General features: G+C 63.6%; 108 protein-coding genes, 1 tRNA gene and 4 pseudogenes (2 of these 113 running past the window's edge). 48 read left to right on the top strand and 65 right to left on the bottom strand.

What is annotated here, in order from left to right:
• From GBJ34_RS10125 to GBJ34_RS10115, 3 genes are all read right to left on the bottom strand, one after another.
• On the bottom strand, positions 1-2404 hold the 5' portion of the coding sequence (locus GBJ34_RS10125) for a hybrid sensor histidine kinase/response regulator (RefSeq protein ID WP_151719138.1). It extends 170 nt beyond the left edge of the window; the window shows 2404 of its 2574 coding nt (coding positions 1-2404); its start codon is at positions 2402-2404; its stop codon lies off the left edge, out of view.
• Positions 2404-2877 carry an oxidoreductase gene (locus GBJ34_RS10120; protein WP_151719137.1) on the bottom strand — a complete coding sequence of 158 codons (474 nt, stop codon included), beginning with the start codon at positions 2875-2877 and terminating at the stop codon, positions 2404-2406. Before GBJ34_RS10120 ends, GBJ34_RS10125 begins: the two co-directional genes overlap by 1 nt.
• A gap of 519 nt (positions 2878-3396) precedes the next feature.
• Positions 3397-3822, bottom strand: a complete 426-nt coding sequence (locus tag GBJ34_RS10115) for a MarR family winged helix-turn-helix transcriptional regulator (protein ID WP_151719136.1) — start codon at positions 3820-3822, stop codon at positions 3397-3399.
• A gap of 181 nt (positions 3823-4003) precedes the next feature.
• Between GBJ34_RS10115 and GBJ34_RS10110 the strand changes: the two genes are divergently transcribed.
• Genes GBJ34_RS10110 through GBJ34_RS10090 form a run of 5 tightly spaced genes read left to right on the top strand, consistent with a single transcriptional unit; the run spans position 4004 to position 8538 of the window.
• On the top strand, positions 4004-5272 hold the full coding sequence (locus tag GBJ34_RS10110) for an ABC transporter substrate-binding protein (RefSeq protein WP_404811416.1): 1269 nt from the start codon (positions 4004-4006) through the stop codon (positions 5270-5272).
• Between the two features lie 60 nt (positions 5273-5332).
• Positions 5333-6208: a branched-chain amino acid ABC transporter permease gene (locus GBJ34_RS10105; RefSeq protein ID WP_151719134.1), complete on the top strand. Its 876-nt coding sequence runs from the start codon at positions 5333-5335 to the stop codon at positions 6206-6208.
• Positions 6205-7134, top strand: a complete 930-nt coding sequence (locus GBJ34_RS10100) for a branched-chain amino acid ABC transporter permease (RefSeq protein ID WP_151719133.1) — start codon at positions 6205-6207, stop codon at positions 7132-7134. The genes GBJ34_RS10105 and GBJ34_RS10100 overlap by 4 nt, the downstream gene beginning before the upstream one ends.
• The gene (locus tag GBJ34_RS10095; protein WP_151719132.1) at positions 7122-7841 is read left to right on the top strand and encodes an ABC transporter ATP-binding protein; all 720 of its coding nucleotides are present in this window, start codon (positions 7122-7124) and stop codon (positions 7839-7841) included. Before GBJ34_RS10100 ends, GBJ34_RS10095 begins: the two co-directional genes overlap by 13 nt.
• The gene (locus GBJ34_RS10090; protein ID WP_151719131.1) at positions 7828-8538 is read left to right on the top strand and encodes an ABC transporter ATP-binding protein; all 711 of its coding nucleotides are present in this window, start codon (positions 7828-7830) and stop codon (positions 8536-8538) included. Before GBJ34_RS10095 ends, GBJ34_RS10090 begins: the two co-directional genes overlap by 14 nt.
• Before the next feature lie 40 nt (positions 8539-8578).
• Here the strand turns inward: GBJ34_RS10090 and dapD are convergent, their stop codons facing one another.
• Positions 8579-9403, bottom strand: coding sequence for a 2,3,4,5-tetrahydropyridine-2,6-dicarboxylate N-succinyltransferase (gene dapD, locus GBJ34_RS10085; RefSeq protein ID WP_151719130.1), 825 nt, complete (start codon positions 9401-9403; stop codon positions 8579-8581).
• An 81-nt stretch (positions 9404-9484) separates the two neighbouring features.
• Between dapD and GBJ34_RS10080 the strand changes: the two genes are divergently transcribed.
• Positions 9485-10309, top strand: coding sequence for an LOG family protein (locus GBJ34_RS10080; RefSeq protein WP_151719129.1), 825 nt, complete (start codon positions 9485-9487; stop codon positions 10307-10309).
• Between the two features lie 51 nt (positions 10310-10360).
• Here GBJ34_RS10080 and GBJ34_RS10075 read toward each other — a convergent pair whose 3' ends face one another.
• The 5 genes from GBJ34_RS10075 to GBJ34_RS10055 form a co-directional block, all read right to left on the bottom strand.
• Positions 10361-11080, bottom strand: a complete 720-nt coding sequence (locus GBJ34_RS10075) for a sulfate/molybdate ABC transporter ATP-binding protein (protein WP_151719128.1) — start codon at positions 11078-11080, stop codon at positions 10361-10363.
• A gap of 90 nt (positions 11081-11170) precedes the next feature.
• Positions 11171-12034, bottom strand: a complete 864-nt coding sequence (gene cysW, locus GBJ34_RS10070) for a sulfate ABC transporter permease subunit CysW (protein ID WP_151719127.1) — start codon at positions 12032-12034, stop codon at positions 11171-11173.
• Entirely contained in the window at positions 12027-12863 is an 837-nt protein-coding gene (gene cysT / locus GBJ34_RS10065) for a sulfate ABC transporter permease subunit CysT (protein ID WP_151719126.1), read from the bottom strand. The genes cysW (GBJ34_RS10070) and cysT (GBJ34_RS10065) overlap by 8 nt, the downstream gene beginning before the upstream one ends.
• Before the next feature lie 11 nt (positions 12864-12874).
• The gene (locus GBJ34_RS10060) at positions 12875-13990 is read right to left on the bottom strand and encodes a sulfate ABC transporter substrate-binding protein (RefSeq protein WP_318843223.1); all 1116 of its coding nucleotides are present in this window, start codon (positions 13988-13990) and stop codon (positions 12875-12877) included.
• 98 nt (positions 13991-14088) lie between these two features.
• Entirely contained in the window at positions 14089-14355 is a 267-nt protein-coding gene (locus GBJ34_RS10055) for a hypothetical protein (RefSeq protein WP_151719125.1), read from the bottom strand.
• Positions 14356-14780: 425 nt separating this feature from the next.
• Here GBJ34_RS10055 and GBJ34_RS10050 point away from each other — a divergent pair, with 425 nt between their 5' ends.
• Positions 14781-15254: an Lrp/AsnC family transcriptional regulator gene (locus GBJ34_RS10050; RefSeq protein ID WP_151719124.1), complete on the top strand. Its 474-nt coding sequence runs from the start codon at positions 14781-14783 to the stop codon at positions 15252-15254.
• A 119-nt stretch (positions 15255-15373) separates the two neighbouring features.
• Positions 15374-15952 carry an RBBP9/YdeN family alpha/beta hydrolase gene (locus GBJ34_RS10045; RefSeq protein ID WP_151719123.1) on the top strand — a complete coding sequence of 193 codons (579 nt, stop codon included), beginning with the start codon at positions 15374-15376 and terminating at the stop codon, positions 15950-15952.
• A 34-nt stretch (positions 15953-15986) separates the two neighbouring features.
• Here the strand turns inward: GBJ34_RS10045 and gndA are convergent, their stop codons facing one another.
• The gene (gene gndA, locus GBJ34_RS10040) at positions 15987-17396 is read right to left on the bottom strand and encodes an NADP-dependent phosphogluconate dehydrogenase (protein WP_151719122.1); all 1410 of its coding nucleotides are present in this window, start codon (positions 17394-17396) and stop codon (positions 15987-15989) included.
• Between the two features lie 372 nt (positions 17397-17768).
• Positions 17769-18503, bottom strand: a complete 735-nt coding sequence (locus GBJ34_RS10035; protein WP_151719121.1) for a copper homeostasis protein CutC — start codon at positions 18501-18503, stop codon at positions 17769-17771.
• A 577-nt stretch (positions 18504-19080) separates the two neighbouring features.
• Between GBJ34_RS10035 and GBJ34_RS10030 the strand changes: the two genes are divergently transcribed.
• Entirely contained in the window at positions 19081-20739 is a 1659-nt protein-coding gene (locus tag GBJ34_RS10030; protein ID WP_226341114.1) for an MFS transporter, read from the top strand.
• Between the two features lie 161 nt (positions 20740-20900).
• Here GBJ34_RS10030 and GBJ34_RS10025 read toward each other — a convergent pair.
• The 6 genes and pseudogenes from GBJ34_RS10025 to GBJ34_RS10005 form a co-directional block, all read right to left on the bottom strand.
• Positions 20901-22384 (bottom strand): annotated as a pseudogene (locus GBJ34_RS10025) (tripartite tricarboxylate transporter permease).
• A gap of 98 nt (positions 22385-22482) precedes the next feature.
• Entirely contained in the window at positions 22483-22686 is a 204-nt protein-coding gene (locus tag GBJ34_RS10020; protein WP_192931175.1) for a tripartite tricarboxylate transporter TctB family protein, read from the bottom strand.
• The gene (locus GBJ34_RS10015; RefSeq protein ID WP_151719118.1) at positions 22647-23105 is read right to left on the bottom strand and encodes a hypothetical protein; all 459 of its coding nucleotides are present in this window, start codon (positions 23103-23105) and stop codon (positions 22647-22649) included. The genes GBJ34_RS10020 and GBJ34_RS10015 overlap by 40 nt, the downstream gene beginning before the upstream one ends.
• A 46-nt stretch (positions 23106-23151) precedes the next feature.
• Positions 23152-23696 (bottom strand): annotated as a pseudogene (locus GBJ34_RS10010) (RraA family protein).
• 5 nt (positions 23697-23701) lie between these two features.
• Complete coding sequence (locus tag GBJ34_RS21055) at positions 23702-23833, bottom strand: hypothetical protein (RefSeq protein ID WP_264177061.1); 132 nt, start codon at positions 23831-23833, stop codon at positions 23702-23704.
• 16 nt (positions 23834-23849) lie between these two features.
• Positions 23850-24566, bottom strand: coding sequence for an NAD(P)-dependent oxidoreductase (locus GBJ34_RS10005; protein ID WP_192931174.1), 717 nt, complete (start codon positions 24564-24566; stop codon positions 23850-23852).
• Between GBJ34_RS10005 and GBJ34_RS10000 the strand changes: the two genes are divergently transcribed.
• From GBJ34_RS10000 to radC, 4 genes are all read left to right on the top strand, one after another.
• On the top strand, positions 24544-24939 hold the full coding sequence (locus GBJ34_RS10000; protein WP_192931173.1) for a LysR substrate-binding domain-containing protein: 396 nt from the start codon (positions 24544-24546) through the stop codon (positions 24937-24939). The genes GBJ34_RS10005 and GBJ34_RS10000 overlap by 23 nt on opposite strands.
• Positions 24940-25043: 104 nt before the next feature.
• Entirely contained in the window at positions 25044-26432 is a 1389-nt protein-coding gene (locus tag GBJ34_RS09995) for an NAD(P)/FAD-dependent oxidoreductase (protein WP_151719115.1), read from the top strand.
• A gap of 110 nt (positions 26433-26542) precedes the next feature.
• Complete coding sequence (locus GBJ34_RS09990; protein WP_151719114.1) at positions 26543-27580, top strand: glycosyltransferase family 2 protein; 1038 nt, start codon at positions 26543-26545, stop codon at positions 27578-27580.
• Between the two features lie 63 nt (positions 27581-27643).
• A complete protein-coding gene (gene radC / locus GBJ34_RS09985; protein ID WP_151719113.1) occupies positions 27644-28417 on the top strand; it encodes a RadC family protein in 774 nt (257 codons plus the stop codon).
• On the opposite strand, the gene GBJ34_RS09980 is transcribed toward radC, so the two are convergent.
• Both GBJ34_RS09980 and GBJ34_RS09975 read right to left on the bottom strand, forming a co-directional pair.
• Complete coding sequence (locus tag GBJ34_RS09980; RefSeq protein ID WP_151719112.1) at positions 28401-29915, bottom strand: phosphate ABC transporter substrate-binding/OmpA family protein; 1515 nt, start codon at positions 29913-29915, stop codon at positions 28401-28403. The genes radC and GBJ34_RS09980 overlap by 17 nt on opposite strands.
• Positions 29916-29929: 14 nt before the next feature.
• Entirely contained in the window at positions 29930-30892 is a 963-nt protein-coding gene (locus GBJ34_RS09975) for a hypothetical protein (protein WP_151719111.1), read from the bottom strand.
• 287 nt (positions 30893-31179) lie between these two features.
• Between GBJ34_RS09975 and GBJ34_RS20535 the strand changes: the two genes are divergently transcribed.
• A complete protein-coding gene (locus GBJ34_RS20535; RefSeq protein ID WP_192931172.1) occupies positions 31180-31356 on the top strand; it encodes a hypothetical protein in 177 nt (58 codons plus the stop codon).
• Positions 31357-31422: 66 nt separating this feature from the next.
• Here GBJ34_RS20535 and secA read toward each other — a convergent pair whose 3' ends face one another.
• Complete coding sequence (gene secA, locus GBJ34_RS09970) at positions 31423-34134, bottom strand: preprotein translocase subunit SecA (RefSeq protein ID WP_151719110.1); 2712 nt, start codon at positions 34132-34134, stop codon at positions 31423-31425.
• A 200-nt stretch (positions 34135-34334) separates the two neighbouring features.
• On the opposite strand from secA, the gene GBJ34_RS09965 reads away from it, so the two are divergent.
• The 4 genes from GBJ34_RS09965 to GBJ34_RS20530 all read left to right on the top strand — a co-directional run bounded on the left by GBJ34_RS09965 (position 34335) and on the right by GBJ34_RS20530 (position 37318).
• The gene (locus tag GBJ34_RS09965) at positions 34335-35180 is read left to right on the top strand and encodes a peptidylprolyl isomerase (protein WP_151719109.1); all 846 of its coding nucleotides are present in this window, start codon (positions 34335-34337) and stop codon (positions 35178-35180) included.
• A 20-nt stretch (positions 35181-35200) separates the two neighbouring features.
• The gene (gene argJ / locus GBJ34_RS09960) at positions 35201-36595 is read left to right on the top strand and encodes a bifunctional glutamate N-acetyltransferase/amino-acid acetyltransferase ArgJ (protein ID WP_151719108.1); all 1395 of its coding nucleotides are present in this window, start codon (positions 35201-35203) and stop codon (positions 36593-36595) included.
• A 75-nt stretch (positions 36596-36670) separates the two neighbouring features.
• Positions 36671-37069, top strand: coding sequence for an 8-oxo-dGTP diphosphatase MutT (gene mutT / locus GBJ34_RS09955; RefSeq protein ID WP_151719107.1), 399 nt, complete (start codon positions 36671-36673; stop codon positions 37067-37069).
• A gap of 108 nt (positions 37070-37177) precedes the next feature.
• Positions 37178-37318 carry a hypothetical protein gene (locus GBJ34_RS20530; RefSeq protein ID WP_192931171.1) on the top strand — a complete coding sequence of 47 codons (141 nt, stop codon included), beginning with the start codon at positions 37178-37180 and terminating at the stop codon, positions 37316-37318.
• 283 nt (positions 37319-37601) lie between these two features.
• Here GBJ34_RS20530 and infB read toward each other — a convergent pair.
• From infB to pip, 8 genes and pseudogenes are all read right to left on the bottom strand, one after another.
• Positions 37602-39719 (bottom strand): annotated as a pseudogene (infB, locus tag GBJ34_RS09950) (translation initiation factor IF-2); the annotation flags it as partial.
• Positions 39720-39806: 87 nt separating this feature from the next.
• Positions 39807-40232: pseudogene (locus GBJ34_RS21200) on the bottom strand (translation initiation factor IF-2 associated domain-containing protein); the annotation flags it as partial.
• The gene (locus GBJ34_RS09945; RefSeq protein WP_151719105.1) at positions 40229-40873 is read right to left on the bottom strand and encodes an RNA-binding protein; all 645 of its coding nucleotides are present in this window, start codon (positions 40871-40873) and stop codon (positions 40229-40231) included. The gene GBJ34_RS09945 and the pseudogene GBJ34_RS21200, both read right to left, overlap by 4 nt.
• Before the next feature lie 14 nt (positions 40874-40887).
• Positions 40888-42504: a transcription termination factor NusA gene (nusA, locus tag GBJ34_RS09940; protein ID WP_151719104.1), complete on the bottom strand. Its 1617-nt coding sequence runs from the start codon at positions 42502-42504 to the stop codon at positions 40888-40890.
• A gap of 90 nt (positions 42505-42594) precedes the next feature.
• Positions 42595-43206: a ribosome maturation factor RimP gene (gene rimP, locus GBJ34_RS09935; RefSeq protein ID WP_151719103.1), complete on the bottom strand. Its 612-nt coding sequence runs from the start codon at positions 43204-43206 to the stop codon at positions 42595-42597.
• A 169-nt stretch (positions 43207-43375) separates the two neighbouring features.
• Entirely contained in the window at positions 43376-44365 is a 990-nt protein-coding gene (locus tag GBJ34_RS09930) for a TerC family protein (RefSeq protein ID WP_151719102.1), read from the bottom strand.
• 212 nt (positions 44366-44577) lie between these two features.
• Positions 44578-45066 (bottom strand): tryptophan-rich sensory protein TspO, encoded by a 489-nt coding sequence (tspO, locus tag GBJ34_RS09925; RefSeq protein WP_226341113.1) that lies wholly within the window; start codon positions 45064-45066, stop codon positions 44578-44580.
• A 1-nt stretch (position 45067) separates the two neighbouring features.
• Complete coding sequence (gene pip, locus GBJ34_RS09920; protein ID WP_151719101.1) at positions 45068-46051, bottom strand: prolyl aminopeptidase; 984 nt, start codon at positions 46049-46051, stop codon at positions 45068-45070.
• A gap of 48 nt (positions 46052-46099) precedes the next feature.
• Here pip and ubiG point away from each other — a divergent pair, with 48 nt between their 5' ends.
• Both ubiG and GBJ34_RS09910 read left to right on the top strand, forming a co-directional pair.
• Positions 46100-46837, top strand: a complete 738-nt coding sequence (gene ubiG, locus GBJ34_RS09915) for a bifunctional 2-polyprenyl-6-hydroxyphenol methylase/3-demethylubiquinol 3-O-methyltransferase UbiG (protein WP_151719100.1) — start codon at positions 46100-46102, stop codon at positions 46835-46837.
• Complete coding sequence (locus GBJ34_RS09910) at positions 46834-47763, top strand: Lnb N-terminal periplasmic domain-containing protein (protein ID WP_151719099.1); 930 nt, start codon at positions 46834-46836, stop codon at positions 47761-47763. The genes ubiG and GBJ34_RS09910 overlap by 4 nt, the downstream gene beginning before the upstream one ends.
• Positions 47764-47798: 35 nt before the next feature.
• Here the strand turns inward: GBJ34_RS09910 and mgrA are convergent, their stop codons facing one another.
• Positions 47799-48845 (bottom strand): L-glyceraldehyde 3-phosphate reductase, encoded by a 1047-nt coding sequence (mgrA, locus tag GBJ34_RS09905; protein ID WP_151719098.1) that lies wholly within the window; start codon positions 48843-48845, stop codon positions 47799-47801.
• 72 nt (positions 48846-48917) lie between these two features.
• Positions 48918-50018 carry a chorismate synthase gene (gene aroC, locus GBJ34_RS09900; protein ID WP_151719097.1) on the bottom strand — a complete coding sequence of 367 codons (1101 nt, stop codon included), beginning with the start codon at positions 50016-50018 and terminating at the stop codon, positions 48918-48920.
• 177 nt (positions 50019-50195) lie between these two features.
• On the opposite strand from aroC, the gene yidD reads away from it, so the two are divergent.
• Positions 50196-50447, top strand: coding sequence for a membrane protein insertion efficiency factor YidD (gene yidD / locus GBJ34_RS09895; protein WP_151719096.1), 252 nt, complete (start codon positions 50196-50198; stop codon positions 50445-50447).
• A 53-nt stretch (positions 50448-50500) separates the two neighbouring features.
• On the opposite strand, the gene GBJ34_RS09890 is transcribed toward yidD, so the two are convergent.
• A complete protein-coding gene (locus GBJ34_RS09890) occupies positions 50501-51451 on the bottom strand; it encodes an L-threonylcarbamoyladenylate synthase (protein WP_151719095.1) in 951 nt (316 codons plus the stop codon).
• A 113-nt stretch (positions 51452-51564) separates the two neighbouring features.
• Between GBJ34_RS09890 and GBJ34_RS09885 the strand changes: the two genes are divergently transcribed.
• Genes GBJ34_RS09885 through GBJ34_RS09875 form a run of 3 tightly spaced genes read left to right on the top strand, consistent with a single transcriptional unit; the run spans position 51565 to position 54790 of the window.
• Positions 51565-53265, top strand: a complete 1701-nt coding sequence (locus GBJ34_RS09885; protein ID WP_151719094.1) for an acyl-CoA dehydrogenase — start codon at positions 51565-51567, stop codon at positions 53263-53265.
• Positions 53262-54290, top strand: a complete 1029-nt coding sequence (locus tag GBJ34_RS09880; RefSeq protein WP_151719093.1) for an MBL fold metallo-hydrolase — start codon at positions 53262-53264, stop codon at positions 54288-54290. Before GBJ34_RS09885 ends, GBJ34_RS09880 begins: the two co-directional genes overlap by 4 nt.
• A complete protein-coding gene (locus GBJ34_RS09875; RefSeq protein WP_151719092.1) occupies positions 54287-54790 on the top strand; it encodes a DUF6173 family protein in 504 nt (167 codons plus the stop codon). Before GBJ34_RS09880 ends, GBJ34_RS09875 begins: the two co-directional genes overlap by 4 nt.
• 7 nt (positions 54791-54797) lie before the next feature.
• Here the strand turns inward: GBJ34_RS09875 and GBJ34_RS09870 are convergent, their stop codons facing one another.
• A complete protein-coding gene (locus GBJ34_RS09870) occupies positions 54798-55076 on the bottom strand; it encodes a DUF6525 family protein (RefSeq protein ID WP_151719091.1) in 279 nt (92 codons plus the stop codon).
• A gap of 4 nt (positions 55077-55080) precedes the next feature.
• The gene (locus tag GBJ34_RS09865; RefSeq protein ID WP_151719090.1) at positions 55081-56319 is read right to left on the bottom strand and encodes a GTP-binding protein; all 1239 of its coding nucleotides are present in this window, start codon (positions 56317-56319) and stop codon (positions 55081-55083) included.
• Between the two features lie 329 nt (positions 56320-56648).
• On the opposite strand from GBJ34_RS09865, the gene GBJ34_RS09860 reads away from it, so the two are divergent.
• Together GBJ34_RS09860 and GBJ34_RS09855 are read left to right on the top strand one after the other, a co-directional pair.
• Complete coding sequence (locus GBJ34_RS09860) at positions 56649-57755, top strand: efflux RND transporter periplasmic adaptor subunit (RefSeq protein ID WP_151719089.1); 1107 nt, start codon at positions 56649-56651, stop codon at positions 57753-57755.
• Positions 57756-57769: 14 nt separating this feature from the next.
• A complete protein-coding gene (locus GBJ34_RS09855) occupies positions 57770-60856 on the top strand; it encodes an efflux RND transporter permease subunit (RefSeq protein WP_151719088.1) in 3087 nt (1028 codons plus the stop codon).
• 72 nt (positions 60857-60928) lie between these two features.
• Here the strand turns inward: GBJ34_RS09855 and GBJ34_RS09850 are convergent, their stop codons facing one another.
• Positions 60929-61510 (bottom strand): LuxR C-terminal-related transcriptional regulator, encoded by a 582-nt coding sequence (locus GBJ34_RS09850; RefSeq protein WP_151719087.1) that lies wholly within the window; start codon positions 61508-61510, stop codon positions 60929-60931.
• Between the two features lie 156 nt (positions 61511-61666).
• On the opposite strand from GBJ34_RS09850, the gene GBJ34_RS09845 reads away from it, so the two are divergent.
• Together GBJ34_RS09845 and GBJ34_RS09840 are read left to right on the top strand one after the other, a co-directional pair.
• The gene (locus GBJ34_RS09845; protein WP_151719086.1) at positions 61667-62374 is read left to right on the top strand and encodes a CoA transferase subunit A; all 708 of its coding nucleotides are present in this window, start codon (positions 61667-61669) and stop codon (positions 62372-62374) included.
• A gap of 2 nt (positions 62375-62376) precedes the next feature.
• Positions 62377-63006, top strand: coding sequence for a CoA transferase subunit B (locus GBJ34_RS09840; RefSeq protein ID WP_151719085.1), 630 nt, complete (start codon positions 62377-62379; stop codon positions 63004-63006).
• Positions 63007-63067: 61 nt separating this feature from the next.
• Here the strand turns inward: GBJ34_RS09840 and GBJ34_RS09835 are convergent, their stop codons facing one another.
• On the bottom strand, positions 63068-63697 hold the full coding sequence (locus tag GBJ34_RS09835) for an SGNH/GDSL hydrolase family protein (protein WP_151719084.1): 630 nt from the start codon (positions 63695-63697) through the stop codon (positions 63068-63070).
• A 122-nt stretch (positions 63698-63819) separates the two neighbouring features.
• Here GBJ34_RS09835 and GBJ34_RS09830 point away from each other — a divergent pair, with 122 nt between their 5' ends.
• Genes GBJ34_RS09830 through GBJ34_RS09820 form a run of 3 tightly spaced genes read left to right on the top strand, consistent with a single transcriptional unit; the run spans position 63820 to position 65558 of the window.
• Positions 63820-64722 (top strand): thioredoxin family protein, encoded by a 903-nt coding sequence (locus GBJ34_RS09830; protein WP_151719083.1) that lies wholly within the window; start codon positions 63820-63822, stop codon positions 64720-64722.
• A gap of 18 nt (positions 64723-64740) precedes the next feature.
• Complete coding sequence (locus GBJ34_RS09825; protein ID WP_151719082.1) at positions 64741-65379, top strand: LON peptidase substrate-binding domain-containing protein; 639 nt, start codon at positions 64741-64743, stop codon at positions 65377-65379.
• The gene (locus GBJ34_RS09820) at positions 65376-65558 is read left to right on the top strand and encodes a Trm112 family protein (protein WP_151719081.1); all 183 of its coding nucleotides are present in this window, start codon (positions 65376-65378) and stop codon (positions 65556-65558) included. The genes GBJ34_RS09825 and GBJ34_RS09820 overlap by 4 nt, the downstream gene beginning before the upstream one ends.
• A gap of 280 nt (positions 65559-65838) precedes the next feature.
• On the opposite strand, the gene GBJ34_RS09815 is transcribed toward GBJ34_RS09820, so the two are convergent.
• The 6 genes from GBJ34_RS09815 to GBJ34_RS09790 all read right to left on the bottom strand — a co-directional run bounded on the left by GBJ34_RS09815 (position 65839) and on the right by GBJ34_RS09790 (position 70020).
• Positions 65839-66630 (bottom strand): cytochrome c1, encoded by a 792-nt coding sequence (locus GBJ34_RS09815; RefSeq protein ID WP_151719080.1) that lies wholly within the window; start codon positions 66628-66630, stop codon positions 65839-65841.
• Between the two features lie 17 nt (positions 66631-66647).
• The gene (gene petB, locus GBJ34_RS09810) at positions 66648-67958 is read right to left on the bottom strand and encodes a cytochrome b (RefSeq protein WP_151719079.1); all 1311 of its coding nucleotides are present in this window, start codon (positions 67956-67958) and stop codon (positions 66648-66650) included.
• Between the two features lie 12 nt (positions 67959-67970).
• Positions 67971-68531, bottom strand: coding sequence for a ubiquinol-cytochrome c reductase iron-sulfur subunit (petA, locus tag GBJ34_RS09805; RefSeq protein WP_151719078.1), 561 nt, complete (start codon positions 68529-68531; stop codon positions 67971-67973).
• A gap of 277 nt (positions 68532-68808) precedes the next feature.
• The gene (locus tag GBJ34_RS09800) at positions 68809-69420 is read right to left on the bottom strand and encodes a glutathione S-transferase (RefSeq protein ID WP_151719077.1); all 612 of its coding nucleotides are present in this window, start codon (positions 69418-69420) and stop codon (positions 68809-68811) included.
• A 331-nt stretch (positions 69421-69751) separates the two neighbouring features.
• A complete protein-coding gene (gene ykgO, locus GBJ34_RS09795) occupies positions 69752-69877 on the bottom strand; it encodes a type B 50S ribosomal protein L36 (RefSeq protein WP_054302743.1) in 126 nt (41 codons plus the stop codon).
• Between the two features lie 68 nt (positions 69878-69945).
• A tRNA-Val gene (locus GBJ34_RS09790) sits at positions 69946-70020 on the bottom strand.
• Positions 70021-70165: 145 nt separating this feature from the next.
• Here GBJ34_RS09790 and GBJ34_RS09785 point away from each other — a divergent pair.
• Positions 70166-71041 (top strand): N-formylglutamate amidohydrolase, encoded by an 876-nt coding sequence (locus GBJ34_RS09785; protein ID WP_151719076.1) that lies wholly within the window; start codon positions 70166-70168, stop codon positions 71039-71041.
• Between the two features lie 164 nt (positions 71042-71205).
• Positions 71206-75168, top strand: coding sequence for a non-ribosomal peptide synthetase (locus GBJ34_RS09780; protein ID WP_151719075.1), 3963 nt, complete (start codon positions 71206-71208; stop codon positions 75166-75168).
• A 66-nt stretch (positions 75169-75234) separates the two neighbouring features.
• Here the strand turns inward: GBJ34_RS09780 and gyrB are convergent, their stop codons facing one another.
• The 9 genes from gyrB to mutM form a co-directional block, all read right to left on the bottom strand.
• Positions 75235-77685: a DNA topoisomerase (ATP-hydrolyzing) subunit B gene (gyrB, locus tag GBJ34_RS09775; RefSeq protein ID WP_151719074.1), complete on the bottom strand. Its 2451-nt coding sequence runs from the start codon at positions 77683-77685 to the stop codon at positions 75235-75237.
• Positions 77686-77766: 81 nt separating this feature from the next.
• Complete coding sequence (locus GBJ34_RS09770; protein ID WP_151719073.1) at positions 77767-78387, bottom strand: LysE family translocator; 621 nt, start codon at positions 78385-78387, stop codon at positions 77767-77769.
• The gene (locus GBJ34_RS09765) at positions 78384-78827 is read right to left on the bottom strand and encodes a VOC family protein (protein WP_151719072.1); all 444 of its coding nucleotides are present in this window, start codon (positions 78825-78827) and stop codon (positions 78384-78386) included. Before GBJ34_RS09765 ends, GBJ34_RS09770 begins: the two co-directional genes overlap by 4 nt.
• Positions 78824-79921 (bottom strand): DNA replication/repair protein RecF, encoded by a 1098-nt coding sequence (recF, locus tag GBJ34_RS09760; RefSeq protein ID WP_151719071.1) that lies wholly within the window; start codon positions 79919-79921, stop codon positions 78824-78826. The genes GBJ34_RS09765 and recF overlap by 4 nt, the downstream gene beginning before the upstream one ends.
• Before the next feature lie 70 nt (positions 79922-79991).
• Positions 79992-81110, bottom strand: coding sequence for a DNA polymerase III subunit beta (gene dnaN, locus GBJ34_RS09755; protein ID WP_151719070.1), 1119 nt, complete (start codon positions 81108-81110; stop codon positions 79992-79994).
• A gap of 182 nt (positions 81111-81292) precedes the next feature.
• Positions 81293-82666 (bottom strand): chromosomal replication initiator protein DnaA, encoded by a 1374-nt coding sequence (dnaA, locus tag GBJ34_RS09750; protein WP_151719069.1) that lies wholly within the window; start codon positions 82664-82666, stop codon positions 81293-81295.
• A 529-nt stretch (positions 82667-83195) separates the two neighbouring features.
• Entirely contained in the window at positions 83196-83468 is a 273-nt protein-coding gene (gene rpsT / locus GBJ34_RS09745; protein ID WP_151719068.1) for a 30S ribosomal protein S20, read from the bottom strand.
• Positions 83469-83616: 148 nt separating this feature from the next.
• Positions 83617-84393: an enoyl-CoA hydratase gene (locus GBJ34_RS09740; RefSeq protein WP_151719067.1), complete on the bottom strand. Its 777-nt coding sequence runs from the start codon at positions 84391-84393 to the stop codon at positions 83617-83619.
• Between the two features lie 105 nt (positions 84394-84498).
• Positions 84499-85350: a bifunctional DNA-formamidopyrimidine glycosylase/DNA-(apurinic or apyrimidinic site) lyase gene (gene mutM / locus GBJ34_RS09735; protein ID WP_151719066.1), complete on the bottom strand. Its 852-nt coding sequence runs from the start codon at positions 85348-85350 to the stop codon at positions 84499-84501.
• A 95-nt stretch (positions 85351-85445) separates the two neighbouring features.
• Between mutM and ubiE the strand changes: the two genes are divergently transcribed.
• On the top strand, positions 85446-86195 hold the full coding sequence (ubiE, locus tag GBJ34_RS09730; protein WP_151719065.1) for a bifunctional demethylmenaquinone methyltransferase/2-methoxy-6-polyprenyl-1,4-benzoquinol methylase UbiE: 750 nt from the start codon (positions 85446-85448) through the stop codon (positions 86193-86195).
• Complete coding sequence (gene ubiB, locus GBJ34_RS09725) at positions 86195-87718, top strand: 2-polyprenylphenol 6-hydroxylase (protein WP_151719064.1); 1524 nt, start codon at positions 86195-86197, stop codon at positions 87716-87718. The genes ubiE and ubiB overlap by 1 nt, the downstream gene beginning before the upstream one ends.
• A gap of 311 nt (positions 87719-88029) precedes the next feature.
• Here the strand turns inward: ubiB and GBJ34_RS09720 are convergent, their stop codons facing one another.
• The 3 genes from GBJ34_RS09720 to GBJ34_RS09710 form a co-directional block, all read right to left on the bottom strand.
• The gene (locus GBJ34_RS09720; protein WP_151719063.1) at positions 88030-88839 is read right to left on the bottom strand and encodes a phosphotransferase family protein; all 810 of its coding nucleotides are present in this window, start codon (positions 88837-88839) and stop codon (positions 88030-88032) included.
• Between the two features lie 119 nt (positions 88840-88958).
• The gene (locus GBJ34_RS09715) at positions 88959-89291 is read right to left on the bottom strand and encodes a hypothetical protein (RefSeq protein ID WP_151719062.1); all 333 of its coding nucleotides are present in this window, start codon (positions 89289-89291) and stop codon (positions 88959-88961) included.
• Positions 89284-89574 carry a rod-binding protein gene (locus GBJ34_RS09710; RefSeq protein ID WP_151719061.1) on the bottom strand — a complete coding sequence of 97 codons (291 nt, stop codon included), beginning with the start codon at positions 89572-89574 and terminating at the stop codon, positions 89284-89286. The genes GBJ34_RS09715 and GBJ34_RS09710 overlap by 8 nt, the downstream gene beginning before the upstream one ends.
• Positions 89575-89763: 189 nt before the next feature.
• Between GBJ34_RS09710 and GBJ34_RS09705 the strand changes: the two genes are divergently transcribed.
• Both GBJ34_RS09705 and GBJ34_RS09700 read left to right on the top strand, forming a co-directional pair.
• A complete protein-coding gene (locus GBJ34_RS09705; protein ID WP_192931169.1) occupies positions 89764-90705 on the top strand; it encodes a flagellar hook-length control protein FliK in 942 nt (313 codons plus the stop codon).
• A gap of 10 nt (positions 90706-90715) precedes the next feature.
• Positions 90716-91375, top strand: coding sequence for a flagellar hook capping FlgD N-terminal domain-containing protein (locus GBJ34_RS09700; RefSeq protein ID WP_151719059.1), 660 nt, complete (start codon positions 90716-90718; stop codon positions 91373-91375).
• A gap of 11 nt (positions 91376-91386) precedes the next feature.
• On the opposite strand, the gene GBJ34_RS09695 is transcribed toward GBJ34_RS09700, so the two are convergent.
• The 7 genes from GBJ34_RS09695 to GBJ34_RS09665 all read right to left on the bottom strand — a co-directional run bounded on the left by GBJ34_RS09695 (position 91387) and on the right by GBJ34_RS09665 (position 98453).
• Entirely contained in the window at positions 91387-92739 is a 1353-nt protein-coding gene (locus GBJ34_RS09695) for an FGGY-family carbohydrate kinase (RefSeq protein ID WP_151719058.1), read from the bottom strand.
• Complete coding sequence (gene rhaM / locus GBJ34_RS09690; RefSeq protein ID WP_226341112.1) at positions 92736-93050, bottom strand: L-rhamnose mutarotase; 315 nt, start codon at positions 93048-93050, stop codon at positions 92736-92738. Before rhaM ends, GBJ34_RS09695 begins: the two co-directional genes overlap by 4 nt.
• Positions 93050-94036 carry an ABC transporter permease gene (locus GBJ34_RS09685; RefSeq protein WP_151719056.1) on the bottom strand — a complete coding sequence of 329 codons (987 nt, stop codon included), beginning with the start codon at positions 94034-94036 and terminating at the stop codon, positions 93050-93052. The genes rhaM and GBJ34_RS09685 overlap by 1 nt, the downstream gene beginning before the upstream one ends.
• On the bottom strand, positions 94033-94998 hold the full coding sequence (locus tag GBJ34_RS09680; RefSeq protein ID WP_151719055.1) for an ABC transporter permease: 966 nt from the start codon (positions 94996-94998) through the stop codon (positions 94033-94035). The genes GBJ34_RS09685 and GBJ34_RS09680 overlap by 4 nt, the downstream gene beginning before the upstream one ends.
• A gap of 1 nt (position 94999) precedes the next feature.
• Positions 95000-96520 carry a sugar ABC transporter ATP-binding protein gene (locus GBJ34_RS09675; RefSeq protein ID WP_151719054.1) on the bottom strand — a complete coding sequence of 507 codons (1521 nt, stop codon included), beginning with the start codon at positions 96518-96520 and terminating at the stop codon, positions 95000-95002.
• Between the two features lie 76 nt (positions 96521-96596).
• Positions 96597-97589 carry a rhamnose ABC transporter substrate-binding protein gene (gene rhaS / locus GBJ34_RS09670; protein ID WP_151719053.1) on the bottom strand — a complete coding sequence of 331 codons (993 nt, stop codon included), beginning with the start codon at positions 97587-97589 and terminating at the stop codon, positions 96597-96599.
• Positions 97590-97643: 54 nt separating this feature from the next.
• A complete protein-coding gene (locus GBJ34_RS09665; RefSeq protein ID WP_151719052.1) occupies positions 97644-98453 on the bottom strand; it encodes a DeoR/GlpR family DNA-binding transcription regulator in 810 nt (269 codons plus the stop codon).
• Between the two features lie 190 nt (positions 98454-98643).
• Between GBJ34_RS09665 and GBJ34_RS09660 the strand changes: the two genes are divergently transcribed.
• Together GBJ34_RS09660 and rhaI are read left to right on the top strand one after the other, a co-directional pair.
• Positions 98644-100746, top strand: a complete 2103-nt coding sequence (locus tag GBJ34_RS09660) for a bifunctional rhamnulose-1-phosphate aldolase/short-chain dehydrogenase (protein ID WP_151719051.1) — start codon at positions 98644-98646, stop codon at positions 100744-100746.
• A 7-nt stretch (positions 100747-100753) separates the two neighbouring features.
• Entirely contained in the window at positions 100754-102034 is a 1281-nt protein-coding gene (gene rhaI / locus GBJ34_RS09655) for an L-rhamnose catabolism isomerase (protein ID WP_151719050.1), read from the top strand.
• Between the two features lie 42 nt (positions 102035-102076).
• Here rhaI and cysW (GBJ34_RS09650) read toward each other — a convergent pair whose 3' ends face one another.
• From cysW (GBJ34_RS09650) to GBJ34_RS09635, 4 genes are read right to left on the bottom strand one after another with little or no spacing between them, the layout of a single operon-like run.
• The gene (gene cysW, locus GBJ34_RS09650) at positions 102077-102907 is read right to left on the bottom strand and encodes a sulfate ABC transporter permease subunit CysW (RefSeq protein ID WP_404811417.1); all 831 of its coding nucleotides are present in this window, start codon (positions 102905-102907) and stop codon (positions 102077-102079) included.
• On the bottom strand, positions 102907-103764 hold the full coding sequence (gene cysT / locus GBJ34_RS09645) for a sulfate ABC transporter permease subunit CysT (RefSeq protein ID WP_151719048.1): 858 nt from the start codon (positions 103762-103764) through the stop codon (positions 102907-102909). Before cysT (GBJ34_RS09645) ends, cysW (GBJ34_RS09650) begins: the two co-directional genes overlap by 1 nt.
• Positions 103761-104753 (bottom strand): sulfate ABC transporter substrate-binding protein, encoded by a 993-nt coding sequence (locus GBJ34_RS09640; protein WP_151719047.1) that lies wholly within the window; start codon positions 104751-104753, stop codon positions 103761-103763. Before GBJ34_RS09640 ends, cysT (GBJ34_RS09645) begins: the two co-directional genes overlap by 4 nt.
• A 28-nt stretch (positions 104754-104781) precedes the next feature.
• A complete protein-coding gene (locus GBJ34_RS09635; RefSeq protein WP_151719046.1) occupies positions 104782-105849 on the bottom strand; it encodes a sulfate/molybdate ABC transporter ATP-binding protein in 1068 nt (355 codons plus the stop codon).
• A gap of 330 nt (positions 105850-106179) precedes the next feature.
• Between GBJ34_RS09635 and GBJ34_RS20525 the strand changes: the two genes are divergently transcribed.
• The 6 genes from GBJ34_RS20525 (at position 106180) to GBJ34_RS09615 (ending at position 109588) form a co-directional block, all read left to right on the top strand.
• The gene (locus GBJ34_RS20525) at positions 106180-106353 is read left to right on the top strand and encodes a hypothetical protein (RefSeq protein WP_192931168.1); all 174 of its coding nucleotides are present in this window, start codon (positions 106180-106182) and stop codon (positions 106351-106353) included.
• Positions 106354-106368: 15 nt separating this feature from the next.
• Positions 106369-106527, top strand: coding sequence for a hypothetical protein (locus GBJ34_RS20520; RefSeq protein ID WP_192931167.1), 159 nt, complete (start codon positions 106369-106371; stop codon positions 106525-106527).
• Positions 106524-107864, top strand: a complete 1341-nt coding sequence (locus GBJ34_RS09630; RefSeq protein ID WP_151719045.1) for an FAD/NAD(P)-binding protein — start codon at positions 106524-106526, stop codon at positions 107862-107864. The genes GBJ34_RS20520 and GBJ34_RS09630 overlap by 4 nt, the downstream gene beginning before the upstream one ends.
• Before the next feature lie 113 nt (positions 107865-107977).
• A complete protein-coding gene (locus GBJ34_RS09625) occupies positions 107978-108346 on the top strand; it encodes a DUF2946 family protein (RefSeq protein ID WP_151719044.1) in 369 nt (122 codons plus the stop codon).
• Between the two features lie 108 nt (positions 108347-108454).
• Entirely contained in the window at positions 108455-108976 is a 522-nt protein-coding gene (locus GBJ34_RS09620) for a copper chaperone PCu(A)C (protein WP_226341111.1), read from the top strand.
• A 12-nt stretch (positions 108977-108988) separates the two neighbouring features.
• Positions 108989-109588 (top strand): SCO family protein, encoded by a 600-nt coding sequence (locus tag GBJ34_RS09615; RefSeq protein WP_151719042.1) that lies wholly within the window; start codon positions 108989-108991, stop codon positions 109586-109588.
• Positions 109589-109607: 19 nt separating this feature from the next.
• Here the strand turns inward: GBJ34_RS09615 and GBJ34_RS09610 are convergent, their stop codons facing one another.
• Positions 109608-110351: a GntR family transcriptional regulator gene (locus GBJ34_RS09610; RefSeq protein WP_226341110.1), complete on the bottom strand. Its 744-nt coding sequence runs from the start codon at positions 110349-110351 to the stop codon at positions 109608-109610.
• Between the two features lie 291 nt (positions 110352-110642).
• On the opposite strand from GBJ34_RS09610, the gene GBJ34_RS09605 reads away from it, so the two are divergent.
• The 3 genes in view from GBJ34_RS09605 to GBJ34_RS09595 are tightly spaced (each overlapping or abutting the next) and all read left to right on the top strand, a layout consistent with a single transcriptional unit that may run on beyond the window.
• The gene (locus tag GBJ34_RS09605; RefSeq protein ID WP_151719041.1) at positions 110643-111701 is read left to right on the top strand and encodes an ABC transporter ATP-binding protein; all 1059 of its coding nucleotides are present in this window, start codon (positions 110643-110645) and stop codon (positions 111699-111701) included.
• Complete coding sequence (locus GBJ34_RS09600; protein WP_151719040.1) at positions 111698-112579, top strand: ABC transporter permease; 882 nt, start codon at positions 111698-111700, stop codon at positions 112577-112579. The genes GBJ34_RS09605 and GBJ34_RS09600 overlap by 4 nt, the downstream gene beginning before the upstream one ends.
• Positions 112576-113194: the 5' portion of an ABC transporter permease gene (locus GBJ34_RS09595; protein WP_151719039.1), read on the top strand. Its footprint extends 155 nt past the window's final position; only the first 619 of its 774 coding nucleotides appear in the window; its start codon is at positions 112576-112578; its stop codon lies beyond the right edge, outside the window. Before GBJ34_RS09600 ends, GBJ34_RS09595 begins: the two co-directional genes overlap by 4 nt.

Here is a 113194-nt window from a genome sequence, read left to right as displayed (position 1 = left end):
CCAGAACCGAGGCCGCGCCTTGCAGGCGATGTGCCCGCCGCGCGACTTCATCGCTTGCAACGCCCCGGCCCAGCACGCTCAGAAAGGCTTGTGCCTCGTCATGCAGACCCTCCAGCAGCTTCAACCGCTTGTCCAGCGACAGAAGGGCGCAGAGATCGGAAATCACATCCGCATCGAGTGCAGCCCCGGAGGCCGCGACGCTGCCCGCAAGCAACGGACGCAAGGCGGCCAGCGTAACCGGCTTTTGCAGGATTTCGGTCAGGCCACCCGCACGAAATCGTGCCAATTCCTCGGGGAAGCCATGCGCGGTCAGCGCCACGATACGCGCGCCCTTGGAGGCCCCCGCCTCGCGGATGCGGCGCGTGGCGACCAGCCCGTCAACCAGCGGCATACTGACATCCATCAGGATCAGATCAAAGGCACGGGTCTGCGCCGCCGCCACGGCCTCGGCCCCGTCACGGGCCTCGGTCACGCGCTGACCCAGATGCAGCAGCATCTCCCCCAGAACCACCCGGTTCGTCGCGTTGTCTTCGGCGATCAGCACATCCAGGACCGGCAGATCGGCCTCGTTCCCGTCATCGCTCATGTGGCCGGGCGGGGGCGGGGCCGCCGTCAGCAAGGGCAGGCGGAACCAGAAGCGGCTGCCTTCGCCGGGGCGACTGTCGACGCCAAGTGTGCCACCGATCCGCTCCAGCGTGCGGCGCGCGATGCCAAGTCCAAGGCCCGTGCCCTCGGTCCGGCGGTCATAGCTGTCTTCCAGCGTCTCGAAGGGCTCAAAGATTGCGTCGATCCGCTCCGGTGCGATGCCGATGCCGGTATCGACCACCTCGACCAGTAGAGTCCTGCGCCTTGCGAGATCCTCCTGCGGCTCCATGTCCGGCAGAAAAGCGGCTCGTATGTCGATGCGCCCGTTCTGGGTGAACTTCGCTGCATTGCCCGCAAGATTGATCAACACCCGCAGCAACCGACGTCGTGGCCCGGTGACCCAGGCCGCAGCCTCGGGCGGGGCCTCGACGCTCAGTCTGTTGTCATTGCGCGCGGCCAGTGGCTGCATCTGATCGGCCAGATCGCGCAGCAATTCGGTGACATTGAAGACCGAGGGTGGCTCTTCGGCATTGCCGCCTTCAAGATGCGCCATCTCGAGAATGTCGTTGATCTGGTCCAGCGCCAACTGGGCGGATCGTTCGGCGATCTCGGTAAACCGCGCCTGTTTCCTGCTCAGCCGCGTGGTCCGCATCAAGATATCCAGCGCCGCGATCACCCCGTTCATTGGCGTGCGCATCTCGTGGCTCATCACCGCCAGAAACCGCGTCCGCGCCTCGGCAGCCTGAAGGGCGGCATCACGGGCCGCGCGCAACGACTGTTCATATTCATGGCGGCGCGAAATGTCGCGCAGGAACATGAACACCACCGCAACCCCATCGGCGTCTTCACCCCGCGTCATCACCAGTTCGATTGGCACCTCGGTGCCATCGGCCCGGCGCGCCGTCATTTCGATATGGCGGTCGGGCGCGTAACCCTGACGCGCCCGGCGCAACATCGTCGTAAGCCCGGTCTCCCCCAGCTGGGTCAGCAGGAACTCCTGCACACGCAAGCCGCGCATTTCTCCCAATGCGCGGCCAAGGATCGCCTCTGCCGCCCGGTTCGCATCCCGCACCCGCCCGTCCGAGGCCACAACCAGCACCCCATCCGGCGTGGCAGCCAGCGTGCGTTCCAGGTTTCCGCGCGCGCGCTCCACCTCTTTGTGGCGCGCCCTCAGGCTCAATGCCAGATAGGCCATGACCCAGACCGCACTGAACAGGAACAGGATCACCGCGAGGCCAAGCGCCGCCGCCCGCACCAGAAGCCAGGTAAGCGCCTCTCGGTTGAGCAGACCCGACGCGATCTGCAGTCCAAGCGCATCGACCGCGAATTGCCGCACTGGCTGGCGCAGCGCATCGGTATGTGCCTGCGCGGCAACAAGGTTCAGCCGCAAGGCATTGTCCGGCACATCAATCAGCACGCCAAGCTCAGACGTCAGGCGCTTCACCTCGGCCCAGTCAGGGCTGCCAGCCAGTGGCCGCAGCACCTTGGAGCTGGAAAAGTAGCTGTCGACGATATTGATCCGGCTGACATAGATGTCATAGGCGGTGCGCACCGCTTCCAGATCACCGCTGCGCAATGTCTCGCGCAGCGCCAGATCCAGCTTCAGCGTGTCCACCTCGGATTGCGCGATCAGCCAGGCAGTATTGTCCGATTGGGCGGCACGCGCATCATCAAGCCGCGAATTGACATTATAGCCGAAGACCAGAAGCCCTATGATGGCCAGCACGACCATGACCATGACCGGCCAAAGACGGCGGGCGAACCACAGAACAAGCCGCTCTGCCTGCCCCAGCCGATCCGCCGATCCTTTGGCTGGCATCAAGGCAGCTCCGTGATCTTGACCAATTGCCAGACGCTGGCGGCAAAGGTGCGCTCATCCGAAAGCTGCCCGCCCTCATCAAAAGGATAGATGACCCAAAGCGGTCCATTCTCGCGAATGCCAAAGGGTTCCCCCTCGCGGCGGGTGGCGATGATCGGCCAGTCCTTCGAGAAATCCGCGACCTCCATCTCCAGACGGTAGTCATTCAGCGCCAGAAATTCCACCCGCCCCGAATCGATCCCGGCCTGATGCAGCACGTCGATCAGCACGGGGCCGCTGAACTCGATCACACCATCGGTCCAGATCGTGGAGGTCTTCACGGTTTTCTGCGGCAGCGTCTCAAGCGTCAGCCGGTCGAGGGCAAGCGTCTGCCCCTCCTGGTTGCTGACATGCAGCAAGATCTCATTGGCATATGCTGGCGACGACATCAGATAGATCAGGCTCGCCGTCAGACACCCATTGATGAACTGCATCACATCTGACCCCAAAAAAATACCGGACCGAAGCCCTGCGGTAGCGTGTCGGCCCTTGTCCGTAAAGAAATCTTAAGGTCAGGTTCAAGCATTGGGCCAGACGCAGACCACATAAATTGCGCCGCAGTTATTGCACGATTCTGGCGGATCGCAACTCTGACAGGTCGCAAACAACTCTCGCGTCAAAGTTGCAGATCACCGGAAACCTGCCGCACGAAATGCCGCCCGCCATGTTTCAACCACCGAGCCTTTCGGCCAAAACTGACCGCGGCTGGCGACGTTATGCTGCGATAGCCCACACCTTGCCAAATCTGCAAGATTCCCTCGCCACGCATCCCAAACACGGGCACCGATCCCGCAGGCGTCATGGTCTGCCGGGCCCGCATCCAAGGCCCAAGACCTTCGCCGCGGCACGGCAATCGGGCGTCGTCACATGGGCCAGGCCCCCACCTTCGCCAGATTTTAGGATCGTCTCCAAACCCCGATGATCGCCCGCGCCGTCATTAGCCGGCGAAAACCCTATCCTGTCAGGCGCGACAGCAACGCCATAAGGGTGACCCGTTCGCTGGGCGATAGCGGTGCCAATGCCACCTCCATGGCCTGCACCGCAGGATCATACATGCGCCGCACCAGGGCGCGGCCCTCATCGGTGATCTCGACCGTCAGGCGGCGCTTGTCGGTCGGATCGGCCAGCCGCCGCACCAGACCAAGCGCCTGCAACCGCATCACCACACCTTTCACCGTCGCCGCATCCATCGACGCCACGCGCCCCAGCAGATTCTGGCTCATGGCGCCAGACTGATCCAGCCGCACCAACGAGGCGAATTGCATCGTTGTCAGGTCCGGGATCAGCCGGGCGAAAATGCCCTGATAGCGCTGCACCGCCCGGCGCAGCTGATAGCCATACTGATCTTCCAGCAGATATGAGGGCGAATCCTGATCCATATCTCCGGCGTAACCGGCAGGGCACGCGCAGGCAAGCGCTTTGCCCGATTGCAGCAATTCTTCCGGATTTCCCCTTGTCAATGCGTGGCATCGATGACACAAGCCATTGCAAACATTGATAAATTCATGTGCGCACCAACAATCTCCTCCTGCCTTGGCAGGATTGGCACAGGATACGCCGATGACCCATCTTCCCCGCCGCTCGGTTCTTGCTGGTCTCGCGGCCGGTTCCGCGCTTGCACTTTCGCCCATCCGTTTTGCCTCGGCCCAGACCTCAGCGCCGGTGAAACTCGGCTTCCAGCTGCATCGCACCGGCATCGGCGCAGGCTATGGCCGCTGGTATGAACGTGTGGCGCTTGGCGCACTGGCGCGGGTGAATGCCGAAGGCGGCATCAATGGCCGCCCGGTCGAGATCGTGTTCGAGGATGACGGCACCGATCCCAAGCGCGGTGCCGAAGTGGTGGAGAAACTGACCACCCGCCACGGCTGCGACATGATCTTCGGGCCGCTGTTCAGCCATGTCGTCATCGGCTCCGCCCCGCGCGCGGCAGAGCTGAAGGTGCCCTATCTGGTCTGCTCCGAAGGCTATCACGTCGCCGCAGGCATGACCAACCGCTGGACCCTGCAACCCGGCATCACCGACGTGCGGGCGCAGGTGTCGGCCATGGCCCCCTGGGTCACCCAGAACCTTGGAAAGAAGGTCACCATGGTCTTCCCGGACTATGCTTTTGGCCATGATCACCGTGACTTCTTCTCGGAGGCGGTCGCGGCCCAGGGCGGCGAGGTGATCGCCAAGATCGCGATCCCGCCGACCGAAACCTCGTTCACCCGCTATTTCCCGCAGATCCCGACGGATACGGATGTGCTCTATCACGTCATGGTCGGCCCTTCGGTCCTGACCTTCGTGAAGGAACTGGGCGAGTTTTACGGATCGGGCGCGCGGCCGCAGATCTTTGGCTTCATTGACAGTCTTGAAGGCGTCGATCTGGCCAGCCCCGGCCTCGATTTCCTGAATGGCAGCCATTTCTGGGAAGGCCAGTGCCGCAACAAGCAACCCGATGCCCCGGATTATGAGACCGCCTATCGCGCAGCGGTTGGTGTCGATGACAATGGCGCATCCCTCAGCGATGCGCGCGATGTCTCGACCTATTCCCACATGTTCTCGGTCTGGGAAACGCTGTCTGTCATCAAGAAGGGGATGGAGGCGTCGGGCTATCAATCCACCGCTGACCGGCAGAAATTCGTCGAAGCGGTGGAGGCGATGACCACCTTTGAGGCCGGCCTTGACCATGTGCAGGGCGCCAAGACCTTCAACGGCAAGACCCACCAGGCTTTCGGGCAGCAGTTCATCTCGCGCGTCGAGGGGGGCAAGCTGATCCGGGTGCATACCACCGAATTGGAAGACGGACTTTACCCCGACGAGGTGGATTATACCGCCCAAAGCTTCTAAGGCTTTTGCAAGATCCGCCGGGGGCACCCTGCCCCCGGTCCGCATATCCCGGAGGATGTGATGGGCACCGGCCCGCTTTTGCTGCTTGCCTCGCTGGAGGGGCTGGTGATGGCCGCCGTTCTGGCGCTGGCCGCCGTGGGTCTCAGCCTGACCTTCGGGGTCATGCGCGTGGTCAATGTGGCGCATGGCGAATTTTATATGCTGGGTGCCGTGCTGGCCTGGGCGGTGGCGCAATTCGTGCCCTCCGCCCCCATGGGCTTTGTCGCCGCACTAATTTTCGCGCCGCTGGCGGTCGGGGCCCTCGCATGGCTCACCGATACCGCGCTGCTGAAACGGCTGAATTACAACCCGGAATCGACCATCGTCGCCACCATCGGCCTGTCCTACCTGCTGCAACAGGGCGCGCTCAGCTTCTTTGGCCCCGATGCCCGCGCGGTGCAGGCCCCGTTCGAGCTGCGGCTGCAATTCCCGTGGTTCGGCTATTCCGGTTACAAGCTGTTCGTGATCGCTGCGGCCCTTGCTGTGCTGGCTGCCGTCTGGTGGATCCTCAGCCGCAGCCGCGCCGGTCTGGTGATGCGCGCGACACAGGTCGATCGCAACACCGCCCGCGCCTTCGGCATCAATGTCGATCGCGTCTATGCCGGAACCTTCGCGCTTGGCGCGGGCCTGGCCGCCCTCGCCGCCGTGCTGATCGTGCCGATCAGTCAGGCGCATTACCTGATGGGCCATGATCCATTGCTGCTGTCTTTCATCGTCGTCATCATCGGCGGTCTGGGCAGCCTGCGCGGCACACTGATTGCGGCACTGATCATCGGCCTGTCCGACGGGATCCTGTCCATGTTGTATCCGCCGACCCTTGCCAAGATCCTGGCGACCCTTGTCGTGGCGCTTGTGCTGGTCTTTCGCCCGCAGGGCCTGTTCGGGGCCAAGGCATGAGGCCCGCGCTGCTGCATATCGGCGTGCTTGCCGCCTTGGTCGCAGCGGGGTTCCTGCTGCCCGCCTATCAGCACGGGATGCTGGCGCGCATCCTTGTGATGGCCGTTTTCGCCATGGGGTATAATCTTGCCTTCGGCTATACCGGGCTTCTCAGCCTTGGCCATGCGCTGCATTTCTGCGCGGGCATGATGGCCACGGGCCTTGCCATGCGGCACGGGCTTGCCGCAGGCCCGGCGCTGATCCTTGGGCTTGCCGCAGGAACGGCAACGGCCATGCTGACCGGGTTGCTCGCGCTGCGCACCGCCGGGGTCAGCTTCATGATCGTGACACTGATGTTCGCGCAGGCCTTCCATCTGACCCTGCTTTACTATGGCGGCTTCACCGGCGGGGATGAGGGCTTTCCCCTGCCCTCCGCCGCGCGCCGCCTGTTCGGGCTGGATCTGACGCAGGCCGGGCCACGTTACGCAGTGGCGCTTGCGCTGTTTGCCGCGGGCCTGCTGGCGCAATGGGCGCTTGTCCGGTCGCGCTTTGGCCGCAGCATGATCGCGATGCGCGAGAATGAAGAACGCTCGCGGATGTTGGGCTACAACCCGTTCACCACCAAACTGGCGGCGCTTGCCCTTTCCGGCCTTTATTCCGGTGCGGCAGGGGCGGCTTACGGTCTGCTGTTCGGCTATGTCGGTGCCAGCTTCGGCACCTCGCAATATTCCATCCTGCCGCTGCTTTATGTGCTGCTCGGCGGCGCGGGCACCACGCTTGGGCCGCTGCTCGGTGCCGGGCTGATGGCCTGGCTGATCGATGCGGCCTCAAGCCTGACCGACAGCCCTCTGGCGGTGATCGGCATCACGCTGATCGTGCTGGTGCTGTTCGCGCCCAAGGGCATCTTGGGCACGCTGCGCGAAAAGGGGCTGAAATGGCTGCCGTGATCCTTGAGGCCAGGGGCCTAAGCCGCGCCTTTGGCGGCTTGCGCGCGGTGGATGGCGTTGACCTGACATTGACCGAGGGCGAGATTCACGCCCTGATCGGCCCGAATGGCGCGGGCAAGACCACGCTGGTCAGCCTGCTATCGGGCCGTCTTGCCCCCGATCAGGGCACGATCCGCTTTGCGGGCGAAGACATCACCCGCCTGCCCGCGCAAACACGCGTGTTACGCGGCATCGCCTATACATTCCAGATCACCTCGATCTATGCCGGGTTGACGGTCTTCGACAATCTGGCGCTGGCCCTGCAACGCCGCCACCGCCGTGATCTGGCGGATGCCGTGACACAGGCCGCGACCCGCATCGGCCTGGCCCCCTATCTGCAAACCGAGGCCGGGACCCTCAGCTACGGGCACCAGCGTTTGCTGGAGATCGGCATGGGTCTGGCGCTTTCCCCCCGTCTGCTGATCCTGGATGAGCCAACCCAGGGCCTGGCCAATGCCGAGATTGAAGATTTCCTGACCCTGATCCGCGGGCTGACCGGCACCACGATCCTGCTGATCGAGCATAATATGGAGGTGGTGATGGCGTTGGCGCAGCGGATCACCGTGCTGAACATGGGCCGCGTTCTGGCCAGTGGCACGCCCGATGCGATCCGTGCCGACCGCGCCGTGCAGGATGCCTATCTCGGGGGCGGCCATGCAGCGGATTGAAGGGCTACGGATCGAGGGGCTGACGGCAGGCTACGGCGCGACCACCATCCTGCGTGACGTGTCACTGATGGCTGAACCCGGCCGTGTCACCTGCGTGATGGGGCGCAACGGCGCGGGCAAGACCACCCTGTTGCGCAGCATCATGGGCCAGACCGCGCGCCGGACGGGCCGCATCCTGTTGGACGAGATCGCCTTGCAGGACCTGCCCGCGCATGAGGTGCCGCGCCACGGCATCGGCTATGTGCCGCAGGGGCGGCGGCTGTTCGGGCCGCTGAGCGTGGCCGAAAATCTGGAAATCGGGCTGATGACACGCGGCAAGGGTGCCTCCACGCGCGAGGCAGTGCTGGACCTGTTCCCGCGCCTGCGCGACCGGCTGACGCAGGCCGCAGGCACGCTTTCGGGCGGCGAACAGCAGATGCTGGCGCTTGCCCGCGCGCTGTGCCTGGAACCCTCGGTGCTGCTGCTGGACGAGCCGACCGAAGGATTGCAGCCCTCGATGATCCAGCTGATCCGCGACAGCATAACCCGGCTGAAGGCGCAGGGCGTGGCAATCATTCTTGTGGAACAAAGGGTTGAGGCGGTGTTGTCAATTGCCGACAGCGTGGCTTTCATGGCGCAGGGCCAAGTGGCCGAGGTCGTGCCCGCCATGGGCCTTACGCCCGGTGCAGAGCCTTTCCGCCGCTATATCGGCGTATAAGAACGGGCGTTCGCACTCAATACGAACGCCCGATCACAAATCAGTCGCGCAGCAGTTCATTGATCGAGGTTTTGGAACGCGTCTGCGCATCGACCTTTTTCACGATCACCGCGCAGTAAAGGTTCACACCGTTCTTCGACGGCATGGAACCCGCCACCACGACCGATCCTGCCGGAACCTCGCCATACATCACCTCGCCGGTGTCACGGTCGACAATCTTGGTCGACTTGCCGATGAACACACCCATGCCAAGGACCGAGCCCTCACGGACGATGCAGCCTTCGACCACTTCGGACCGCGCGCCGATAAAGCAATTGTCCTCGATGATGGTAGGGCCTGCCTGCATCGGCTCCAGCACGCCACCGATGCCGACACCACCGGACAGGTGCACGTTCTTGCCGATCTGCGCGCAGGATCCGACAGTCGCCCAGGTATCCACCATGGTGCCTTCATCGACATGGGCACCAAGGTTCACGAAAGATGGCATAAGCACCACGCCCTTTGCGATATAGGCCGACTTGCGCACGATGCAGTTCGGCACGGCGCGGAAGCCTGCCGCTTTGAACTCTGCCGCGCCCCAGCCTGCAAATTTACTGTCGACCTTGTCCCACCAGCTGCTGCCCTGCGGACCACCCGATTGCAGTTCCATATCCTGCAGGCGAAAGCCCAGCAGCACCGCCTTTTTGGCCCATTGGTTCACATGCCAGTCCGCACCACGCTTTTCGGCGACACGCAGAGTGCCTGCGCCCAAAGCCGCCAGCGTGGCCTCGATGGCATCGCGGGTCTCGCCCTTGGTGGCCGGGGTGATGGCATCGCGCGCATCCCATGCGGCTTCGATGGCGGTTTCCAAGGCGGCATTGGACATGGCATTCCCTTCCCTATGGCGATCAATCGGGCAAAGCTATAGACGTGGCGGCAGGCCCGCGCAACGCCGACAGGAGTAACGATGACCGACGACACCCGTAGCCACCCGTTCCGTGACAGCGTGCAGGATGTGGCCGCCGCCGACCGTATCCCCGACACGCCGCAGACCCGCGCCCCCGCCTATCGTCTGGCCTTTGCCGACAGCGATTTTCTGATGCGCGAGGAGTTGCGCCCGGTCCGCCTGCAGTTGGAACTGCTGAAACCCCAGATGATTCTGGATGAGCGCGGCATCCGCACCACCATCGTGCTGTTTGGCGGTGCCCGTATCCCACGCCCCGAAAATGCCGATACCGCCAAGACCCCGGTTCTGGCCGAGCTGTCGAAATATTACGACGAGGCAAGGCGCTTTGCCGCGCTGATGACCACGCGCAGCCTTGAAAGCTATGGCCGGGACGATGTGATCGTCACCGGCGGTGGCCCCGGCGTGATGGAGGCGGGCAATCGCGGCGCGCATGAGGCGGGCGGGCAATCCATCGGCCTGAACATCGTGCTGCCGCATGAACAGGCACCCAATGCCTATGTGACACCGGACCTGTCCTTCAACTTCCACTATTTCGCCATCCGCAAGATGCATTTCCTGATGCGGGCGAAGGCGATCTGCATCTTCCCCGGCGGCTTTGGCACGCTGGACGAGATGTTTGAAAGCCTGACCCTGATCCAGACCAAGCGGATGAAGCCCGTGCCCTTCCTGCTGTTCGGGCGCGCCTTCTGGGAAAATGTCATCAACTGGCAGGCCCTGGCCGATGCGGGCACCATCAGCCCCGAGGACCTGGCGCTGTTCCAATATGTCGAAACCGCCGAGGAGGCGATTGCCGCCATCGACGCCTTCGAGCAGCCCTGCCCGTAAGGCAACAGCACCAAAACGCAAAAGGCCCGGCCTCATGGCCGGGCCTTTTTGTCAGGCGCTGATAAAGTCGCGCACGAATTGGGTGGCGGGGCGCGCCCGGATATCGGCAGGTTTACCGATCTGCTCGATCCGTCCCATCGACATCACCACCACCAGATCGGCCAGTTCCATCGCCTCTTCCTGATCATGGGTCACGAAGATGGTGGTCAGGCCGGTCTCGTCATGAATATCGCGCAGGCCCTGCCGCAATTCCTTGCGAACCTTGGCATCCAGCGCACCGAAGGGCTCATCCAGCAACAGCATACGCGGCTCGATCGCCAGTGCCCGCGCCAGGGCCACACGCTGACGCTGACCGCCCGAAAGCTGGCTCGGGAAGCGCGACCCGATATCGGGCAGCTGGATCAATTCCAGCAAGCGGGTGACGCGGCGGGCAATTTCGGCGGCAGGCGGACGGCTGCCACGCGGGCGGGCGTTCAGCCCATAGGCGATATTGTCAAAGACCGTCATATGCCGGAACAGCGCATAGGATTGGAAGACAAAGCCCGCGCGGCGCTCCTGCACGGTCAGGCCGGTCGCATCCTGCCCGTCAAACAGCACGCGTCCTGCGGTCGGAAACTCCAGCCCGCCAAGAATGCGCAGCAGCGTGGTCTTGCCCGAGCCCGACGGCCCGAGCAGCGCCACCAGCGCGCCCGAGGGCAGCGACAGCGACACCGGATGCAGCGCGGCGGTCGCACCAAAGAGTTTGGAAATTTCGTCGATCTCGATATGCATGGCGGGTTCCTTGCGTCTTATGCCGTGCCGGGGGCCTGGCCCCCGGACCCCCGGGATATTTACAGACAGAAAATGGTAAGGGACGGGTGCTCAGTGGCGGCGGGTGGCCGCCAGTTCATCGGCGTGACGCAGTTCAAGCGCGGTTTTCAAAAGCAGCGTCACCAGCGCCAGCGCGGTCAGCACCGCCGCCATGCTGAAGGCCGCAATCGAGAGATACTCGTTGTAAAGCATCTCGATTGTGATCGGCATGGTCGCAGTCTGGCCGCGGATCTTGCCCGAAACCACCGCCACCGCGCCAAATTCACCCATCGCCCGCGCGTTGCAAAGCAACACGCCGTAAAGCAGCGCCCAGCGAATATTCGGCAGCGTCACCGTCCAGAAGGTGCGCCAACCGCTGGCACCAAGTGTCAGCGCGGCTTCTTCCTCGGCCCGGCCCTGTTCGATCATCACCGGGATCAACTCCCGCGCCACAAAGGGGAAGGTCACGAACATGGTGGCCAGCACGATGCCGGGCAGCGCGAAGACGATGGGATAGCCCTGCGCCACCAGCCAGCCACCAACCAGGCTGTTCGCGCCGAACATCAGCACGATGCAAAGCCCCGCCACCACGGGCGAAACCGAGAAGGGCAAATCAATCAGCGTGATCAGGAAGGCCTTGCCGCGAAAATCGAATTTGGTGATGAACCATGCGGCGGCGATGCCGAAGGCCGCGTTCAACGGCACCGAGATCGCGGCAATCATCAGCGTCAGCTTGATGGCCGACAGCGCATCGCGATTGCCAAGGCTTTGCACGGCGGTCCAGACACCTTTGGCAAGCGCCTCGGCAAAGACCACGAACAGGGGCGCCGCCACCAGAATGGCGATGCCCAGCACCGCCAGCCCGATCAGAAGCCAGCGCACCACCGGCGTTTCCTCGGTCGCGGGGCGGAAGGTGAAGGTGCGGGTCTCAGACATAGCCAATCCTCCGGCGGCTCCAGACCTGGATCAGATTGATGATCAGAAGCATGGCAAAGCTGATCAACAGCATGGCAATGCCGATGGCCGCCGCCGCGTCATAATTGAATTCTTCCAGCTGGATCACGATCAACAGCGGCGCGATCTCGGTCACCAGCGGGATATTGCCCGCGATGAAGATGACCGAGCCATATTCGCCAACCGCCCGTGCGAGGGCCAGCGCAAAGCCGGTCAGCGCCGCCGGGGCCAGCATGGGCAGGATGACACGGGTCAGCGTGTGCAGACGCGAAGCGCCAAGCGTGGCCGAGGCCTCTTCGACCTCGCGGTCGATCTCCTCGACCACCGGCTGCACGGTGCGGGTGACGAAGGGCAGGCCCACGAAAATCAGCGCGATGAAGATACCCCATTGCGTATAGGCAATCTTCACGCCGATTTCCTTGGCGATGCCGCCAAAGACCCCGTTCGGGGCATAAAGTGCGGTCAGGGCGATCCCGGCCACGGCTGTGGGCAAGGCGAAGGGCAGATCCACCGCCGCGTCCAGAATGCGCCGCCCCGGAAACCGATAGCGCACCAGCACCCAGGCCAGCAGCACGCCGAAGGCGAGGTTGAACAGCGCCGCAAACAGCGAGAGGCGGAACGACAGGAACAGCGCGGCCCAGACCCGTTCGCGGTTCACGGTATCCCAGATATTGCCGATGCCGAAAGTGGCACCCTTCAGAAGAAGGGCGCCGATGGGCAGAAGCACGACCAGGGAAAGCATCGTCAGGGTGATCCCCATGCTGAGGCCGAGGCCAGGCATGGGGGATCGGTGGATCAGCGGTCTGCCCATCACCCGTATCCTCACTTCGCGACGTAGATCTGCTCGAAGATACCGCCGTCACCGAAGTGTTCGGGCTGTACCTTGGCCCAGCCACCGAAATGGGCGATATTGACCAGATCAACCTTGGGGAAACGCGCCACGTCTTCGGGATTGGCCGCCGAGGCATCCCAGGCACGGTAGAAGTTCTTGAAGGCGATGGCCTGACCTTCCGGCGAATAGAGATAGTCGAGATAGGCGGTGGCCAGCTTGCGCTGCGCATCCGTCTTGATGTTGCTTTCGACCAGCGCAACCGGCGGCTCGGCCAGAACCGACACGCTCGGCACCACGATGTCGAACTCGTCCTCGCCCAGTTCTTTCAAGGCCAGATAGGCCTCGTTCTCCCAGGCCAGCAGCACATCACCGATACCACGCTGCGCGAAAGTGGTTGTGGAACCACGCGCGCCGCTGTCCAGAACCGGCACATGCTTGAACAGATCGCCGACGAATGCCTTGGGATCCTTGCCGTTCTTTTCAGCCCAGGCCCAGGCGGCGAGGTAGTTCCAGCGCGCCCCGCCCGAGGTTTTCGGGTTCGGCGTGATCACCTCGACACCATCGGCGACCAGATCACCCCAGTCCTTTATGCCCTTGGGATTGTCCTGACGGACAAGGAACACGATGGTCGAGGTATAGGGCGAAGAATTGTGCGGCAGCTTCGCCTGCCAATCCTTCGGCAGCTTGCCCGCCTCGGCGATCTTGTCGATGTCAGAGGCCAGCGCCAGCGTGACGACCTGGGCCTCCAGCCCGTCGATCACCGAACGCGCCTGCGAGCCGGAGCCACCATGGCTGGTCTCGATGGCGGGGGCCTCATTGCCCTCGGCGGCCCAATGCTTGGCGAAAGCATCGTTGAATTCACGATACAACTCGCGGGTCGGATCATAGCTGACATTCAGCAGCGCCTCGGCCTGCGCGGCTTGCGGGGTGCCAAAGCCCATGGCGGCCAGCGCCAGAACCGACAGCACGCCTTTCAGGACCTTAGGGATCGGCCAGCCGGTCAGGCGTTCGCGGCCGGTTTCGATGGTGACACGACCGTCAAGATGTTCGGCAACCATGATGCCCTGTGCGGAAACGGTGCCGCCGATGGTGATGGTGGTAAGCATATCAGTCTCCTGCTGTCGGGTCCGGGCGGCGGACGCACGGGAACGGAATTGGAAGATCGGGAATTGCCCCAGAACGGGGAAAGGATGGGCGAAGGGGCTCATTTGCGCCTCCCGGTATCGGCCAGACCTTCGATCGGATCGACGCGAACCTCCCAGACGGCGGCGTTGCGGCCCTGCAAAAGTTCGGCCGTGGCCTCTTCGGGATTGCGGGTGAACAGCACAAGCGGCGTGCCATTCACGCGATGGGTTGCCCCGGTGCGGCGGTCGATCAGCCGGACGGCACAGATGCGCGAAAGGCCTGCCATCTGCGGCATGACGCCGACCCGGCCAGTGGCGGGAAGATAGGCTGCATTCGATGCGATCATCTGCGTTCTCCTTCTCTGTCGATCTGTTGCGATCATCCGGGGCCGGTTGGCCGTTCGGTGATTTAATATCGACAGATAAGGTCGAGTATTGCAACGGAAAAATCACGGTCATTTTTGTAGTGATTTTAGCATTTTTTTCTCCAGCACAACCGAGCCCTCCAATGAGGGTGATATTTTATTAAATAAAATCCTATACTTAACCATTGCATCAGTTCATCCTCGCGCCGCGCACAGCCGTATCACTGACCTGCCCAAGTTGGCGTGAACCATCTGTCAAACGGGGATCAAGCAGGATATTTTTCTAGTATTTACAGTTAGATAGCACGGATCAGACTATACACGATAAACACTATAGACATTAAAGATATTTTAAGCATCCTGAAGGCGTGTAGCATGAAGCTGCCACAGACAGCCGGAGAAGACCGATGGAAGCCCTGGACCTGATTGACCGCAAAATCGTGGCAGAGTTGATGCGCGACGCCTCGATGCCGGTCGCACAGATCGCCGACAAGGTTGGCCTGTCGCAGACCCCGTGCTGGAAACGGATCCAGAAACTGAACGAATCCGGGGTCTTGACCGGAAGGGTGGCGCTTGCCGACCCGGCACGCCTTGGCTTTGGCCTGACGATCTTCGTCGGCATCGAGGCGCCCGATCACGGCAGCGAATGGCGCGCGGCCTTCAGCAAGGCCGTCGATTCCATCACCGAGATCATGGAGGTTTACCGTATGGCCGGCGAAATGGATTACCTGCTGCGGGTTGCCGTGTCGGACATGACTGCCTTCGACGCCCTCTATAAGCGTCTCACCGATTCCGTGCCGATCAAGAACGTGACCTCGCATTTCGCGATGGAACGCATGAAGTTCACCACCGCCTATCCGGTGGATACCCGCAACCGCTGATCCCGCCCGCCGGAGAAGGGTCTTCCCTTTATCCAACGGGATTTGGAACCAAAAATCACGACCTTTGCACTAGCCTATTTCCACCTTCACTGAGCTCGTCATCACCCAAGGAGGCCAAAATGACGAAGACATTGCTCGTCCCCGGTCTGGATGGCTCGCCCGCACCGCATTGGCAGCATTGGTGGGCCGCGACCGAACACAATGCCCTGACGGTCGAATTGTCGAACCCAGACCGCCCGGTTCCGGCGGTCTGGGAGGTGGAACTGCTGGGCGCGATCCTGCGCCATCCCGACAGCGTGCTGGTCGGCCATTCGCTGGGTGCAGTCCTGATTGCGCGTGTGCTGTCCACTGTGCCGCAATTGCGGGTGCGCGCGGCGATGCTGGTGGCCCCGGCCGAGACCGAGGGCAAGGCCCGGATCGGCCAGTTCGGCACGCTGCCGCGGCACCCGCTTGGGGTGCCGACCACGCTGGTCGCCAGCCGCAACGATCCATGGATGAGCTTTTCGCGTGCCAGTCAGCTTGCCTCGCATTGGGGCAGCGATCTGGTGGATCTGGGCTTTGCCGGTCATGTCAATGTGGCCTCGGGCTATGGCCCCTGGCCCACCGGGCGACGGCTGCGCGATGAACTGACCCAGCGTGCAGCACCCCTGCTCACATATCCGCAACGCCCAGCGCCCGCGCTGCGAATCGCGGGCTGAGGCCCCCTCAGCCCGCTTGCAACTTGGACAAGACTCAGCCCGCCGATTGGCCCCAGGGGCCATGATGCAGATCCTGCCCGTCCAGCCGCTCAAACCCATGTGCGCCAAAGAAATCGCGCTGCGCCTGGATCATATTAGCGGTGCCGCGCGCGGTGCGCATCATGTCAAACCACGACAGGCCCGCCGAAAGCGCAGGCACGGCATGGCCGTGCAGGGCCGCCTGCGCCACCACCTGCCGCAACGCGGGCAGGCCCGCCTCGATCTTGTCGGCAAAGAATGGCGCAAGGATCAGGTTGCGTCCGGCATCATCTGCCAGCGCCGCCGCCATATCGTTCAGCATATCCGACCGGATGATGCAGCCCGCGCGCCAGACCCGTGCAATGGCGGGTAGATCCAACTGCCAGCCAAAGGCGCGCCCCGCCGCCTCGATCATCGCAAAGCCCTGCGCATAACACAGGATCTTGCCGACGATCAGCGCCTGTTCCAGCGCGTCAAGGCTCACCTCGCAACGCTGCGGCGCGGCACCAAACCGCGTCTCGCCCACGCGACGCTCCTCCAGCCGGGCCGAGACATTGCGCGCCATCACCGCCGCCTCGATCACCGGGATCGGTGCCGCCAGATGCTGCGCCTCCACCGCGGTCCAGCGCCCGGTGCCCTTCTGGCCCGCCGCATCCAGAATGGCATCCAGCATCGGGCCGCTGCCCAGCGGATCGGCCGCCTGTGCGACAGCTGCAGAAATCTCCACGAGGTAAGAACGCAGCACGCCCTCATTCCAGCCCGCGAAGGTTTCGCCGATCGCTGCGGCAGGCAGGCCCAGCCCGTCCCGCATCACGCCGTAGACTTCGGCGATCATCTGCATATCGGCATATTCGATGCCATTATGCACGGCTTTCACGAAATGCCCGGCACCTGCCTCACCCATCCAGGTCGCGCAGGCGCTGCCATCCTCGGCCCGCGCGGCGATCGCTTCCATGATCGGGGCGATGCGCGCCCAGTCCTCCGGCGCACCGCCGCCCATGATGGCCGGACCATGGCGCGCGCCCTCTTCGCCGCCCGACACGCCCATACCAAGGAAGCGCATGGCCAGACCTGCCGCATCGCGCCGATTGGTATCATGGAAATTCGCGTTGCCCGCATCGATGATCAGATCCTGCGGATCCAGCAGCGGCGACAGCGCCGCGATCTGGTCATCCACTGCGGAGCCCGCAGGCACCATCAGGATGATGGCGCGCGGCGGCGCGATGGCCGCAACCAGCGCCTCAAGACTTTCGGTCGGCATGATCCGCGCGGCCAGCGCCCCGGCCTCGGCATGAAAGCGCCGCGTCACCTCGGTCGTGCGGTTCCAGACCGCGATGGGAAAGCCCTTCTCGGCGATGTTGAGCGCGAGTGCGGCCCCCATGGTGCCAAGTCCGATCAGCCCGATCTGCGCCTTGTGCTCTGACATGCGCCTTATCTCCTTCGCGATGGGAATGCTCCGATGCCGTGATCTGGCCCCGCCGCATTCCGAACTCTCCCTGTCCAGAACAGGAATATCCGGCGCTGCGCCGGGTTGCCACCGGGTAGGCACGCATCCGGCGAATGCGGGGCGCTGCCATGCCTTCGCGCGGATGATAGCGGTAACGACGCCGCAAACACAAGGCACCGCGCGGTCCTTGCCTGTCGACCTCCGCAGGATCGACCGCAACCTGATCCGCCACGATGCTGCCCCCGCAAGGCGGCGCGACCGAATGGACCCTTGTCATGGTGATCCATCAGACCAGTTGCCGATCGGCACCGATAAGGGCGTGCCCCGCATCCCAAAGGCCGCACTGATCGATTAGCCTGCGGCAATCCCATCCAGCGCCCCCCGCAGGGCGCGCACCTTTGCGGCATCGGTCTTGCGCGCGCCTTGCGGCTGAAAGCCGAATGCCGTTACCGCAGCCAAAGCAGGTGGCGGCACCGGATCAGAGGCCGATCCATGAATTTCGCGCAGCGGCAAGGCACGCGCAAAGACCGCCACGTTGGTCCCGGACACACCGCCGCCCGGCATCACGCTGACCAGGGGCGCGGCCCGCGCCATGGCCTGCAGACGTGCGATCCCGGCCTCGGCCCGAACCGCGCCGCCCGATGACAGCACCCGCCGGATCCCCAAGCCTTCAATCAGCCGCATCGCAGCCTCCGGATCCGGCACCAGATCGATGGCGCGGTGCAAGGTGATGTCCATCCCCTGCGCCTCCTGCACCAGACGCTGCAACACATCGCTGTCCAGCCGCCCGTCGGAATGTGAGGCACCGATGACAACCCCCGCCAGACCTGCCGCGCGACTGGCGCGGATTTCGGCGCAGAGCATCTCCACTTCCGGTGCCGTCCAGCAGAAATCCCCCGCGCGCGGGCGGATCATCGCCATCGCGGGCAGACCGCATCCCGCCGCCTGCGCCATCAGGCCCGGCGAAGGTGTCAGCCCGCCAAGCGCCAGCGCCGCGCAAAGCTCGATCCGGTCCGCACCGCCGGCCCTGGCCGCCGCGATCCCCGCCGCGTCATCAACACAGATTTCCAGCGTGATCCGGCGCATATCTTCCGCTCCAACCCTCGATTCAATCCTATCCCGGCAGACGGCCCATCCCGGCACGGATCCAGATCGCCAGATCGCCATGGATCGCTGTGCCGAGCAGAAAGATCCCGGCCCCAAGCGCGCCATCCCGAAACATGCCCCCACAATCAGCAAGGCCGAAAAACCGATCCGTTCGTGGGTCAGGCCCAACAAATATGAAAGCGGCAGCGAAATACACCCCTGAAACCCGGTCGAGCGCAAGGGGACTTGCCGACCGCGCCTTGCAGATGCCAGATCGGCGCGCTGCTGCCCAACGGCCGTCTTGCTGGCCTCGTGGTCACTGGGGGAAACAAGCCCAAACCTGCCCGCATCATTGGTTGCCCTTCGCGGATGATGGTCATCTGACGCGCCTTGCGCGGTCCGTCTGTGCTGCGTCGCGGCGTATGCGGGCACTGGACTTCACCCCATCAGGCCCCCATCATTCGCCCATCAGACCCGGTCGCACGCAGCACACCCCGCATCAGATTGTCGGGTTGCAACAGATGGACGGGCCCCTCGGAACACCATGACTGACCAGCCACCAAAGCCAGACGCAGCCTTGCAAAATACCTCGCCCACTGATGCCGCGGCCCCGACGCGCGACTCTGCCTTTTCGCCGCTGCGCTATCCAGATTTCCGGCTGATCTGGACGGCAACACTGATCGCCAATCTGGGAACCTTGGTGCAGGGTGTGGGTGCCGGCTGGAGCATGACCGAGCTGACCGCACAACACGAAATGATCGCGCTGGTTCAGGCCTCCACCACCTTGCCGATCATGCTGCTGGCGATCCCCGCAGGGGCGATTGCCGATCTGTTCAACCGCCGCCGCGTGATGCTGTTTTCGCAGGGCTTCATGGCGGTGGTCTCGGGCCTGCTGGCCGTGGCCAGCTGGCAAGATGTGCTTGGGCCATGGACACTTCTGGCCTTCACCTTCCTGCTGGGCCTTGGCACCGCGCTGAACATCCCGTCCTGGCAGGCCTCGGTCCGCGATCTCGTGCCGCGCGAAGATCTGCCCAAGGCGGTTGCGCTGAATTCCATGAGCTTCAACCTGATGCGATCCGTCGGCCCCGCCATCGGCGGATTGCTTGTGGCCTGGGCCGGACCGCACGCGGCGTTTGCACTGAACGCAATCAGCTATCTGGCGCTGATCTATGCGCTGGCGCGCTGGAAAGGGCCCGAGATCACCTCAACCCTGCCGACCGAAAGCCTTGGCAGCGCGATCACGCTGGGCCTGCGCTATGTGCTGCTGTCGCCCAATCTGCTGACCATCATCTTGCGTGGCTTCCTGTTTGGCGGCGGCGCGGTGGTCATGCTGGCCCTGTTGCCCGCGATCAGCCGCGACCAGATGCAGGCGGGTGCGATGACCTATGGGATTCTGCTGGGTGCCTTTGGTGCAGGGGCTATCGGTGGCGCTTTGCTCAGCGCCCCCCTGCGCCGGATCTGGCAGATCGAACGCGTCATCGCCACCGCCTTTTGCGGCTTTGCCTTGGGCACGACCGTGGTGGCGCTGGTACCCGGCCCGGTGCTGGCCGTGCCGGGATTGATTCTTGCCGGCGGTGCCTGGGTCCTGGCGCTGTCGCTGTTCAATGTCTCGGCGCAGCTCGCCAGCCCCCGCTGGGTGGTGGGTAGGGTGCTGGCGATCTACCAGACAGCGACCTTTGGCGGCATGGCCATGGGAAGCTGGCTTTGGGGCAGCCTGTCGGAAAGCCTCGGCATCCGCGCGGCGCTGCTGCTTGCCGCAAGCACGATGCTGCTGGGTGCGGGCTTTGGCCTGATCCGCCGGATGCCCGACTTCCCGGAAGTGGATCTGGACCCCGCCAACCGCTTCCACGCCCCGGCGCTGCGGCTGAACCTCAAAGCGCGGTCCGGGCCGCTGATGGTGATGATCGACTGGAACATCCCCCCCGAGAATACCGAAGGTTTTCTGGCCGCCATGGCGCAACGCCGCCAGATCCGACTGCGTGACGGCGCGCGCGAATGGGCGCTGATGCGCGATCTGGAGGATCCCGATATCTGGGTCGAGGCCTATCACGTCCCGACCTGGACCGAATATCTCCGCCACCAGCAGCGCCGCACCCGCTCCGACGCGGAAAACTTCGACAAACTTCTGACGCTGCATCGCGGCCCCGAACGTCCGCGCGTGCATCGAATGATCGAAAGGCGGGCGGTGACCGACTATCACGATATCCCCATTCTGGAAGTGCCGAAGGTGCCGTAGGGCGCGCGATCTCAGGCAATGAGAAGGGCCGGGTGCCATATGGCTCCGGCCCGTTCTGTCTGACATGTCGCCCGGGGGCTGTCTGCCCCCGGACCCCCGAGGATATTTGGGAACAGATGAGGGGCCAAGATGGAAGGCGGGCTCCCTTCGGCCTCAAGCGTTCAGCTTTCTTCTTCCTGAAAGGCCTCTTCGCGGGTTTTGCGGAAGGTGGGCAGGATCATCAGCGTCAGCAGCACCACGGTTGCCAACAGCATGATCAGGCTGATCGGACGTTCGACAAAGATCGAGGGATCGCCCTGGGTGATCAACAGCGTGCGGCGCAGGTTTGCCTCCAGCAACGGGCCAAGGACAAAACCCAGCAGCAGCGGCCCCGGCTCGCATTTCGCCTTGCAGAAAGCGTATCCCAGCAAGCCGAACCCCGCCGCAAGCATCACATCGAAGATACGGTTGTTCATCGAATAGGCCCCGATGCAGCAGAACAACAGGATTGCCGGGTAAAGCAGACGGTAGGGCACGGTCAGCAGCTTTACCCAAAGCCCGACCATCGGCAGGTTGATGAGCACCAGCAGCGCATTGCCCACCCACATCGAGGCGACCAGGCCCCAGAAGATCTCGGGCTGGGTGGTCAGCACCGTCGGCCCCGGCGTGATCCCATGGATCATGAAGGCCGACAACATCATCGCCATCATGTTGTTGGACGGGATGCCCAGCGTCAACAGGGGGATGAACGAGGATTGTGCGGCGGCATTATTCGCGGATTCCGGGGCAGCCACCCCTTCCACCGCGCCATGGCCAAAGGCCTGCGGGCGACGCGAGACCTTCTTTTCCAGGGAATAGGCACTAAAGGAGGCCAGCGTCACCCCACCGCCCGGCAGCAGACCACGAAAGGTGCCGATGCCGGTGCCGCGCAGCACGGCGGGCCAAGCGCGGCGGAAATCGTCGCGCGTGGGCCAGAGCCGGGTGACAGGCACCAGTTTCACATTGTCGGATCCGGTGCGCTCCAGATTGGAAATCATCTCGGCAAAGCCGAAGAGGCCAATGGCGATCACCACGAAATCGATGCCGTCAAACAATTCCAGCGCGCCAAGGGTCAGGCGTTCTGCCCCGGTTTCCTGATCGGTGCCAACCATGCCCAGAAGCAGCCCGACCAGGATCATGCCGATGGCCTTGAGAACCGAGCCGCTGGCAAGAATTGTCGCGGCCAGAAGGCCGAACACCATCAGTGAGACATATTCGGCCGGGCCGAAATTCAGCGCGAATTGCGACAGCATCGGCCCCGCCAAGGCAATGGCAAAGGTCGCAACCGTGCCCGCAAAGAACGATCCCAGTGCGGCCACGGCCAGTGCGGATCCCGCCCTGCCCTGCTGCGCCATCTGATAGCCATCCAGCGCCGTCACCACGGCCGAGGCCTCGCCCGGCAGGTTGACAGAATGGCGGTGGTCGATCCGCCATATTGGGCACCGTAATAGATGCCGGCCAGCATGATGATGCCCGCAAGCGGCGGCAGATAAAAGGTGATCGGCAAAAGCACCGCAATGGTCGCCGTAGGCCCGATGCCGGGCAACACCCCAATCAGCGTGCCCAGCAGGGCACCGATCAGGCAGAACAGCAGGTTTTGCCAGGTCAGGGCTTCGGTGAACCCCATCAGAAGCAGATCAAGGAATGACATCCGGCCCTCCCCAGGCGCAGAAACGTTGGGCGGAACCGGCCCAGCGGGGCGGGGCCGGCCTTGCAGATAGCGGATCAGATCGGAAGGAATGGTGGCCAGAGCGGCACCTGCACACCCAGACCCCAGACAAAGACCTGGGCCCCGAACAGCGTGAGGCCGATGGCCAGCGCCAGCACCTGACGCCAGCGAACACCCGGATCGGCCAGCGACCCGACGATGATCAGTCCGGGCGAGGCGATCACAAAGCCCAGATGTGTCGCCGCATAGGCGAAGACCACGATGGACAGGTGATGACCCGACCTGGCCGCACCCGTATCGTCTCGATCCCGGCAGCCGGGCGACGCAGCGCGGGCACGCCCACCAGCGCCCCCATTCCGATCAGCATCAGGCTGACAAGGCGGGGCAGGAAGCCCGGCGTGTTCAGCGAGGAGATGGTGTAATCATCCGCCGGTTCCTGCGAAAGCGCCGTATAGGTGATCTTGCCCGCAGCCCCGGGGCGGTTCATCACCGGGATCTGGCTGCCCAGATCGGCCTCCAGATTGAGGGCAAGCGCCCGCAGCATGATATCGGTGCCGCCGCCGGGCGCGAAGGACACGATCAGGTTGATCGGCCGATCTGTCGGCCAGTCTGCCTGCGCCACACCTGCGCCAAACATCGTGAATGCAGCAGCCAGTGCTGCCGATGTTAGCCGTTTCATCCGTGTCTCCTCCCTGATTGCCCGGCGCCTCTCCCGCGCCCTCTTCCTACACCCCTTGCGGGATTTCGCAGCCCAAGCGGCGCAATGCCGCGTCGATCCATGATCTGTCGGTGGTGCCGGCCTTGATTGCCTCCATCAGCTTTTGTTCGGCTTCCTGCTTGGCGACGGTGCGGGCATAGACTGCCTCGACTGCGTCAAACGGCACCGAAACCACGCCATCGGCATCGCCAAGGATCAGATCGCCGGGCGCGATCACCCTGTCAGCGATGGCAATCGGCACGTTGATCTCGCCGGGGCCGTCCTTATAGGGGCCGCGATGGGTGATGCCCGCGGCAAAGACCGGCAGATTGGTCGCCAGAAACACGTCGGCATCCCGGATCGCCCCGTTCAGCACGAAACCCGCCACACCACGGTTGACCGCATGGGCCAGCATCAGCTCGCCCATCAGCGAATTGGTCAGATCCCCTCCGCATCACAGATGATGACATCGCCCGGCTGCGCCATGTCGATGGCCTTGTGCAGCATCAGATTGTCGCCCGGGCGGGTTTTCACCGTCAGGGCGGGCCCGGCCAGCACGCCGTCACGATGCATCCGGGTCAGGCGGGGCCTGCCGCAGCAATGCGGGACATGCTGTCGCTGACATTGGCGACCGGAAGTGCGGCAAAGCGCGCGACAAGCTCCGCCGGGACGGCGCGCGCGCGCACCAAGATGCGGAAACCGATGGTCATTCTTCACTCACCCGGGTCATGCGGTGATGGTGTGCGGCGCAAGGGCCGCGCGGTTGACGATGCGCGACGGCGCGATTCCGCGCCCCGCCAGATGATCGACGATGGCCTGTGCCGCCTCGACGCCGACGCGCGTATTGGCGGCGGTGGTGACGCCCCCGATATGGGGCGAGATGACCACGCGCGGCTCCGCGAAATAGCGGTGATCGGCGGGGGGCGGCTCTTGCGCGAATGTATCGAGCCCGGCCCCTGCCAGGTGCCCGGCGGCCAGCGCATCGCACAAGGCATCCTCGTCGATCAGCGCGCCGCGCGCGGTGTTGATCAGGATCGCATCGGGCTTCATCAATGCGATCCGCTCGGCATTGATGATGCCACGCGTCGCAGGCGTCAGCGGCGCATGAAGGCTGATGACCTCACAACGGGCACAAAGCGCATCCAGCGTATCTACCCGCATCACCCCATCTGCCGCAAACTGCGCGTCAGATGCGAAAGGATCGCAGGCAAGAACCTCCATTCCGAAGGCCTTGGCAAAAGCGCCGGTCTGGCGGGCAATCGCACCGAAGGCGAACAATCCGATGCTCTGCCCGGCCAGTTCGCGCCTCTTGAAGCCGGGCTTGTCCCAGCGGCCCGCGCGCAGGCCCGCATCCAGCGGCACGATCTGCTTGGCCACCGCAAACAGCAACGCCATCGCATGTTCGGCCACCGAAACCGCATTGGCCCCGGAGGTCACTGCCACGGCCCCACCGGCGGACATCGCGACGCTTCTGCAACGGCTGCCCTATATTCGTTTCCGCTCCAACGTGCCTTTGGCGCATATCATCGATCTGGAACTGGCACGGATGAACCTGCCGCTGAACGAGGTGGCCGAAATCGATACGGTTTCAGCGATCCCCTCATGCGTGGCTGAGGGCTTGGGCGTCTCGGTCGTGCCGCAGATCGCCATTGATGATTGTAACGCCGATCTGTTGTGTCTGCCTTTCGGCCAGCCGCAGTTGCACCGCGATATCGGTCTCGTTGAGCGGGAGAACAGCACACGCGGCCCGGTGATTTCCGAATTGCACCGCCTGCTGGGCGAGGCAAGCGGCCCTTACGGTGTCACGGAAGGCTGAAACTCGCGATGCAGCCGGGGGAACTTGACCGCGCCGGGAGATATGATCAAATTGCGCCACATGGCGGCGTGCCCGGCCCGGGCGGCATCTGAAAGGGAACGTTCATGCAGGTCAAACGCAATGGCGGGGTCTCGTTCTGGTATGCCGATATGGGTGGTGTGCCCGGCTGTAGGCCCGCGTTGCCCGGCGATCTGGATGTCGATATCTGCATCATCGGCGCGGGGTTCACCGGGCTCTGGACCGCCTACTACCTGCAAGCCGCACAACCCGGACTATCCATCGCGGTGCTGGAGCGGGAATTTGCAGGTTTCGGTGCCTCGGGCCGCAATGGCGGCTGGTGCAGTGGCAGCTTCGGCTGGAGCCGGGAACGCTATCTGTCGACCGGCAGCCGCGCGAGTATCATCGACTTTGAACGCCAGCTGCGCGGCAGCGTCGATGCGGTGATCGGGGTCTGCGAGGCCGAAGGGATCGACGCCGATATCCGCCGCACCGATTGCCTGACCTTTGCCTGTTCGCCGGCACAGATGCAGCGCCTGCGCGCTGAACATGACAGCGACATGGCATGGCAGGTGCCCGAGGCGCGCAGCCATCTGATTGGCGCGGCCGAGGCTGCCGCCCGCATCCGCATCCAGAATGTGCAGGGCGCGTTGGTCACCGGCGGCGTCGCGCGGGTGCAGCCCGCCAAGCTGGTGCGCGGTCTGGCCGCTGCGGTAGAGCGGCGCGGTGCCACAATCTATGAACAGACCACCGTGACCGGCATCGAGAAGGGCCGCGTCAGCACCGATCGCGGCACGGTCACCGCCCATCGCATCATCCGCGCCACTGAAGGCTTCACCCATGGCATTCCCGGCAACACGCGCGAATGGCTGCCGATGAACAGCGCCATCGTGGTCACCGAACCGCTGCCCGACGCCCTCTGGGACGAGATCGGCTGGCAGGGTTATGAAGTATTTGGCGATGCCGCCCATGCCTATTGCTATGCGCAACGCACCCGCGACAACCGCATCGCCATGGGCGGGCGCGGCGTGCCCTATCGCTTTGGCTCGAAAACCGATGTGAACGGCCAGACGCAGGAGGCCACGGTCGCAAAGCTGCAAGAGATCCTCTATCGGATGCTGCCACAGACCCAGGGGGTGCAACTTGATCACGCATGGTGTGGCGTGCTGGGCGTGCCGCGCGACTGGTGCGCGACGGCCGGCCTTGATCCGGCGACCGGCATCGGCTGGGCGGGTGGCTATGTCGGGCTGGGCGTCGCCACCTCCAACTTCGCGGGGCAGACGCTGGCCGATCTGGTTCTGGACCGCGAGACCGAGCGCACCGCGCTCCCTTGGGTCAACCGCAAGCCCCGCAAATGGGAGCCCGAGCCGCTGCGCTGGCTTGGGGTTCATGGCATGTATTGGCTTTACCATCTGGCCGACCGGCGCGAGGCCGCGCGCGGCGGTCGCGCCACATCGCGACTGGCAACGCTTGCCAACCGGCTCAGCGGGCGGTGATACCCCCCCGCAATGCGCGGGTTGCCTTGACATGATCGCGCTGCGATGTGCTCAGATCAGACCGGGGTTGACCGGCCCTGACCATGCAACGGTGACAGGTTCGACCCACGATGACACGCATCCTTTCCGTAACGGCGATCCGGGATGAAGGCCCCTTCCTGCTGGAATGGCTGGCTTGGCACCGCCTGCTGGGTGTCACGGATTTTCTTGTCTTTTCCAACGACTGCAGTGATGGGTCAGACCGGATGCTGGAGGCATTGGCGCAGGCGGGTGTATTGACCCATGTCCCGCATCAGGCCCCGCCCGAGAAAAGTGTGCAATGGCAGGCGCTGAAATCGGCCTGGCAACACCCGCTGCGCAAGCATGCCGACTGGATGCTGGTTTCGGATGTGGATGAATTTCCGATGATCCATATCGGCGCGCATCGCTTTGCCGATCTGCTGGCCGCCCTGCCGGAGACCACCGAGGCGGTGGCGCTAGGCTGGCGGCTGTTCGGCGCGAATGGTGTTCTTGGGCTTGTGGACCAGCCGGTGACGGCGCAATTCCTGCGTTCGGCCCCGCCCGATATGGTCCATCCCATCGGGGCGAGCTACTTCAAGACCCTGTTCCGCCCGCGTGCCTTCCGCAAGCCCGGCGTGCATCGCCCCCTGCGCGCACCCGATGCGCCGCCTGCGCAATGGGTCGATGGCAGCGGCCGCGCCCTGCCCGATCTGCATTCCGGGAATGACAAGCGCCTGTCCTTGCTGCCGCTGACCGGCTATCGCGCCTTGGCCGAGATGCATCACTATTCGCTGCGTTCCGTCGAAAGCTTCATTGTGAAATCCGAACGCGGATTGCCCAATCGCAGCGTGAAGCAGATCGATCTGCATTACTGGGTGGAGCGGAACTTCAATTCCGTGCTCAACGAGGCGGCTTTGGCCTTGCAGACCCCGCTTGCGCAAGAGATTGCCGCGCTGAAAGCCCTGCCCGGCGTGGCGGATCTGCATGGCGCTGCCTTTGACTGGCATCGCCAGCAGGCGCAGGCCCTGTTGCGGCGGCCAGAGGCCTATCGGCTGTATACCGGCTGCCTGCACGCGGCGGGGTCTTCCGCGCTGCCGCCACGTCTGGGACAGGATCTGTTGATGCGGTTTCAACAGCTGGAAGGCTGAGGCCGCGCGCAGATCGCCGTCCGAATTAACCTGCGCTTTACCATTCTGCGGCAGGCTTTGCGGATGCGTGACCGGAACCCTGCCTTTAGTGAACCTCTGCTGCCGCTTTTCGCCCCGCCCGGCGATACGGATGAGGCCGAAGCGTTGCCGCTGCCCGGTCGCCTGCCCTCATACATCGCCGATCACCGCAAGCGCCTGCGCCAACGCTTCATGGAGGGCGGTGCCAGCGCCATGCCGGATTATGAACTGCTGGAACTTGTCCTGTTCCGGGCCATTCCGCGTCAGGACGTAAAACCGCTGGCCCGGCTCTTGCTGGACACGTTCGGCGATTTCAACCGGGTGATCTCTGCCCCGGTGCCGCGCCTTGCTGCGGTGAAAGGCGTGGGGGATGCCGTCATTCAGGATCTGAAAATCCTTGAAGCAGCCGCGCAGCGCATGGCGCGGGCGCGGGTGATGCAACGCCCCGTCCTGTCATCCTGGGATGCGCTGCTGGATTACTGCCATACCGCCATGGCGCATCGCGAGACCGAACAGTTCCGCATCCTGTTTCTGGATCGCAAGAATGTGCTGATCGCGGATGAGGAACAGGCGCGCGGCACGGTCGATCATGTGCCGGTCTACCCGCGCGAGGTGGTGAAGCGCGCGCTCGAACTGAATGCTTCTGCCCTGATCCTTGTGCATAACCATCCGTCAGGCGATCCCACACCATCGGATGCCGATATCAGCATGACCATGCAGATCCGCGATGCCGGTGATGTGCTGGGCATCGTGCTGCATGACCATCTGATCATCGGCAAGGAACGCGAGCTGAGCTTTCGCGCTAGTCGCTACCTGTAACCGCCATAGGGCGCAGCCAGACCTCGACCCGGCGATTGGCGCGCCGCCCGGCGGCGGTGGTGTCACAGGCCATCGGCAGCGCCTCGCCAAAGGCCATGACGCGCGGCATCGCGGCACCTTCCGGCAGATCGGTCGCCAGATCGGAAAGGGCCGTTGCGACGCCGATTGCCCGGCTTTCCGAAAGGTCCATATTGGCAGCCCCCGCCCCCGACCCATCGGAGAAGCCCGCCAGAATGACCTCATTGCCGCGGAACGCGTCCACCGCCAGCAATTGCGCCAGCAGCTTCAGATTCTCGCGCGAGCGCGCATCCAGCTGCATCGACCCATCCTCGAACCGGAAGGTCAGCGAGGATCTGCTGGAGTCGCGCATCACGTCGGCCAGATGCTGCAACTGTTCCAGCGGCACATCAGCCCCCGCGCCCTTGATCGCGTTCAACAGCCGCAACCCGTCATCGGTCATGGGCGTGATTTCGGGCGCACGGTCGACATAGCCCGCCGCGGCCACCGCCGCCTGCGCACCGGGATGGTCGAGGAAATCCAGAAACTCCCGCGCGAAAAGCGGCAGGCGGCGGCGCGGCGTCAAAAGCTGGATCGGCAGGGTCAGCGGGTAATCTTCGGCCTTGACCGAGGCAGGCCCCGGCAACAGCGGATAGCCGCAGCTATCGGTCAGCGGCAGCACCCGCGCAGGCCCCGCCGCCGACAGGCCGGTGATCGCCAGCGCCCAGGGGTCACGCGCCACCGCCTCGGCCAATTCCTGCGGTGTGTCGTGCTCGGCGACCGCCTGCACCTTGCGGCCAAGACGGTTCACCAAGGCCTCTTGCAGCGTGGTGTCGGATTTCAGCGCATGAAGCGCAATCGGCATATCCGGGCCGCCCAATTCCTTCCAATTGCTGATCTTGCCCGACAGCGCCGCCGCCAGATCCGGGGTGGAGATCCGCGGATGCAGATTGTCGCGCGCCACGATCGGCACCAACGCATCCAGCGCCATGGCATGGGCACCAAAACCCTTGTCGGCGGTCATCGCCACCACCAGATCGGCCTGACCGCCCAACAATGCCTGCCGCGCCTCTTCGGGCGGGGCGGGGGCAAAGCCGATCTTGGCCAGAACCTGGCCCGTCCCCGGATCGGTCATTTCGGTCTGGAAACCCGCGCCATCGGGCTTGGTCGCGATGGTCAGGCCCCGCGTTTCGGCATAGGCGGCAAACAGGCCCGGCAGCAGCGCGACCCCGGCCTGATCGGCCCCGGTGATGCGCAGCACGGCCAATGTGGCCGTCAGATCGGGACAGCCGGGACCATCGCAGATCACGCCCTCGCCATCGACGGTCAGCGGGCCATAGCGGGTGTCGACGCGGTAAAATTCACCATCAAACCCGATCAGCGATCCGTCTATGGACAGCGATCCGTCGCGCGCCGTCAGCGTGACATCCTGCGCCGCCAGGGCGGATCCCCAAAACAGCAGCGCGGCGAAACCCGCCGCGCGCCACAAACTCAACCCCATGTCGGCCCTGCCAATTACCTGGCGGCGAGTTTCATCTCCGGGACAAGGTTTTTCAAGACCAGAATGTCGCCAGCCGCGTCACATTCCGGCATGGCCAGCGTCAGTTCGGAGACCGAGACCTTGCCGCCGGTGGCGCTGATCGTCTCGCCCATCAGCTCACGCCCGCAGGTTTCAGGCGTGATGGCCGCCTCCAGCACAACTTCGGCCGCGCCATTGGCCGGGAAAGTATAGACCTCACCCAGCATGGGCAGATCGACCGTGGCATCACCCAATAGCGTCAGGAATCCGCCCTTAGCAGGCAGGCCGGGTGCCGGGCTATGCGGCGCGGCCGCCGAGACATGACCAGCCTGGCCATAATCCGCGCCATTTTCAAAGGCTTGCAGTTGGAACTGGTCTTGATCAAGCCATTGCACCGCAAAGCGCTGCATTGCCTTCACCTCGGGCATCTCCACGCGCGAGGCAATCTTTTCACCATCGCCAAAGCTCAGCTCGATGCGCGCATCGGCCTCCAACGCCGGAAGATTGAGGAACATCGTGCCAGTGGCAGATGTCTTGGCGGTGACCGACAGGCCCGCATGTTTCACCATCACCCGCTGATCGGGGCGGCAAGGCGCGATCAAGGTGACGCCAATCATCGCATTGGTATCGGCCAGAAGATCCAGCGTGATCGGGCAATCGGCGGCCGCGCTCGCATCCGGCAGGCCGGTCGCAGGAGCCGCGCCAAGCGTGCCGCCGGAACCTACCGGACCTGACAGGCCGGCAAGCGGCAGGCCGGGCGCGGGCGCCAGATCATCGGCCCCTGCGGCCAGTTGTTCGACATTGCGGGGGCGCGCCAGCGCCTCATCCGACAAGGCGGCCTGATCGGTTCCCGGCGCAGATGCGACAGGTTTGGCGGCTCGGCTCTGCACCAGATGCCCCGCGCCCAGACCAATGGCCACAAGCGACACGGCAAGAGCAAGGCGGCGTTGCATTTTCATGACGGGGCTCCCCTCGATTTCACTGGAATATGCCCCGCGATTCGGGCCGATCCGTGGCGAAAGCGGGGAATGTTTCCAGCAGAGACCCTTTTGGATTCACGCTGGACGTGTATTCTCCTGATCATCACTGTTGCTTCAAGCCATTTTCAATGAGGTTCCCCATGCGCTCCGCAGTCCTGATTTCCATCGCATGTCTGATAGCCAGCCCTGCCCTATCACAAACCACACGTGAGAAATGCGCAGCCGTCGCGCCCAGCATGTTGGAGGCATCAGACGGATTGTCATCCATGTCACAGGCCATGACATCCATCGATTACGGACAGGCCATTGCCCAGTTCAGCGGCACCGAGGCCGAGCAGCTGCGCAGGCTGGACGCAGCGCAGAAGGAACTGATGCCTATCTTGAACGCCTATCTGGCCGAGATGGAGGCGACGGCCATGACCATGCGTGCCTGCGCGCGATAGGATCCGCCCAAAATAAAACGGGGACCAAACGGCCCCCGTTTCTATCATCTCGCGCGGCTGATCGTCTTAGACGATGCGGCCATGGCAGTGCTTGAACTTCTCGCCCGAGCCGCATGGGCAAGGATCGTTGCGCGAGGGGTTGCCCCAGGTCGACGGGTCGGCCTCGACAAAGCCCGCAGCGGCGATATGTTCGACGGCCTCATGCACGCCTGCCGCCGCGGCGGCGTCGGCTGCCGCCTGTGCCGCCTGCTGCTGCGCCATGTATTGCGCCATCATCTGCTGTTGTTCTTCCTCCGAGACCGGACGCACCAGCGACAGTTTCTGGGTCACATCCAGACGCAGACTGTTCAACATGCTTTCGAACAGGGCGAAGGCCTCGGTCTTGTATTCCGACAACGGATCGCGCTGCGCATAACCGCGGAAGCCCACGACAGAACGCAGGTGTTCCAGCCGCAGCAAGTGTTCCCGCCATTTGCCATCGATGGTCTGCAACAGCAGCTGCTTCTCGATGGAGCGCATGGTTTCGCCGCCAAAGGCCTCCAGCTTTTCGGCCATGGCCTTATCGCTGGCCTCTTCCAGACGCTGGCGCAGCACGTCCTGATCGACGCCTTCCTCCTTGGCCCAGTCGATGACCGGCACATCAAGGTTCATCTTCTCGATGATGGCGGCGTAAAGACCCGGCATGTTCCATTGCTCGGGATAGGTCTTGGAGGGCATGAACTCCTCCACCAGATCATCGATCACCTGATAGCGCATGTCCTGCGCGATCTCGGACAGATCCTCGGCCTGCATGATCTCAAGCCGCTGGCCGAAGATCGCCTTGCGCTGGTCGTTCATCACATCGTCGAACTTCAGCAATTGCTTGCGGATATCGAAGTTGCGCCCCTCGACCTTGGCCTGCGCGCGTTCCAGCGATTTGTTGACCCAGGGGTGAACGATGGCCTCGCCCTCTTTCATCCCCAGTTTCGACAGCACCGATTCCAGACGCTCCGAGCCGAAGATCCGCATCAGATCGTCTTCCAGCGACAGGAAGAAGGATGACCGGCCCGGATCGCCCTGACGGCCCGAACGACCGCGCAACTGGTTGTCGATGCGGCGGCTTTCATGGCGCTCGGTGCCCAGAACGAACAGACCGCCCGCCTCCAGCACCTTTTTCTTTTCGTCGGCGTGCTCGGCCTCGATCCGCGCGCGGACCTCATCGGGGTGCAGATGCGGATCGGCGGTGATCGCCGCCAGAACCTTCATCTCCACATTGCCGCCCAGCTGGATATCGGTGCCACGACCGGCCATGTTGGTCGCGATGGTCACCGCCCCCAGACGCCCGGCATCGGCGACAATCTGCGCCTCCTGCTCGTGCTGGCGGGCATTGAGCACATTATGCGGGATGCCTTCGACCTTCAGCAGATCCGACAGCGATTCCGATTTTTCAATGGAGGTCGTGCCGACAAGGATCGGCTGACCCTTCTCATGAGCTTCCTTGATGGTCTTCACGATGCCTGCATATTTCTCGCGGGCGGAACGGTAGACCTGATCGTGATCGTCAACACGCTGCACGGGGCGGTTGGTCGGAACCTCCACCACGCCCAGCTTGTAGATTTCCATAAATTCCTCGGCCTCGGTCAGCGCGGTGCCGGTCATGCCCGACAGCGTCGCGTAAAGGCGGAAGTAGTTCTGGAAGGTGACCGAGGCGAGGGTCACGTTCTCGGGCTGGATCTGCACGCCCTCTTTCGCCTCGATGGCCTGATGCAGCCCGTCCGACAGGCGGCGGCCGCGCATCATGCGCCCGGTGAATTCGTCGATCAGCATCACCTCGCCATCGCGGACAATGTAGTTCTGGTCGCGATGAAACAGCTTATGCGCCCGCAGCGCCTGATTGAGATGATGCACCAGCGTGGTGCTTTCGGGATCATACAGCGTCTGATCCACCGGCAGCAGACCAAGCTCGCGCAGGCGACGCTCCGCAAATTCGTTGCCTTCCTCGGTGAAGGTGGCGTTGCGGGTCTTCTCGTCCAGCTTGTAATGCTCGGGCAGGATTTCCGGCATCATCGCATCGACCAGCTTGTAAAGATCGCTGCGGTCCTGGCTTGGCCCCGAAATGATCAGCGGCGTGCGCGCCTCATCGATCAGGATGCTGTCTACCTCATCGACGATGGCAAAGAAATGGCCACGCTGACTCATTTCCTCGATGCTGCCCTTCATATTGTCGCGCAGGTAATCGAAGCCCAGCTCATTATTGGTCGCATAGGTGATGTCGGCGCGGTAGGCCGCGTGCTTTTCACCATCGGGCTGATAGGGATAGACCACCCCGCAGCTCAGCCCCAGCTGGGCATAGACCTTGCCCATCCATTCGGCATCGCGCTTGGCAAGATAGTCGTTCACCGTGACGACATGCACTCCCTTGCCCGCAAGCGCGTTCAGATAGGCCGGGAAGGTGGCCATCAGCGTCTTGCCTTCGCCGGTCTTCATCTCGGCGATATTGCCTTGATGCAGGAAGATCCCCGCCTTGAGCTGCACATCGAATGCCCTGAGGCCAAGCGCCCGACGCGCGCCTTCGCGGCAATTGGCGAAGGCTTCTGGCAGGATGGAGTCGAGGCTTTCGCCCCTGTTCTGCACGCGATCCTGCAGTTCCCGCGTTTTCGCGATCAGCCCTTCATCCGACAGGGCCTGAAACTGCGGTTCCAGCGCGTTGATCTTCGCGACCAGCGGCCGCACCGATTTCACCTTGCGGTCATTCGGTGTGCCAAAAACCTTCTTCGCGAGCGTTCCGAGACCAAGCATGTTTTCTCCGCTGTCCCTTCTGACATGATCGTGCGGGCGGTTGAAGCGTCTGGCCCTTGCCCGCCTCATCCAGCTTTCATAGAAGAACCGGGAAAGGTGCGGAACAGGTGCCCCGTCTCGCGCGACCTTCGCGATTTAAGGGGGCCAGACCGCCAAGTCAACGCGGCGCATTCGGCGCAACCGATCAGGAGACGGTGATCATGGCGAAAAAGACGACATTCCTCGGCGCGCTCGCCCTTGCGGTGGTGATGGCCGCCCCGGCGCGGGCCGAGGGGCCGACGGCCGAAACCGTCGTGGCCACCGTGAATGGCACCGAAATCACGCTGGGCCAGATGATCGCCACGCGCGCGGGTCTGCCGCCGCAATATCAGCAACTGGCCGATGACCTGCTGTTCAAGGGCATTCTGGATCAGCTGGTGCAGCAAACCGTGCTGGCCCAGAAGACCGAACCGACCCTGACGCTCCGCCAGAAGATCCAGCTGGCCAATGACCAGCGTTCGGCCACCGCCGCCTTCGCCATCGACGGTATCGTGAAATCCGCCGTCACCGATGCGGCGCTGCAGGCCGCCTATGACGCGAAGTTCAAGGATTTCGTGCCCGGCACCGAATACCGCGCCTCGCATATCCTTGTGGATAGTGAAGAGAAGGCGAAAGAGATCAAGGCGCAGATCGAGGGCGGCGTCGATTTCGCCGATGCCGCGCGCACCCATGGCACCGATGGCACCGCAGCCTCGGGCGGTGATCTGGGCTGGTTCGGCACCGGCATGATGGTGAAACCCTTTGAGGATGCCGTCACCTCCATGAAGGCAGGCGAGTTGAAAGGCCCGGTGCAAACCGATTTCGGCTGGCACCTGATCAAGCTGGTCGAGACCCGCACCGCCGCGCAGCCGACGCTGGATGACGTGCGCGACGAACTGGCCGCCGAACTGGAACAGAACGCCGTCATGGCCGAGGTCGAGGCCCTGACCGCCGCCGCCAAGATCGAAAAGCCCGGCGAGGGGATTGACCCGGCGCTGCTCAAGGATGAAACCCTTCTGGACAAGTAACCCCGTGGGAGGGCGGAACCATGGCCAAGACCGACTGGAAATCCGAAGCGAAGACCCTGAAGAAGAAGCTCAGGAAAAAGATCGAGGCCCTGTCATCCGAGCTTGAGGGGCTGCGCTCCGGCGTGGTCGCCTCGGCAGGCGAGGCGCTTGCCAGCGTGGCCAAAGCCGCGAAACCGGCCAAGCAGATCTCGCCGCTGGCTCCCGCCGCCTTCCCCGCTTTGCCCGTCATCAAGGGCGCAGCCTTCGCCGCCATCGGCGCGGGCATCAAATACCAGAACCGCCGTGACGTGATGCTGGTCAGCCTTTGCCCGGGCACCTCCATTGCGGGTGTCTTCACCCGATCCAGCACCCGGGCGGGCTGCGTGCGTGATTGTCAGGACAAACTGGCGATGAAAGTCCCCGCCGGTGCGGGTGCGGCCATCGTGGTGAATTCCGGCAATTCCAATGCCTTCACCGGCAAGGTCGGTGATGAGGCCGTGGCCGCCGTCACCGGCGCGACTGCCGCAGCCCTTGATCTGCCCGCCAGCCGGGTCTTCTCTTCCTCCACCGGCGTCATTGGCGAGCCGCTGCCGCATGAGCGCATCACCGCAGTGATCCCGGCTCTGGTGGCCGATTTGCGCGAGGAATCGATCCAGATGGCCGCAGAGGCCATCATGACCACCGACACCTTCCCGAAAGGCGCGGCCGCTGTGATCGAGGGCGAAGGCGGTCCGATCCATATTTCCGGCATCGCCAAAGGGTCGGGCATGATCGCGCCGGATATGGCAACGATGCTGGTCTATATCTTCACCGATGCGAAGATCTCACCCACCAATCTGCAAAAGCTGCTGTCGCGTAATACCGATGACACCTTCAATGCCATCACCGTCGATAGCGACACCTCCACCTCCGACGCGCTGATCCTTGCCGCCACCGGCCAAAGCCCTGCCGCTGAGGTGAAGGCCACCGGGCCCGTCGCCAAGGCCTTTGAGACCGCCCTGCACGCCGTCATGCGCGATCTGGCGCATCAGGTGGTGAAGGATGGCGAAGGCGCCACCAAATTTGTCGAGGTCCGGGTGACGGGCGCCGCCAATCCGGAGGACGCGGACCGCGTCGCCAAGGCCATCGCCGACAGCCCGCTGGTGAAAACCGCCGTGGCAGGCGAGGACCCGAATTGGGGCCGCATCGTCATGGCGGTCGGCAAATCCGGCGCGGCAGCCGAACGCGACAAGCTGCGCATTTCCTTCGGCGATATTCTTGTCGCCGAAAAAGGCTGGCGCGCGCCCTCTTACTCTGAAGAGGCCGGGGCCAGCTACATGAAGCAGCAAGAGCTGGTCATCAGCGTCGATCTCGGCATGGGTCGCGCCAAGCGCACGGTCTGGACCTGCGACCTGACCAATCGCTATATCGAAATCAATGCGGATTACCGCTCCTGATTTCTTCTTTTCCGAATATCCCGGGGGTCCGGGGGCAACGCCCCTGGGGTCCCGGCCCAGTGGACCGCCCGCCCTATGAAACTTCTTCTCGTTGCCGCCGTCGCCCTGATCGATTCCGATGGCCGCGTGCTGCTGGCGCAGCGCCCCGAGGGCAAGTCTCTGGCGGGGCTATGGGAGTTTCCTGGCGGCAAGATCGAACCCGGCGAGACGCCGGAGGCCTGTCTGATCCGCGAATTGAAGGAAGAGCTGGGCATCGACACCTGGAAATCCTGCCTGGCGCCGCTGACCTTCGCCAGCCACAGCTACGAAGATTTCCACCTGATGATGCCACTGTTTGCCTGCCGCCGCTGGGAGGGGATTCCTACCGGGCGCGAAGGGCAGAACCTGGCCTGGGTGCGCGCCCATGCGCTGAAGGACTATCCGATGCCCCCGGCCGATATCCCCTTGATCCCGATCCTGCGCGACTGGCTCTGATCTGCATATTATTTCTCCAAAAATTTCCTCGACTGCTTAATTTTTTCTTATTCCTTTTATGACTTTTTTGAGGCTAGATCGCACTTAGGTAGCAATTCGGGGGGATTCATGCTGCGTACCATTTCCTTGGGCACTTGCATTTCGGTGCAGGGTATCGTCGTCGGCTCAACGCAAGACGGCAAGCTGATGGTTCGGGTCGATGACAAGACCTTTGTCGGCGTTCCGGTGGTTCAGGCCCACGCACGCTAGGCCAGCAATGGCCGCCAGTGCGGTGGCTATACCAGCAAAAAGACAAAGGCCGGGCACAGTGCCCGGCCTTTGTCTTTTTGGCCTGCTGTCGGCAAGCGGGCCCCAAAACACGCGACGGGGTATCCCCCAGTAGAACCCGGATTGAGCTTGGCCGGATCATGACGACGGGATGTGCCAGCCAGCTTCCAACCGGCCAACTGCAATCCAACCAACGTCAAATCTGGCTCAAAGCCAAAGGGCCGGACATCACGTCCGGCCCTTTGCAAAGTCCCGTCCGTCAGCATCAGTCCAGCTTGCGCTGCACTTCCTCGCGCTCGAAAATCTCGATCACGTCGCCCTGACGGATATCCTCGTAACGCTCGAAGGCCATGCCGCATTCCTGACCCGAGATGACTTCCTTCACCTCGTCCTTGAAGCGTTTCAGCGTCTTCAACGTGCCCTCGTGGATCACCACATTGTCGCGCAGCAGACGCACACCGGCCGAACGGCGCGCAACGCCTTCGGTGACGATACAGCCCGCCACCATGCCGACGCCGGTGACCTTGAAGACTTCCTTGATCTGAGCATAGCCGATGAAATGCTCACGCACTTCGGCCTTGAGCAGACCCGAGGCGGCCTGTTTGATGTCATCCAGCAGATCATAGATGATCGAGTAGTAGCGGATCTCGACACCTTTCTGCTGCGCGGAGTTGCGCGCCGTCGCATTGGCCCGGACGTTGAAGCCGATGATCGGCGCGTTGCTGGCTTCCGCCAGGTTCACATCCGAATCGGTGATGGCGCCCACGCCATAATGCAGCACGCGCACGCGCACCTCGGCGTTGCCGATCTTCTCCAGCGCCTGAACGATGGCCTCGGCAGAGCCCTGCACATCGGCCTTCACAAGCACCGGCAACTCGGCCACGCTCAGGTCTGCCTTGGCCTTGGCCATCAGCTGTTCCAGCGTGGTCGCAGCCCCGACAGCGGCGCGTTTGTCCTTGGCGGCCTTCTCGCGATAATCTGCGATCTCGCGCGCCTGTGCCTCGGTTTCGACCACGTTCAGCACGTCACCCGCCTGCGGGGCACCGTTCAGACCCAGCACCTCGACCGGCACGGACGGCCCGGCCTCATCAACCCGGTCGCCCTTGTCGTTGATCAGCGCGCGGACCTTGCCCCACTGCTCACCCACGACAAAGATATCGCCGCGCTTCAGCGTGCCGTTCTGCACCAGAACGGTGGCAACCGGACCCCGGCCCACATCCAGCTTGGCCTCGATCACCGCACCGGCAGCAGCCCGATTCGGGTTCGCACGAAGTTCCAGGATCTCGGCCTGAAGTGAAATCGCTTCCAGAAGGCTGTCGATGCCGGCACCCGTCTTGGCCGAAACCTCGACATCCTGCACCTCGCCCGACATCGCCTCGACGACGACCTCGTGCTGCAGCAGGTCGGTGCGCACCTTTTGCGGGTTCGCGCCCGGCTTGTCGACCTTGTTGATCGCGATGATCATCGGAACCTTGGCGGCCTTGGCGTGGTTGATCGCCTCGATCGTCTGCGGCATCACCGCGTCATCTGCGGCAACCACCAGCACCACGATATCCGTCACCTGCGCACCACGGGCCCGCATGGAGGTAAACGCGGCGTGGCCGGGCGTATCCAGGAAGGTGACCAGCGCGCCGGTCGGGGTCTTCACCTGATAGGCACCGATATGCTGGGTGATGCCACCGGCCTCGCCCGACACAACATTCGCCTTGCGGATCGCATCCAGAAGCGAGGTCTTGCCGTGATCGACGTGACCCATGATGGTCACGATCGGCGGACGCGAGACCAGATCCTCGGACTTGTCCTCGACAGTATCGATCACCTGTTCCACATCCGCGTCAGACACGCGGACTGCACGGTGGCCGAATTCCTCGATGATGATCTCGGCCGTATCGGCGTCGATGGCCTGGTTCATGCTGACCATCATGCCCATCTTCATCAGGGCCTTGACCAGATCCGCCGCACGCTCGGCCATACGGTTCGCCAGTTCGGACACCACGATGGTCTCCGGCAGCTGCACGTCGCGGGCCTGCTTTTCAGGCTTCTGGCCGAAGCCAAGCGCCTTGTTGCGGGCCTTTTCCTGCTTGCGCTTCATCGAGGCCAGCGAACGCGTGCGCCCGCCTTCGCCATCGAGGGCGGCCGTCAGCGTCAGCTTGCCGGCACGGCGACCATCGTCACCCTTGCCCTTGGCGCTGCGCTCGCGCTCTTCGCGCTCACGGTCGGTCTTGCGCGAGATCGATGCAGGGCTGGCCGCGCCGGTCTTGGCGCTGCGATCCTCGCCCGGCTGGGCAGGGGCTGCGGCGGCGGGTGCCTCGCGGCCCGCACGCGGTGCCGCTGCGGCGGGCTTGGCCGCCTCGGCAGCGGCGCGTGCTTCTTCCTGCTCGCGCTGGACCTGGGCCCGCGATTTCGTGCCAAGGATATCGGCCTTGCGCTGCGCAGCCGCCGCGACCTTGGCCTCGGCCTCGGCACGGATGGCACGCTCTTCTTCTTCGGCGCGCGCCTTGAGGGCCGCCTCACGGGCGCGATCCTCGCGTTCCTTCGCTTCGATCTCTTCGCGGCGACGCTGGCGATCTTCCTCGCGCTGACGCTCGTCTTCGGCACGACGCGCGGCATCTTCTGCCTCGCGGGCCTTGGCGGCTTTCAGCGCGGCCAGACGGCGTTCCATCTCCGCATCGGTGATGCCAGCCGGACGTTTGGAAGGATCGCCCAGATGCGCGGCCCCACCGCCACCGGCAGCGGTCCCCGAGGCACCCGGCTTCGGCACCACAACGCGCTTGCGTTTGGTCTCCACCACCACCGTATTGGTGCGGCCATGGCTGAAGCTCTGCTTCACCTGTCCCGGGCGCTTGCCCGCGCCAGCACCAAGCCCGAGGGGTTTTTTACCGTCCGTATCGCTCATACCGTCTTCGTATCCTCTCCGGCGGTCTCGCCGCCGTCCTGCTGGCCTGCTCCACCCCGGAGCCCTGCCAGCCTTGCCGCTTCCTCTACAACACGGTTGCTGAGTCCACCAGCCGCAAGCGCGCCGTGTATGGCACTTTCACGGCCAAAAGCCAAACCGATTTCCTGACCGGTCAGGCAGCCTATAAACAACCCCGTCTTCGCAGGCGGGCGAAGCTTCGATTTGCCCCGTTCCGACCCGTCACTGGCCTGGATCAAGACGGTTGCCCGTCCATCCACCAGCCAGCCCTTCACCTTCTCGTAGCCGGTCACCGCCAGCCCCGCCTTGCGGGCAAGGCTCAGCAGTTCCACCACGCGCTTCGCCAGCATCCCTTCGATGAGGTCTGCCAGTTCGGCGGGCGGCGTCACCTTGGCCCGCGCCGCGCGGGAAAACAGTCCCTTGCCCGCGGCACGATCCAGGGCCTCGCGGCTGCTGGTCACCCAGAAACCCCGGCCCGGCAGCTTGCCCATCAGATCGGGCACCACCACGCCATCCGGCCCGGCGACAAAACGGATCAGCCCGGCCTTCGGCCCGACCTCGCCCGAAACGATGCAACGCCGTTCCGGGCCTTCATCCGCGTCCTTGTGACCGCCGCGCGTCATCGAAGATCCGAGGCTCAGGCCTCGGCCTCCGCATCGGCGTCATCTTCCTCGTCGGCTTCGGCAGCCTCCATCTCGGTCGGGTCAACCCAACCCAGCATGACCCGCGCGGTCATGATCAGGGTCTGCGCCTCTTCCAGCGTCATCTCGAACTTCTCGAGCACGCCTTCATCCTTCTTGCGCTGACCGTTTTCGGTGGTCCAGCCACCAGCCAGTTCCCAGTCGGCGCAGGTCGCAAAGTCTTCCAGCGTCTTGATGCCGTCCTTGGCCAGTGCCTCGATCATTTGCGGCGTCAGGCCTTCGAAGTTGAACAGGCTGTCCTCGACGCCCAGCTCGCGCGCGGTCTCGATGGCCTTGCGGTTCTGTTCTTCGATATAATCGCGGGCACGGGCCTGCAATTCGGACGCGGTCCCCTCGTCGAAACCGTCGATCGACAGCAACTCGTCCAGATCGACATAGGCGACTTCTTCCAGATTGGTGAAGCCTTCGGCGACCAGAAGCTGCGCCATCATCTCGTCGATGTCGAGCGTATCCATGTAAAGTTTGGTGCGCTCGGCGAACTCGGCCTGACGACGCGCCGATTCCTCGGCCTCGGTCATGATGTCGATATCAAGGCTGGTCAGTTGCGAGGCCAGACGCACGTTCTGGCCGCGACGGCCGATGGCCAGCGACAGCTGCTCATCCGGCACCACAACCTCGATCTTGCCCGCCTCTTCGTCAAACACCACTTTCGACACTTCGGCCGGTTGCAGCGCGTTCACGAGGAAGGTCGCGGTATCGTCATTCCACGGAATGATGTCGATCTTCTCGCCCTGCAGCTCGTTCACCACCGCCTGCACGCGCGAGCCGCGCATACCGACGCAGGCACCGACCGGATCGATGGAGTTGTCAAAGCTGATGACGGCGATCTTGGCGCGCGAACCCGGATCACGGGCAACGGCCTTGATCTCGATGATGCCGTCATAGATTTCCGGCACTTCCATCTTGAACAGTTCCGCCATGAATTGCGGATCGGTGCGCGACAGGAAGACCTGCGGCCCCCGGGTCTCGCGGCGCACGTCTTTCACATAGCAGCGGATCCGGTCATTCGGGCGATAGCTTTCGCGGCCGATCTTCTCATTGCGGCGCAGGATGCCTTCGCCCCGGCCGATATCGACGATAAGATTGCCGTATTCCTCACGCTTGACCACACCATTGATGATGGTGCCCTTGCGCTCCTTGAATTCGTCATATTGACGGTCACGCTCGGCCTCGCGCACCTTTTGCAGGATGACCTGCTTGGCGCTTTGCGCGGCGATCCGGCCCAGATCGACCGGCGGCACCTCGTCAATGACCTCATCGCCCAGCTGCGGATCGGCCAGATAGGATTTCGCCTGTTTCACGGTCAGATGCGCGTGATGGTTCTCGAACTCTTCATCGGCCACCACGGTGCGGACGCGCGCAAAGGTGGCGCGGCCGGTCTTGCGGTCGATCTTCACGCGGATATCCAGCTCGGTGCCGTAACGCGATTTCGCGGCACGGGCGAGGGATTCCTCCATCGCCTGGATCACCAGATCCGGGTCGATCATCTTCTCGCGCGCGACGGCCTCGGCGGTTTGCAGAAGCTCCAGCTGGTTCGCAGACGTAATCGCCATGATTGTCCTCTTGGCCGGTCAGTGTTCGGTCGTTACTCGTTCAGTCGTCATACTTGGCAGCCTGGCTGCCTTGCAGTCTCAGTGCCTGGCTCAGTGCCTGGTCACCGGGGCATCGGTATCGTCTTCCTCATCGCCCTCGGATTCCTCGATCTCGTCGAATTTCGACTCGTCGATGACCCCAGATTCCTTGCGCTGACGCAGCACCTCGGCGATCAGCTCGTCGGTCAGCAGCAATTTCGCATCCGACAGCCAGTCGAATTGCAGACCGATGGTCAACGTCTCGCCGCCTTCCTCGATCTCGATCAGCACCTCGTCGCCCTCGGTGCCCTGCAGCACACCCTTAAAGCGGCGACGACCATCGATCAGTTCAGTGGTTTCCAGGCGGGCCTCGTAATCGACCCACATGTCGAAATCCTTCAGCCGGGTCAGCGGCCGGTCGATGCCGGGAGAAGACACTTCAAGAACATAGTTGTCCTCGATCGGATCTTCCACATCCAGCACCGCAGAAACTGCGGTGGAGCAGGTCGCGCATTCATCCACCTCGATCCCGCCATCGGGGCGATCCACCATGATCTGGAGGATACGGGTCTTGCCGCCCATCAGGCGGATACGGACCAGTTCGAATCCGAGCCCCTCGATGACGGGGCCGATGATGTCGGCCAACCGGCGGTCGATGGCGGTCTTGGCGATGAGATCGGTCATGCCTGGGTTCCAAATACAAAAAACGGGCGCACAGGGCCCGTTTGCATCTTTCGATGGGCTTCCGGTTTGGACCCGCAAGCGCCGCTGTTGAAGGCCATATAGGCCGGTTGGGCCTGAAATGCAAGCCCGAAGGGGATGGCGTTACCGCCATCCCCTGATTTGCGGCCGGTCAGGCCTTGCTGGAATGGTCAGCCTGACCATCCTTGGTCTTCCACAGCGACACCAGCACGCCCGCGCCGAGAATGGCGAAGGTGATGCCAAGCGACCATTCCGGCGGGAATTTTTCCCAACCCATCGCCTTGGCGATGAAGATCTTGGAGCCGATGAAGACCAGCAGAACCGACAGCGCGTATTTCAGATAGGCAAAGCGGTGCAGGATCGCCGACAGCGCGAAGAACAGCGCCCGCAGGCCAAGGATCGCGAAGATGTTCGAGGTGTAGACGATGAATGTGTCGGTGGTGATGGTGAAGACTGCGGGCACCGAGTCGACCGCGAAGATCAGGTCGGCAAATTCGATCATCAGCAGCGCAAGGAACAGCGGGGTCATGCTGCGCACAAGGCGGCCGGTTTTCGGATCGGGCTGCTTCACGAAGAACTGGTTGCCATGTAGCTCATCGGTGATGCGGAACCGCCCCTTCATGAACTTCAGCAGCTTGTTATTGGCCAGATCCGGCTCCTCATCCGAGGAAAACAGCATCTTGATGCCCGTAAGGATCAGGAAGACCGCAAAGATATAGAGCACCCAGTGATACGAGGCGACGATGCTCGCACCCAAGGCGATCATGATGCCACGCAACACGATCACGCCCAGGATACCCCAGAACAGCACGCGGTGCTGATACATGCGCGGAATGGCGAAGAAGCTGAAGATCAGCGCGATGACAAAGATATTGTCCAGCGCCAGCGTCTTTTCCACAACAAAGGCGGTCAGATATTGCGCCGTGGCGGTGCTGCCCAGTTGCCAATAGACAAAGCCGGAAAAGCCCAGGCCCAGCAGGATATAGAAAGCCGACATCTTCAGGCTTTCGGCCACGCCGATCTCATGGTCTTCCTTGTTGAAGACCCCCAGATCCAGCACCAGCAGGGTGAGGACGATTGCAATGAACACAAGCCACATCCAGACCTGTGTTCCCAAAAACAGACTTGTCAGAAATTCCATCGGGACCTCGTTTCGCATGACAAGCGCCAATGCCTTGTCCCGGTTCCCGCGAAAGAACACGTCCGGGCTGACATCGAGCGCACTCGATGCGGTCCGACATCACGGCATTGCCGTCAGAGGGGCCCGGTCCCGCCTCGCCTAAATGTGAACGCGAAAGCGGTGTTCAAGCCCCCCGACCGAAATTTCTTGAGATTCTTTTGCCGAAAGCGCCTTCAGCTGCCCGCGCCGGGATTGTCGCGCCAGACCCGCCAGTTCAGCGGCGCGGCCAAAGCCAGCCAAAGGATATAGGGCAGGATCAGGATCGCGGCCCAGCCATCCAGCGACCAGAATGTCCAGAACATTCCCAGCACCGCAAAACACAGCGCGGCCATGACCGCGACCGACATCCCCATGCGCCGCGCCCCGAAAAACACAGGTGTCCACAGCGTATTGAGCGCGATCTGCAAGGCCCAGAAGCCCATCGCAAAGGCGTTGCCGCCAAGCGGGGCCACGCGGGTGGCAGCAAAGCTCGACAGGATATAGATCAAGGTCCAGGCGACCGGGAACATCCAGTTCTTCGGGCGCCAGTCGGGCTTCACCAGCGCCTCATACCATTCGCCGGGCTTGAACAGCCATCCGGTCAGCCCCGCCGCTAGGCTTGCGCCCAGAAACAGCCCGAAAAGCGGCCAGTCAAAGCCGGTAGTCGCCATTGTCGGGTCCATTTCAGCCCTCCTTCATCTCATCGCGCAAATCATTCATCACCTGAACAAGCGCCGAAGATATGCCCGGTTCCGAAAGCGCATGGCCCGCCAGACCGATCATGCGCAGATCGCATCCGCGCCAGCCCTCGGCCAGCCGATAGGCGCTGACTGGCGGACAGATCATGTCATAGCGCCCCTGCACCACCGTCGCGGTCAGATGTTCGATCCGGGAACGGTTCGCCAGAATCCAGCCATCGCCGTCGAAGAAACAGCCATGGACGAAATAGTGATTCTCCAGCCGTGAAAAGGCGCGCGCATATTCCGACGGGCTTTCATGCATCACCCCGTCGGAATAGACCGAGGCGAGGGCATTTTCCCACTGCGCCCACAGACGGGCATGGCGCATTTCCTCTGGCATATGCCCGGAAAACAGCCGCCGGTGATAGGCCGCGATCAGATCATCGCGCTCGGACTGCGGGATCGGCTCGACAAACCGCGCCCAAAGTTCCGGGAAGAACGCGCCTGCCCCGCCACCATAGAACCAGTCCAGCTCGGCCTGCGTGCCAAGGAACACGCCGCGCAGCACCAGATGGCGCACCCTTGCGGGATGGCTGATCGCATAGGCCAGGGCCAGCGTTGCCCCCCAGCTGCCTCCGAACAGGATGAACCGCTCGATCCCCAGCATCTCGCGGATCACCTCGATATCGGCGATCAGATCCCAGGTCGTATTGCCCTGCACCGAGGCCGTGGGGCGCGACCGCCCGCAGCCACGCTGGTCAAACAGCACCACCCGGTAAATTTCGGGGTCGAAATAGCGCCGCATTGCCGGGCTGCACCCGCCCCCCGGCCCGCCATGCAACACCAGAACCGGCACGCCATCGGGGCGGCCGCATTGCTCCATATAGATGCGATGCCCATCGCCCATATCGATCTGACGCTGATCGAAAGGTTCGATCGGCGGATAAAGATACTCGACTGCGCGCTTTTGGCCTGATCTGTGATCCATGGACCTACTATATAACGACCCGGAACCATTCTGCCACGGGAGACCACGATGACCAGCACGATCGACGCCGATGAAGTGGCGAAATTCGAGGCCATGGCGGCAGAATGGTGGGACCCCACCGGCAAGTTCAAGCCGCTGCACGAGATGAACCCGTGCCGGCTGGACTATATCACCCGCCAGATCGCCGCCGAATTTGACCGCGACCTGACCGGGCCGCAGCCCTTTGCCGGGTTGCGTCTGCTCGATATCGGCTGCGGTGGGGGCTTGCTGTCGGAACCGATGGCGCGGCTGGGGGCCACGGTGGTCGGGGCCGATGCCGCCCCGCGCAATATCCCCGTGGCGCAGGTCCATGCCGAACAATCCGGCCTGACCATCGACTATCGCAACACCACGGCCGAGGCCCTGGCCGATGCGGGCGAGGTGTTCGATGTTGTGCTGAATATGGAGGTCGTCGAACATGTGGCCGATCCGCTGGCCTATCTGACCGCCTGCCAGCGCCTGTTGAAGCCGGGCGGGCTGATGATCTGTTCCACCCTCAACCGCAATGCCAAGAGTTTTGCCATGGCGATTGTCGGCGCCGAATGGGTGATGCGCTGGCTGCCCAAGGGCACGCATGACTGGCGCAAGTTCATCACCCCCGATGAACTGGTCGACCTGATCCGCCGCGCGGGGCTGGACCCGGTGGATCGCAAGGGCATGGTATTCAACCCGGTCTCCTGGCGGTGGAGCCTGTCGGATCGGGATCTGTCGGTGAACTATGTCACCGCCAGCGTGAAGCGCGCATGATCTTTGCGGCGGTCTGCCTGATCTTTGGCCTTTGGGCGGTCACCGCCTTGCGGGTGCAGCGGCAGCGGGCAGGGCTTGCGGCCTTTGGCCTTGGTCTGCTGGCCAGTATCGCGTTGCACCTGACAACCGAATGGGGCTGGGCAGCACTTGCCCTGCTGATCGCGACCATCCTGATCTGGTATCTGCGCCTGCGCCCCCGGCTGGATCGAGCCTGGGCCCCAGATGTCGCCCATATCGTGACCGGCGATGTCGCGGGCAGCCTTGTCAGGCTGCACAATATCCGCGCCTTCCACTGGCAGGACCGCGACCATGCGCAAGAACACTGGACATCCGAGACATTCGACCTGGACCAATTGACCGGCGCCGATATGGTCACCTCGGTCTGGGGCAATCCGAAGATCGCGCATCTTCTGGTCAGCTTTCATTTCGCAACCGACCAGCGCGTGGTGTTCTCGGTCGAGATCCGGCGCGAGCGGGACGAAAAGTTCAGCAGCATCGGGGGCTTTTTCCGCCAGTTCGAGCTGGCGCTGATCGCCGCGCGCGAAGATGACATCATCCGCCTGCGCAGCAATCACCGGCATGAAGACGTGCGGCTTTACCCGCTGCGCCTGACACCCGAACAATTGCGCCCGATCTTTCTGGCCTATGTCGATCTGGGCAACCGGGTGGCGCATGTGCCCACCTTCTACAACACGCTGACCGCCAATTGCGCCACCGTGGTCTGGCATCTTATCCGGGCGCTGAAACCCGATCTGCCGCTGCACCCGGCCGTGTTGCTGCCCGGCCTGCTGCCCGACTGGCTTTACAAGCTGGGTGTGCTGGACGGCACCGGCAGCCTCGCCGATCTGCGCGAGGCTGCGCGGATCAGCGAGAAGGCCCAGGCCTTGCCGGAAGGCGCGGATTTCTCGCGCGCCATCCGGTCGTAAGGCCCGGTTGCTTTCGTCCTCAGTTGCTTTCGCCCTCAGTTGCTTTCGGACGACCGCGCCCAGAGGTTGATATCCTCATCCGAGGCGATGCGGTCGATCTCGGCCAGCTCATCGTCGGTGAAGGCCAGATTGCCGATGGCACCGGCGCAATCCACCACCTGTTCTGGCTTTGAGGCCCCGATCAGCGCCGTGGTGATGCCCTCATGCCGCAGAACCCAGGCAATCGCCATCTGCGCCAGCGTCTGCCCGCGCGATTGCGCCAGCGCATCCAGCGCGCGCACGCTTTCCAGGGCACGGGGCGTGATGGTGGCGGGGTTCAGGCTCTTACCCTGCGCGGCGCGGCTGCCATCGGGGATGCCGCCCAGATATTTCCGGGTCAGGATGCCTTGTGCCAGCGGCGTGAAGGCGATGGAGCCGACACCAAGTTCTGCCAACGTCTCCTTCAGTCCATCGCGTTCAACCCAGCGGTTCAGCATATTGTAGCTGGGCTGATGGATCAGCAGCGGCGTGCCCATCTGGCGCAGGATTTCCACCGCCTGTCGGGTGCGGGCGGAATTGTAGCTGGAAATCCCGATATAGAGCGCGCGGCCCGACCGCACGATATGATCCAGCGCCCCCATCGTCTCTTCCAGCGGGGTCTCAGGGTCGAAGCGGTGCGAATAGAAGATATCGACATAGTCGAGGCCCATCCGCTTAAGGCTTTGATCGCAAGAGGCGATCAGATATTTGCGGCTGCCCCGGTCACCATAAGGCCCCGGCCACATATCGTAACCGGCCTTGGAGCTGATGATCAGTTCATCACGATAGGCCCCGAAATCTTGTTTCAGGATCTGGCCGAATGCCTCTTCGGCGCTGCCATAGGGGGGGCCGTAATTATTGGCCAGATCGAAATGGGTGATGCCGTGATCAAAGGCCGTGCGGCAGATCGCACGTTTCACCTGATGCGGCGTATCCTCGCCGAAATTATGCCAAAGGCCAAGGCTGACCGCCGGAAGTTTGAGGCCGGACTTGCCGCAACGGCGATAGACCATCCGGTCATAACGGTTCTCGGCGGGGTGATAGCGTTCGGGAAACGGGCTCATCGGGTTCTCCTCTTTGCGCGGGATGCTAGCGCAAACAGAAGGGCAGCCCAACCCCACCCGTGACAGGATATGTCAGCCGATTTCGCCCCGAACGCCCGCCGTCTGGCCACGATCCATCAGCAGATGATCAAGGATGACACAGGCCATCATCGCCTCGCCCACCGGCACGGCGCGGATGCCCACGCAGGGGTCATGGCGGCCCTTGGTGATCAGCTCGATCTCGTCGCCCGTCGCGGTGATGGTGCGGCGCGGGGTCAGGATCGACGAGGTCGGCTTGACCGCGAAACGCACGACCACATCCTGCCCGGTGGAAATGCCGCCCAGGATTCCGCCCGCATGGTTCGACAGGAACATCGGCCCGTCATTGCCCATGCGGATCTCATCGGCGTTTTCCACCCCGGTCAGCTCGGCGGCCGCCATGCCATCGCCGATCTCCACCGCTTTCACGGCATTGATCGACATCATCGCCGCCGCCAGATCGCTGTCGAGTTTGGCATAAAGCGGCGCACCAAGACCTGCGGGCACGCCCGAGGCCACGACCTCGATCACCGCGCCGACGGAGTTGTGGCTTTTGCGCAGACCGTCCAGATAATCCGCCCAATCAGCTGCGGCCACCGCATCGGGGCACCAGAACGGGTTCTGCTCGATCTGGGCCGCGTCAAAGCGCGCCCGGTCAATCTTGTGCGGGCCGATCTGCACCATATAGCCGGTGATCTTCAGCCCCGGCACCAGCTGCGCCAGCGCCGCACGGGCAACACCACCGGCTGCAACCCGCGCCGCCGTTTCCCGCGCCGAGGACCGGCCACCGCCGCGATAATCGCGCAAGCCGTATTTCTGGTGATAGGTGATATCGGCATGACCGGGGCGGAAGGATTTGGCGATCTCGCCATAATCTTTCGACCGCTGGTCGGTGTTTTCGATCATCAACTGGATCGGCGTCCCGGTAGAGCGGCCATCAAAGGTGCCCGACAGGATCTTCACCGCGTCCGGCTCTTGCCGCTGGGTGGTGAACTTGTTCTGCCCCGGCTTGCGCTTGTCCAGCCAGTGCTGCAACGCCTCAGCCGCGATCTCCACCCCCGGCGGGCACCCATCCACCGTGGCCCCAAGCGCCGGCCCATGGCTCTCGCCCCAGGTGGTGACGCGGAACAGATGGCCGAAGGTGTTGAAGCTCATGGTCGCCTCCCGATGATCGCGCCCCGCTTTTAGGCGAAAGACAAGCCGCGCGAAACCCCGAAGCGGCAGGCACCCTCTCTGGCGCTTTGGCCCATCCTGCGGCAGAATGGGCGTCATGGAATTGCGCCATCACATGACGATCAGCCTGCACAGCACCGGATCGGGGCGGCACGCCGCATGACCCCGCTTGCGCATCTGATCGCGCTGCCGGTGCGGGCCTACCGGCTGGTGCTCAGCCCCTGGGTCGGGCATGGCTGCCGCTTTCAGCCGACCTGTTCCGCCTTTGCACTGGAGGCGCTGCAACGCCATGGCGGGCTGAAGGGCGGCTATCTGACCGCGCATCGCCTGTGCCGCTGCCATCCATGGGGCGGGCATGGCTATGATCCGGTGCCGGGGGCTGACCCCGCGCATGACGCGGGCAAAACCTGATCCCGAAATCTGATCGGAACGGTCACGATTTTTCGTCGAAAAATCGCAGCGCCTCAGGGCCGGGGCGCAGCCGCACGGCGCAGCCGGTCATTGATGGCACGGCCAAGGCCCTGCTCGGGCACGGGCGCAAAGGCAATCGCCCCGCCCGGTCCCGCCAATGCGTCCGCTTCGCGCAGCACATGAAACAGCCGCGACGCAGCCTCCAGCAAATCGCCGGTTTCTGACAGTGCAAGCTGCCCCTTCACCGCGCCAAAGCCCACCAGAACCTCGCCCGGCCGTGCCTCGGTTGCATTCAGCCGGACCCCGGCCTCTGGCGCGTAATGCGAGGCCAATTGCCCCGGCGCTTTCGGCGTGGCGGGATCACCGGGCAAAAGCAGCGGCTGACCCAACGCCGCCTCGATATCCTCCACCGGCACGCCGCCGGGGCGCAGCAGCGCGGCTGCGCCATCCATTGCGATGATGGTGCTTTCCACCCCCACCGTGCAGGCACCGCCATCCAGAACCGCGTCGATCCGCCCCGCAAGCCCGGCCAGCACATGGTCGGGCCGCGTGGCTGAAACCCGGCCGGAAGGATTGGCCGAAGGTGCCGCCAGCGGCAGCCCGCATTCCCGCAGCAGGGCCTGCGCCAGCGGATGCGCGGGCAGCCGGATGGCCACGGTCGAAAGCCCCGCCGTCACCAGCGGCGACAGCCGGGCCCCCGCGCGCAGCGGCAAAACCATGGTCAGCGGACCGGGCCAGAATCTTGCAGCCAAAGTCTGCGCCGCAGGTGTCAGCACCGCGTAGCGTTCCACCGCCGCCAGATCCGGCAGATGCACGATCAACGGGTTGAAGGCGGGGCGGTTCTTTGCGGCATAGATCCCGGCCACGGCCTGGTCATCGCCCGCATTTGCCGCCAGGCCATAGACCGTCTCCGTCGGCATGGCGACCAGACCGCCCGCGTTCAGGATCGCTGCGGCCTCAATGATGCCCGCAGGATCGGGCGCAAGGATGCGGGTTTCTGTCATCTGTGACGCAGCGTTGAGGTTGAGGCCGTTTGACCTTGCGTTAGTCTCAGGGCCAAAGATGTGCCCCAGATAGACCCGCGCGGCCCGGATGCCAAGCGCGGCAAGGAGACCAGATGCCCTATCGCGCGCCCGTATCCGAATATCTTTTCACCTTTGACCATGTGGTCGGGCTGGACCAGGTCGCCGCGACCGAACTGTTCGCCGAGGCCACCGGCGAGACGGTGGAGGCGATTCTGTCCGAGGCGGGCAAGATGTGCACGGATATTCTCGCGCCCCTGAACCGCAATGGCGATCTGCATCCGGCACGGCTGGAAAATGGCGTGGTGCGCACCTCGCCCGGTTTCGCCGATGGCTTTCGCGCGATCGCGACGGGTGGCTGGATCGGCATGGCGGCGGATCCCGAACATGGCGGCATGGGTCTGCCCTTCTCCATCGCGACAGCGGTCAATGAGATGGTCGGGTCGGCCTGTCTGGCGCTGCAACTGAACCCCCTGATGACCCAAGGCCAGATCGAGGCGCTGGAGCATCACGCCAGCGATGCGATCAAGGCGCTCTATATCCCCAAGCTGATCTCGGGCGAATGGTGCGGCACCATGAACCTGACGGAAAGCGGCGCAGGGTCCGATGTGGGGGCGCTGCGCACCCGGGCCGAGCGCAACGGCGACGGCACCTATGCCATCACCGGCCAAAAGATCTTCATCACCTGGGGCGATAACGATTTCGCGCAGAATATCTGCCATCTGGTGCTGGCCCGCCTGCCCGATGGTGCGCCGGGCACCCGCGGCATCAGCCTGTTCATGGTGCCGAAATTCATCCCTGACGCGGCGGGAAATCCGGGACCGCGCAATAGTCTGGGCGTGGTCAGTCTGGAACATAAACTGGGCCTGCATGGCTCACCCACGGCGCTGATGGATTATGCGGGTGCCACCGGCTGGCTGATCGGCGAGGAACACAAGGGCATGGCTGCGATGTTCACCATGATGAACAATGCCCGCCTTGGGGTCGGGATGCAGGGCGTGGCAGTGGCCGAGGCCGCCTTTCAAAAGGCGCTGGACTATGCGCAGGAACGCAAGCAGGGCAAGACGCCGCTCGGGGCGGGCGCGATCATCGACCATGCCGATGTGCGCCGGATGTTGGCGGTGATGAAGACCGAGACCTTCAGCGCCCGCGCCATTGGTCTTGCCTGCGCTGTGGCGCTGGATATGGCGCGCGCCACAGGGTCGGCGGATTGGGCGGCGCGGGCGGCGCTTCTGACACCCATCGCCAAGGCCTTCGGCACCGATATCGGCAATGAGGTGGCGCAGCTTGGCCTTCAGGTCCATGGCGGCATGGGCTTCATCGAGGAAACCGGGGCCGCGCAATTCGCCCGCGATGTGCGGGTGACGTCGATCTATGAGGGCACCAACGGCATTCAGGCGATGGATCTGGTCGGGCGCAAGATGATGGATGGCGGGGCCGCCGCCCAGCGCCTGCTGCAAGAGATCGAGGATCACGCCGGCGAGGCGCGCGCAGCCCAGCCCGACCTGGCAAGTGCGGTCTGGAATGCAGCCGAGGCGTTGCGTGATGCGACCGACTGGCTGGTCGGACAAGAGGCGGATGACCGCAATGCGGGTGCCACCGCCTATCTGCGCGCTTTTGCCCGGGTCCTGGGCGGACATTACCATCTTAAGGCGGCGCTGGCTGACCTGACCCGCCTGCCGCTGGCGGCTGTCGCGATCAAGCGCCTGCTGCCCGAGCATCTGGCGCTGATCGCACAGATGCGCGAAGGTGCCGCCGGGATCTACGCCCTGACGCCGGAGCGCCTCGCCTCGTGACCGCCGCGATCCGCACCCCCCATGCCACCCCGCCCGAACCCGGCGCGGCCATCGAGGTCGCGCCCGGCGTGTTGTGGATGCGCTTGCCGCTGCCGATGGCGCTGGATCATGTGAATACCTATGCGCTGGATGATGGTGATGGATGGACCATCATCGATACCGGCTTTGACAGCCGCCGCTCCCGCGCCGAATGGCAGGCGCTGCTGGCTGGCCCGCTGACCGGGCGACCGGTGCGGCGCGTGGTGGTCACCCATCACCACCCCGATCATGTCGGGTTGGCTGGCTGGTTTCAGGCGCAGGGGGCCGAGCTTGCCATGCCGCGCACCGGCTGGCTTTACGCGCGGATGCTGGTTCTGGACAATCAGCCGCTGCCGGGGCCGGAACAACTGGCTTTCTGGCGCGGCGCAGGGATGGATCCCGCGTTGCTGTCCAAACGCGCGGGCGAACGCCCCTTCAACTTTTCCGATATGGTCCACCCGCTGCCGCCGGGCTTCACCCGGCTCATCGAGGGCGGCACGATCACCATGGGCGGGCGGCGCTGGACCATCCGCATGGGCGATGGCCATGCCCCCGAACATGCGACCTTCTGGAGCGAGGACGATGATCTGGTGATCGGCGGCGATCAGTTGCTGCCCTCGATCTCGCCCAATGTCGGGGTCTACCCGACCGAGCCGCTGGCCGATCCCTTGGGCGACTGGATCGAAAGCTGCACCCGGCTTGCCGCCCATGCCGAAGCCCGGCATCTGGTTCTGCCCGGCCACAAGCTGCCCTTTTCCGGCTTGCCGATCCGCCTGCGCCAGATGGAGGAAAACCACCGTTCCGCCATCAACCGGCTGCTCGATCACCTGGCTACGCCCAGCAGCGCGACCGCCTGTTTCCCGGTGCTGTTCAAGCGTCAGATCGGCGAGGCGGAATATGGCCTTGCCTTGGTCGAGGCGGTGGCGCATCTGAATTACCTCTTGCATCGCGGGCTGGCCCGGCGCTTCCTGACCCCTGAAGGGATCTGGCTATGGGAGCGGGCATGAGCGGTGAAGACATCAGGGCGGGGCAGGAAATCAGGACATCCGCCGAGGTGATGGAGGCATCCGCCCTGCCCTGCGCGGGCGTTGTCCATTGCGACCCGAATGCCCCGGCCACGCCGGAACAGCAGCCCTTGCCCGCAGCCGTCGCCCGCCAACCCGTTGAGGATAAAAGCGAAGCCCAATGGGCCTATGAGCGGCTGATCCTTTACATCCGCAATTTCGAACAGCAGCTGGATGCCAGGCAAGAGGTCGCGATGGGCTTTGCCGGTGGCGAAGCGGGCGTGCTCAGGATCGAAGGGCTGGGCTATTTCGACCCCGATCTGGTGACCTTTTATGGCCGTGACGAGGCCGGCCAGAAGATGCAGCTGGTGCAACATGTGACACAGTTGAACGTGGTGCTGCGTGCGGTGCCCCATAGCGGGCCGGAAGAGCCCGCACGCCGTATCGGCTTTCGCCTTGCACCCGACTGGGATGCGCCTGTCGCCCCGCAGGCCGAGGTCTGATCCGGCCTCAGCCCTGATCCGCGGCCGGATGCCCCGCGCCCCAGATCTTTGGCACATCCCGGGCCAGCATCCGCTGTTCGGTCAATTGCATCCGGCGCAGCATGGCCTGCACATCACCCGCTTCCTCGCGTTGCAGCCGCAACCAAAGCCTATGGGCGGAATGCGGGCTCCATGGCAGGGCCGCCTGCGCCAGCCAGTGCCGCAAGGTGAGGGGCAGCCGGTCATACCGATCCATGGGCCGGGCGCGGATACGGCATTTCAGCCTTGTGGCAAGGTTGCGGCGCATCGGATCAAGCGACCTTGCGCCCGCCCCATTGCGGGAAGGGGTCGGGCAGATCCAACCAGCGCGCGGGCGTAAAGCCCTGATCTGCCACCAACGCCGCATCCAATGCGGCCCGGATCGCCGCTTCATCCATCCCGGAACCGATAAAGGCCAGCTCCTGCCGCCGGTCGCCCCATGGATCCTGCCACTGCGCCATCACCTCGGCCAGCGCATCGGGATGGCCGGGCCAACGCTCATGCGGGACCGAAGCCCACCATCCGCCCATCGGAGTCACGGTCGATATCGCCCCCGCCAGCGAAAACTCCACCGCCCAGTCGGGCCGCGTCGCGATCCAGAAATGCCCCTTGGCGCGGATGACGCCGGGCAGATCGCCGTTCAGCACCGCATGGATGCGGCGCGGATCGAACGGCTTGCGCGCGCGATACACGAAAGAGGTAATGCCGTATTCCTCGGTTTCCGGCAGGTGATCGGCAAAACCGTAAAGCTCCTTCGCCCACATCGGGTGCATATGGGCGCGGTCAAAATCGAAACGCCCGGTGTCAAAGATCGCATCCGCACCAACGCGGCTGAAATCGGTCTCGATCAGCAGGGCATCGGGGTTCAGTGCCCGCACGATCTTGCGCGCCTGATCCAGCAGCAAAGGCCCGGCCTCGGTCACCTTGTTCAAGATGATGACATCGGCAAATTCCATCTGGTCGGTCAGCAGATCGACCAGCGTGCGGGGATCATCCGCGCCCAGACTTTCACCGCGTTCCGACAGAAAATCATGGCTGGAGAAATCGGCTGTCAGGTTCACAGCGTCGACCACCGTCACCATCGTATCAAGGCGCGCCACATCCGACAGGCTTGCCCCATCGGCATCGCGGAAATCGAAGGTGGCCGCCACCGGCAGCGGCTCGGCGATGCCGGTGGATTCGATCAACAGATAGTCAAAGCGCCCCGCCTCGGCCAGACGGCGCACCTCGGCCAGCAGATCGTCGCGCAGGGTGCAGCAGATGCAGCCATTGGTCATCTCTACCAGCTTTTCCTCAGATCGTGACAGCTCCGCGCCACCGCGCACCAGATCAGCGTCGATGTTCACCTCGGACATATCATTGACGATGACCGCCACACGGCGGCCGTCGCGATTGTTCAGGATGTGATTCAGCAACGTGGTTTTTCCGGCCCCCAGAAACCCCGAAAGAACGGTGACGGGCAGGCGGGGATCTTTTCGCGGACGGGCATCGCGGTGCGGGCTGGCGGACATCAGGGCCTCACAAACTGATATGTTATATCATAACTATTACCTAAGCGACTACCTTTCCGCAAGAGGGGCCGCAAGCCCGCCCCCATATCACAGCCCACATGATCACTCCGCCCCCCCTTTGCGCGCAGTCACATCACGGCAAAGCCCGGCCAGACCAACCGATTGCCGCACCAATCGCCTAAACTTGGGCTGATTTGGCCATATCTGACCGCAATCTTGCCTGCGGGGATGCAAGAGTGAATTGACTTGGACAGCTGTCCGGGGCTTACAAGCACCTGAAGGCCGGATTGCGCGATCCGGTGCCACATGGCAATTGCAGGAGTAACCGGATGTTCAAGCGGCTCGCCATAGCGATCGTTCTACTTGGCCTTGTTGTGGGTGGGATCGTCTGGTTCAAATACTTCCGCGATGGAATGATCGCCCAGTTCCTGTCAGGCATGGTGCCCCCGCCGGTGGCGGTGAACGCCGAAACCGTCGAGGCGGTCACATGGGAGCCGGGCATTGAGGCCGTCGGCACCGCCCTGTCCGCGCGCGGCGTCGATCTGGCGATCGAATCCGGCGGCGTGGTCCGCGAGATCCTGTTCAAAGGCAATGACACCATCACCCAGAAGCAGCATCTGGTGCAGATCGATGATGACAGCGAACGCGCGGCACTGGCGGCGGCTTCGGCCTCGCTGAATGTCGCGCTGGCCGAAGCCAAGCGCGCGAAAACCCTGTCGGATCGTGGCGTGGGGGCCGCGACCACCGTGGAAAGCGCCGATGCGCAGGCCGAAAGCGCCCGCGCACAGGTGGCACAGATGCAGACCGCGCTGGATCAAAAACAACTGACCGCGCCCTTCGCGGGCGTGATCGGCATCCCGCAGATCGAGGTTGGGCAATATGTCTCGCCCGGCACGGTCTATGCGACCCTGCAGGATCTGGATCAGATGCGCGTCGATTTCGCGGTGCCGGAACAGCGCATCGCCGATATGAAACTGGGCGGCGCGGTCAGCGTCACCTCCGAGGTCGGCGATCTCAGCGCCAAAGGCCAGATCATCGCCATCGAGCCCAAGGTCGATCCGAATTCGCGTCTGGTCACCGTGCGCGCCGAGGTAGAGAATACCTCCGGCAAGCTCTATCCTGGGCAATTCCTGCGGGTGCGCATCGCGCTGCCCAGCGAGGAAGGCGTGATTGCGGTGCCGCAAACCGCTGTCGCCTCCTCGCTTTATGGCGATTCGATCTATGTCATCCGCAAGGGTGAGGGCGAGGCCGCCGATGAATTGAAGGCCGAACAGGTCTTCGTGACACTTGGCCGCCGCTCCGGCGCGCGGATCGAGGTGGTCAAGGGGATCGCTGCCGGCGACGAGATCGTGACCTCGGGCCAGAACCGCCTGACCTCTGGCGCGCGGGTGCAGATCGACAACTCGGTGCCGCTGAACGCGGCGGCGGGCGAATAAGGGCGGGTTGGGTCATGCATTTCTCCGAAATCTTCATCCGACGCCCGGTCCTGTCATCGGTGCTGGCGGCGCTGATCCTGTTCCTTGGCCTTGCGGCCGTGGTCAATCTGCCGGTGCGCCAATACCCCGAGGTGGAGGAGACGGTGATCACCGTTTCCACCGTTTATGCGGGTGCCGCGCCCGATCTCATTCAAGGCTTCATCACCGCCCCCATCGCCTCGGCGGTCTCCACCACCGAGAATATCGATTATGTGACCACGGCCTCGCGCCCTTCATCCTCGACGGTGACGGTGCAAATGAAGCTGGGGGCCGACCCCGATATCGCGCTGACCGAGGTGATGTCGAAGGTGCAGCAGGTGCGCGGTCAGCTGCCGTCGGAATCGGATGATCCGGTGATCGTCAAGGGCACCGGCCAGACCTTCGCGCTGATGTATCTGGCGGTTCAGAACCCCAATATGACACCCGAACAGCTGACCGAATATCTGGAACGCGTGGTGCGCCCGCGTGTCACCAATATCGACGGCGTCGCCCAGATGGAGATCATGGGCGCGTCGGAATATGCGATGCGGATCTGGCTGGATCCGTTGCAGCTTTCGGCGCGCGGGGTCACCGCCTCCGAGGTTCTGGCAGCGGTCCGGTCGTCGAACTTCCTGTCGGCGCCGGGCAAGACCGAGAACGAATATTTCATCTATTCGCTGACGCTTGAATCCACCATCCAGACCGCCGAAGCCTTCGGTGCGCTGCCGCTGGTGCAGGGCAAGAACGGCGTGGTGCGGCTGCGCGACGTGGCGGAGGTGGAGCTTGCCTCCGGCGCGCGTGAGGCCATCGTGACCTTCGCGGGCGAGCCCGGCACCTTCATCGGCATTATTCCCGCCCCGGGCGAGAACCAGCTGGATGTGGCCGGCAATGTGCTGGCGGAACTGCCACGGCTGAACGACACGCTGCCGCAGGGCATGACCATCAAGATGGTCTACGATTCGACCGAAACCATCGCCGCCTCGATCAGCGAGGTGTTCAAGACCATCGCCGAGGCCGTGGCCATCGTGGTCGTGGTGATCCTGCTGTTCCTTGGCTCGTTCCGGTCGGTGCTGATGCCCATCGTCACCATCCCGCTATCGCTGATCGGGGTCTGTGCCATCATGCTGGCGCTTGGTTACTCGATCAACCTGCTGACGCTGCTGGCCATGGTGCTGGCCATCGGGCTTGTGGTCGATGACGCCATCGTGGTGGTGGAAAACATCCACCGCCATATCGATGACGGGCTATCACCTGCCCGTGCCGCCATCCTCGGCATGAAGGAAATCACCGGGCCGGTCATCGCCATGACCATCACGCTGGCCGCGGTGCTGGCGCCGCTGGCCTTTACCGGCGGATTGACCGGGTCGCTGTTCACCGAATTTGCGCTGACGCTGGCAGGGTCTGTGGTGATTTCCGGCCTTGTCGCCTTGACCATCACCCCGGCCATGTCGGCCCGGCTTTTGACCCATGGCACACCCGGGCGGTTCCAGAAGATCGTCGATAAGGTGCTGAACGGTGTCGCCAATTGGTATGAGCGGCGGGTGTCCTCGTCGCTGGATTACCGGCCCGTCACGCTTTTGATGGTGGTGTCGCTGCTGGGTGCCACGGGATTCATGTTCCTGAACACCTCGTCGGAACTGGCCCCGGAGGAAGATCAGGGCGCGCTGTTCGCCATCCTGAACGGGCCGCGCTATGCGACGCTGGAATATACCGATGCCTTCACCGCCGAAATCGGCAAGCGCACCTCTGACATCCCCGAGGTGCAGACCTCGTTCTCGGTGGCAGGCATGGGCGGGGCGGACAATACCGGCTTCTATATCTGGGCGCTGAAGGACTGGTCCGAACGCGACCGCAGTCAGGCCGAATTGCAGGCGCAGATTCAGGGCGCGCTGGATACCGCGCCGGGGCTGCAAGGCTATGTCTTTGCACCGCCATCGCTGCCAGGTGCCGGGGGCGGCCTGCCAATTTCCATGGTGATCCAGTCGATCCATGCGCCCGACCGCGTGGTGGAAATTGCCGAGGAAGTGCGGCTGAAAGCCATGCAAAGTGGCATGTTCATCGTGGTGCAGAACAGCCTGTCCTTTGACGCGCCGCAGGTCCGTGTGGTGATCGATCGCGACCGCGCGGCCAATCTGGGCGTGCCGGTCAGCGAGATCGGCAATACGCTGGGCCTTCTGGTCGGTGGCGGTGCCATCGCGCAGTTCGACCGCGATTCGAACAGCTATGACATCATCACGCAGGTGCCACGCGACTGGCGCGACAACCCTGAACGGCTGGGCGATTTCTTCGTGCGCGCCTCGTCAGGGGCCATGGTGCCGCTGTCTTCGGTGGTGACGATGGAGCCTGGCGTGACCGCCGCCGCGATCGAGCAGTTCAATCAGTTGAACTCTGCCACGCTGTCGGCCATGCCGATGCCGGGCGTCTCGACCGGGGTCGCCCTGGCCGAGATGGAGCGGATCGCAGCCGAGGTGATGCCCGATGGCTTCTTCCTGGATTATTCCGGCCAGTCGCGACTGGAAAAGACCGAAGGCAACACCATCCTGCTGGCCTTTGGTGCGGCGCTGATCGTCATCTATCTGGTGCTGGCGGCGCAGTTCGAAAGCTTCCGCGATCCCTTCATCATCATGATGTCGGTGCCGCTGTCGGTGTTCGGGGCCATGCTGCCGCTTTACATGGGGGCCAGCACGCTGAACATCTACACGCAGGTTGGTCTGATCACGCTGATCGGTCTGATTACAAAGCACGGGATTCTGATGGTGGAATTCGCCAATCAGCAGCGTGAGGAGCACGGGCTGTCGCGTCGTGCGGCCATCGTGGCCGCCGCAAAAACCCGTTTGCGTCCGATCCTGATGACCACCGCCGCCATGGCGCTGGCGGTGGTGCCGCTGATCATCGCCGAAGGCGCGGGCGCAGCGGCGCGTCAGGCCATGGGTCTGGTGATCTTCACCGGCCTGCTGATCGGCACCATCTTCACCCTGTTCGTGGTGCCGATGTTCTACACGCTGATCTCGCGCAGCGATGCCTCCTACACCCTGCATCGCCGCGCAGTGGAGAAGGAATTCGGCCCCGGCGAAGCGCATTGACGGCACAGCCGGACCAAACCAGAAGGGGGCCACCGGCCCCCTTTTTTCATGCCCGGATGTCCCGCCCTTGGGTCAGGCCGGATCGCCTGCCACCAGCAAGCGGCTGACCAGCTCGAAACTGTTGCGCACCTGCATCTTGCGGATCATGTTTGCCCGATGCACTTCCACCGTGCGGGGCGAACAATCCAGCGCCAGCGCGATTTCCTTGCTGGTAAAGCCGTTCACGAGATAGCGCGCCACGCGCTTCTCCGCCGCGGTCAACAGGCTTGCCGCCCCGCGCTGCGCCTCCAACGGGCGATAGGTCCAGATCGCCAGCCTTTGCGGATCATCTGGGTCCAGCGCGCGGCCCCGCCCTTCCATCCAGACCACCTGCCCGTCCTTGCGTCGCATGAAGCGTTCATCGGTATAAACCGCGCGATCCTGCATCGCCTTGCGGGCGCGCGCCCCGATCACCTCATAATCCGTCTCACCGGGGTAAAGCAGCCGGATCGACTGCCCCTCCAACTCGCGCGGGGGCCAGCCAAACACCGTCTCCACCATCAGGCTGGCCTGCAGGATCACACGATCAGCCAGAACCAGCGTCGCATCGGGCGCGTGGCGAAAGCCCAGCCGTTCAATATCGGGCGTCGCGCGTGGCCCCGCCACCATGGCCATGTCCCGCCTCCCCCCAGAAATACGTAGCCGACTACGTATTCTTACGGATGGATGCCAATCCTGCAATCCCGCAGGATCAGCGGCAGCCATCCACGGACAGCCCAGCTGGGAAGCATCTGTCTGCTTGGGGCTTTTCTTCACCGGAGAGCGGAATAGATGGGATTTACGAAAGTCTACAACAGCGCGGGAGAGGCGCTTGATGGTCTGCTGTTCGACGGCATGACCATCGCGGCGGGGGGGTTCGGACTTTGCGGCATTCCCGAATTGCTGATCGACGCGCTGGTGGCAAGCAAGGTCAAGAACCTGACCATTGCCTCCAACAATTGCGGCGTTGACGGCTTCGGTCTGGGCAAACTGCTCGACACCAAGCAGATCAAGAAGATGATCTCGTCCTATGTGGGCGAGAATGCCGAGTTCATGCGCCAGTATCTTTCGGGCGAACTCGAACTGGAATTCAACCCGCAGGGCACGCTGGCCGAGCGGATGCGCGCAGGCGGCGCAGGGATCCCCGGCTTTTACACCGCAACCGGCGTGGGCACCGTCATTGCCGATGGCAAGGAAACCAAGATCTTCAACGGCCGTGAATATGTGCTGGAAACCGGCCTTGTCATGGATCTGTCGATCGTGAAGGCGTGGAAGGCTGATCCGTCGGGCAACCTTGTCTTCCGCAAGACCGCGCGGAACTTCAATCCGCCCGCCGCGACCTGCGGCAAGGTCTGCGTGGTCGAGGTCGAAGAGATCGTGCCGCTGGGCAGCCTTGATCCCGATCACATCCACCTGCCGGGCATCTATGTGCATCGCATCATCCAAGGCGAGCACGAGAAGCGCATCGAACAGCGCACCACGCGCAAACGGGAGGCTTGATTATGGGTTGGGACAGAAACCAGATGGCCGCCCGCGCCGCGCAGGAATTGCAGGACGGCTGGTATGTGAACCTCGGCATCGGCATTCCGACGCTGGTGGTGAACTACATCCCCGAAGGCGTGAACGTCACGCTGCAATCGGAAAACGGTATGCTGGGCATGGGCCCCTTCCCCTATGAGGGCGAGGAAGACCCGGATCTCATCAATGCCGGCAAGCAGACCATCACCGAACTGCCGCAGACCGCCTATTTCGATTCTGCCCAATCCTTCGCGATGATCCGCGGCGGCAAGATCGCGATGGCGATTCTGGGCGCGATGGAGGTGTCCGAATCCGGCGATCTGGCGAACTGGATGATCCCCGGCAAGCTGGTCAAGGGCATGGGCGGCGCGATGGATCTGGTCGCGGGTGTCGGCCGCGTGGTGGTGGTGATGGATCACACCAACAAGGCGGGCGAATCGAAGGTGCTGAAAGCCTGCACCCTGCCGCTGACCGGGCGTTCCGTGGTGAATCGCATCATCACCAATATGGGGGTGCTGGATGTGGTCGAAGGCGGGCTGAAGCTGGTCGAACTGGCAGATGGCGTGACCGAAGCCGAGTTGCGCGCGGCGACCGAGGCCACGTTGGTGAACTGAGGCCGGGCCATTGCGGCCGGATATAGAAAAGGGCCGGGGTCATCCCCGGCCCTTTTCTGCATTACAGGCGGCGCACGGATTCGGCGACGGCCTGCCCCAGACGGGCATGGCTTTCGGCGCTGAAATGCACGCCGTCCACCGGGCTGACCGAAATCACCTGCCCCGCATCAAGGAACCCCACCCCGCGCGAGGCGGCAAGATCCGCGTAAAGCGGTGCCAAAGCCTGCGACTTGGCCGCAGCGCCCCAGAAATCCGGCGCAAGAATGCCAGTTTCCACCACCGGCGGCGGGCAGATCAGCAGGATCTTGAAGCCGCCATGCCGGGTTTGCAGCTCGATGCCGGTGGCCAGATCCAGCAGGCAGGCCACACCGCCCATCACCGTCTCGGGGCTGGCGCCAAAGCGGGTCTTCACGTCATTGGTGCCCAGCATGATGGTCAGCGCATCCAGCGGCCCATGGCTTTGCAGCGCCTGCCGCAGCGCAGGCGCCCCGTCCATCATGCCATCCATGCAAGGATCGGGGAATTGCGCGGTGCGCCCGGGCAGCCCCTCTTCGACCAGGTCCCAGCCAAGCGCGCGGGCCATGACCTGCGGCCAGCGGGTTGCGGCGTCATAACGCTCATAGGTCATGCGGTCGGTCATCGGCGGCGAGCCATGGGTATTGCTGTCGCCGAAGGTCAGGATCACGGGCATGGCCACCTCTTGCATGGGTTGCCACCAGCCTAGCGGCTTGGCAGCCGGGCTGCAAAGCCTCTTGGCCTTTGCGATGCAAGCGCCCATATAAAGGCAAACCCGTTATCCCGCATGAGGACCGCATGTTCGGACTGACCGATACCCCCGCCCCGCAGGCCGATCTGATCAAGGACACGTCTGAGGCCACCTTCATGGCCGATGTCATCGAGATGAGCCGTGAGGTTCCGGTCATCGTCGATTTCTGGGCACCCTGGTGTGGCCCCTGCAAGCAGCTTGGCCCCGCGCTGGAGGCGGCGGTGACGGCGGCGAAGGGCCGCGTCCGCATGGTGAAGATCAATGTGGATGAGAACCAGATGATCGCATCTCAGCTGCGCATCCAGTCGATCCCCACGGTCTATGCCTTCTGGCAGGGCCAGCCGGTCGACGGCTTTCAGGGCGCGCTGCCGGGGTCGGAGATCCAGAAGTTCATTGATCGCGTGGCGGCTGTTGCCGGTGACGGCGGTCTGGGCGAGGCCCTGACCATGGCCGAGGAATCGCTGGCCGCTGGCGAGGCCGATGCCGCCGCCGAAATCTTTGGTGCGATCCTTGGCGAAGAGCCCGAGAATGCTGCGGCCTTCGGTGGCCTTGTGCGCGCGCATCTGGCCGCCGGCAATGCCGAACAGGCCGAAACCCTGCTGGCAAGCGTGCCCGCCAAGATCGCCCAGGCGCAAGAGGTGGAGACCGCCCGCGCCCAGATCGAACTGGCGAAACAGGCCGCCAATGCCGGGCCCGAGGCCGATCTGCGCGCCGCTGTTGCCGCCGACCCTACCAATCTGCAAGCGCGCTTTGATCTGGCCGTGGCGTTGAACGCCGCCGGCAAGGTCGAAGAGGCGGTAGATACGCTGCTGGATCTGTTCCGCATCGACCGGGAATGGAATGAGGGCGCGGCCCGCACCCAGCTCTTTACCATCTTCGATGCGCTGAAGCCGCAGGACCCGATCGTGCTGAAGGGGCGGCGCAAGCTGTCTTCGATGATCTACGCCTGACGGCCAAGGAGGCGGTCCATGTCCCGCGCCATCGATCTGCCCGAGGTGATTCCGGTTTTTGTGCTGCCCGGCGCGCTGCTTTTGCCGCGTGGCCGCCTGCCCTTGCATATCTTCGAGCCGCGCTATCTGGCGATGCTGACCGATTGCATGAAGACCGATCACCGGCTGATCGGCATGGTGCAACCGCATGAGACGCCCGGCGGCACCCGCCTGCACAGCATCGGCTGTGCCGGGCGGCTGACCAGCTTTTCCGAAACCGATGACGGGCGCTATATGGTTACCCTGACGGGCATCGCGCGGTTCCGCATCCGTGACGAGGTGCAGGGCTTTACGCCCTATCCGCGCCATGTCGCGGACTGGTCCGACTTTGCCCGAGACATGGCCGGGCCGGAAACCGATCCGGATTTTGATCGTGCGGCGTTCCTCGATCTTCTGGCGCGCTATTTCGCGGCACAGGGCCTGTCGACCGATTGGGACAGCCTGCAGGAAGCCGAACCGGATTTGCTGATTACCACATTGTCGATGCTCTGCCCGTTCGAGCCTGCCGACAAACAGGCGCTGCTGGAAGCTCCGTCTTTGCAGACCCGCCGCGAGACCTTGAATACATTGATGGAGATCGCCCTGCGCGGCGGCACCGAAGGAGATCCGCTGCAATGAGCGACACGACCCAAACCGACCGCCGTATGCTGGAGGCGCTGGTCTGCCCGGTGACGCAGGCCCAGTTGACCTGGGATGCAGAACGGCAGGAGCTGATCTCCAAGGCGGCCAATCTGGCCTTCCCGGTGCGCGACGGCATCCCGATCATGCTGGTCTCCGAGGCCCGCGCGCTGGAGTGACCTGCATCGCCCCCTGGGGCGTTCCGCGCGGCCAGTTGTTGGGCGACTGCCCTTCTGCGACGCGGGGCAGCCCCTGATCGGCGCATCTGAACAGCCACAGCTCTGCGCGCCCGCTGGGTAGGCCTTGATCCAGAAACCTGTCGCCTTCGCCCGCATCCTGACCATTCCGTGGAAAAGCCCTTGCGGCACCCGGGTGCTCCGGCACCTCTCGCTCCACACCAAACAAAAACCCCGCAAGCAAGGCTTGCGGGGTTTTTGACTTGTTCAGGTCAGGCGCCGATCAGGCGGCCTTCTTGCCCTTGATACCCGACCACAATTTCTTGTTGGTCAGATAGAGCAGGGTCGACAGACCGATCAGGAACATCACGGCCACGAAGCCCATCTTCTTGCGGGCCATCAGCTTTGGCTCGGCGGTCCACATCAGGAATTCCGACACGTCCAGCGCCATCGCATCCACCGTGGCCGGGTGGCCGTCGATGAAGGTGACCTGATCCGCCGCAAGCGGCGGGGGCATGGCGATCCAGCCGCCCGGGAAGGCGTGGTTCTCGTAGAAGGTGGTGCCAGCCTCGACCTTTTCCTCGCCGGTATAGCCGGTCAGGATGGCGTGGATATATTCCGGGCCACCGATGCCGTTCACCAACTGGCTGATGCCGGTGCCGTAGGGGCCATGAAAGCCCGCACGCGCCTTGGCCATCAGGCTGAGGTCGGGCCCCATGCCTTCGCCCGAACGGGTCGGGAACTTGTCGGTCCATTCGCGCGGGCGCTCATCACCATTGGGCAGCACGACCGAGTCGAGGCCCGCTGCATAGGCGCGCACCTGATCGGCGGGCAGTTCTGGCCCGCCCTCGTCGGCCAGCGTCCGGATCGGCACGAATTTCATGCCATGGCAGGACGAGCAGACCTCGGTGTAAACCTGCAGCCCACGCTGGAGCTGGTTCTTGTCGAAGGTCCCGAAGGGGCCTTCATAGGCGAAATCCACATCCGGGATATGGCTTTCGCCGCCAGCCGCCGAAGCGGCACCCGTCATCAGGCAAAGGGCCGAGACGGCGCTGATTGCGATATTGCGAAGCATCTTCGTCCGTTCCTTTCTCACTCGGCTGCCGGGTAATGGGCCTTGAAGTCCTCTTCGATCGTCGCCGGTTGCGGCAGGGGCTTCTCGATGATGCCCAGCAGCGGCAGGATGATGAGGAAATAGGCGAACCAATACGTTGCAGCCACCAGCGAGATCCAGTCATAGGGCGGATCGGTCGGCATCGCGCCCACCCACATCAGCACCACGAAATCGACGCAGAGCAGCGCGAACCACCATTTGAACATCGGGCGGAAACGGCCCGAACGCACGCGCGAGGTATCCAGCCACGGCACCAGCGCCATGATCGCGATCGCGCCGAACATCGCCAGCACGCCGAAGAACTTGGCGTCGACGATGCCGAAGGTGATGAACTGCACGAACTGCACCGCCCAGACATCGGCCGTGAAGGCGCGCAGGATGGCGTAGAAGGGCAGGAAATACCATTCCGGAACGATATGCGCAGGCGTCGCCAGCGGGTTCGCCTCGATATAGTTGTCCGGGTGGCCAAGGTAGTTCGGCATGAAGCCGACGATGGCGAAGAACACCACCATGATGACGGCCAGTGCCAGCAGGTCCTTGATCACATAATAGGGCCAGAACGGCACGGTGTCTTTCGCGGCTTCCTCTTTCGAGGTGCGGCGCACTTCAACCCCGGTCGGGTTGTTGTTGCCAGTGGTGTGGAAGGCCCAGAAGTGAACGGCAACCAGACCGGCAATCACGAAGGGCAGCAGGTAGTGCAGCGAGAAGAAGCGGTTCAGCGTCGCATTGTCGACGGCAGGCCCGCCCAGCAGCCAGTCCTGGATTGACGGCCCGATGCCGGGAATGGCCCCGAACAGGCCGGTGATCACGGTCGCGCCCCAGAAGGACATCTGGCCCCAGGGCAGAACATAGCCCATGAAGGCGGTGCCCATCATCACCAGATAGATGATCATCCCGATGATCCAGGTCACTTCGCGCGGGGCCTTGTAGGACCCGTAGTACAGACCACGGAAGATGTGCAGGTAGACGGCCACGAAGAACAGCGAGGCGCCGTTGGCGTGCAGATAGCGAATGGCCCAACCGCCATTCACGTCCCGCATGATATGTTCGACCGAGGCAAAGGCCAGATCGACATGCGGGGTGTAGTGCATCACCAGCACGATGCCGGTCACGATCTGCAGCGCAAGGCAGAAGGTCAGAACGATGCCCCAGATCCACATCCAGTTGAGGTTCTTGGGGGTGGGGAAGGTCACGAAATCTACGACAAGCCCGACGATGGGAAGGCGTACGTGCAACCACTTCTCGATGCCCGTCTTGGGCTCGTAGTGGTCGTGCGGAATACCGGCCATGTCTGTCTCTCCTCAGCCCAGCAGGATGGTGGTTGCGTCAGTGAACTGCGCCTGCGGAACATCGAGATTGCGCGGCGCGGGTCCTTTGCGGATGCGGCCTGCGGTATCGTAATGCGACCCGTGGCAAGGGCAGAACCAGCCGCCGAACTCGCCCGCGCCATTGCCGAGCGGCACGCAGCCGAGATGGGTGCAAACCCCGAGCATCACCAGCCATTCGCCGGCTTCATCAAGGGTGCGATTCTCGTCCTTGGCATCGGCCCCGGGCTTGTTGGCATTTTCCGCATGGGTGTCGATCAGGTCAGAAAGCTGAACGGCACGACCGGCTTCGATCTCTTCCGGGGTGCGGCGGCGGATGAATACCGGCTTGCCGCGCCATTTGACGGTGAGTTGCGAGCCCACGGCAACAGCGGAGACGTCGACATAGATCGCGGCAAGGGCGCGCACGTCGGCGGAGGCATTCATCTGGTTCACAAGCGGCCAGACAGCGGCGCCGGCGGCAACCGCGCCGGCCCCGGCCGTCGCATAATACAGGAAATCCCTGCGGGTGCCTGCGTGATCTTCTGCGTGGGACACGGATCTTCTCCCTCTCAAGGGCCGCCTCATTGCGACCCATGCAAAATCTGGGCGGCGGTTTCCCGACACCTTGATGGGCGGGTTTTAGCCAAGCGGTGTTGTTACGTCCAGCGGTCAAAGCCGCGCAGGTGTCAGGAAGCCACGGTTTTGTCCCTGTGTGACCTTGAAGGCGCGCCCCACCCTTCCTATGACGGCGCTAACAGCCCATGCAGCACGATAAAATCCGGTATTTCAGATACCTATTTCCCGACTGTTTTTCTGTCGTTTTATCCCTGATTCACGCCACCGGCGGGCGCGTTGCAAGCATCGCCGGGCAGCCTGAAAACTCTGCCTCCCAGGCGGCAAGATGGGGGTGATCGGCACGCCAGCTGCGGTCGCCATGGCGGAAATCCAGATAGCTGAGCGCTGCCCCCACCGCGATCTGCCCCATGTTGAGCGGCCCGTTCAGCAGGCCCATCCAGCGCGTTTCCAGCATGTCCAGCGCCCGGGCAATCTTGCCCCATTGCCCCTCGACCCATGGGGAATGCCGCCGGTCCTCGGGGCGCACACGCCATTCGTAAACCATCAGAAGGGCCGCATCGAGGATCCCATCCGCCGTGGCCTCCAGAGTCAGCACCGACCATTCCACATCGCCCGCGCCATAAAGCCCGGCACCCGCCTGCATATCGATCCAACGACAGATGACGCGGCTGTCATAGATCACCTCGCCACTGTCCAGCTCCAGCGCGGGGATCTTGCCCAGGGGGTTCTGCGCGATGATCGTGGCATCCGGTGCGACCGGCGTGCCCGACACCGGCACCAGATCGACCCGCGGCAACAGCCCGGTCTCGATCAGCGCCACCATGACCTTGCGCACATAGGGCGAGGTCGGTGAATGGAACAGGCGCATCATGTTCTCCCTGGCTTGTCGCGACGTGATACCGCCACGTCACATGCTGGCATCAACGATTTCACTTGGGCAGGGCAGCACTGTCAATGCAGGCAGACCGAATGAAAGACGGCATGATCGGACGGAAGCTGGCAACGCGGAGCCATCTCGGCCCCGGCAATCCGCGTCCTGCCACCCGGTATCAAAGCAGACATTTCTACGCCATATCGGCAAATATGCCGGCTGTCCGAAGATGATTCCCTGCCCATGATGGGGCAGGATGGATCAAGACAAAGAAAAAGGCCGCGCCAAGCAATGCTGGCACGGCCTTTCTGCAATCTGCGGCAAAGCCTCAGCCCTGACGGGCCTTGTAGCGCTTCTGGGTCTTGTTGATCACATAGACCCGGCCTTTACGGCGCACAACCTGACAGTCGCGGTGACGCGTCTTCAGCGAGCGCAGCGAGTTCTTGACCTTCATGGCCATCTCTCCCAATCGCGGCGCGCATGCGCCTTGAAACTTGTGCCTTCTTGCGAAAGCGGTGAAAATGGTGGGCGGTACTGGGATCGAACCAGTGGCCACTACGATGTCAACGTAGTGCTCTACCGCTGAGCTAACCGCCCACGCCCCGTTTCGGTGCCGCCGCTGCGCCTTTGCCAAACACTGGCAGGCGCGGCAACCCCGCGTCGGTGGAGGGGTCTATAAAGAGAGTCGCCGGGGGGATCAAGAGGCTTTCGGTGCAGAAAAATTCCGCGCTATATCTGTGTCATGTCATTCCGCACCGCAACAGAAGTCTATGACCTGATCCGTCCCGTCCAGCAGACGGAACCGTTGATCTTTTCATCGCCCCATAGCGGTCGCGCCTATTCCAAAACCTTCCTTGCGCGCAGCGAGCTCGATTCGCGGCTGATCCGGTCTTCCGAGGATGCCTTTGTGGACGACCTGTTTGCAGCCGCCCCCGATCATGGCGCGCCGCTGCTGCTGGCACATGCCCCGCGCGCCTGGCTGGATCTGAACCGCGCCCCGGATGAATTGGACCCGGCCTTGATCGAGGGCGTCTCGCGGCCACCACATAATCCGCGCATCTCATCCGGCTTGGGGGTGATTCCCCGCGTGGTCGCGCAGGGCCGTCCGATCTATCGTGGCAAGATCGCCCGCTCCGAGGCGGATGAGCGGCTGACGCGTTTCTGGCACCCCTATCACGCCGCGTTGCGCGCCCTGATGGACGAGACGCATCGCCATTTTGGCAGCGCCGTGCTGATCGATTGCCATTCGATGCCACATGAGGCGATCGAGATGCATGGCCGCCCCGGCAGTCCCCAACCGGAGGTGGTGCTGGGTGATCGCTTCGGGGCCGCAGCCGGGCGCGACATCACCGGCCGGATCGAAGCCGCCTTCCAAAGCGCCGGCCTGCGTGTCAGCCGCAACGCCCCCTTTGCCGGTGCCTATATCACCCAGACCTATGGTCGCCCGTCGCGCAGGCAGCACGCCATCCAGATCGAGATTGACCGCAGCCTATATATGGACGAAGCCCGCATTGAAAAACGCCCTGATTTCGACGCCTTCCGCAGATTGATGACAGGGGTGATCGCAGAGATTGCCCGGGGCTTCGCCTGCGGTGGCGGCGCGCTTGCCGCCGAATAGCGGAAAGCGCAGATTTGTGACCTTTATCAGTAACTCCGGCCATTTGCCGCAGGTCGTGCGATCGCCCCTTCCGGGCCATATCCTCGACACATTGCCCTATGATTGAGTGGGCGCAACACCATGACCGGCGCAGCTGCGTCCTTCTGGAACGGAATATGTGACGGGTGACTGTTTTCGTTAACAAAAACCGGCCTGCGACAACGGTCGCCGGTCCGGTGACAGACGGCGGGGCCGCAGATTCCGCGCCGCCATGCACCACGGGTGACAGCCCCTTTCTGACCCCCACCGCCTTTCAACAAGCGATGATCATGGCGGCGCGCTCTGGCGGGGCACCCTGGGCCAATCTGGAACAGATCGTGCTGCATCTGCCAGATATCATGGCCGATGATGCGCAAATCACGGGCGCATTCCAAACGATTGCGCAGCGATATACGGCCCTGCGCCTTGTTGCCGAAGTGACGGGTGATGGGACGGCGATCTGGCGGATTATGCCGGATTTCGCGCCCGAGACCACTATCTGCTCCCATCCGCAATCCGAAGCCGAGCGGTCGGACCTTCTGGGCGCGGATCGCGCGCGCGGCATCGATCTGGCGCGGGGCGGCTGGCGGGTCAGCTATGCCACAGGGGGGCCAGGCCTGTGGCTGCTGTTTACCGCGCATCACGCCCTGCTTGATCTGCCCGCCATGGCCGTGCTGATGGAGGAACTGGTCTGGCTGCTGCAGGGACGCGATCTGCCGCCCCGGCAGGACGCCGGGCTGCGCGCCTTTCACGCAGCCCTCGCACAATCCGACATATCCGCCGCGCAGGCCTTCTTTGCCGAACGATTTGCGGATTTCGAAAGTGGCAATCTTCTCTCCATTCCGGTCGCCGCCACCGGGCGCATGTCGGTCTTGCGGCTTGAACTGAATGCGGCACGGACACATTTGCTGCATCAGCAGGCCAATCGCTGCGGCGCAGGCCTTTTTGCGGCGTTGCAGGCCGCCTGGAGCCTGGTCCTTGCACGCTGGACCGGGCGGGGCGACGCGACCTTCGGCCTGACCCTGGCCGGGCGGTCGCTGTTTCCCGATCACAGCCGCACGGTTGGCGCGCTGATTGCCACGCTGCCGCAGCGCCTGCATCCGGCACAGGCCAGCAATCTGCGCGACCTGATCGCCGAGGCCCGCAGCGAGACGCAGGCCCTGCGCCCCCATCATGGCACCACATTGCGCGACATCCGCAAATGGGCCGATCTGGGTGCAGGCGCACGGATCTTCGATTCGGTGCTGGTCTATTCGCCCGCCAATCTGCCGACATTGCTGCAACAGGCCGATCCCGCCTGGACCACGCGCGAGGCCAGCCTGCTGGAAGAGGGCGATATGCCCCTGACACTGGCGATCTATGGCCGCGACCGGCTGGAGATCCTGTTTGAATATGACTCCGCCGCCTTGCCAGAGGCGCAGCTGAACCGGATCGCCGGGCATTTCCTGCGCCTTCTGGACAGTATCGGCGCGGCCGATCCCGAAACACCTCTGTCACAGCTGGACATGCTGGATCCGGCCGAACGGGCGGGGCTGATGCTTCTGGGCGAACCTGCGCAGATTCTTCCCGATGCGCCACCCTGTATCGCCACCCGGTTCGAGGCGGCGGTCGAGGCGGCCCCGACTGCCATCGCGCTGCAATCCGAGGCGACCGGCACCGCGCTGGATTACCAGACACTTTATCTGCGGGCCAATAATCTGGGGCATCGTTTGCAGGAACAGGGCGCGCGCCCCGGCAGCGTGGTGGCGCTGAACCTGCCGCGCGGGCCCGATTTCGTCGTGGCGCTGCTGGCGGTTCTGAAAACCGGCGCGGCCTTCCTGCCACTGGACCCCGCCTTGCCCGAGGTGGAACGCTGTCTGCGCGCGACCGAGGCCGGGGCGATTGCGGTGATCGGCCGCGACGGGATTGCGGGCCTTGGCGTGCCGCTGCTGGTGCCGAATACGGCCACCAGCGAAGCACCGCCGCGCCGCGCGGCCCCGCAGGCCGACCGGCTGGCCTATATCATCCACACCTCTGGCTCCACCGGGCGCCCCAAAGGCGTGATGGGCACGACCGGCGCGCTGTCGGCCCATGCCTCGGCGGCGATTGCGGCCTTCGGCCTGACACCCACCGACAAGGTGCTGCATTTCGCGGCCCCCGGCTTTGACGTGGCGCTGGAAGAGATCGTGCCGACGCTGCTGGCCGGGGCCACGCTGATCCTGCGCGATGATGCAGAAACCGCCTCGGTTCAGGCCTTCCTTGATGTGGTGGCGCGGCAGGGCGTCACGGTCCTGAACCTGCCCGCCAGCTTCTGGCACCTGCTGGTGGAAGAGATGGACGCCCGCGCCCTGCCCCTGCCACCTTCGGTGCGCCTTGTCATCACCGGCAGCGAACGCATTTCCGCCGCAGCCCTTGCGCGTTGGCAGATCCTGGCCCCTGGCACTGCCTGGATGAACGGCTATGGACCGACCGAGACGACAATCACCTGCACCTTGCACGCCCCTGATCTGGCGGGCGCGCCGCTTGCCGACCTGACGGAAGTGCCGATCGGCCGCCCGATGGCCCATGCCCGCGCCCATATTCTGGCCTTTGACGGCAGCCTTGCGCCGATGGGCGCGGATGGCAATCTGTTCATCGGTGGCCCTGCGGTAACGGCGGGCTATCTCAATCACCCTGATATTACCGCCCGCAGCTTTATCGTCGATCCGTTCCGCGCGCCGCCGGCCCGGCTTTACAATACCGGCGACCGCGCGTCCTGGGATGCCGAGGGTCATCTGCGCTTTCTTGGCCGGCGCGACCGGCAGGTCAAGCTGCGCGGCCATCGCATCGATCTGGGCGATGTCGAACGCGCCTTGATGCAGTTTCCCGGCCTGCGCGATGCCCGCGTCGGGATCGACGCCCCCGATACCGATGCCGCGCGTCTGGTCGCCTGGGTCTGCGGCCCCGATCTCAGCCCCGATAGTCCCGCATTGGCCGCGCTGGTGGAACATGTCGCGCGCTATATGTCAGGCGCGACCCTGCCGATCATCCTGCCGGTCGAGGCCTTTCCCCTGCGCCCCAATGGCAAGGTCGATACTGCCCGCCTGCCCCGCCCAGCGGCCCCCGGCGGCCCCGGCACGGATGAGGACGGGCCGATGGACAGCCTGACCTTCGCGTTGCTGTCCTGCATGGCGCGGGTGCTGGATGCCCCGCATCTGCGCGCCGATGACGACATTCGCGATCACGGTGCCAATTCGCTGATGGCGCTGCGCCTTGCTTCGGTGATCGAGGCACGGTTTGGTCGCACGGTGGTCACCACCGACCTCTATCGTCATCCGACGCCGCGCAGCCTTGCGCGCTTTCTTGAAGCCGATGGCGACGAACCGCGCTTTGTGGTGCCGATCCAGCCCGAAGGGGCGCAGATCCCGCTCTTTGCCATCCATGTTCTGGGCGAGAAAGAGGCCCTGTTCCGGCCGCTTTCGGCCCGGCTTGGTCCGGATTATCCGGTTTACGGACTGACATCGGGCCCGCCGAAGAATCTGGATGAAATCAGCGTCGAACGCATGGCGCGGCGCTATTTCGATGATATCCAGCGCGCCTTCCCAGAGGGGCCAGTGGCACTGATCGCCGTATCCATGGCCGCCTATTTCGCTTTTGAACTGGGGCAGTTGTTGCAGCGCGCCGGGCGCGAGGTGCGCTTCCTTGCGGTATTGGATGCCATGGGTCCGGGCGGGCGCCCGTCACGCCATGGCCTAGACAAGATCGCGGCCCATCTGGGCGAAATCCGGCGTCACGGTATCGGCCATATCTCCCGCGTATTGCGCTACAAGCGCGAGAACCGGCAGATCGAACGTGATCTGGCCTCTGCCCCGCCGGGCGAGGTGACCGGGGCCAATCTGGTTCTTGCCAATGTGCGGGCGGTCGATCTGTATCAGGCACAGCCCTATGGTGCCCCGATCATCGTCTATCGCGCCGCAGAAAGTTTCTGGGACAGTGCCGAGGCCCGGCGCACCATGCTGGGCTGGTCGCAGGTTGCGACCGGCGAGGTCAAGCTGATCGACATCCCCGGTGATCACCTGTCGATCCTTGAGGATCGCAATGTGGCGCAGCTTGCGGCTGATCTGGCCACGCGCCTGAAACACGACACATGAAAAGGGCGGCACCGTTCCCGGTGCCGCCCCGCTTTCTTTGCTTGCCCCGTCTTCTCCTGAAGCGTCTCAGAAATCGAGGTTTTCGACGTTCAGCGCGTTTTGCTGGATGAACTCGCGGCGCGGCTCCACCACATCGCCCATCAGCTTGGTGAACAGGTCATCGGCCTCGGCCACGTCATCGACACGCACCTGCAACAAGGTGCGGGCATCAGGATCCAGCGTGGTTTCCCAAAGCTGTTCCGGGTTCATCTCGCCCAAGCCCTTGTAGCGTTGCAGGGTCAGCCCTTTTTCGCCTTCGGATAGGATCGCCTTCAGCAATTCGGTCGGGCCCTGGATCGGCTGTTCACGATCCTTGCGCACCAGACGCGCCGGACTGGTATAGGCGTCGCGGGTCTGACCCGCGACTTGCGACAGCTTGCGTGCCTCGCCCGAGCGCAGCACCGCGCCATCCAGCGTCCGCAACTCCTCCACTCCGCGCAGGATGCGCGACAGACGGATCCCGTGATCCTGGGTGATACGCCCTTGCCAGCCTTTCTCGTATTCCACCGCAACCGCATCCAGCCGCCGCGCGACCGTATCGGCCACGGCTTGCAGATCGCTGTCGGCGCGGCCCTGATCAAAGGCCCCGGCCAAGGCGGCCTGTTCCAGAATATTGCGCGGGTAATGGGTCGGGAAAGCCTCCAGCACGCGGCGGAACGACCGTGCCCCTTCCACGATGCGTTGCAGATCCGCCCCTGCAACCTCTTCGCCAGTGCCAAGGCGCAGCACCGCGCCTTCGGTGCCCTGCTGGATCAGATAATCTTCGAAGGCCGACTGATCCTTCAGGTAAACCTCTGATTTCCCGCGTGAAACCTTATAGAGCGGCGGCTGCGCGATATAGAGGTAACCGCCATCAATGATCTCCGGCATCTGCCGGTAGAAGAAGGTCAGCAGCAGCGTCCGGATATGGGCACCATCGACATCCGCATCGGTCATGATGATGATCTTGTGGTAGCGCAGCTTGCCGATATTGAACTCGTCGCGCCCGATCCCGGTGCCAAGCGCCGTGATCAGCGTGCCCACGGTTTCCGAGGACAGCATCCGGTCAAAGCGCGCGCGTTCCACGTTCAGGATCTTGCCGCGCAGCGGCAGCACGGCCTGTTGCTTGCGCGACCGCCCCTGTTTGGCGGACCCACCGGCCGAGTCACCCTCGACGATGAACAGTTCCGACAACGCCGGATCTTTTTCCTGACAATCCGCCAGCTTGCCGGGCAGCGACGCCACATCCATCGCGGTCTTGCGCCGGGTCAGCTCGCGCGCCTTGCGCGCCGCCTCACGCGCCAGGGCGGCCTCGATGATCTTGCCGACGATGATCTTGGCCTGTGCCGGGTTTTCTTCAAACCATTCGCCCAGCTTTTCGTTCACAAGGTTTTCGACCGCAGGCCGCACCTCGGACGAGACCAGCTTGTCCTTGGTCTGGCTGGAAAACTTCGGATCCGGCACCTTCACCGACAGCACGCAGGTCAGGCCTTCGCGCGCGTCATCGCCGGTGAAATCAACCTTCTCGCGCTTGGCGATCCCGCTGTCTTGCGCGTATTTGGTGATCGTCCGTGTCAGCGCACCGCGCAGCCCCGCCAGGTGGGTGCCGCCGTCGCGCTGCGGGATGTTGTTGGTAAAGGGCAGCACCGATTCATGGTAGCTGTCATTCCACCACATCGCGACCTCGACGCCGATGCCACCACGCTCGCCGACCATATAGATCGGCTCGGCCATGGCCGAGGTCTTGGAGCGGTCAAGGTATTTCACGAATTCCCGCACACCGCCCTCATAGAACAGCTCGGTGCGGACGGGTTCGGCATGGCGTTCATCCTCAAGGATGATGCGCACGCCGGAATTCAGGAAGGCCAGTTCCCGCAGACGGGTTTCCAGCGTCTTGAAGACGTAATCGAGGTTGGAAAACGTGCCATCCTCGCGATTGGTCTTGGCACTGGCCAGAAAGCGCACCTCGGTGCCGCGTTCGCCGGGGGCCGGGCCCACCTCATGCACATGCACGGTGCATTCGCCATGCTCGAACCGCGCGCGATATTCGGTATCGTTGCGCCAGACCCGCAGTTCCAGCCATTCCGACAGCGCGTTCACCACCGAGACACCGACGCCATGCAGGCCACCCGACACCTTGTAGGCATTGCCGCCCTCATCGGTGTTGTTGAATTTCCCGCCCGCATGAAGCTGGGTCATGATGACCTCGGCGGCGGAAACCCCCTCTTCGGGGTGGATATCCACCGGGATGCCGCGCCCGTTGTCGCGCACCGAAACGCTGTCATCGGCATGGATTTTCACATGGACGTAATCGGCATGACCGGCCAGCGCCTCGTCAATGCCGTTATCCACGACCTCATAGACCATGTGGTGCAGACCGGAACCATCATCGGTATCCCCGATATACATCCCGGGACGTTTCCGAACAGCCTCCAACCCCTTGAGAACCTTGATGGAATCTGCGCCGTATTCACCCGGCATTTTCGCGGCTTCGGCCATGTAAACTGCATCCCTCGACTTCCACGCGATTTATAGCCGCCGGGGGCGGGAATGTCACCCCTGAGCCACAAGATTTAGCTGTCAGAGGAAGGGGATGACCAAGGCGACCACGATCAGAAGGATCCCCGACCCGAGGTTCAGGCGGCGCAGGTTTTCCTGGCTGGACAGCAATTGCCGGGCGCGATCCAGAAACAGCGCCAAGGCCAGATTGCCCGCCATCGGGATCAGAGCCGAAACCAGAATGATTGCCGCCACATCGCCGGTGGTCAGCCGGTCCAGCGCGAAGAACCCCGGCAGCGCGCCCATATAGAACAGGATCGCCTTGGGGTTGCCGATCACCGCCGCCATGCCCACCGAGAACCCGGCCCAGACACCCGGCCGCGTCAACCGGCTGTCGGATCCGGGCTTGGCGGCAGGCTTGCGGATCAGCATCACGCCCATGGCCAGAAAGATCAGCGCCGCGACCCATCGCAGCAGCGACAGCAGATCACCATAGACCGAAACGATCCAGCCAAGGCCCAGAATGGCGGCCAGCGGCCAGATCAGGTCGCCGACGGCCACCCCCACCGCCAGCGGCCATGCCGCGCGAAACCCGCCCGACAGCGATCGCGCCATCAGCGCCATCCAGACCGGCCCTGGCACCGCCCATAGCGCCACCATGCCGCCCGCATAGGTCAGCAATTGCCAGAAGGTGATGGTCATCCCGGCAGGCGCAGCGAACCGTCGGCCTCCAGCGGCCAGAACGGGTTCATCGCCACTTCCCAGACATGGCCATCGGCATCGGCCCAATAGCCGGAATAGCCGCCCCAGAACACTTTCTCGGGTGCTTTCAGCGCGGTCGCGCCCGCAGCCAGGGCCGCCGCATAGGCCGCATCCACCTCGGCCTCGGTGGCGAAATTCTGCGCCAGCGTCACCGCGCCCGCGCCAAGTGCTGCACCTTCGCGCCCCTGATCCTTGGCCAGATCTGCACGCCCGAACAGCGCCAGTGCCATGCCGTTGATCTGGTAGAAGGCAACGCCCGGCTGGCTTTCACCATGCTCCTGCCAGCCTAAGCTGCCATAAAAGGCACGCGCCGCGGCCAGATCAGCCACGCCAAGGGTAATCAGCGTCACGCGCTGCGGAGTATGGGTCTGGGCACTCACAAGCTGATCTCCCTGATCTCGGACTGGCCATCGCACTCAGTCACTTCGAATGTCTGCCCGCGCGCGCCCAGACTGTCAAACAACCCCGGCTCGGTCCCGGTCATGATGGCTTGCGCACCAAGGGCACAAAGCTCGTCATAAAGCGCGGCCCGCCGCCCCGCATCCAGATGCGCCGCCACCTCATCCAGCAACAGGATCGGTGCCCGTCCCATATCTGCGGCCAGCGCGCGGGCATTGGCAAGGATCAGGCTGATCAGCAGCGCCTTCTGCTCGCCGGTCGAACACTGGTCGGCGGCGACACCCTTGGCCACAAATTCCGCCGCCAGATCGGCGCGATGCGGCCCGATCAGCGTGCGCCCGGCGGCCATGTCTCGGCGGCGGTTTGCGGCCAGGGCCTGCGCCAGATCGTCAGGCGCGCCTTCGGGGTCGATGATCGCAAGGCCTGCGCGCGGGAACACCGTCTCAGCCCCCTCCTGCGCCGCAAGCAGCCGCGCCACGGTCAGCGCCCGGTTGGAGACGATCTGCGCCCCCGATGCCGCCATCTGCGCCTCCAGCGCGCCATACCAATGCGGATCGGTCACCTGATCCTTCAACAGCCGGTTGCGATCGCGCATCGCCTTTTCATAGGCGATCACCGCCTCGGCATGATCGGGGGCGAAACTCAGCACCATGCGGTCCAGAAAGCGCCGCCGCCCCTCTGCCGCCTCGATCCACAGCCGGTCCATGCTGGGCACCAGCCAGACCATGCGCAGAATCCGCGCCAAAGCCACCTGCGGTGCCAGCTTGCCGTCGATGCGCACCTGTCGCGCAGCCCCGCCCTCAGCCCAGCTTTCCACCTGATGCGCGGCGCTCAAGCCCGCCACCTCGGCCACAACCTTCCAGCCGATCACCTCGGGGCGGCGCGCCAGATCCTCGGCCCCGGCCCGGCGCAGACCCCGCCCCGGCGACAGCAGCGACACCGCCTCAAGGATATTGGTCTTGCCCGCGCCATTGGCCCCCACCAGCGCAACCGGGCGCCCGTCAAACCCCAGCCGCGCCGCGCGATGGCTGCGAAAATGCGACATGGACAGCGCAAGGATCGCCAACCCGCTCACCCGGCAGCCTCTTTCATCTGTTCACAAATATCCCACGGGGGTCCGGGGGTGTGAAACCCCCGGCGGCCCGTCACACGCGCATCGGCATTACAACATAGACCGCCGAGGTGTCATTGCCCTCGCGCATCAGCGTCGGATCACCCGAAGAGTTGAACAGGAAGACCGCATTCTCGCGGTCCACCTGGGATGCGATCTCCAGCAGGTATTTCGCGTTGAAGCCAATCTCCAGCCGCTCATCGCCATAGGCCACGGCCAGCTCTTCCTCGGCCGCACCACTGTCGGGGGCATTGACCGACAGAACCAGGCGGTCTTCATCCAGGCTCAGCTTCACCGCGCGCGACCGCTCAGACGACACGGTTGCAACCCGGTCCACTGCCTTGGCAAAATCGCTCGCATCCACCTCAAGCCGACGGGTGTTGTTCTGCGGAATGACGCGGGTGTAATCGGGGAAGGTGCCGTCGATCACCTTGGAGGTCAGCGTGATCGAGGGGGTGGCAAAGCGCACCTTGGTCTCCGAGACCGAAACCGCGATCTGCGCCTCATCATCATCCAGAAGTTTACGCAGCTCGTTCACTGTCTTGCGCGGCACGATGACGCCCGGCATTCCGGTCGCACCTTCGGGCAGGGCGGCGTCGATACGGGCCAGACGGTGCCCGTCGGTCGCCACGCAACGCAGCACCGGGCCATCTTCGCCAGTGGAAACATGCATATAGACGCCGTTCAGGTAATAGCGGGTTTCTTCGGTGGAAATCGCGAATTTCGCCTTGTCGAACAGGCGGCGCAGCACCAGGGCCGGGGCACCGAAATTGGTGGTGTATTCCGACGAGGCCATGACCGGGAAATCTTCCTTCGGCAGCGTCGCCAGATTGAAGGTCGACCGACCCGCCGTCACCGTCAGACGGCCCGCCGCCGCATCCTCGGACAGCGTGACAAGCGACCCGTCAGGCAGCTTGCGCACGATCTCATGCAGCATGATGGCGGACACGGTGGTCGCCCCCGCGCGCTCCACCATGGCGCTTGCGCGGTCCACCACCTCGATATCCAGATCGGTGGCGCGGAAGCTGACAGTATTGCCTTCCGCCTCGATCAGCACATTGGCGAGGATCGGGATGGTGTTGCGACGTTCCACCACCGATTGCGCCTGACCCACGGCCTTCAGCAGCGTGCCGCGTTCAATGCTGATCTTCATCCCTGTCACCCTTATCTTGCGGGACACCAAAATAGACCCGGTTCCCGCCGGTTCTCAAGCAGTTTTGGCGACATTCCGCCGGATTGCCGGGGGCGTCAAGCCGCCCGCCAAAACGGCTGCAGAAGCGTGACAGGAATGCGCCAGCAAAAAGGGCCCCGCATGGGCCCTTTCGCACACTCGTCTCAGCCTTGCAGCAGGCGCTTCAGCATTTGCAGATCATCGGCCAGCTGGCTGTCACCTGCCATCAGCTCCTCGATTTTACGCACGCCATGCATGATCGTGGTGTGATCGCGCCCGCCAAAGCGGCGCCCGATCTCGGGCAGGCTGCGCGGCGTCAGCTGTTTGGACAAATACATCGCGATCTGACGTGGCCGCGCAATGGTGCGCAGCCGCTTCGGCCCGATCATATCCGACAGGCGGATGTTGTAATGTTCCGCCACTTTGCGCTGAATTTCCTCGATGGTGACCTTGCGGTCCGAGGCGCGCAGGATATCGGCAAGGCAATCCTGCGTCAGATCCAGCGTGATCTCGCGGCCAACAAGGCTGGCAAAGGCGAACAGCCGGGTCAGCGCGCCTTCCAGCACACGGACATTGGTGGTGATGCGATGGGCCAGAAATTCCAGCACGCCCGGCGCGATCACCAACCCGCGATATTGCGTGGCATAATGTTCGGCCTTCTGTTGCAGGATGCCCAGACGCAGCTCGTAATCCGTCGGATGCAGATCGACCACCAAACCGCATTGCAGGCGGCTTTTGATGCGTTCTTCCAGATCCTTGATTTCGCCCGGGGCGCGGTCGGCGGAAATCACGATCTGCTTGTTCTGGTCCACCAGCGCATTGAAAGTGTGGAAGAATTCTTCCTGCGTCGAATCCTTGCCGGCGATGAACTGCACATCATCGACCATCAGCACATCGACGGTGCGGAACATTTCCTTGAAATCCATGACCGAACGGTCGCGCAGCGCCTGCACGAAGCGATACATGAACTGTTCGGCCGACAGATACAGCACCCGCAGATGCGGCTGACGGGTCTGCAATTCATGCGCGATGGCGTGCATCAGGTGCGTCTTGCCGAGACCCACACCGCCATAAAGGAACAGCGGGTTGAAGGTCACCGGCCCGCCTTCGGCCACGCGGCGTGCAGCGGCATGGGCCAACTCGTTCGGCTTGCCGACCACGAAACTGTCAAAGGTAAAGCGCGCATCCAGCGGCGCGCCCGGCAGATCCTCATCCGCCACACGGCGGGCCACGGCCCGCGGCTTGGTCTCAGGTTTGGCCGCGGCGCGTGCCGCAGGTTTCTCGGCCCGGCCCGCAGCCGGGGATACCGAAAACTCCACCCGGTCGACCTGCGCGCCATGGGCGTTCAGATGTGAGCGGATATGATCGCCGAAATTGCGGTTCACCCAGTCGCCGAAGAACGAGGTCGGAACCTCGAACCGCGCAACACCATTCTTCAGATCCGAGAACCGAAGGGGCTCGATCCAGGTCGTGTAGTTGTTCTTGCCAAGATGCTTTTCAAGCTGCTCACGAATCTCACCCCAAGTGCCGTTCGTCATTTTTTGTTCAACCCGTCCCGCGCCATTGATTTGGCTGATTGGGGCAAATGCCCGTATTCACATTCAAACGACCGGCAAATGCCTGCCACGTTCCGGGCATAGAGGATGGGCAAACGACATCGGTCACGACAGGCAGCCCTGTCGCGCGCAAATATCGTTCGTCGCGCTGATGAAAGCGCAGACCATCAAGCAAGCGTTGCGCAGCCTTCAAAGGAAATTCCCGCGCGCAGAACGCGGGATGGCAGCTTCCCCTCTTGGCGACGCAATCTCGGCCTGTCCCCCAGGACTCCGTGAATCGCTCTGGCAAGCTAGCAAGCCCGCTGCTGGCCCTGCAACCGATCTTCGCTGTTGACAGGCACCCGCGCGAAATCGAATCCTACCCCCCTTGCAAATGGGTCACGACCCCCGCGAAAAGCGACGAAACAGGTGATTTTCCCGCTTGAAAACGCAAAAAGCGCGCCTTTCGGCGCGCTTGGAGCATGTTCTTCATATACCCCCGGATTCGGTCGAAGCCGGGCGTAGCCAGGCCTCAGGCCTTGGCAGCAACCGCCTTCACACGGGCAGCCAGACGCGACATTTTGCGCGCAACGGTGTTCTTGTGCAGAACGCCCTTGGTCACACCACGGTCCAGTTCCGGCTGGGCGTTCTTCAGGGCCTCGGTCGCTGCGGTCTGGTCGCCCGAAGCGATCGCTTCCTCGACTTTGCGCAGGAAGGTGCGGATGCGCGAACGGCGGGCTTTGTTGACCGCATAGCGGGCTTCCGACTGGCGGGCGCGTTTTTTGGACTGGGGCGTATTTGCCATGGGACAGAATCCTTCAGATCTCGATTTCGGTTGCAACAATAGACCCAAAGACCGATGCCCCCTGATGGGAGGATCATGATTCTTGCCTAAGCGGGCCCACGCGCATGTGACCCCGGCCTATAGAGGAAAGCGGCCGGGGTGGAAAGGCCTATTTGTCGCGGAATTGCGGCTGGCGCTTTTCAAGAAACGCGGCCATGCCTTCTTTCTGGTCTTCGGTCGCAAACAGCGCGTGGAAGACCCGGCGTTCGAACAGGATACCTTCCCGCATCGTGGTCTCGTAGCTGCGGTTCACGCATTCCTTCACGACCTTGGCGGTCAACACCGATTTCTCGGCGATCTTGGCGGCGATCTTGCGGGTCTCGACCAGCAGGTCCTTCGCGGGGAAAACCCGGCTGACCAGCCCGCAACGCTCGGCCTCGGCCGCATCCATGAAGCGTCCGGTCAGGTGCATATCCATGGATTTCGACTTGCCGACAAAGCGGGTCAGGCGCTGTGTGCCACCGATCCCGGCCACAACACCCAGATTGATCTCTGGCTGGCCGAATTTTGCGGTATCCGACGCGATGATGAAATCGCAGGCCATGGCCAGCTCGCAACCGCCGCCCAGAGCATAGCCCGAAACCGCCGCGATGATCGGCTTGCGCACGCGGGTGATGGCATCGGCCTCGGCGGCAAAGAAGTCCTCGCCGAACATCTCGACAAAGCCCTTGCTCGACATCTCCTTGATATCGGCACCGGCGGCAAAGGCCTTTTCCGATCCAGTGATGATGATGCAGCGCACCGAATCGTCGCGATCCGCCGCCTGCAGCGCCACCGACAGTTCCGACAGCAGCTTGCTGTTCAGCGCATTCAGCGCATCGGGCCGGTTGAGACGGATCAGAGCGATATAATCCTCGATCTCGACGATCAGCGTTTCATAGGCCATGCCTGAGGCTCCCCTTTGGTCTGCCGATGGATCCGGGCCTACCTATCAGCCCTGCCGCACAGTGCAAGCCCAGTGGAAGTTCGGGGCAAGGGCCGCGACGGCACGTCACCGCTGACAGGTCGGGCAAAAAAAGCTGGATCGACCCGATTGCACGATCCGCAGCAGGGATGCCCCGCAACCGGGCGTCGTGCAAGCCTGCCCCTCACGGTCATAGACGCGGAAGCTGTGCTGGAAATAGCCCAGTTCGCCATCGGCCTGACGATAGTCTTTCAGCGATGATCCCCCGGCCTCGATCGCCTCGGCCAGAACCTCGCGGATCAGCGGCACCAAAAGCGCCACCTCCGCCCCCGTCACATCGCGCGCCAGCCGCGCCGGGTGGATGCCTGCGCGAAACAGCACTTCGCAGACATAGATATTGCCCAGACCCGCGACCAGATGCTGATCCAGCAGCGCCGATTTGATCGGTGTCGCGCGCCCCTTGAGCCGCGCCGCCAGATGCGCTTCGTGGAAGTCATTGCCCAAGGGCTCCGGCCCCAGCACGGAGAGCAGCGGATGCGCCTCGGCCTCCGCGGTCTGCATCAGATCCATCGCGCCAAAGCGCCGTGCATCGTTGAAGGTGACGCGCGCACCGCCCTCCATGTCGAACACCACATGATCATGTTTGGCGGGTGCCGGGTGATCGTGATGGAACGCGCCAAGTTGCGCGCCGGAGATCAGCATCCGCCCCGACATGCCCAGATGGATCAGCAGCGTCTCGCCCGTGGACAGATCCGCCAGTATGTATTTCGACCGCCGCCGCAGCGCCTCGACCCGCGCGCCGGTCAGCCGCGCGGCCATGCCGGTCGGGAACGGCCAGCGCAGATCCGGCCGATTGACCGCCGCCTGCGCAATCACCCGCCCCTCCATCACCGGCAAAAGCCCGCGACGGACGGTTTCAACCTCTGGCAATTCCGGCATGACACCGCCTCCCGACATTCCGGCGCATTGCAGCGCGCGCGATGCGGCCTATAAGGGGTGGCAAAGCCCGGATGGGCAAGCCCCGGATGAGACAGATGAGCGACGCGCCCAAGACCACGCATTTCGGCTTTCAGACCGTGAACGAGGCCGAGAAGGCGGGCATGGTGCATGGCGTCTTCACCAAGGTGGCCAGCAAATACGACGTGATGAACGACGCGATGAGCCTTGGCATCCACCGCATCTGGAAGGATGCGATGATGGATTGGCTGGCCCCGCGCCCCGGCACAAGGCTGCTGGATGTGGCGGGCGGCACCGGCGATATCTCGTTTCGTTACCTCAAACGCGCGCCGGGGGCCGAGGCGGTTGTGCTGGACATGACCGAATCCATGCTGGTTGAGGGTCGCCTGCGGGCCGAGGCCGACAGCATGGCCGACAGGCTGGGCTGGGTGGTGGGCGACGCGATGGCGCTGCCCTTCCCCGCCAACAGCTTTGATACCTATACGATCAGCTTTGGCATCCGCAACGTGACCCGCGTGCAGGATGCACTGAACGAGGCTTACCGTGTGCTGCGCCCCGGTGGGCGGCTGATGGTGCTGGAATTCAGCCAGATCCCGAATGACCTGCTGCAAAAGCTCTATGATTTTTACAGCTTCAACGCGATTCCGGTGATGGGCCAGATCATCGCCAATGATCGCGACAGCTATCAGTATCTGGTCGAGAGCATCCGCAAATTCCCCGATCAGGAAACCTTTGCCGGGATGATCCGGCAGGCCGGCTTTGGTCAGGTGAAATACCGCAACCTCTCGATGGGCATTGCGGCGCTGCATTCGGGCTGGAAGATCTGATGCGCGGTCCGCACAACATCATCCGTCTTGTGCGGACGCTGGCCACGCTGGAACGCACCGGCGCCATCGGGCAGGTTCTGGGGGCCGTGGACGCGCCGCCGCGCCTGCGTCTGGCTGCGCGCATCTTGGGCTGGCCGTTCAAATGGCTTGGGCTGAAGGGCGATCCATCCCTGCCACCGACGACCCGCGCGCTGACCGCCCTTGGCCCGGCCTATATCAAATTCGGCCAGATCCTTTCGACCCGCCCCGATATTGTCGGCGATGAATTGGCCGAACAGCTGCGCTATCTGCAGGACAAGCTGCCCCCCTTCCCGGTGGAGCAGGCCAAACAGATGATCGAGGCCGATCTGGGCGTGCCGGTCGATACGATCTTTACCAGCTTCTCAGAACCCGTGGCCGCCGCCTCCATCGCGCAGGTCCATCGCGCGCGTCTGGCCTCCAACGGGGCGGATGTGGCGGTGAAGGTGCTGCGCCCGGGGATCGAGCGCGCCTTCCGCAAGGATATCGACGCCTTCTGGTTCGCCGCCCGTTTCATCGAGACTCTGTCGCCCGCCTCGCGCCGGTTGAAGCCGATGGATGTTATCGCCCATTTCGAGGGCGTGGTGATGGGCGAACTGGACCTGCGGTTGGAAGCCGCCGCCGCCTCAGAATTTGCCGCCAATACGGCAAGTGACGAGGGCTTCCGCGTACCCAAGCCCGATTGGGGCCTTTGCGCGCGCAATGTCATGGTGCTGGACTGGGCCGAGGGCACGGCACTGGCCGACAATGCCGCCCTTGATGCCGCAGGCCATGACCGTGTGGCGCTTGGCGCGCGGGTCTTGCAACTGTTTCTCAGCCATGCGCTGCGCGACGGGTTCTTTCATGCCGACATGCATCAGGGCAATCTGAAGGTCGGCCCCGATGGCGCGATCATCGCCTATGATTTCGGCATCATGGGGCGGCTCGACGAATATACCCGCCGCGTCTATGCCGAGATCCTGTTCGGCTTCATCCGCAAGGATTATCGCCGCGTGGCCGAGGTGCATTTCGAGGCAGGCTATGTGCCGCCCGACCGCGATATCGACGAGTTTGCCCGCGCCCTGCGCGTGGTGGGCGAGCCGATCTTCGGCATGGATGCCAGCCGAATTTCCATGGCGCGGCTTCTGGCCTATCTGTTTGAAGTAACAGAAAAATTCGGCATGGAAACCCGGACAGAGCTGATCTTGCTGCAACGCACGATGGTCGTGGTCGAGGGCGTGGCGCGGGGGTTGGATCCGCATATCAACATCTGGCAGGTCGCCCGCCCGGTGGTCGAAGGTTACATCAAGACCAATGTCGGTCCGCGGGCCCTGCTGCGTGATCTGGGCCGCACCGCGCGGGTTCTGGGGCGCTTTGGCCCCAAACTGCCCGCACTGGTCGAGGCGCAGCTGATCCGGCAAAGCCAACCGCAACTGCCGCCCGCCCGCGAGGTGCATCCGCTGCTCTGGATGCTGGCCGGTGCCAGCCTTGTCGTGCTGGGCGTGGGTCTCGGCGCGCTGCTTTAGTCCAATCCCGCATTGCCTGCGGGAGCCAACCCGCATATGCGAGCTTGCGCAGTGGTGGCTTCAGCTCCGCCACCTGCCCTGAACATCCGCATCCCAAGGCACCCGGACGAGCCAGATTCAATATTTTGGAACAAAGGGTTGATGGTGATCTGGCGAACAGGCCGCTGAAAACGGCTGCGGGCGACTGTGAACAACAATGCCCACCGCGGGCCGATCAACCAAGCCTCATTCGCAAGGCTCTTGGCCCTATACAACGAGTTTCCCGGATTTCCCCCTGCGATGACTGCGCGTCTGACGTCCCGGGAAACGCGTCAGGCCGCCGCCATCGCACATTCCAACGGTAGCGCCCGCGCGTAATCGGCGCAGCCCTGTCCGGCCCGCCAGGCGCAATGCGCCGCGATCCGCCAATGCAGCACCCCGCGCATCGCCCGGTATCGGTCGATCACCTCCCGGTCGGGATAGGCTGCCAGAAACTGCGCGATTTCGGTCTCGCTCAGCACCGCACCGCGATAGAGCATCTGCATCGCGGGCGACAGAAAGACCGCCAGATCTTCGGCCGGATCGCCAATCGCCGGGCATTGCCAGTCGATCAGCCGCGCCTGCCCGTCTTGCATCACGATATTGCCGGGCACCGGATCACGGTGAATGATCCTTGGCGCGATCTGCGGCAAGGGCGCATTCAATTCCGGGCAGGGTGGCAGGTCTTGCGGTGCCCAGACCTGCGCAGCGCGCCGCAGATCGTGCCCCATCGGTGCCCGCGTCAACGAAGGCAGCAAGGGTTGCCGATGCAGCACAGCCAGGGCCCGGGCAACAGGCACGGGATCGTCACGCCAATCCTGCCCCGGCAGATGGTCATAGGCGATCCAGTCGCTGCCGCTGCCCGCCATGCGCGGCGCGATGCCGCAGCCCGCCAAGCCCGTCAGCGCCGCCCGCTCCGCCAGCGGATCATTGGGAAAAAGCGGGCTCGCCCGGTCGGGACGAAACTGCTTCACCACCAGCCCGCCAACCCGCCAGACCAGATTGCTGCGCCCCCCTGCCATGCGCTGCCAGACCGCATCCTTTGGCACCAGCGGGCGCAGCGCCTGCCGCAGTTCGGGCGAGGGGAAAAGGTCCGGTTTCATCGCCGCGCAAGTTAGGCCCTGGCTTGATCAGAGGCAATGTCCTTGGCCGAGATCGGCCGGGGGATCACCGCCTCACCGCAACTGTTTCATCCGCTCCGCCCCCGCCAATACCCCGCCCCCTAAATGCGGCGGCGCAGCCGGATCGCCTTAGCCCCACCGGGTTGCAGATGCCCAGCCGCATCATAGGTCTGAAACCCCTCCATCGCGCGCGCCAGCTCTGCCAGACGGCGCTGCGCTGCCCGCACACCCCGGCTTGCTGCCGCAAGCAATCGCTGATTGGCCGAGGCCTGCGCCAACAAGGGCGCAAGCCGCGCAGGTTCCATGCCGCGCAGGTCCGGTCGCAGCGCCTCCAACTCCTCCTCCAACCCGGCCAGAAGGTGGAAATCGCCCGCCAGCACCGCAGACCGGATGCGCGCCAGCACCCGGCCCAGATCCTCCAGCACTTCAGACATCGCCCGCCTCGCTGCGCAGCATGGCTTTGAAGAGCTGCTCGGCCAGCCCGATCCCGCCACGCCTCACCATCGCTGATGCCTGCTCCTGCCTCAGAAACGAGGCGAACTGTTCCTCTCCGGTGCCACCGCCAAAGGCACCTGCCATGGGCTTCATCCCGGCATGGGCCAGCATTTCGGCCAGAAACACCCCCTCCAACTCCTCGGCGCGGGCGCGCATGGCCGCACGGCGCGCAGGATCAGGCCCTGGGGCGGGGCCTGTCCTCGAGGCGGAATCGGTGATCATCGAAGCCTCCAGCTTGGCTGCATTTTCCTGATCTTTTCCCGCTATCGGTAAAGAATCGGTAATCACTTGGGGGGATAAAACGGTCAGATGACAGATTTTCGGTGTGCCATGCTTGAAGGCCTGACGCTTGCCCGCCCCCAGCCGGTATCCGCCCCCCCTCCGTCGAAGCCGGAGGAGGGCGAGGAGGAGATGATCGATTTCTCTGCCTTCGTCCCGGAGGCGGAGGACATCCCGCAAGACCCCGCGCAAGGCGCGCCCGAGACGCCTTTGTATATTTTGGCCGTGGCGTCACAAACCACCGATGGCGACACAGCTGATGACGTCACCGGCAAAGCAAAACCCGAAGCGACAGGCCGGATGCAGCCCCCCGCGCCGGACGCCCCCCCCGAGCCGAAGGTCGATCGCCCCCCCGATCCAGCTGCAAAGACCCAGACTGCAATATCCTGTGATGGCGGGCCGCAAGCACCCCACCATGACGAGACCGCAGAGCTTTGGCGCATGGTGCAGAACCTGCGGGCAACCGCGCGCGATGCCCCGCAAGTGTTGCCGCAGACGCAGCAGAACCCAGCGCCGGCCGACACGCCTTCGATGGACCTGCCTGCGCTGGAAGGGGGCGCGCAGGAGGTGGTGGCGCGCATCGCGCCTGATGTGAACAGTCCGGGCGGTATCGATCCGGCGACCCTTACGGCGATGACACCCAGACTGGTCTCGGACCAGATCCTGGCGGCTCTGCGCCCGCATCTTGCGGTGCTTGCCGGTCAGATCCCGCCTCCGGCCCGGCCCGATACGATGGCAGTCATCGCCGCTGAGCCTGATCGGGTTGAGATCCGGCTTGATCCGCAGGAGCTCGGGCGGGTCCAGATCACCCTTGAGACCGAGGGCGATTCGCTGCGCCTCATGATCACGGTGGACCGGCCTGAAACCCTCGATCTGCTGCGCCGCCACGCCGATATTCTGGCGCAATCCTTGCAGGATTCAGGTTTCAAAGGGGCGCAGCTTGATTTCTCAGGCGGGCAGAAACAAGACGCGCCGGAAGGCCAAGTTTTTGATGCCCCGCCCACAGACCAGAACGCCGCAACGCCGCTGGCCGGGGCCGCAGCCCTGGTCAGCGGGCTCAACCTTCTGATGTGAAAGGTCTGCGATGGACGTGACGCAAACGACCAGCCCGCTTGGCGGCGGCCCTTCCGCCACGGCGCAGGGCAGCGCGGCCCTGACCACGGATTTTGAAACCTTTCTGCGATTGATGACCACGCAGCTGGAATTTCAGGATCCGCTGAACCCTGTGGACAGCACCGAATATCTGTCACAACTGGCCAGCTTTTCCGCGGTGGAACAGCAGACCCGCACCAACAAGATCCTGACTGCGATGCAATCCAGCTTCAACATGTTCGGCATGGCCCAGATTGCCTCCTGGGTCGGCAGCGAGGCGCGGGCGCAGATGCCCGCGATGGTCGAGGATGGCGGGGCGGTCACGCTTTATCCGCAGATCCCGGTCAAGGCCGATCAGTCGGTACTGCTGGTGCGCGATGGTGACGGAAAGCTGGTCAGCCGGGTCGATATCGCGGTCAATGCCACCGAGTTTGAATGGGAGCCGAAGGACGCCACCGGCAATCCGCTGCCCGATGGCATGTATAGTCTCAGCCTGGAAAACCACGCCGACGGGGTAGAGATCGACCCGACCGGGGTCGAACTTTACGGCCGCATCACCGAGGTGCAGGGGCTGGAGGGTGAGATGGTTCTGGTGATGGAGGGCGGGCGAAAGGTGGCCTCCACCGCGATCACCGCGTTGCGCGGGGGATGACGATCCCCCGCCTAGATCTGTGCCTGCCAGCGGGCGGCATAGGCGCGCAGCGCATCCACCTCTGGTGGTGCGGCAATGGTCGCCGTCGGCACAGTCGCTGCCGCCTCAAGGCAAAGCAGCGCCGCCCCGACAGAGGTCCCGGTGGCAGAGGCCGCGATCTCCACCCCTTCGGGACGCAGCGCCGTCAGCATCGCCAGATAATCCGGATTGCGGGCAAAAGGGCCCTCGATGATCGTGGCCCCGCGCGCACCAATCAGACGCAGGCAGGTGTCGGTCATAAGGGCCAGATACCAGGACAACGCGACCATGCGCGCGCCTGCACCCGCAGGCTCGGCCAGCCAGCGCATCTTGCGGCCAGGGAAGGGCCCCGAGGCTGGCTCCACCGCAGGCAGGATCATGCTGCCTGCGGCAAGCACGGCGGCGCGGTCGGCCTCGACCGCCACCGCATCGCTGCCCGCACGGATCAGCTCGAACTCGCGCCCCCCCATGAAGCGGGCCGATGGCACGGCATCACCAAGCGCGTTCACATTCACCAGCACATCCCGGGTCGGATCCAGCGCCACAGCGTCGCCCCCTACCGCCATGGCCACCACCCATGTGCCGGTGGAGACCACCGCAAACGGCACATCACGGCCCAACACATAGGGATAGAGCGAGGCATTGGAATCATGGATGCCGACGGTCACCGGCGTATCGGCGGGCAGCCCGGTTTGCAGCGCCAGTTCCGGGCGCAGCTGCCCGATCACTTCGGCAGAACGGCGGGCTGGGGCGATACGCCCCGCCAGCCCAAGCTGATCCACCAGACCGGAAAACCGCTTCTCCCACGGATTCCAGAGGTCGGTATGGCAGCCAAGTGAGGTCACATCCGTCGCCATCTGCCCGGTCAGGCGAAAACCCCAATATTGCGGATAGGTCAGGACATGGGCCAGCCGCGCGTCAAGCCCGGGCTGGGTTTGCAAGAACCAATGCAGCTGCGCGCCCACATTCAGGCCCATCGGCAGGCGCGCCGACCCGGTCTCGGCGAAGGCCGGGCGGATCGCATCATAGTCTGCGGTCAGGTCATCCGGACCGGTATGCTCATAATCCAGCATCGGCGCGGCCAGATCGCCCGCCGCGTCCAGCAGCACACAGGATGCGCCATGGGTCGTGACCGAAATCGCATCGATCCCATGGGCCGCATGAAAGGCCGCCAGATGCTGCAGGAAGAAAGCCCAATGCCCTTCCAGATCGAAATGCGGATAGGGCGGACCGGCCAACACGCGGTTGGGGCGGGTAACCACGGCAATCTCGCGCAGGTCATCAGCACCGACCAGCGCAAGTTTGGCATTGGTCTTGCCAATATCGATGACGGCGATGTGCTTCATGGCAGGTGGAACATTGGCACCAGCGGCACCGCCACCGGCTCATTGTCGGGATGGGCCGCCATGACATCGGCCATATGCGCCCACCAGCGTTGCATCACCGGATGGGCGGGCAGATCCGCCATGCCGTGATCCTTGCGCCGCCACAACACGCCGAACAGCGCATTGGTCTCGGGATCAAGGTGGATCGAGTAATCCTCAACCCCGGCCGCTTTCAACAGGCTCACCAGCTCCGGCCAGATCTCGTCATGGCGGCGGCGATATTCGGCCTCCATCCCGGGATTCAGGGTCATGCGGAAGGCATATTTTTCCATCATTTCCTCCACATCGCCCAGAGGCGCGGCAGGGCGATCACCCCGATCAGCAACAGGCCCACGATGATCGACATCACGATGCCTGGCACATTCAGCAGGCCAAGGCCGAAGGTCACCAGCCCCATGACCAGCGCCGCGATCACCACGCCTGGGATCGAGCCGGAGCCGCCAAGGATATTGACGCCGCCCAGCACCACCATAGTCACCACCTCAAGCTCGAACCCGGTCGCGATGGAGGGGCGGGTGGATCCCAGACGCGACGTCAGGCAGACGGCGGCAAGGCCGCTCATCACCCCTGTCAGCAGGAACAGGATGAAGCGGACACGGTCCACCCGGATGCCGGAAAACCGCGCGGCGGTCGCGTTGTTGCCAATGGCATAGACGGTGCGGCCAAAGCTGGTGCCATGCAGCAGCAGGCCGAACATCACGGCGAGGGCGGCAAACAGCGCCAGTTCGACACTGAACACCCACCAGACATAACCCTGCCCGAACCAGCTGAAATCACTGGGGTATCCGGTGAAAGCCCCGTCGCCCAGCACGATATAGCTGATGCCGCGGAACAGGCTCATGGTGCCGATGGTAACCACGATCGAGGGCAGGCCCATGCCCGCAACCAGCAGCCCGTTGAAGGCACCACACAACAGCCCGGTGCCAAGGCCAAGCCCGACCAGCACCCAGACCGGCGCGCCCGCCATCATCGCAACCCCCATCACGGTGGAGCACAGCGCGATGATCGAGGCGACCGACAGGTCGATATCGCCCGCGATGATCAGCATGGCCATGGCAAAGGCGATCATCGCCTTTTCGGTGAAGTTGAAGCTCGCATCCGACAGGTTCCACGGATCGAGGAAATAGGGCGAGGCGATGGAATTGGCGATGAAGATCGCAATCGCCACCGCAAGCAGCAGGGCTTCCCAGCTTTTCAGGCGGCGCGCCAGCGGCGAGGCAAGGCGGTCGGGGATCTGACGGGGGGTCGGGGTGCTCATGCGCGATGCTCCGCCTGTTTCAGAATGATGCGCCCCTTCGGGCCCTGCCCGCGCGCATTGAAGGCGATGGCGATCAGGATCGCGGTGCCGGAAATCGCCATCTGCCAGAAGGGCGAGATGCCGATGACGGGCAGCGCGTTCTTGACGATGCCAAGAAACAGCGCGCCCAGCAGGCAGCCGGTCACCGAACCGGCGCCGCCTGCAATGGCGATACCGCCGATCACACAGGCCGCAACCACATCCAGCTCAAACCCGCCCGCGATATCGACATAGGCCACGGCATAACGCGCAACCCAGAGGTAACCCGCAAGCCCGGCCAAGGCTCCCGACAGCACGAAGGCCACGAATTGGGTCCGCCCGACCGAAATGCCGGTATAGACGGCCGCATGTGGATTGCCACCAACGGCATAGAAGGCGCGGCCAAGCGGCGTGCGGTTCACCAGCACGGCCACGGCGATCACAGTCAGAATCGCGATCCACCCCATCACCGGCAGGCCAAGAATGCTGGTGCGCGGAAAAGCCTTGAAACCATCGGTCATCTGGTGGGCATTGATCCATTTGCCATCGGTCAACAGGAAGATCACGCCGCGATAGATGGTCATCGTGCCCAAGGTCACCACGATGGAGGGGATATTGACCTTCCAGACCAGCAAACCATTCACCGCGCCAAGGGCAGCACCAAGCGCCAACACGATCAGCAGGATCAGCGGCAGCGGCACACCCATGCCGTTCAGCATAGCGGCGATCATGCCGCACAGCGCCAGATTGGCCGCGACCGACAGATCGATACATTTGGTCAGGATCACCACCATCTGGCCAAGCGCCAGAATGATGAGCGGTGAAGTATCGGTAAAGACCCGGGCCAGATTGCCCGGCAGGATGAAGGCCGGAAAGCGGCTGGCAATCACCGCCAGCAGCGCCAGAACGGCCAGGGCCAGAATGGCCTCACGCGATTTCCACATCTTATGCGGCCTCCTCGATGCCCACGGCGGCGCGGACCAGATTTTCAGGGGTCATGTCGTCACCTGCAAATTCGGCGGCGATCCTGCCTTCGCGCATCACGATCACCCGGTCGGACATGCCCAGAACCTCGGGGATTTCCGAACTGACCATGATGACAGCCAAGCCTTGGGCAGCCAGTTCCGACATGAAGTCATGCACGGCCGCCTTCGATCCGATGTCGATGCCCTTGGTGGGTTCGTCCAGGATGATGACGCGCGGGCGGGTGGCCAGCCATTTGGCGATGACCACCTTTTGCTGATTGCCGCCCGACAAGAGCCCCACATCCTGATCCAGACTTGCCGCCCGCAGGTCCAGCCGCTGGGTATAGTCACGCGCCAGCGCAAATTCTTCGGACAGGCGCAGGAACCCCGCGCGCGAAGTGCGATGGAGCGAGGGCAGCGTGACGTTCTGGAAGATCGGCATCCCCTTCACCGCGCCCTGACGGCCGCGATCCTCGGGGACATAGACGATGCCCGCCTCGACCGCTTCGGCGGTGGTGCGGATCACCTGAACCTGACCGGCGATCCGGCAGGCCCCGCGTGAAGGTTTGGTGATGCCGAACAGCGCCTGCATCACCTCGGATCGGCCGGCACCGACCAGACCGTAAAAACCCAGGATCTCACCTTCATGCAGGGTGAAACCGATATCCTCGAACTCGGTCGGGTGGCTGTAGCCCGCAACCGTCAGCACTGGCTTGCCGATCTGCGACGGGCGCTTGGGATAGATCTGGTCGACCGAACGGCCCACCATCAATTGCACCAGCCGGGCCTCGTTCACCTCGGCCATGGTGCCGTCTTCGATGAACTGGCCATCGCGGAACACGGTCCAGCGATCGGCGATGCGGAAGATCTCGTCGAACTTGTGGCTGATGAACAGGATCGCCTTGCCCTGCGCCTTCAGCGTCTCGACCAGTTCGTAAAGCTCATGGATTTCCTTATGCGACAGGGCGGCGGTCGGCTCGTCCATGATGACGACGCGCGCATCGACCGACAGCGCCCGTGCAATGGCGACAAGGTGGCGCGAGGCGATGCCAAGATCGCGCAGCCGCGCTTTGGGCGACAGATCCGCCCCGATGGAGGCCAGAAGGCGCGCAGCCTCGGCCTCCATCCGGCGGGTGTCGATCAGGCCAAAGCGCCCGCGCGGGGCATGGCCGATAAAGATATTCTCGGCCACCGTCAGCTCATCGAACAGCACGGTTTCCTGATGGATCGCGGTCACACCCGCATCGCTGGCCGCCTGCGCGGTCGGAAAGCGCAGATCCTGCCCGCCCACGGTGATCGTGCCCTCATCGGGCTGATAGATGCCGGTCAGGATCTTCACGATGGTGGATTTGCCCGCGCCATTCTCGCCGATCAGGGCGGTGACCTGTCCGGGGTAAAGATCCAGTTGCACGCCATTGAGCGCGCGCACACCGGGAAAACTTTTGGAGATGCCGCGAAGGCTCAGCACCGGGGTCGTGCCGGAAGCGGATTGCGCCTGCATGGGTCAGCCCTGCGATTTGAGAAGGGGAAGGCCCGGCCGGAAAGGCGGCCGGGCCAGAACGCAACGGGTCCGCCGATCAGAAGATCGAAGAGAACGCGTCGATGTTCGAAGCATCATAGGTGAAGGGGTCTGCCATGGCGCCTTCGGTGTTTTCGTCCAGCTTCACGGTGCCCATGCGGCCCATCGAAATTTCGGCACCTGGTTCGGCCTTGGCGTCACCATTCGACAGGTGATAGGCGATCATCGTGGCCGAATAGCCCAGATCGATCGGGTTCCAGATCGCGAAGGATTTGGACGCGCCCGATTTCACATGGCCCGCCATTTCCGACGGAAGGCCAAGGCCGGTGACATTCACTTCACCGATCTTGCCCGCGTCGGTCACCGCCTGTGCGGCGGCCACGATCCCGACCGAGGTCGGCGCGATGATGGCTTTCAGGTTCGGATAGGTCTGCAGCAGGCCTTGGGTCTCGCGATAGGATTTATCTGCAAGATCATCGCCATAGACGGTTGCCACGACATTGATGCCCGGATAGTTCGGCAGCACCTTGGTGGCCTCTGCCATCCAGACATTCTGGTTGGTGGAGGTGGTGGTGGCCGACAGGAAGGCCACATCACCGCCTTCGGGCAGGTGATCGGCGGCCAGCTTGACGATGGTATTGCCGATCAGCGACGACGAAGACGGGTTCAGCTGCATCAGGCGGCCTTCCTTGGCCACGCCCGAATCCCAGGAAATCACGGTGATGCCGCGATCCATCGCCTTTTTCAGCGTCGGCACCAGCGCATCGGTGTCATTGGCGGAAACCGCAATCGCATCGACCTTCTGCGCGATCAGGCTGTTGATCACCTCGATCTGGCCTTCGGCGGTGGTGTCGGTCGGGCCGGTATAGATGATCTCGACATCGCCCAGTTCCTTGGCGGCCTCCTGCGCGCCCTTGTTGGCGGCCTCGAAGAAGCCGATTCCAAGCGCCTTCACGACCAGCGCGATGCGTTTGGTTTCGGCATGTGCGCCGCCCGTCATCAGCGCCGTGGCGATTGCCGCCGTGGTCAGTGCCTTCGTCAGAATGCCCATGTATTCCTCCCTGAGCGTTACCCCGTTCCTCGCGGGGTGCGGTGTGGTGCCGCGTCAGTCTTGCTGCGCGCGGGTCTTGCGGTCCGAGGCGGCAACCTCGGCCACGATCAGCCGCACCTCCGCCGCCGCCAGCATATTGGCCGCACGGTCGTCGATGCGATCATCGGTAATCACGGTATGGATCCGCGTCAGCGGGCAGAGCAGCAGGCTCGACCGTTGGGCGAATTTGGAACTGTCGGCCAGAACGACCAGTTCATCGGCCTGACCGATCAGCTTTTGTTCGGCCTGGATCAGCAGCGGATCGCCTTCCATCAGGCCAAGCGGGCCAAGACCCCGGCAGCCCATGAACATGCGCTTGGCGTAGAAATGCTTGCTGCCATCCTCGTCAAAGGGCGACAGGATGATGTTCTGCTCACGATACAGCGCGCCTGCAGGCAGCATCACGGTGTTCTTCGAATGCTTCAGCAGATGTTCGGCAATCGGGAAGCTGTTTGTGAAGACCTGCACGCGCTTGGTGGTCAGCGGATGCACCATCTGGAAGGTCGTCGTGCCGCCATTGATGATGATCGCATCGCCATCCTGACACAGATCGACCGCCGCGCGGGCAATCGCGCGCTTTTCGACCGCATGGATGCTTTCCTGCACCGCAAAGGGCCGGGCATTGATGCCGACAAAGCTGGGCGGGGCGATGGCTTCGGCACCACCGCGCACCCGGCGCAACTTTTTCTGAACATGGAGTTGCGCGATATCACGCCGGATCGTCGCCTCCGAGGCGCCGGTCAGCTGGCACAGATCGGGCACCGTGACGACGGGCCGCTCTTGCACTGCGGACAGAATGATCCTGTGGCGTTCAGTTTCGTGCATCTGGTCCTCCCTGGGATGAAGATTGTGTGGGGATTCGATCATTGTCAATCATTTTCAATCGCAGAAACTCATTCTGCGCCTGCATAATGATTGATATTGATCGAAACTGATTGACATTCCGTCGCGGGGCCGCATGATTTCGCAGCAAGGAGGCGCGGCAATCCCGTCCCGCGCGAGACTGGAGGACACCATGACCACGAGCCCCGCCGCGAGCCGGCTTGAAAACCTGTGGGATGACGCCAAGGCCGCGTCGATGACCGAATCCGAGAAGCTGCTCTATCGGTCCAACCTGCTGGGGTCGGACAAGCGCGTCACCAATTATGGCGGCGGCAATACCTCGGCCAAGGTGATGGAACGGGACCCGCTGACCGGCGAAATGGCCGAAGTGCTTTGGGTCAAGGGCTCGGGCGGTGATATCGGCTCCATGAAAATGGACGGCTTTTCCACGCTTTACATGGACAAGCTGCGCGCCCTGAAAGGCAAGTATCGCGGTCTGGCCTTTGAGGATGAAATGGTGGGCTACCTGCCGCATTGCACCTTCAACCTCAATCCGCGGGCCGCCTCCATCGACACGCCGCTTCATGCCTATGTGCCGAAGAAACATGTCGATCACGTCCATTCCGATGCAATCATCGCCATCGCCGCTTCGGTCAATTCCAAAGAACTGACCGAAGAGATTTTCGGCACAGAAATCGGCTGGCTGCCGTGGAAAAAGCCGGGCTACGAGCTTGGCCTCTGGCTGGAAAAGCTGGCGACCGAAAACCCGGGAATGCGTGGCGCGGTGCTGGAAAGCCATGGTCTGTTCACCTGGGCCGATGACGCCAAGGATTGCTATCTGACCACGCTGGAAATCATCAACAAGGCGGCGGGCTGGCTGGAAGCCAGGACCGCAGGCAAGCCCGCTTTCGGCGGTGCCAAACTGCCGACCCTGCCGGCAGACGAACGCCGGGCCGTCGCCGCCAAACTGATGCCGGTGATTCGCGGCCTGATCTCGAAAGACCGCTACAAGGTGGGCCATTTCGACGATCAGCAGGCGGTTCTGGATTTCGTCGGCTCCCATATGCTGGATGATCTGGCACCGCTCGGCACCTCCTGTCCGGATCACTTCCTGCGCACCAAGATCCGCCCGCTGGTCGTCGCCTTCGATCCGGCCAACCCGGATCTGGAGGCCACGCTTGCCAGCCTTCCGGCCGCAGCCGAGGCTTACCGTCAGGATTACGCCGCCTATTACGACCGCTGCAAGCACGACAACTCCCCCGCCCTGCGTGACCCGAATGCCGTGGTCTGGCTGGTGCCGGGCGTCGGCATGATCACCTTCGCGCTGGACAAGGCCACCGCCCGCATCTCGGGCGAGTTCTATGTGAACGCGATCAATGTGATGCGCGGCGCAAGTGCTGTCAGCACCTATCAGGGCCTGCCGGAGCAAGAGGCCTTCGATATCGAATACTGGCTGCTTGAAGAAGCCAAACTGGCCCGGATGCCAAAGCCCAAGGCGTTGGCCGGTCGCATTGCGCTGGTCACCGGCGGGGCGGGTGGCATCGGATCAGCCACCGCCGAACGCCTGCTGAAAGAAGGGGCCTGCGTCGTGCTGGCCGATATCGACGGCAAGGCGGCGGCGGATGTCGCGGCGGGCATGGCCAAGGTCTTTGGTGCCGATGTGGTGCGTTCGGTTGCGATGAACGTGACCAGTGAAGATGATGTGATCGGTGCCTATGCCCATGCGGCGGTCGAACTGGGCGGCGTCGACATCCTGGTGTCGAATGCCGGGATCGCCTCTTCCGCCCCGGTCGAGGAAACCAGCCTCGCGCTGTGGAACAAGAACATGGATATCCTGTCGACCGGATATTTCCTGGTCTCGCGCGAGGCGTTCAAGGTTCTGCGCGCCCAGGGCATCGGTGGGTCTGTGGTCTTCGTGGCCTCCAAGAACGGTCTGGCGGCCTCGCCCAATGCCTCGGCCTATTGCACCGCCAAGGCGGCTGAAATCCATCTGGCGCGCTGCCTCGCGCTGGAAGGGGCCGATGCGGGCATCCGCGTGAATGTGGTGAACCCCGATGCGGTCTTGCGCGGCAGCAAGATCTGGTCGGGCGAATGGCTGGATCAGCGCGCCTCCACCTACAAGACCGACAAGGAAGGCCTTGAGGAGATGTATCGCAACCGCTCCATGCTGAAGCGGTCGGTCCTGCCGGAAGACATCGCCGAAGGCATCTATTTCTTCGCCTCCGATCTGGCCGCGAAATCGACGGGGAATATCCTCAATGTCGATGCGGGCAACGTTCAGGCCTTCACGCGGTAATCATCTCATGACCAAGATCGACACCTCCCTCATCGAACAGGAAAACGCCGCCCGCGAGGCCAATCTGCGCGCGGATTACGAAACCCTTGGCGCGCAACTTGCGCGCCGGGGCGTGGATATCGAGGCGATCACCGCCCGCGCGAGCGCCTTTGGCGTGGCGGTCCCCAGCTGGGGCACCGGCACCGGCGGCACCCGCTTTGCCCGTTTCCCGGGCGAGGGCGAGCCGCGCAACATCTTCGACAAGCTGGATGATTGCGGTGTGATCCACAAGCTGACCGGGGCCACGCCCACGGTTTCACTGCATATCCCGTGGGACAAGGCCGATCCGGCCGACCTTCTGGCCAAGGCGGCGGAACACGGTCTGGGGTTCGATGCGATGAACTCCAACACCTTCCAGGATCATGCGGACATGCCGCTCAGCTTCAAATATGGGTCGCTGTCCCATAATGAGGCGACGACGCGCCAGCAGGCCATCGACCACAATATCGAAACCATCGAAATCGGCGCCAAGCTGGGATCGAAGGCGCTGACAGTATGGATCGGGGACGGCTCCAACTTCCCGGGCCAAACCTCGCTGTCCAAGCAGTTCGATCGCTATCTGGAGTCGATGAAGGCCATCTACAAGGCACTGCCCGATGACTGGCGGATCTTCTCGGAACACAAGATCTACGAGCCCGCCTTCTATTCGACCGTGGTGCAGGACTGGGGCACCAGCCTGATGATCGCGCAGGAACTGGGCGACAAGGCCGCCTGCCTTGTCGATCTCGGCCACCACGCCCCGAATGTGAACATCGAGATGATCGTGTCGCGTCTGGTGCGCGCGGGCAAGCTGGGTGGTTTCCACTTCAATGATTCGAAATATGGCGACGATGACCTGGATGCAGGCACCATCGAACCCTACCGCCTGTTTCTCGTGTGGAACGAGCTGGTAGATCTGGAAAACACCCCCGGCCTCAACCTCGCGCATATGATCGATCAGTCGCATAACGTGACCGATCCGATCGAAAGCCTGATCGTGTCCGCCGTCGAGATCGAGCGCGCCTTTGTGCAGGCGAGCCTGGTCGACCGTACCGCACTTGGCGGTTATCAGGATGCCAATGACGCGCTGATGGCCTCGGCCACGCTGCGGGCAGGCTTCCGCACCGATGTGGAGCCGATCCTCGCCATGGCGCGTCTGCGCAAGGGTGCGGCGATTGATCCGGTCGCGGCGTATCGCGCATCTGGCTATCGCGCCGCGGTCGCGGCGGTGCGGCCCAAGGTCAAGGGCGGTGGCGGCGGGATCGTCTGATCCCGTCCCCCAGAATATTAGAATAAAAGGATGCGGCGGGGATCAACCCCGCCGCATTTCCATAAGCGTCTTCATCACCAGGACCACCAGCGCGATCAGCGTCAGCATGGTCGCTGCGGCAAAGGCCCCGGTCACGTTCAGATCGTTGAACAGCAGTTCGATCTGCAAGGGCAGCGTGTTGGTCTGGCCCCGGATATTGCCGGACACCACCGACACCCCGCCAAATTCGCCGACCGCCCGCGCGCCGCACAGCACCGCGCCGTAAAGCAGCGCCCAGCGGATATTGGGCAGCGTCACCCGGCGGAAGACCTGCCAGCCCGAGGCCCCAAGCGTCAGCGCCGCCTGTTCCTGTTCCGACCCTTGCGCCTGCATCAAGGGCAGCACCTCGCGCATCACGAAGGGCGCGGTGACAAACAGCGTCACCATCACGATGCCGGGCAGCGCGAACAGGATCTGCATGTCATGCGCGATCAGCCATGGCCCGATCAGCCCCTGCCGCCCGTAAAGCAGCAGGTAACAAATGCCCGCGATGATCGGCGAGATTGAAAACGGGATCTCGATCAGCGTCAGCAGCAGCTTGCGCCCGGGAAAGGTGAAGCGCGCGATCAGCCAGGCGCTGGCAATACCAAAGGCGATGTTCACCGGCAGAACCAGCACCGCAACCAGCGCGGTCAGGCCGATTGCATGAAGGGTGTTGGGCTCCAGCACGTTCGCGGCAAACAGCCGCCAGCCCTCGGCGAAGGCGCGGTGAAAGATATAGGCCATCGGCACCACGACAAAGATGGCGGTCAGCGCCAGCGCGACACCGATCAAGAGGCGCGGCACAAACTGGCTGGCACGCGGGGCCAGCGCGCCGGGGGGCGGGGCCTGCATCATGATCCGCCCCCTTTATAGCGCAGCGCCTGCGCCTGCATCAGATTGGATACCGCCAGCAACAGCAGCGCGATCAGCAACAGCATCAGCGCAATGACCGAGGCACCGTTATAGTCGTATTCCTCCAGCCGGATTACCGCGAGAAGCGAGGCGATCTCGGTTTCCATCGGCAGGTTTCCGGCGATGAAGACCACCGCGCCAAACTCGCCCAAAGATCGGGCGAAGGACAGCGTGACGCCGACCAAGAAGGCGGGCAGGATCGCCGGAAAGATCACCCGGCAAAAGATCGTGAACGGATGCGCGCCAAGCGTGACGGCGGCCTGTTCATATTGCGGGTCCAGATCCTCCAGCACCGGCTGCACAGCGCGGATCACGAAGGGGATGGAGGTGAAGGACATCGCGACCGCCACGCCCCAGATGGTGAAGACGACCTTGATGCCCAAAGGCTCCAGCAGGGCACCATACCAGCCATTGGTGGCAAACAGCGCCGAAAGCGCCAGACCCGCAACGGCGGTCGGCAGCGCGAAGGGGATATCCACCATCGCATCCAACAAACGCTTGCCGGGGAAGTCATAGCGCACCAGCACCCAGGCCATCAGCAGGCCATAGACCGCGTTGAACACCGTGGCCATGGCCGCGGCGGTCAGCGTCAGCTGCAGGGCCGCCATGGTGCGCGGCGCGGTGGCAATCGCGAAAAAGCGCGCGGGGCCGATCTCGGCCCCTTTCAGCACCAAGGCGATGACAGGCAAAAGCACAATGACGCCGAGGTAAGTCAGCGTCATGCCCATGGTCAGGCCAAAACCGGGAAGAACCCGCTTCGACCGTCTGGTCGAAGCGGGCGCGTTTACAGGGGTCATTGGTTCACGAAGACCGTATCAAGGATGCCACCTTCGGCGAAATGTTCGGACTTCACCTTGTCCCAGCCACCGAAGACATCTTCGACCGTGACCAGCTTCACTTCGGGGAAGTTCGCGGCGAACGCGGCTTTCGCGGCCTCGTCATAGACGCGGTAGAAGTGCTTCGCGAGGATCTGCTGACCTTCCGGGGCATAGAGGAAGTCGAGATAGGCCTTGGACACAGCCTCGCTGCCGGCTTTCTTGGCGTTTTCAGTCACGATGGCGACCGGGAATTCCGAGAACAGCGACAGCGACGGCGTCACGCGGACAAAGCCCTTATCGGCATATTCCTTGGCGATGCCGCCGGTTTCGGCCTCAAAGGTGATGAGGACGTCACCGATTTCCTTTTCGGCGAAGGTGACGGTAGAGGCGCGGCCGCCCTGATCGAAGACCGGCACATGCGAAAACAGGTCTTTCACAAATTCCTGCGCCTTTGCCTGATCGCCACCGTTCTTGTCCAGAGCATAGGCATAGGCCGCCAGATAGGTATAGCGCGCATTGCCGCTGGTTTTCGGGTTCGGGAAGACGACCTGCACGCCGTCTTTCACCAGATCATCCCAGTCCTTGATGCCCTTCGGGTTGTCCTTGCGGACCAGGAAGGCAGGCAGCGAGTAGTAGGGCGAGGCATTGTTGCCAAAGGCCTCGCGCCAATTGGCATCAACAAGACCGCCCTCGGCCAGCACGTCGATATCGGTCACCTGATTGAAGGTCACCACATCGGCTGGCAGGCCTTCCAGAATGGCGCGCGCCTGCTTGGATGATCCGCCATGCGACTGGTCGATCACCACGTCATGGCCGCTTTCCGCCTTCCATTTGGCGGCGAAGACCGGGTTGATCTCGGCAAACAGCTCACGCGCCACGTCATAGGAGACGTTCAGGATCTTGTCTTGCGCGACGGCGGGCGCTGCAAGGCCAAAAGCCAGCGCAGCAGCAATCAGATAGGTTTTCACGAGGAGTGCTCCTTCTTCGAATTCGGGATCAGGCGGCGTGGGCGATCGCGCGCGGTGCGGCCTGTTGGAAAATCTGCCCCGCCTCGGGGCGCAGCAGGACGGTCTGTCCCACGGCAAGGTTCTGGCCGAGACGGCGGGGGGTCTCGACCTCGATGCTACAATCCGCCGGACCTTCCAGCCGCAGCCGGAGCAGCGCGCCGGTCGAAGACAGTTCCGTCACGCGGTAGGACCCGCGCGGATCGGGCACCAGCCCGATATCGGCGGGCCGCAGGAACAGGGTCGCGGGGCCATCGGGGTGCGCGGGCAGCGTCAGGGCAGATATGTCCAGCCCCTCGGCCTCGATCCGTCCGCCGCGCACGACAACCGGCAGTTCCACCGTCAACCCAAGGAAGCGCGCGACAAAGGGCGTGGCCGGGTTGTCGTAAATCTCGTCGGGGCGGCCGATCTGCTCGATCCGGCCCGCACCCATCACCACCACGCGGTCGGCAAGCTCGAACGCCTCCTCCTGATCGTGGGTCACGAAGATGGTGGTCGATCCGGTGGCGTCATGCACCTCGCGCAGCCAGCGCCGCAGATCGCGCCGCACCTGCGCATCCAGCGCGCCAAAGGGCTCATCCAGCAACAGCACCTCGGGATCGATCGCCAAGGCCCGGCCAAGCGCCACGCGCTGCCGCTGCCCGCCTGACAGCTCCGCCGGGAAACGATAGGCGAGCGCGTCGATTTGCAGGAAATGCAGCAGCTTTGCCACGCGTCCGGCAATATCCGCCTCGGCCGGGCGTTGCGCCGCAGGCAGCACCCGCAGGCCGAAGGCAATGTTTTCGCGCACATTCATATGCGGGAACAGCGCGTAATGCTGGAACACGAAGCCCGTGCGGCGCTCCTGCGCCTTTTTCGCCAGCCAATCCTCGTTCGATACGGTCAGTTGTCCGGCATCGGGCCAGTCCAGTCCCGCGATGATCTTCAACAGCGTGGTCTTGCCGCTGCCCGAAGGCCCGAGCAGCGCGACCAGTTCGCCGCTGCGGATTTCCAGATCAATGCCCCGCAGGACTTCGGTCTGGCCAAACCGGCGCGTCAGATTGCGGATCGTGATCGACATGGATGCTATCCCATTGCTTCAGGCGGCGACCATAGACAGAGGGGTGGAGGTGCCGCAAGGAAACGGAACAAGCAATTTTTTCTCCCGAAAGAGAATATTCTTCTACGGAATGGCATTTTCCGCCGCCTCTGGTTGCGTCACGCGCAATGCCGGGCCCGATGCGCCCGGACATGACAAGACCGCCCGACGGGGCCGTTTCTGCCCAGGCCGGAATGGTCTTCCACAGGGGCAGCCTGCAACGATGACATCGTTCTCCAAACCGGGGGCAAAACAGGACACTTAATCACGACACTGATTGTAGAGTTTAATTGCAGACTCAGAAGGTGCTCCATGATCGAATCACAGGTTTCCCCTGCCCCCGACCGCCGCGTGGCAAAACGCCTGCCTGCCGGGGTGCTGTTCCGTCATCCGCCACGCCTGCGCGACTGGCTGTCGCTTTCGCTGGCGGCGGCGGCCTATGCCACGCTCGTGGCCCTTGTCATCTCTCCTTCCAGCTTTCTCTGACGAAAGGTGCGCACCATGTTCGACGGACGCTTTGATTCCGATTTCGCAGAGATCTTCGCCAAGGCCGGCCTTGATGTCGGCGCGCGCGAACCGGGCCCCGACCTGATCGCATTGCTGCGCCGCGCCCTGAAGTCGCTGAAGTCGCTGAAGTCGCTGAAGCGGTGTCGCCCATGAATGATCAAAGCCACGCCCAGCTTCATGCCCTTGTCATTGGCGGCGGTGCCAGCGGTGTTCTGGCGGCCTTTCACCTGCTGCGCGCCAGCCCGCGCAGCCGCGTGACGCTTGTGGAACGCAGCGACAGGCTGGGCGCAGGCATCGCCTATGGCAGCCCCGATCCTGACCATCTGCTGAACACGCGAGTGGTGAATATGAGCGCGCTGCCCAATGACCCCGACCATTTTCTGCATTGGTTGCAGGCCGACGGGCAGGACAAGACGCCGGGCTGTTTTGTCTCGCGCCAGACCTATGGCCGCTATCTGGAAAGCTTGCTGGATCCGTGGCGCGGCAGCAGCCGGCTGGTAATCCTGCAGGGCGAGGCGATCCGGCTGGTCGAGAGCCGCCCGCGCCGGGTGACGCTGCACTTGGAAGATGGCCGCCGCGTCAGCGCCGATCACGCGCTGCTGGCCACCGGCCATGCCCGTCCGCGCCCGACCACCCATCTGGAAGATGCATGGGAAACGCCCGGCCAATTGCCGCGCGCGGGACGTGTGGCCATTCTGGGCACCGGGCTGTCCATGGTGGATCAGGTGATTTCCCTGCTGAAATCCGGCCATCAGGGCGAGATCCTCGCCATGTCGCGGCGCGGACTTTTGCCGCAGGTTCACCACGCCGGTCAGCCGCGCGCGATCCAACTGGCTGCGGTGCCACTGGGGGCCCAAGCCTCCGAAATCCTGCGCTGGCTGCGGCTTGAGGCCCGCGCGGCCGAGGCCGCAGGCGGCACTTGGCGCGATGCGGTGGACGGGTTGCGCCCCTATATCCGTGCGCTTTGGTCCAGCCTGCCGGTCGCGACTCGCAGCCGCTTTTTGCGCCACGGTGCCGCTTGGTGGGAGGTGCATCGCCACCGTCTGCCGCCCGAAAGCGCCGCCCTACTGCAAGAGGCACAGGCGCGCGGGCAGTTGATCCTGCAACGTGGTGCCTTCCTAGACGCCACGCGCGAAGGCGACGGCGTGACGCTGCGCTATCGTCCGCGCGGCACCAAGGTTGTCGCCGGGTTGCAGGTGGCTGCTGTCATCGATTGCCGGGGCATCCGCCGCGACCCCGAGGCCCATGCGACACCACTGGTGCAGAACCTGCTGGCTGATGGTCTGGCGCGGATCGATCCGCTGCGAATCGGGCTGGAAACCGACCGGCAGGCGGCGCTGGTCGATGCCCGTGGTCTGGCATCCCCGATCATTCATGCCGTCGGCCCCACCGCCCGCGCGGCCCTGTGGGAAATCACCGCCGTGCCCGATATCCGCAGCCAATGCGCCGAACTGGCCGCGCGCCTGACCCAACCGCATCCGGCCTTCTGAGACAAACCGATCGGTCAGGCCCTCGGGGCTGCGCCATCCAGGGGCTGGCCGCAGACATAAAGCCGCAGGCAATTGCGGTTGCCTCTCGGCGGGTGTCATGCGAGGTCTGGCGCATGAAATCCACGCTGCGCCATATCGGGATCACGCTGGTGATGATCCTTGCCGTCTCGATGGCGGGATTGGGCTATGCGCATAAGGTGCCATCCGCGCAGGAACAGGCCCAACAACAAGCTATGGCCGTCTTTGCCATGGCCGGCGTCACCATGGCGGATTTCTGCGGCGACAATAATGGCGACGGCTTGCCGGATGAACATTGCCCGGCTTGCCGTCTGGTCGATGCAACGCTGCTTCCGCCGCAGATCGTGGCGCTGCGCGACGCCGATCAGCGCCTTGTTGCAACGATTACCGCCCCCATGGAAAATCTGCGCGTCCAGCCGGTCTTTGACCCCGCCCGCGCCTCGCGTGGCCCGCCGCTGGCCTAATGCGATGCCCGCCTGTCGTGACAGGCCCCTTTTCCAATCCCGCAGGCATCCCGGCGACATATGCCCAAGGCCCGCGCACCGCCTTTCCCGATCCCGAAGGAGGATCCGATGAAACTTACTCCCATTCTGACTGTCGCCCTGCTGGGCCTTGCCGCAGCCCCCGCCCTTGCCGAACAAGCGGGCCACAGCCCCGATCACACGATGCCCGCGCATGAGGCAGCCTCTGTCACCCAGGGTGATCTGACCCTGACCGGCGGCTTCACCCGCGCCACCCTGCCCGGCGCGCCGGTGGCAGGGGGCTTTGTCACCATCACCAATGCGGGGAACGCCGATGACGTGCTAACCGGAGGCCAAGCCACTTTCGCGGCTGAAGTGCAGGTGCATGAAATGGCGATGGAAGGCGATGTGATGAAGATGCGCCATCTGCCGGATGGTCTGCCGATCCCGGCGGGCAGCAGCATCGACCTGAAACCCGGCAGCTTCCACCTGATGTTCATGGGGCTGAAACAGCCGCTGACCGAGGGCGAGACGGTCACCGTCGACCTGACCTTTGAAAAGGCCGGGACCGTGACGCTGCCGCTGGCGGTGATGGGCCCGGGCGCGAAATCCGCCGACCATTCGGCGCATTGAGGGGGTTCGGGAATGAACGGCAACGCATTTCGCCTGATCCGGCTGGCCCTTTGGGCTCTGGTCGGGGCCGCATTGCTGGCAACCCTCTGGTTTCAGGTGCTGTCGCCGCGCCTCAATCAAGAGATCACCGCCGAAATCGGCATCGGGGATTACAAGCTGGAAACCACTGACGGCAGCAGCTTTACTGCGGCCAGCCTGAAGGGCGAGCCCTCGGCGGTGTTCTTCGGCTTCACCCATTGCCCCGATGTCTGCCCGACCACTTTGGGCGATATATCGATCTGGCAGGAAGATCTGGCCAAGGACAATGCGACGCTGCGGGTTTTCTTCATTTCGGTCGATCCCGAGCGTGATACCGCGCAGACGCTGGGCGATTACGTCTCCTGGGCTCCGGGCGTGGTGGGGGTGACCGGCACAAGGGCCGAGGTCGACAAGGCGTTGAAAGCCTTCAAGATCTATGCCCGCAAGGTGCCGGGTGAAAACGGCGATTACAGCATGGATCACACCGCCTATGTCATGCTGTTCGACGCCAATGGGCGTTTCGATCAGGTCATCACCTATCAGGAACTGCCCGAGAAGGTCTTGCCCAAGCTGCGCAAGCTGATGAACCTGTAACGATGCCTTGCGCGGCGCGTCAGTCGATGCGCCGCGCAAAGGCCGTCAGCACATCCTGCAGGCTTTCGGTCTTGCGGCATTCCAGCAGGGCGCGGCCCGCCACCTTGCTCAGATGCGTCTCCATCAGATCGGCGGCGCGGTTCTCATCCCCCGCAATCAGCGCCTCGATGATCTGGCGGTGTTCATCGATGCCACAATCCACCGAATGCGGGCGGCCATAAATGGTCAGCACCAGCGAACAGCGCGAGACCGTCTCGGTCAGATAGCGGATCAGCAGGCGATTGCCGGTCATTTCGGCCAGCCGCAAGTGGAACTCGCCCGCCAGCCGGATCGCCTCGGACTCGTTGCTGGCCCCGGCCAATTCCTCCTGTTCCAGCATCCGGCCCAGTTCTTCGATCTGGCTCGCGCTCAGCTGGCCCGCCAGTTGCTTGACCACCATCCGCTCCAGCCCGCGCCGCACGACAAACACATCGCGCCCCTCATCCAGCGAGGGGTTGGCGACAAAGGCACCGCGATTGGGCAGCAGATCAACCAGCCCTTCAACCGAAAGCCGCAACAGCGCCTCACGCGCGATGGTGCGGCTGGTGCCGAAGGATTCACCAATCGTATCTTCGGGCAGCCGGGCACCGGGGGCAAGGCGCTGCTCGATGATCGCCTGCCGAAGCGCCTCATGCACCTTTTCGGTGCGGCTTGGCATTTTCTCCGCAATACGGGCCTTGCGCGGGCGGGCCGGTTTGCGCGGAACGGGGGCGTCATCACTCATCATGATCTCTCGCTTGTATGCAATTTGCAAGATCATCGTATGCCACGAAACAGTCAATCGCTTTCCGATATGTCGCGCTTGCGGTGCCAGGCATGAATTTCTGTGCATGGACTTCACCAGATAACCTGAGCTTTTGCGATCTGCTGCACAGATAGGCAGATCTTCCGACGAAGGATCGCGGATCAGGCGACGCGCGTTAGTGCATACAATTTTCACTTAAGTATTGCATACGATATTGACAGAATCGTATGCGATGCAGAACGATGCCCCCATCAACGACATGAGGTGGCAATGTCCGGGTCTTCCGCAGTCTCCATCCGCAATATCAGCAAGAGCTTCGGCCGGGGCGCATCGGCGGTGCGCGTGCTCGACGATGTCTCGGTCGAGATCGGGGAGCGGGAGTTCTTTACCCTGCTTGGCCCCTCGGGTTGCGGCAAGACCACGCTCTTGCGGCTGATCGCCGGGTTTGAACTGGCGGATCGCGGCGTGATCGCCATCGGCGGGCAGGATCTGACCCAGACCCCGCCCTTCCGCCGCCCGGTGAACACCGTGTTCCAAAGCTATGCCCTGTTTCCGCATCTGACGGTGGAGCAGAATGTGGGCTTCGCACTGGAAGAACAGGGCATGGCGCGCGACAAGATCCGCTCCCGCGTCGGCGAGGCGCTGGAGATGGTGCGGATGCACAGCTTTGCGCGCCGCCGTCCATCGGAACTGTCCGGCGGCCAACAACAGCGCGTGGCGCTGGCCCGCGCGCTCGCACCGCGCCCACAGGTGCTGCTGCTGGATGAGCCGCTTTCCGCGCTGGACCTGAAGCTGCGCAAGGAAATGCAGATCGAGTTGAAGCAGTTGCAGGCCGAGGCTGGCATCACCTTCCTGTTCGTGACCCATGACCAGGAAGAGGCGCTGACGCTCTCCGACCGGGTCGCGGTGATGCAGGGCGGGCATATCCTGCAAATGGGCCCCCCGCGCGAGATTTACGAGGCCCCGACGCATCGGTTTGTTGCCGACTTCATCGGTGACATCAATCTGCTGGAAGCCGAGGCCCTGCCCGGTGACCAGTTGCGCATCGGCCAAGGCGTGACGCTGCCCATGGCGCATGGCAAGGCCGGTGCCGTGACGCTGGCGATCCGGCCAGAGCGGGCAAGGCTGACAGCGCCGGGGGCCGGCACGCTGGATGCAACACTGATCCATTCTGCCTATCTGGGCACGGCGCTTCTGCACAAGCTGGAACTGCCCGGCGGCGGCACCTTCCTGCTGCGCCAATCCGAGGTGGCGCAAACCCCGCTCGAATCCGGCAGCCGCGTGGGCCTTGCCCTGCCCGCAGATGCCTTGCGGGTGCTGGACCAATGAGCGCCAGCCCCACCCTGCGCCGCCTTGGCCTGCTGACCCCGGCGCTTGCCACCATCGGCCTGCTGGTCGGCGTGCCGCTGCTTTTGATGTTCTGGATCTCGCTGCTGCAAAAGGGCGGCACCAGCGGGGTCGACTGGGCCTCGGTCCCGTCCGGCGCGAATTACCTGCGTCTGGTCTGGGAAGAAGACTTTGACGGCACGATGATCGTGAATACCAGCTATCTGCTGATCCTGCTGCGCTCGGTGCTGCAGGCGGCGCTGACCACCGGGCTTTGCCTGCTGTTCGGCCTGCCCGTTGCATTATGGATGGCAGGCTTGGGGCGCACGCAGCGCGACATCATGCTGCTGCTGATCACCATCCCGTTCTGGACCAACCTTCTGGTGCGCAACTACGCCTGGCTCATCATCCTGCGCGAAGACGGGCTCGTGGCCCAGACGGTCAATGCCGTCTCGCCCTTTGGCCCGGTGCAACTGCTTTACAATGATCTGGCGGTGGCGATCGGGCTGACCTATTCCTTCCTGCCCTTCATGATCCTGCCACTTTACACCGTGTTCGAGAAATTCGACTGGCGCCTGCTGGAAGCCGCGCACGATCTGGGCGCCACGCGAGCGCGGGCGCTGCGCCGGGTGGTGCTGCCGATTGCGGGGCCGGGCATCCTGGCCGGATCGCTCTTGGTCTTCATCCCCTGCCTTGGGGCTTTCGTGACACCGGCCCTGCTGGGCGGCGGCAAGACCCTGATGCTGGGCAATATCATCCAGATGCAGTTCGGCGCCTCGCGCAACTGGCCCTTTGGCGCGGCGCTTTCGGTCGTGCTGCTGGCCCTGATGCTGATCGTGATGACAAGCGTGGCCCTGCTGCGCAACCGGAGGGCCAAATGAACATCCGCCGCTTCCCGATGACGCGCGAGGTCTCGCTGCTGGTGCTGGCCTATCTCTATGTGCCGGTGCTGGTGTTGGTGGTCTACAGCTTCAACGCCAATCGCACCGCGACGATCTGGTCACATGCCTCGCTGGATTGGTATGGCCGCATCCTGACAAACCCGTCAATCCAGGCAGCCACGGTCAATTCATTGATCCTGGCCTTTGCCGCGGCCATCGGTGCCACGACATTTGCGCTGCTGGCAGCCCTTGCAACTTCGCGCGCCTTTCCGCGGCGTGGCGCGGTGGAGGCGGTGCTGAACATGCCGCTGATCCTGCCCGAGATCGTGGTGGCGGTGGCGACGCTCATGCTCTTCGTGGCGCTCGGGGTGCAGCTGGGGCTTGGCGCGATGATCCTTGCCCACACCGCCTTCTGCATCCCCTTTGCCTATCTGCCGATCCGTGCCCGCCTGGAGGGCATGTCGCGCAGCTATGAAGAGGCCGCGCAGGATCTTTACGCCAATCGCTTCCGCACCTTCCGGCGCGTCACGCTGCCGCTCCTGTGGCCCGGGATTCTGGCCGGGTTCACGCTGGCCTTCGTCACCTCACTGGATGATTTCCTGACCTCGTTCTTCC

It is taken from the genome of Gemmobacter serpentinus (assembly GCF_008973825.1).
Classification (GTDB): domain Bacteria; phylum Pseudomonadota; class Alphaproteobacteria; order Rhodobacterales; family Rhodobacteraceae; genus Gemmobacter; species Gemmobacter serpentinus.
Note: the sequence above shows the minus strand (reverse complement) of the source record. Positions and strands in the feature narration are given on the sequence as shown.

Coding starts and splice junctions, on each gene's coding strand:
- GBJ34_RS09890 (WP_151719095.1), bottom strand. CDS start 51,451: ATGACAGAAACCCGCATCCTTGCGCCCGATCCTGCGGGCATCATTGAG.
- tspO (WP_226341113.1), bottom strand. CDS start 45,066: ATGGACCCGACAATGGCGACTACCGGCTTTGACTGGCCGCTTTTCGGG.
- GBJ34_RS10060 (WP_318843223.1), bottom strand. CDS start 13,990: ATGCTTACCACCATCACCATCGGCGGCACCGTTTCCGCACAGGGCATC.
- rpsT (WP_151719068.1), bottom strand. CDS start 83,468: ATGGCAAATACGCCCCAGTCCAAAAAACGCGCCCGCCAGTCGGAAGCC.
- mutM (WP_151719066.1), bottom strand. CDS start 85,350: ATGCCGGAATTGCCAGAGGTTGAAACCGTCCGTCGCGGGCTTTTGCCG.
- GBJ34_RS09975 (WP_151719111.1), bottom strand. CDS start 30,892: ATGAAAATGCAACGCCGCCTTGCTCTTGCCGTGTCGCTTGTGGCCATT.
- GBJ34_RS20535 (WP_192931172.1), top strand. CDS start 31,180: ATGTCACAGGCCATGACATCCATCGATTACGGACAGGCCATTGCCCAG.
- GBJ34_RS09875 (WP_151719092.1), top strand. CDS start 54,287: ATGAGCGGTGAAGACATCAGGGCGGGGCAGGAAATCAGGACATCCGCC.
- GBJ34_RS09980 (WP_151719112.1), bottom strand. CDS start 29,915: ATGGGGTTGAGTTTGTGGCGCGCGGCGGGTTTCGCCGCGCTGCTGTTT.
- GBJ34_RS09605 (WP_151719041.1), top strand. CDS start 110,643: ATGTCCGGGTCTTCCGCAGTCTCCATCCGCAATATCAGCAAGAGCTTC.
- GBJ34_RS09800 (WP_151719077.1), bottom strand. CDS start 69,420: ATGCGCCTGTTCCATTCACCGACCTCGCCCTATGTGCGCAAGGTCATG.
- GBJ34_RS09710 (WP_151719061.1), bottom strand. CDS start 89,574: ATGATCACCGATTCCGCCTCGAGGACAGGCCCCGCCCCAGGGCCTGAT.
- GBJ34_RS09820 (WP_151719081.1), top strand. CDS start 65,376: ATGAGCGACACGACCCAAACCGACCGCCGTATGCTGGAGGCGCTGGTC.
- GBJ34_RS09685 (WP_151719056.1), bottom strand. CDS start 94,036: ATGAGCACCCCGACCCCCCGTCAGATCCCCGACCGCCTTGCCTCGCCG.
- petB (WP_151719079.1), bottom strand. CDS start 67,958: ATGGCCGGTATTCCGCACGACCACTACGAGCCCAAGACGGGCATCGAG.
- ubiE (WP_151719065.1), top strand. CDS start 85,446: ATGAGCGACGCGCCCAAGACCACGCATTTCGGCTTTCAGACCGTGAAC.
- GBJ34_RS09990 (WP_151719114.1), top strand. CDS start 26,543: ATGACACGCATCCTTTCCGTAACGGCGATCCGGGATGAAGGCCCCTTC.
- GBJ34_RS21055 (WP_264177061.1), bottom strand. CDS start 23,833: ATGACCATCGGTTTCCGCATCTTGGTGCGCGCGCGCGCCGTCCCGGCG.
- GBJ34_RS09625 (WP_151719044.1), top strand. CDS start 107,978: ATGAAATCCACGCTGCGCCATATCGGGATCACGCTGGTGATGATCCTT.
- aroC (WP_151719097.1), bottom strand. CDS start 50,018: ATGAGCTTCAACACCTTCGGCCATCTGTTCCGCGTCACCACCTGGGGC.
- dnaN (WP_151719070.1), bottom strand. CDS start 81,110: ATGAAGATCAGCATTGAACGCGGCACGCTGCTGAAGGCCGTGGGTCAG.
- GBJ34_RS10080 (WP_151719129.1), top strand. CDS start 9,485: ATGACCGACGACACCCGTAGCCACCCGTTCCGTGACAGCGTGCAGGAT.
- GBJ34_RS10110 (WP_404811416.1), top strand. CDS start 4,004: ATGACCCATCTTCCCCGCCGCTCGGTTCTTGCTGGTCTCGCGGCCGGT.
- rhaM (WP_226341112.1), bottom strand. CDS start 93,050: ATGGAAAAATATGCCTTCCGCATGACCCTGAATCCCGGGATGGAGGCC.
- GBJ34_RS10045 (WP_151719123.1), top strand. CDS start 15,374: ATGACGAAGACATTGCTCGTCCCCGGTCTGGATGGCTCGCCCGCACCG.
- GBJ34_RS20520 (WP_192931167.1), top strand. CDS start 106,369: ATGTTCGACGGACGCTTTGATTCCGATTTCGCAGAGATCTTCGCCAAG.
- GBJ34_RS10050 (WP_151719124.1), top strand. CDS start 14,781: ATGGAAGCCCTGGACCTGATTGACCGCAAAATCGTGGCAGAGTTGATG.
- GBJ34_RS09700 (WP_151719059.1), top strand. CDS start 90,716: ATGGACGTGACGCAAACGACCAGCCCGCTTGGCGGCGGCCCTTCCGCC.
- GBJ34_RS09610 (WP_226341110.1), bottom strand. CDS start 110,351: ATGAGTGATGACGCCCCCGTTCCGCGCAAACCGGCCCGCCCGCGCAAG.
- GBJ34_RS09830 (WP_151719083.1), top strand. CDS start 63,820: ATGTTCGGACTGACCGATACCCCCGCCCCGCAGGCCGATCTGATCAAG.
- GBJ34_RS09785 (WP_151719076.1), top strand. CDS start 70,166: ATGTCATTCCGCACCGCAACAGAAGTCTATGACCTGATCCGTCCCGTC.
- GBJ34_RS09635 (WP_151719046.1), bottom strand. CDS start 105,849: ATGTCGATCACGATCCGCAATCTGACGCGCCGGTTTGGCCAGACCGAA.
- GBJ34_RS09850 (WP_151719087.1), bottom strand. CDS start 61,510: ATGGCCATGGTGGCGGGGCCACGCGCGACGCCCGATATTGAACGGCTG.
- GBJ34_RS09695 (WP_151719058.1), bottom strand. CDS start 92,739: ATGAAGCACATCGCCGTCATCGATATTGGCAAGACCAATGCCAAACTT.
- cysW (WP_151719127.1), bottom strand. CDS start 12,034: ATGTCTGAGACCCGCACCTTCACCTTCCGCCCCGCGACCGAGGAAACG.
- GBJ34_RS10100 (WP_151719133.1), top strand. CDS start 6,205: ATGAGGCCCGCGCTGCTGCATATCGGCGTGCTTGCCGCCTTGGTCGCA.
- cysT (WP_151719126.1), bottom strand. CDS start 12,863: ATGGGCAGACCGCTGATCCACCGATCCCCCATGCCTGGCCTCGGCCTC.
- yidD (WP_151719096.1), top strand. CDS start 50,196: ATGACCCCGCTTGCGCATCTGATCGCGCTGCCGGTGCGGGCCTACCGG.
- secA (WP_151719110.1), bottom strand. CDS start 34,134: ATGCTTGGTCTCGGAACGCTCGCGAAGAAGGTTTTTGGCACACCGAAT.
- radC (WP_151719113.1), top strand. CDS start 27,644: ATGCGTGACCGGAACCCTGCCTTTAGTGAACCTCTGCTGCCGCTTTTC.
- GBJ34_RS09835 (WP_151719084.1), bottom strand. CDS start 63,697: ATGCCCGTGATCCTGACCTTCGGCGACAGCAATACCCATGGCTCGCCG.
- gyrB (WP_151719074.1), bottom strand. CDS start 77,685: ATGGCCGAAGCCGCGAAAATGCCGGGTGAATACGGCGCAGATTCCATC.
- GBJ34_RS10115 (WP_151719136.1), bottom strand. CDS start 3,822: ATGGATCAGGATTCGCCCTCATATCTGCTGGAAGATCAGTATGGCTAT.
- GBJ34_RS10120 (WP_151719137.1), bottom strand. CDS start 2,877: ATGCAGTTCATCAATGGGTGTCTGACGGCGAGCCTGATCTATCTGATG.
- GBJ34_RS10095 (WP_151719132.1), top strand. CDS start 7,122: ATGGCTGCCGTGATCCTTGAGGCCAGGGGCCTAAGCCGCGCCTTTGGC.
- rimP (WP_151719103.1), bottom strand. CDS start 43,206: ATGACCGATCTCATCGCCAAGACCGCCATCGACCGCCGGTTGGCCGAC.
- GBJ34_RS09845 (WP_151719086.1), top strand. CDS start 61,667: ATGGGATTTACGAAAGTCTACAACAGCGCGGGAGAGGCGCTTGATGGT.
- GBJ34_RS09615 (WP_151719042.1), top strand. CDS start 108,989: ATGAACGGCAACGCATTTCGCCTGATCCGGCTGGCCCTTTGGGCTCTG.
- cysW (WP_404811417.1), bottom strand. CDS start 102,907: ATGCAGGCCCCGCCCCCCGGCGCGCTGGCCCCGCGTGCCAGCCAGTTT.
- GBJ34_RS09715 (WP_151719062.1), bottom strand. CDS start 89,291: ATGTCTGAAGTGCTGGAGGATCTGGGCCGGGTGCTGGCGCGCATCCGG.
- GBJ34_RS10075 (WP_151719128.1), bottom strand. CDS start 11,080: ATGCATATCGAGATCGACGAAATTTCCAAACTCTTTGGTGCGACCGCC.
- GBJ34_RS20525 (WP_192931168.1), top strand. CDS start 106,180: ATGATCGAATCACAGGTTTCCCCTGCCCCCGACCGCCGCGTGGCAAAA.
- nusA (WP_151719104.1), bottom strand. CDS start 42,504: ATGGCGATTACGTCTGCGAACCAGCTGGAGCTTCTGCAAACCGCCGAG.
- ubiB (WP_151719064.1), top strand. CDS start 86,195: ATGCGCGGTCCGCACAACATCATCCGTCTTGTGCGGACGCTGGCCACG.
- GBJ34_RS09665 (WP_151719052.1), bottom strand. CDS start 98,453: ATGCACGAAACTGAACGCCACAGGATCATTCTGTCCGCAGTGCAAGAG.
- GBJ34_RS10090 (WP_151719131.1), top strand. CDS start 7,828: ATGCAGCGGATTGAAGGGCTACGGATCGAGGGGCTGACGGCAGGCTAC.
- GBJ34_RS09870 (WP_151719091.1), bottom strand. CDS start 55,076: ATGCGCCGCAACCTTGCCACAAGGCTGAAATGCCGTATCCGCGCCCGG.
- mgrA (WP_151719098.1), bottom strand. CDS start 48,845: ATGAGCCCGTTTCCCGAACGCTATCACCCCGCCGAGAACCGTTATGAC.
- ubiG (WP_151719100.1), top strand. CDS start 46,100: ATGACCAGCACGATCGACGCCGATGAAGTGGCGAAATTCGAGGCCATG.
- GBJ34_RS09770 (WP_151719073.1), bottom strand. CDS start 78,387: ATGACCATCACCTTCTGGCAATTGCTGACCTATGCGGGCGGCATGGTG.
- rhaS (WP_151719053.1), bottom strand. CDS start 97,589: ATGGGCATTCTGACGAAGGCACTGACCACGGCGGCAATCGCCACGGCG.
- GBJ34_RS10055 (WP_151719125.1), bottom strand. CDS start 14,355: ATGATCGCATCGAATGCAGCCTATCTTCCCGCCACTGGCCGGGTCGGC.
- rhaI (WP_151719050.1), top strand. CDS start 100,754: ATGACCAAGATCGACACCTCCCTCATCGAACAGGAAAACGCCGCCCGC.
- GBJ34_RS09910 (WP_151719099.1), top strand. CDS start 46,834: ATGATCTTTGCGGCGGTCTGCCTGATCTTTGGCCTTTGGGCGGTCACC.
- GBJ34_RS09885 (WP_151719094.1), top strand. CDS start 51,565: ATGCCCTATCGCGCGCCCGTATCCGAATATCTTTTCACCTTTGACCAT.
- GBJ34_RS10105 (WP_151719134.1), top strand. CDS start 5,333: ATGGGCACCGGCCCGCTTTTGCTGCTTGCCTCGCTGGAGGGGCTGGTG.
- GBJ34_RS09680 (WP_151719055.1), bottom strand. CDS start 94,998: ATGTGGAAATCGCGTGAGGCCATTCTGGCCCTGGCCGTTCTGGCGCTG.
- GBJ34_RS09815 (WP_151719080.1), bottom strand. CDS start 66,630: ATGCTTCGCAATATCGCAATCAGCGCCGTCTCGGCCCTTTGCCTGATG.
- cysT (WP_151719048.1), bottom strand. CDS start 103,764: ATGACCCCTGTAAACGCGCCCGCTTCGACCAGACGGTCGAAGCGGGTT.
- GBJ34_RS09720 (WP_151719063.1), bottom strand. CDS start 88,839: ATGAAACCGGACCTTTTCCCCTCGCCCGAACTGCGGCAGGCGCTGCGC.
- GBJ34_RS09865 (WP_151719090.1), bottom strand. CDS start 56,319: ATGTCCGCCAGCCCGCACCGCGATGCCCGTCCGCGAAAAGATCCCCGC.
- GBJ34_RS20530 (WP_192931171.1), top strand. CDS start 37,178: ATGCTGCGTACCATTTCCTTGGGCACTTGCATTTCGGTGCAGGGTATC.
- argJ (WP_151719108.1), top strand. CDS start 35,201: ATGGCCAAGACCGACTGGAAATCCGAAGCGAAGACCCTGAAGAAGAAG.
- GBJ34_RS09705 (WP_192931169.1), top strand. CDS start 89,764: ATGATCGATTTCTCTGCCTTCGTCCCGGAGGCGGAGGACATCCCGCAA.
- ykgO (WP_054302743.1), bottom strand. CDS start 69,877: ATGAAGGTCAAGAACTCGCTGCGCTCGCTGAAGACGCGTCACCGCGAC.
- dnaA (WP_151719069.1), bottom strand. CDS start 82,666: ATGACGAACGGCACTTGGGGTGAGATTCGTGAGCAGCTTGAAAAGCAT.
- GBJ34_RS09600 (WP_151719040.1), top strand. CDS start 111,698: ATGAGCGCCAGCCCCACCCTGCGCCGCCTTGGCCTGCTGACCCCGGCG.
- GBJ34_RS09660 (WP_151719051.1), top strand. CDS start 98,644: ATGACCACGAGCCCCGCCGCGAGCCGGCTTGAAAACCTGTGGGATGAC.
- GBJ34_RS09740 (WP_151719067.1), bottom strand. CDS start 84,393: ATGGCCTATGAAACGCTGATCGTCGAGATCGAGGATTATATCGCTCTG.
- GBJ34_RS10015 (WP_151719118.1), bottom strand. CDS start 23,105: ATGAAACGGCTAACATCGGCAGCACTGGCTGCTGCATTCACGATGTTT.
- GBJ34_RS09995 (WP_151719115.1), top strand. CDS start 25,044: ATGCAGGTCAAACGCAATGGCGGGGTCTCGTTCTGGTATGCCGATATG.
- GBJ34_RS09930 (WP_151719102.1), bottom strand. CDS start 44,365: ATGGAATTTCTGACAAGTCTGTTTTTGGGAACACAGGTCTGGATGTGG.
- GBJ34_RS09965 (WP_151719109.1), top strand. CDS start 34,335: ATGGCGAAAAAGACGACATTCCTCGGCGCGCTCGCCCTTGCGGTGGTG.
- dapD (WP_151719130.1), bottom strand. CDS start 9,403: ATGTCCAATGCCGCCTTGGAAACCGCCATCGAAGCCGCATGGGATGCG.
- gndA (WP_151719122.1), bottom strand. CDS start 17,396: ATGTCAGAGCACAAGGCGCAGATCGGGCTGATCGGACTTGGCACCATG.
- GBJ34_RS09630 (WP_151719045.1), top strand. CDS start 106,524: ATGAATGATCAAAGCCACGCCCAGCTTCATGCCCTTGTCATTGGCGGC.
- mutT (WP_151719107.1), top strand. CDS start 36,671: ATGAAACTTCTTCTCGTTGCCGCCGTCGCCCTGATCGATTCCGATGGC.
- GBJ34_RS10035 (WP_151719121.1), bottom strand. CDS start 18,503: ATGCGCCGGATCACGCTGGAAATCTGTGTTGATGACGCGGCGGGGATC.
- GBJ34_RS09620 (WP_226341111.1), top strand. CDS start 108,455: ATGAAACTTACTCCCATTCTGACTGTCGCCCTGCTGGGCCTTGCCGCA.
- pip (WP_151719101.1), bottom strand. CDS start 46,051: ATGGATCACAGATCAGGCCAAAAGCGCGCAGTCGAGTATCTTTATCCG.
- GBJ34_RS09855 (WP_151719088.1), top strand. CDS start 57,770: ATGCATTTCTCCGAAATCTTCATCCGACGCCCGGTCCTGTCATCGGTG.
- GBJ34_RS09945 (WP_151719105.1), bottom strand. CDS start 40,873: ATGACGCGCGGCGGTCACAAGGACGCGGATGAAGGCCCGGAACGGCGT.
- GBJ34_RS09860 (WP_151719089.1), top strand. CDS start 56,649: ATGTTCAAGCGGCTCGCCATAGCGATCGTTCTACTTGGCCTTGTTGTG.
- GBJ34_RS09840 (WP_151719085.1), top strand. CDS start 62,377: ATGGGTTGGGACAGAAACCAGATGGCCGCCCGCGCCGCGCAGGAATTG.
- GBJ34_RS09825 (WP_151719082.1), top strand. CDS start 64,741: ATGTCCCGCGCCATCGATCTGCCCGAGGTGATTCCGGTTTTTGTGCTG.
- GBJ34_RS09675 (WP_151719054.1), bottom strand. CDS start 96,520: ATGCAGGCGCAATCCGCTTCCGGCACGACCCCGGTGCTGAGCCTTCGC.